The organism is Verrucomicrobiia bacterium (genome assembly GCA_026414565.1).
Lineage (GTDB): Bacteria > Verrucomicrobiota > Verrucomicrobiia > Limisphaerales > Fontisphaeraceae > Fontisphaera.
On the sequence record JAOAIT010000059.1, the window covers coordinates 1 to 115,343 of the forward strand.

At 62.7% G+C, this 115,343-nt stretch carries 83 protein-coding genes and 1 pseudogene (1 of these 84 running past the window's edge); 46 read left to right on the forward strand and 38 right to left on the reverse strand.

Annotation, left to right across the window (positions count from 1 at the left end):
* Both N3J91_14035 and N3J91_14040 read left to right on the forward strand, forming a co-directional pair.
* Window positions 1–909 (forward strand): hypothetical protein (locus N3J91_14035; protein MCX8157542.1); only part of this gene is annotated, 909 nt, incomplete at its 5' end.
* 19 nt (window positions 910–928) lie between these two features.
* The gene (locus N3J91_14040) at window positions 929–1,486 is read left to right on the forward strand and encodes a UbiX family flavin prenyltransferase (protein MCX8157543.1); all 558 of its coding nucleotides are present in this window, start codon (window positions 929–931) and stop codon (window positions 1,484–1,486) included.
* 24 nt (window positions 1,487–1,510) lie between these two features.
* On the opposite strand, the gene N3J91_14045 is transcribed toward N3J91_14040, so the two are convergent.
* From N3J91_14045 to carB, 4 genes and pseudogenes are all read right to left on the reverse strand, one after another.
* Complete coding sequence (locus N3J91_14045; protein ID MCX8157544.1) at window positions 1,511–3,400, reverse strand: glycoside hydrolase family 97 protein; 1,890 nt, start codon at window positions 3,398–3,400, stop codon at window positions 1,511–1,513.
* Between the two features lie 83 nt (window positions 3,401–3,483).
* Window positions 3,484–4,743: a hypothetical protein gene (locus tag N3J91_14050; protein ID MCX8157545.1), complete on the reverse strand. Its 1,260-nt coding sequence runs from the start codon at window positions 4,741–4,743 to the stop codon at window positions 3,484–3,486.
* A gap of 180 nt (window positions 4,744–4,923) precedes the next feature.
* Window positions 4,924–5,967 (reverse strand): aldo/keto reductase, encoded by a 1,044-nt coding sequence (locus tag N3J91_14055; GenBank protein MCX8157546.1) that lies wholly within the window; start codon window positions 5,965–5,967, stop codon window positions 4,924–4,926.
* Between the two features lie 152 nt (window positions 5,968–6,119).
* Window positions 6,120–7,607 (reverse strand): annotated as a pseudogene (gene carB, locus N3J91_14060) (carbamoyl-phosphate synthase large subunit).
* Between the two features lie 112 nt (window positions 7,608–7,719).
* Here carB and N3J91_14065 point away from each other — a divergent pair.
* Complete coding sequence (locus N3J91_14065; protein ID MCX8157547.1) at window positions 7,720–9,213, forward strand: divalent metal cation transporter; 1,494 nt, start codon at window positions 7,720–7,722, stop codon at window positions 9,211–9,213.
* Window positions 9,214–9,254: 41 nt separating this feature from the next.
* Window positions 9,255–10,568 carry a Gfo/Idh/MocA family oxidoreductase gene (locus tag N3J91_14070; GenBank protein ID MCX8157548.1) on the forward strand — a complete coding sequence of 438 codons (1,314 nt, stop codon included), beginning with the start codon at window positions 9,255–9,257 and terminating at the stop codon, window positions 10,566–10,568.
* 52 nt (window positions 10,569–10,620) lie between these two features.
* Here the strand turns inward: N3J91_14070 and acs are convergent, their stop codons facing one another.
* Entirely contained in the window at window positions 10,621–12,636 is a 2,016-nt protein-coding gene (gene acs, locus N3J91_14075) for an acetate--CoA ligase (GenBank protein ID MCX8157549.1), read from the reverse strand.
* 336 nt (window positions 12,637–12,972) lie between these two features.
* Between acs and N3J91_14080 the strand changes: the two genes are divergently transcribed.
* The 7 genes from N3J91_14080 (at window position 12,973) to N3J91_14110 (ending at window position 20,906) form a co-directional block, all read left to right on the forward strand.
* Complete coding sequence (locus tag N3J91_14080; GenBank protein MCX8157550.1) at window positions 12,973–14,022, forward strand: glycoside hydrolase; 1,050 nt, start codon at window positions 12,973–12,975, stop codon at window positions 14,020–14,022.
* A 106-nt stretch (window positions 14,023–14,128) separates the two neighbouring features.
* The gene (locus N3J91_14085) at window positions 14,129–15,976 is read left to right on the forward strand and encodes a carbamoyltransferase (protein MCX8157551.1); all 1,848 of its coding nucleotides are present in this window, start codon (window positions 14,129–14,131) and stop codon (window positions 15,974–15,976) included.
* A gap of 26 nt (window positions 15,977–16,002) precedes the next feature.
* Window positions 16,003–16,446, forward strand: coding sequence for a hypothetical protein (locus tag N3J91_14090; GenBank protein MCX8157552.1), 444 nt, complete (start codon window positions 16,003–16,005; stop codon window positions 16,444–16,446).
* Between the two features lie 5 nt (window positions 16,447–16,451).
* On the forward strand, window positions 16,452–16,652 hold the full coding sequence (locus N3J91_14095; protein MCX8157553.1) for a DUF5989 family protein: 201 nt from the start codon (window positions 16,452–16,454) through the stop codon (window positions 16,650–16,652).
* A gap of 51 nt (window positions 16,653–16,703) precedes the next feature.
* On the forward strand, window positions 16,704–17,597 hold the full coding sequence (locus N3J91_14100) for a diacylglycerol kinase family lipid kinase (protein MCX8157554.1): 894 nt from the start codon (window positions 16,704–16,706) through the stop codon (window positions 17,595–17,597).
* 93 nt (window positions 17,598–17,690) lie between these two features.
* The gene (locus N3J91_14105) at window positions 17,691–19,943 is read left to right on the forward strand and encodes a hypothetical protein (protein ID MCX8157555.1); all 2,253 of its coding nucleotides are present in this window, start codon (window positions 17,691–17,693) and stop codon (window positions 19,941–19,943) included.
* Between the two features lie 12 nt (window positions 19,944–19,955).
* Window positions 19,956–20,906, forward strand: coding sequence for an ABC transporter ATP-binding protein (locus N3J91_14110; protein ID MCX8157556.1), 951 nt, complete (start codon window positions 19,956–19,958; stop codon window positions 20,904–20,906).
* 82 nt (window positions 20,907–20,988) lie between these two features.
* Here the strand turns inward: N3J91_14110 and N3J91_14115 are convergent, their stop codons facing one another.
* The 7 genes from N3J91_14115 to N3J91_14145 form a co-directional block, all read right to left on the reverse strand.
* On the reverse strand, window positions 20,989–21,777 hold the full coding sequence (locus N3J91_14115) for an NIPSNAP family protein (protein MCX8157557.1): 789 nt from the start codon (window positions 21,775–21,777) through the stop codon (window positions 20,989–20,991).
* A gap of 290 nt (window positions 21,778–22,067) precedes the next feature.
* Window positions 22,068–22,337, reverse strand: a complete 270-nt coding sequence (locus N3J91_14120; protein MCX8157558.1) for a DUF465 domain-containing protein — start codon at window positions 22,335–22,337, stop codon at window positions 22,068–22,070.
* A gap of 245 nt (window positions 22,338–22,582) precedes the next feature.
* Window positions 22,583–23,959, reverse strand: coding sequence for a basic secretory family protein (locus tag N3J91_14125; GenBank protein MCX8157559.1), 1,377 nt, complete (start codon window positions 23,957–23,959; stop codon window positions 22,583–22,585).
* Between the two features lie 84 nt (window positions 23,960–24,043).
* On the reverse strand, window positions 24,044–24,388 hold the full coding sequence (gene cas2, locus N3J91_14130; GenBank protein ID MCX8157560.1) for a CRISPR-associated endonuclease Cas2: 345 nt from the start codon (window positions 24,386–24,388) through the stop codon (window positions 24,044–24,046).
* Between the two features lie 12 nt (window positions 24,389–24,400).
* Window positions 24,401–25,456, reverse strand: a complete 1,056-nt coding sequence (gene cas1 / locus N3J91_14135) for a CRISPR-associated endonuclease Cas1 (GenBank protein MCX8157561.1) — start codon at window positions 25,454–25,456, stop codon at window positions 24,401–24,403.
* Between the two features lie 246 nt (window positions 25,457–25,702).
* Window positions 25,703–26,929, reverse strand: coding sequence for a CRISPR-associated ring nuclease Csm6 (gene csm6 / locus N3J91_14140; GenBank protein MCX8157562.1), 1,227 nt, complete (start codon window positions 26,927–26,929; stop codon window positions 25,703–25,705).
* 148 nt (window positions 26,930–27,077) lie between these two features.
* Window positions 27,078–27,467, reverse strand: a complete 390-nt coding sequence (locus N3J91_14145; protein MCX8157563.1) for a hypothetical protein — start codon at window positions 27,465–27,467, stop codon at window positions 27,078–27,080.
* A 192-nt stretch (window positions 27,468–27,659) separates the two neighbouring features.
* Here N3J91_14145 and N3J91_14150 point away from each other — a divergent pair, with 192 nt between their 5' ends.
* Together N3J91_14150 and N3J91_14155 are read left to right on the forward strand one after the other, a co-directional pair.
* The gene (locus N3J91_14150; GenBank protein ID MCX8157564.1) at window positions 27,660–28,877 is read left to right on the forward strand and encodes a type II secretion system F family protein; all 1,218 of its coding nucleotides are present in this window, start codon (window positions 27,660–27,662) and stop codon (window positions 28,875–28,877) included.
* A gap of 116 nt (window positions 28,878–28,993) precedes the next feature.
* Window positions 28,994–30,454, forward strand: a complete 1,461-nt coding sequence (locus N3J91_14155; GenBank protein MCX8157565.1) for a sigma-54 dependent transcriptional regulator — start codon at window positions 28,994–28,996, stop codon at window positions 30,452–30,454.
* A 49-nt stretch (window positions 30,455–30,503) separates the two neighbouring features.
* Here the strand turns inward: N3J91_14155 and N3J91_14160 are convergent, their stop codons facing one another.
* The 4 genes from N3J91_14160 to N3J91_14175 all read right to left on the reverse strand — a co-directional run bounded on the left by N3J91_14160 (window position 30,504) and on the right by N3J91_14175 (window position 35,204).
* Window positions 30,504–31,079, reverse strand: coding sequence for a universal stress protein (locus N3J91_14160; protein ID MCX8157566.1), 576 nt, complete (start codon window positions 31,077–31,079; stop codon window positions 30,504–30,506).
* 95 nt (window positions 31,080–31,174) lie between these two features.
* Window positions 31,175–32,224 (reverse strand): S1C family serine protease, encoded by a 1,050-nt coding sequence (locus N3J91_14165; protein MCX8157567.1) that lies wholly within the window; start codon window positions 32,222–32,224, stop codon window positions 31,175–31,177.
* A gap of 12 nt (window positions 32,225–32,236) precedes the next feature.
* The gene (locus N3J91_14170) at window positions 32,237–33,673 is read right to left on the reverse strand and encodes a glycoside hydrolase family 140 protein (protein ID MCX8157568.1); all 1,437 of its coding nucleotides are present in this window, start codon (window positions 33,671–33,673) and stop codon (window positions 32,237–32,239) included.
* Window positions 33,674–33,809: 136 nt separating this feature from the next.
* A complete protein-coding gene (locus N3J91_14175; GenBank protein MCX8157569.1) occupies window positions 33,810–35,204 on the reverse strand; it encodes a PQQ-like beta-propeller repeat protein in 1,395 nt (464 codons plus the stop codon).
* A 98-nt stretch (window positions 35,205–35,302) separates the two neighbouring features.
* On the opposite strand from N3J91_14175, the gene proC reads away from it, so the two are divergent.
* From proC to polX, 3 genes are read left to right on the forward strand one after another with little or no spacing between them, the layout of a single operon-like run.
* Window positions 35,303–36,118, forward strand: coding sequence for a pyrroline-5-carboxylate reductase (proC, locus tag N3J91_14180; GenBank protein ID MCX8157570.1), 816 nt, complete (start codon window positions 35,303–35,305; stop codon window positions 36,116–36,118).
* Window positions 36,115–37,257 carry an AI-2E family transporter gene (locus tag N3J91_14185; protein MCX8157571.1) on the forward strand — a complete coding sequence of 381 codons (1,143 nt, stop codon included), beginning with the start codon at window positions 36,115–36,117 and terminating at the stop codon, window positions 37,255–37,257. The genes proC and N3J91_14185 overlap by 4 nt, the downstream gene beginning before the upstream one ends.
* A 10-nt stretch (window positions 37,258–37,267) precedes the next feature.
* Complete coding sequence (polX, locus tag N3J91_14190) at window positions 37,268–39,037, forward strand: DNA polymerase/3'-5' exonuclease PolX (GenBank protein ID MCX8157572.1); 1,770 nt, start codon at window positions 37,268–37,270, stop codon at window positions 39,035–39,037.
* Between the two features lie 163 nt (window positions 39,038–39,200).
* Here polX and N3J91_14195 read toward each other — a convergent pair whose 3' ends face one another.
* A complete protein-coding gene (locus tag N3J91_14195; GenBank protein MCX8157573.1) occupies window positions 39,201–41,810 on the reverse strand; it encodes a hypothetical protein in 2,610 nt (869 codons plus the stop codon).
* Window positions 41,811–41,910: 100 nt separating this feature from the next.
* On the opposite strand from N3J91_14195, the gene N3J91_14200 reads away from it, so the two are divergent.
* A complete protein-coding gene (locus N3J91_14200; GenBank protein MCX8157574.1) occupies window positions 41,911–42,435 on the forward strand; it encodes a DUF456 family protein in 525 nt (174 codons plus the stop codon).
* An 88-nt stretch (window positions 42,436–42,523) separates the two neighbouring features.
* On the opposite strand, the gene N3J91_14205 is transcribed toward N3J91_14200, so the two are convergent.
* Window positions 42,524–43,204 carry a UDP-N-acetylglucosamine diphosphorylase gene (locus N3J91_14205; GenBank protein MCX8157575.1) on the reverse strand — a complete coding sequence of 227 codons (681 nt, stop codon included), beginning with the start codon at window positions 43,202–43,204 and terminating at the stop codon, window positions 42,524–42,526.
* Between the two features lie 159 nt (window positions 43,205–43,363).
* Here N3J91_14205 and N3J91_14210 point away from each other — a divergent pair, with 159 nt between their 5' ends.
* Genes N3J91_14210 through N3J91_14235 form a run of 6 tightly spaced genes read left to right on the forward strand, consistent with a single transcriptional unit; the run spans window position 43,364 to window position 50,903 of the window.
* Complete coding sequence (locus N3J91_14210; protein MCX8157576.1) at window positions 43,364–44,908, forward strand: ADP-ribosylglycohydrolase family protein; 1,545 nt, start codon at window positions 43,364–43,366, stop codon at window positions 44,906–44,908.
* A gap of 21 nt (window positions 44,909–44,929) precedes the next feature.
* The gene (locus N3J91_14215; protein ID MCX8157577.1) at window positions 44,930–45,910 is read left to right on the forward strand and encodes a sugar ABC transporter substrate-binding protein; all 981 of its coding nucleotides are present in this window, start codon (window positions 44,930–44,932) and stop codon (window positions 45,908–45,910) included.
* Window positions 45,911–45,940: 30 nt separating this feature from the next.
* Complete coding sequence (locus N3J91_14220; GenBank protein MCX8157578.1) at window positions 45,941–47,506, forward strand: sugar ABC transporter ATP-binding protein; 1,566 nt, start codon at window positions 45,941–45,943, stop codon at window positions 47,504–47,506.
* Window positions 47,496–48,479, forward strand: a complete 984-nt coding sequence (locus tag N3J91_14225; GenBank protein ID MCX8157579.1) for an ABC transporter permease — start codon at window positions 47,496–47,498, stop codon at window positions 48,477–48,479. The genes N3J91_14220 and N3J91_14225 overlap by 11 nt, the downstream gene beginning before the upstream one ends.
* Window positions 48,480–48,495: 16 nt before the next feature.
* Window positions 48,496–49,443 carry a ribokinase gene (gene rbsK / locus N3J91_14230; GenBank protein ID MCX8157580.1) on the forward strand — a complete coding sequence of 316 codons (948 nt, stop codon included), beginning with the start codon at window positions 48,496–48,498 and terminating at the stop codon, window positions 49,441–49,443.
* An 8-nt stretch (window positions 49,444–49,451) separates the two neighbouring features.
* Window positions 49,452–50,903 (forward strand): DUF2851 family protein, encoded by a 1,452-nt coding sequence (locus N3J91_14235; protein MCX8157581.1) that lies wholly within the window; start codon window positions 49,452–49,454, stop codon window positions 50,901–50,903.
* A gap of 12 nt (window positions 50,904–50,915) precedes the next feature.
* Here the strand turns inward: N3J91_14235 and N3J91_14240 are convergent, their stop codons facing one another.
* A complete protein-coding gene (locus N3J91_14240) occupies window positions 50,916–52,466 on the reverse strand; it encodes an MFS transporter (GenBank protein ID MCX8157582.1) in 1,551 nt (516 codons plus the stop codon).
* 124 nt (window positions 52,467–52,590) lie between these two features.
* On the opposite strand from N3J91_14240, the gene N3J91_14245 reads away from it, so the two are divergent.
* Both N3J91_14245 and N3J91_14250 read left to right on the forward strand, forming a co-directional pair.
* Window positions 52,591–53,823: a Gfo/Idh/MocA family oxidoreductase gene (locus N3J91_14245; protein MCX8157583.1), complete on the forward strand. Its 1,233-nt coding sequence runs from the start codon at window positions 52,591–52,593 to the stop codon at window positions 53,821–53,823.
* A gap of 38 nt (window positions 53,824–53,861) precedes the next feature.
* The gene (locus tag N3J91_14250; GenBank protein ID MCX8157584.1) at window positions 53,862–54,731 is read left to right on the forward strand and encodes a HEAT repeat domain-containing protein; all 870 of its coding nucleotides are present in this window, start codon (window positions 53,862–53,864) and stop codon (window positions 54,729–54,731) included.
* Between the two features lie 6 nt (window positions 54,732–54,737).
* On the opposite strand, the gene N3J91_14255 is transcribed toward N3J91_14250, so the two are convergent.
* Window positions 54,738–55,307, reverse strand: coding sequence for a lytic transglycosylase domain-containing protein (locus N3J91_14255; GenBank protein ID MCX8157585.1), 570 nt, complete (start codon window positions 55,305–55,307; stop codon window positions 54,738–54,740).
* 177 nt (window positions 55,308–55,484) lie between these two features.
* Between N3J91_14255 and N3J91_14260 the strand changes: the two genes are divergently transcribed.
* Window positions 55,485–59,345 (forward strand): AsmA family protein, encoded by a 3,861-nt coding sequence (locus N3J91_14260; GenBank protein ID MCX8157586.1) that lies wholly within the window; start codon window positions 55,485–55,487, stop codon window positions 59,343–59,345.
* 24 nt (window positions 59,346–59,369) lie between these two features.
* On the opposite strand, the gene N3J91_14265 is transcribed toward N3J91_14260, so the two are convergent.
* Complete coding sequence (locus N3J91_14265) at window positions 59,370–61,505, reverse strand: DUF5060 domain-containing protein (protein ID MCX8157587.1); 2,136 nt, start codon at window positions 61,503–61,505, stop codon at window positions 59,370–59,372.
* 138 nt (window positions 61,506–61,643) lie between these two features.
* On the opposite strand from N3J91_14265, the gene N3J91_14270 reads away from it, so the two are divergent.
* The gene (locus N3J91_14270; protein MCX8157588.1) at window positions 61,644–62,903 is read left to right on the forward strand and encodes an acetylornithine transaminase; all 1,260 of its coding nucleotides are present in this window, start codon (window positions 61,644–61,646) and stop codon (window positions 62,901–62,903) included.
* Window positions 62,904–62,917: 14 nt separating this feature from the next.
* Here N3J91_14270 and N3J91_14275 read toward each other — a convergent pair whose 3' ends face one another.
* The 3 genes from N3J91_14275 to N3J91_14285 are packed head-to-tail and all read right to left on the reverse strand — an operon-like array spanning window position 62,918 to window position 64,054.
* Window positions 62,918–63,466, reverse strand: a complete 549-nt coding sequence (locus N3J91_14275) for a hypothetical protein (GenBank protein MCX8157589.1) — start codon at window positions 63,464–63,466, stop codon at window positions 62,918–62,920.
* A gap of 58 nt (window positions 63,467–63,524) precedes the next feature.
* On the reverse strand, window positions 63,525–63,902 hold the full coding sequence (locus N3J91_14280) for a hypothetical protein (GenBank protein MCX8157590.1): 378 nt from the start codon (window positions 63,900–63,902) through the stop codon (window positions 63,525–63,527).
* Window positions 63,887–64,054 carry a hypothetical protein gene (locus tag N3J91_14285; protein MCX8157591.1) on the reverse strand — a complete coding sequence of 56 codons (168 nt, stop codon included), beginning with the start codon at window positions 64,052–64,054 and terminating at the stop codon, window positions 63,887–63,889. Before N3J91_14285 ends, N3J91_14280 begins: the two co-directional genes overlap by 16 nt.
* A gap of 141 nt (window positions 64,055–64,195) precedes the next feature.
* On the opposite strand from N3J91_14285, the gene N3J91_14290 reads away from it, so the two are divergent.
* The 4 genes from N3J91_14290 (at window position 64,196) to N3J91_14305 (ending at window position 70,508) form a co-directional block, all read left to right on the forward strand.
* Window positions 64,196–64,744: an HAD-IIIA family hydrolase gene (locus N3J91_14290; GenBank protein MCX8157592.1), complete on the forward strand. Its 549-nt coding sequence runs from the start codon at window positions 64,196–64,198 to the stop codon at window positions 64,742–64,744.
* Window positions 64,745–64,808: 64 nt separating this feature from the next.
* Window positions 64,809–66,323, forward strand: coding sequence for a long-chain fatty acid--CoA ligase (locus tag N3J91_14295; protein ID MCX8157593.1), 1,515 nt, complete (start codon window positions 64,809–64,811; stop codon window positions 66,321–66,323).
* Between the two features lie 39 nt (window positions 66,324–66,362).
* Window positions 66,363–67,748 (forward strand): dihydrolipoyl dehydrogenase, encoded by a 1,386-nt coding sequence (gene lpdA, locus N3J91_14300; protein ID MCX8157594.1) that lies wholly within the window; start codon window positions 66,363–66,365, stop codon window positions 67,746–67,748.
* 30 nt (window positions 67,749–67,778) lie between these two features.
* Window positions 67,779–70,508 carry a hypothetical protein gene (locus N3J91_14305; GenBank protein ID MCX8157595.1) on the forward strand — a complete coding sequence of 910 codons (2,730 nt, stop codon included), beginning with the start codon at window positions 67,779–67,781 and terminating at the stop codon, window positions 70,506–70,508.
* Here N3J91_14305 and N3J91_14310 read toward each other — a convergent pair whose 3' ends face one another.
* Together N3J91_14310 and N3J91_14315 are read right to left on the reverse strand one after the other, a co-directional pair.
* Window positions 70,509–71,630, reverse strand: a complete 1,122-nt coding sequence (locus N3J91_14310; GenBank protein ID MCX8157596.1) for an acyl--CoA ligase — start codon at window positions 71,628–71,630, stop codon at window positions 70,509–70,511.
* A 236-nt stretch (window positions 71,631–71,866) separates the two neighbouring features.
* A complete protein-coding gene (locus N3J91_14315) occupies window positions 71,867–74,233 on the reverse strand; it encodes a PAS domain S-box protein (GenBank protein MCX8157597.1) in 2,367 nt (788 codons plus the stop codon).
* A gap of 375 nt (window positions 74,234–74,608) precedes the next feature.
* Here N3J91_14315 and N3J91_14320 point away from each other — a divergent pair, with 375 nt between their 5' ends.
* The 4 genes from N3J91_14320 to N3J91_14335 are packed head-to-tail and all read left to right on the forward strand — an operon-like array spanning window position 74,609 to window position 78,532.
* A complete protein-coding gene (locus N3J91_14320) occupies window positions 74,609–75,892 on the forward strand; it encodes a lactate racemase domain-containing protein (protein MCX8157598.1) in 1,284 nt (427 codons plus the stop codon).
* Between the two features lie 19 nt (window positions 75,893–75,911).
* On the forward strand, window positions 75,912–76,736 hold the full coding sequence (locus N3J91_14325; GenBank protein MCX8157599.1) for a TatD family hydrolase: 825 nt from the start codon (window positions 75,912–75,914) through the stop codon (window positions 76,734–76,736).
* A 17-nt stretch (window positions 76,737–76,753) separates the two neighbouring features.
* Window positions 76,754–77,893 carry an LptF/LptG family permease gene (locus N3J91_14330; protein MCX8157600.1) on the forward strand — a complete coding sequence of 380 codons (1,140 nt, stop codon included), beginning with the start codon at window positions 76,754–76,756 and terminating at the stop codon, window positions 77,891–77,893.
* A 9-nt stretch (window positions 77,894–77,902) separates the two neighbouring features.
* The gene (locus tag N3J91_14335; GenBank protein MCX8157601.1) at window positions 77,903–78,532 is read left to right on the forward strand and encodes a trimeric intracellular cation channel family protein; all 630 of its coding nucleotides are present in this window, start codon (window positions 77,903–77,905) and stop codon (window positions 78,530–78,532) included.
* Between the two features lie 64 nt (window positions 78,533–78,596).
* On the opposite strand, the gene N3J91_14340 is transcribed toward N3J91_14335, so the two are convergent.
* Window positions 78,597–79,718: a galactose mutarotase gene (locus N3J91_14340; protein ID MCX8157602.1), complete on the reverse strand. Its 1,122-nt coding sequence runs from the start codon at window positions 79,716–79,718 to the stop codon at window positions 78,597–78,599.
* A 67-nt stretch (window positions 79,719–79,785) separates the two neighbouring features.
* On the opposite strand from N3J91_14340, the gene N3J91_14345 reads away from it, so the two are divergent.
* The 3 genes from N3J91_14345 (at window position 79,786) to rpoN (ending at window position 84,428) form a co-directional block, all read left to right on the forward strand.
* Window positions 79,786–81,123, forward strand: a complete 1,338-nt coding sequence (locus N3J91_14345; GenBank protein MCX8157603.1) for a Gfo/Idh/MocA family oxidoreductase — start codon at window positions 79,786–79,788, stop codon at window positions 81,121–81,123.
* 72 nt (window positions 81,124–81,195) lie between these two features.
* On the forward strand, window positions 81,196–82,764 hold the full coding sequence (locus N3J91_14350) for a hypothetical protein (GenBank protein ID MCX8157604.1): 1,569 nt from the start codon (window positions 81,196–81,198) through the stop codon (window positions 82,762–82,764).
* Between the two features lie 161 nt (window positions 82,765–82,925).
* Window positions 82,926–84,428 carry an RNA polymerase factor sigma-54 gene (rpoN, locus tag N3J91_14355; GenBank protein MCX8157605.1) on the forward strand — a complete coding sequence of 501 codons (1,503 nt, stop codon included), beginning with the start codon at window positions 82,926–82,928 and terminating at the stop codon, window positions 84,426–84,428.
* 24 nt (window positions 84,429–84,452) lie between these two features.
* On the opposite strand, the gene rfbB is transcribed toward rpoN, so the two are convergent.
* Together rfbB and N3J91_14365 are read right to left on the reverse strand one after the other, a co-directional pair.
* A complete protein-coding gene (gene rfbB / locus N3J91_14360) occupies window positions 84,453–85,520 on the reverse strand; it encodes a dTDP-glucose 4,6-dehydratase (protein MCX8157606.1) in 1,068 nt (355 codons plus the stop codon).
* 51 nt (window positions 85,521–85,571) lie between these two features.
* A complete protein-coding gene (locus N3J91_14365; protein MCX8157607.1) occupies window positions 85,572–86,852 on the reverse strand; it encodes a VCBS repeat-containing protein in 1,281 nt (426 codons plus the stop codon).
* Window positions 86,853–87,011: 159 nt separating this feature from the next.
* Here N3J91_14365 and N3J91_14370 point away from each other — a divergent pair, with 159 nt between their 5' ends.
* Window positions 87,012–88,892, forward strand: coding sequence for a c-type cytochrome (locus N3J91_14370; protein ID MCX8157608.1), 1,881 nt, complete (start codon window positions 87,012–87,014; stop codon window positions 88,890–88,892).
* 4 nt (window positions 88,893–88,896) lie between these two features.
* Here N3J91_14370 and N3J91_14375 read toward each other — a convergent pair whose 3' ends face one another.
* Genes N3J91_14375 through N3J91_14390 form a run of 4 tightly spaced genes read right to left on the reverse strand, consistent with a single transcriptional unit; the run spans window position 88,897 to window position 92,469 of the window.
* Window positions 88,897–90,192, reverse strand: coding sequence for a hypothetical protein (locus N3J91_14375; GenBank protein MCX8157609.1), 1,296 nt, complete (start codon window positions 90,190–90,192; stop codon window positions 88,897–88,899).
* Between the two features lie 49 nt (window positions 90,193–90,241).
* Window positions 90,242–90,904 carry a LysE family transporter gene (locus tag N3J91_14380; GenBank protein MCX8157610.1) on the reverse strand — a complete coding sequence of 221 codons (663 nt, stop codon included), beginning with the start codon at window positions 90,902–90,904 and terminating at the stop codon, window positions 90,242–90,244.
* Between the two features lie 6 nt (window positions 90,905–90,910).
* Window positions 90,911–91,774, reverse strand: a complete 864-nt coding sequence (pssA, locus tag N3J91_14385; GenBank protein ID MCX8157611.1) for a CDP-diacylglycerol--serine O-phosphatidyltransferase — start codon at window positions 91,772–91,774, stop codon at window positions 90,911–90,913.
* On the reverse strand, window positions 91,771–92,469 hold the full coding sequence (locus N3J91_14390; GenBank protein ID MCX8157612.1) for a phosphatidylserine decarboxylase: 699 nt from the start codon (window positions 92,467–92,469) through the stop codon (window positions 91,771–91,773). Before N3J91_14390 ends, pssA begins: the two co-directional genes overlap by 4 nt.
* 87 nt (window positions 92,470–92,556) lie before the next feature.
* Here N3J91_14390 and N3J91_14395 point away from each other — a divergent pair, with 87 nt between their 5' ends.
* The 3 genes from N3J91_14395 to N3J91_14405 are packed head-to-tail and all read left to right on the forward strand — an operon-like array spanning window position 92,557 to window position 96,030.
* A complete protein-coding gene (locus tag N3J91_14395) occupies window positions 92,557–93,255 on the forward strand; it encodes a cyclic nucleotide-binding domain-containing protein (protein ID MCX8157613.1) in 699 nt (232 codons plus the stop codon).
* A gap of 59 nt (window positions 93,256–93,314) precedes the next feature.
* Complete coding sequence (locus N3J91_14400) at window positions 93,315–94,544, forward strand: MFS transporter (protein MCX8157614.1); 1,230 nt, start codon at window positions 93,315–93,317, stop codon at window positions 94,542–94,544.
* A 58-nt stretch (window positions 94,545–94,602) separates the two neighbouring features.
* Complete coding sequence (locus N3J91_14405) at window positions 94,603–96,030, forward strand: YihY family inner membrane protein (protein MCX8157615.1); 1,428 nt, start codon at window positions 94,603–94,605, stop codon at window positions 96,028–96,030.
* Between the two features lie 34 nt (window positions 96,031–96,064).
* Here the strand turns inward: N3J91_14405 and N3J91_14410 are convergent, their stop codons facing one another.
* Complete coding sequence (locus N3J91_14410; GenBank protein ID MCX8157616.1) at window positions 96,065–97,060, reverse strand: tyrosine recombinase XerC; 996 nt, start codon at window positions 97,058–97,060, stop codon at window positions 96,065–96,067.
* Between the two features lie 11 nt (window positions 97,061–97,071).
* Window positions 97,072–100,125 (reverse strand): DUF4091 domain-containing protein, encoded by a 3,054-nt coding sequence (locus N3J91_14415; GenBank protein MCX8157617.1) that lies wholly within the window; start codon window positions 100,123–100,125, stop codon window positions 97,072–97,074.
* A 334-nt stretch (window positions 100,126–100,459) separates the two neighbouring features.
* On the opposite strand from N3J91_14415, the gene N3J91_14420 reads away from it, so the two are divergent.
* Both N3J91_14420 and N3J91_14425 read left to right on the forward strand, forming a co-directional pair.
* On the forward strand, window positions 100,460–103,552 hold the full coding sequence (locus N3J91_14420; protein ID MCX8157618.1) for an FG-GAP-like repeat-containing protein: 3,093 nt from the start codon (window positions 100,460–100,462) through the stop codon (window positions 103,550–103,552).
* A gap of 74 nt (window positions 103,553–103,626) precedes the next feature.
* Window positions 103,627–104,610, forward strand: a complete 984-nt coding sequence (locus N3J91_14425) for an AEC family transporter (GenBank protein ID MCX8157619.1) — start codon at window positions 103,627–103,629, stop codon at window positions 104,608–104,610.
* 3 nt (window positions 104,611–104,613) lie between these two features.
* Here the strand turns inward: N3J91_14425 and N3J91_14430 are convergent, their stop codons facing one another.
* Window positions 104,614–105,327, reverse strand: coding sequence for an HAD family phosphatase (locus tag N3J91_14430; protein ID MCX8157620.1), 714 nt, complete (start codon window positions 105,325–105,327; stop codon window positions 104,614–104,616).
* Between the two features lie 275 nt (window positions 105,328–105,602).
* On the opposite strand from N3J91_14430, the gene N3J91_14435 reads away from it, so the two are divergent.
* A complete protein-coding gene (locus N3J91_14435) occupies window positions 105,603–110,015 on the forward strand; it encodes a lamin tail domain-containing protein (GenBank protein ID MCX8157621.1) in 4,413 nt (1,470 codons plus the stop codon).
* A 9-nt stretch (window positions 110,016–110,024) separates the two neighbouring features.
* Here N3J91_14435 and N3J91_14440 read toward each other — a convergent pair whose 3' ends face one another.
* A complete protein-coding gene (locus tag N3J91_14440; protein ID MCX8157622.1) occupies window positions 110,025–113,675 on the reverse strand; it encodes a hypothetical protein in 3,651 nt (1,216 codons plus the stop codon).
* A gap of 115 nt (window positions 113,676–113,790) precedes the next feature.
* Between N3J91_14440 and N3J91_14445 the strand changes: the two genes are divergently transcribed.
* Window positions 113,791–114,585 carry a DUF1080 domain-containing protein gene (locus tag N3J91_14445; protein MCX8157623.1) on the forward strand — a complete coding sequence of 265 codons (795 nt, stop codon included), beginning with the start codon at window positions 113,791–113,793 and terminating at the stop codon, window positions 114,583–114,585.
* Between the two features lie 15 nt (window positions 114,586–114,600).
* Here the strand turns inward: N3J91_14445 and N3J91_14450 are convergent, their stop codons facing one another.
* A protein-coding gene (locus N3J91_14450; GenBank protein ID MCX8157624.1) for a UxaA family hydrolase crosses the window boundary here: on the reverse strand, window positions 114,601–115,343 show its 3' portion. The gene runs 451 nt beyond the window's last position; 743 of the gene's 1,194 nt are visible here — the last part of the coding sequence; its start codon lies off the right edge, out of view — the gene reads right to left on this strand; its stop codon occupies window positions 114,601–114,603.

A 115,343-nucleotide genomic window follows, 5' to 3' on the forward strand; every position in this document is an offset into this window, starting at 1 on the left:
GTGGATTTTGAAATCCTGGGCAACCGGGTGGGGCGGACCAATGGGACGCTGGCGTTTGCGGCGGGGGCGTTGAGTGCGGTGCTGCAGGCGCCCACCGTGCCGGTGGCGGGCAATGATTTCCTTCTGGTGACCCTCAGCCGGCCGGTCAAGGCCACCTTGAGCGGGCCGGCGCAGGCGGTGTATGTGCGGCTGCCGGAGCGGCCGCCGCTGACCAACACGCTGTTGATCGCGCGCGGGAGCAACACCGTCTGGCGCTACTATGCCCAGGCGGCGGCGCCGCCGACCAACTGGAACCGGGTGGAGTTTGACGACAGCGCCTGGCCGGCGGGCCGGGCGGAGCTGGGGTATGGGGATGGGGATGAGGTGACGGTGGTGCCGACCAACGGGCAGTTGACCACTTATTTTCGGCGGACGTTTGTGGTGACGGACCCGGGGGCGTACACGAATTTGTTTTTGTGGCTGCTGCGGGACGACGGGGGGGTGGTGTACCTCAACGGGCAGGAGGTGTTTCGGAGTCCGAATGTGCCGGCGGGGCCGGTGACGCACACGACGACGACGCTCAGCGGGCAGAACGGGGAGAACACGGTGGACACCAACGTGGTGAGTGCGGCGGGGTTGCGGGCGGGGACCAATGTGGTGGCGGTGTCGGTGCATCAGTCGGGGCCGACCAGTTCGGATTTGAGTTTTAATTTGGAGTTGTGGGGTTTGGCGGCGGCGCGGGTGCCGGAGCCGCTGCCGTTGTATTACGGGGTGGGGCCGGAGGGGCTGGTGCTGGCGTGGGGGGACGGGGAGTTTCGGCTGGTGCAGGCGACGAATGTGCTGGGGCCGTGGGTGACCAACAGCCTGCCGGGCTGGCATCGGGCGGCCCTCACCAATGACGCTTCCTTCTTCCGCCTGGTGCGGCCGTAACCGCGGGAAAATTCCTTCCATGAAACTCCTCATCGGCATCACCGGCGCCAGCGGCACTTTGTACGCGCAACGGTTGTTGGACAATCTCACCGGCTTGGGGCACGAGCTGCACCTCATCCTCAGCAAATACGCGCAGGCCGTGATTCAGGAGGAACTCCCCGGCGGCCTGCGCCTGCCCCCCGAAGCCAAAGTCCACAGCCTCAAAAGCATGCACCTGCCCTTTGCCAGCGGCTCCAATACCGCCGATGCCATGGTGATCATCCCCTGCAGCATGGGCACTCTCGGACGTATCGCCCACGGCTACAGCGAAGACGCCCTCCTGCGCGCCGCCGACGTGATGTTGAAAGAACGCAAGATGTTGATCCTCGTGCCCCGCGAAACACCGCTGAATCTCGTGCACGTCCGCAACTTCGAGCTGTTGCTGCTGGCCGGGGCCATCATTCTGCCGGCCAACCCCTCCTTCTATACCCGCCCCAAAGACATCACGGCCGTCGTGGATACCGTGGTGGCGCGGGTGCTTGACCATCTCGGCATCCCCCAGCAACTGGTGCCCCGCTGGCAGGCCGAGCCGGAATAACCCCCTGCTCCTTCCTCCCTAAAATTAGGGCGCCCCACGCCTCGCCGGCTCCAGGCGAATCGCCACCCCGCCGTTCTGCAGCAGCGGAATCTCCAGCCGCTGATCGGACGTAATGGATTTAACCTCCCTGACTAAATTGGTGCGGCTGGCCCCGTCACGATATATCTCCGCCCGATATTGGGCTTGTTTATCCAGGAACCCCAATGACACTTGCGCCACGCGCGGCTGGGCGGTCATCCCCCCCACGTACCAGGCTGATCCCTTGCGGCGTGCCAGCAGTATGTGGGACTCAGGATATCCCTCAAGCAACCGCGTCTCATCCCACGTGGCCGGCAGTTGTTTGAGAAAATCCCGGCCCTCAAAACTGCGCAACCGATCATGACGCTCCGCATAAATCTGGATGCCGGCCTCATATACCACCGCCTGCGCCATCTGATAAGCATAAGACCCGGGCGACCGATCCAGCTTCACCACCGTGAAGCTCACCGGCCCCATAATGTTGCGCACAAAGGGAATCGTCAGTTCATTCTCCACCCGCGGATTGCGCTTCTCCATGCCGGCCACCCCTTCGGCGGTCATGAAATGCGGATATCGCCGCCGCTCTCCAGAGGGCAGGGTACAACCGTGAAATTCCAAAACCAACTGATGCCGCGCGGCAATGGCCAGCAAATGATCCCGAATCTTCAAGCTGGCCTGGGTATCCTCAAAATCGCGCGTCCGTTTCTCCCCCGTGACCGGATGATGATCAAAGAAATCCACCTTCGCGCCCGACAAACCCATTTGCGCATACTGCGCCAGCACCGCCTCGGCCTTCTCCGGCGTGCTCAAATCCGGCGTGTAGGCCCAGCCAATCAGGCGCACATTTTTACGCCGGGCATACTCCGTGGCCGCCGCCACGTCAAACCGCCGCGCAAAGCCGGCGTCCACCAGGTGATATTCCCACCCCATTTCTGCTGCAAAATCAATCCACACCTGCGGCTTGTCCCGGTCTCCAGCCAGAAAATCCCAGCTTGCCCGCCCCGGCCGTATCCAGTCGGCATGCCGCAAGGCGGGTTCGGTGGGCGGATTGAGATTCTCCATCATCGTGGACTCCACCAGCGTGGCAGGCGTTTCCGGGGAAATGATGGCCACCCGCCAGGGAGAGTGAAACGGCAGAGTGGTCTCCACCGGCCCCTCCTGATCCAGGGGGAAACACACCCGCCACAAACGGTCCTCCCGTTGAAAATGCGGAACTATATAGGTCCCATAGGAGGCCGCCTGGGCCAGAAACACAAAATGCCGGGCCTGCTCCAGTTCTGCCAACAACGGCATCGAAACGCGTTCACTGTCCACCTGGCCCAACATCGTTTCATATCCGTAATTGTTGGGATGACTTTGCCCCCAATATTTGACCCGACCGCCAGCCGGCAACCGAAAACCGCTGGTTTCTCCCCGTATCTTCACCGGCCCCGTGCCGCCCAGCGCGTAGGCATAGGCTATGCCGTCGTCATACACCCGGAATTTAAATTGCAGCTCCCGCCCCTCCTTGCCCAGCGTCAACTGCAATTCTTGGGCGTGGTTGGTATAGCTCGACCGCTTGCCCACCGGCAGCGTGTAAGTCTCATGAATCTCGCGGCGCTCCGCCCCCACCACGGAAAGAGCCGAGGTGAAATCTCCCTCGCTGGTCATGATGCCTAGCGGGCTGTCTGCCAACACCTCCACGCCTCGGCTGCTGACCCGGTAGGATAATTTTCCGGTGCCTGCCTCCAACGTGATCGTGGCCTGAACCTGCCCTCCAGGAGCGGTGACTTTCCAGGCACCTTCAGCGGCCAACATCAGGGATCCGCCCAGGGAAAAGCACAAAAACAACAGGCCATGGCCATACCATGTAACCGCCGGTTTCCTCCGGCTGCGAGGCTGAAGCAGGTGTTGCATGCCCTGCTCTTTATACCAAAAGGCTCAACCGCGCGAGCGCATTCTGAAAAACCGCTGTGCTCAACGCATAATGCCGGCCAGTCCTAGGCCGCCTGCGACGGCGCCGGCGCCAACGCAGGCTTGCCCCCCACCAACCCCCGCAGCCACGCCCAAAGCAGCTTGAAGCCCCGCAACAGACCAATGTCCCGCACGCCCTGCATCTGGTAAACCCGGCAGACATCTTCCTCGTGCGTGTTGTATCGCGGCGGCAGGATGAACAGCGATTGGGCATCCTGTCCGGGCGGCTCCACCAGGATTTCCGGATAAAACAGCCCCCGCCCCACCCACAGGCTCCCTGCCGGCAAAGGGACGATCTTTTTGGGCAAAAACAGCCAGGGCCGGTACTCAAACTGCAGGCCGCCCTGCTCCGTGCGGCACAGGCGGCCGCAGGTTCGCACCGGCATGCCACCCCACTTGCTGGCGGTGAACATCCAATTGGCGTTGGAACACGGCAGGAAACGCAGCCGCCGGAAGGTGAGATAATCCCAAATAAAGTTGCTCCCCAGCACCAATAAACGAAACGACCACCCCGCGATAAAATAACAGACCACAATCAGCAATAGGGCAAAACAGGCGCCCAGGTAGGGATTCATCCAGTGCGTGGTGGCCACGAGGGACAATAAAAACATCCGAAAGGACTTCAAGGCCATGTCCACCGTGTTGAACGGGCTGATGAGAATCAGCATGTTGATCGCATGGGAGGCCAGCCACACGATGAAAAACACCGCCATCGCCACCGGCACCATCAGCGCATTGAGCAGGCTGTGGAGATCCAGCGCGGCAAATCCCAGCGCACTCAACGACGCGCTCTCCGCGGCGGCCTCCGGAAAAACCTGCGTGACCAGCGGCACAAAAGCGCCCGCGGCAATCAGGCCGCTCACTTTGTTTTCAATCGCTTCCGCCACGTCCATCGGCTTTTTCAAGACGGTTGGCGCCGCCGTGCCCAGCGTGTCCTTGAGAAACACCAGGGCCACGATGATCAAGGCGGGCACCCAAAACCACGGCTGGGCATACCAGTGCAGCGGACGCCGTTCCTTTTCCGGTTTGCTGGCGTTCTTCATCCACTGATAACACCCCACTGCCCCCACTCCCAACAAGGGCGAAATGGCCACACCCGTAATGAGCGAGATGGTCTCTGCCGCCTCGTAACCCGGCGGCAGTTTGGGTTTGGCGGGCGTTTTCTCCGTGGCGGATGGCTGGCTTTGCGCGGATGGCGCCGGCTGGCTGGCTGCCAGCAGACTGAAGATCATCACCCCCGCGGCCACAACCACAAACAACCGCTTCCATGTGCCGGCTAATCTCATAACATCATTTTGGTTTTGACCACCTGTTGCCGCAGGCACGGCACGGACTCGTTACCCCGCCCGGCCCATGCTCTGGGGGGACCGTTCATCGCAAATCCTTTGCCACCCGCACGAGAGCCTCCTCAACAACCCGGCTCTCCGGGATCAAGCAACCCCCTGACGCGCGCCAACGCCCCATCCTCAGGCGTGCAGGGATTCCCAATAAGCCGCCAGCCCCGGCTCGTGGCCGTGATGCCGCCACGCCACAGCATCCTCCTCCCGCTTGAAGACCACATTGCATTTGGCGGCCAGCTCTTTGAGTTGCACAATCTCGTTGTCCGTGATCGGACGGAAGGCCTTGCCCGCCGCTATCGCCTTATCCACCAAATCCAGAAATGCCGGAGCAAACGTGCTGACCACCGGCTCCTGCGACAAAGCCCACCGCATAACCAGGTTCACCTCGTCCTGCTCCTCCGCCGAGCGATACCACCACTGCCGGGTCTGCTTCTCGCCCTTGGGCCAAAGGCCGGTGGACATCGGTTTGATGGCCAGCACCGCCGCCCCCTGGGCTTTGGCCTCGGCGAGCACATCCTTGCCAAAACCAAAACCATAGTATTCCACGAAATTGATCGGGAACATCACGGTGTCAAATTTGAAGCCCTTCATCACTTCCAGGGCGGCCTTGGTGGTATGCGCCGAAAATCCAATAAAGCGCACCTTCCCCTGCTCCTTCGCTTTGAGAATGGCTTCCATGCAGCCGTCCGGCCCCAACGCCTGCTTCACCTCGGCCGGCTGGCGCAGATGATGCAACTGGTACACATCAAAATAATCCGTCTTGAGCCGTTGCAGGGACCGCTCCAATTCCTGCATCGCCCCTTTGGCATCCCGGGCCTTGGTCTTGCACGCCAGAAAATACTGCTCCCGCTTGAGCTGCTGCAGCGCCACCCCCAGCCGCACCTCCGATTCCCCATAGGCGGGCGCCACGTCAAAGTAATTGACGCCCTGCTCAAAAGCTTTCAGCACCCCCTTGTTGCACTCCTCCTGCGGATACTTGTTCAAGGCAAAGCCCGAAAATCCCACAATCGAAACCTTCAGCCCCGTGCGGCCCATCACGCGCCGGGGCATCCCGGCCACGACATCAGGCTGGGCGGCTGGTGCTGCTTGCGCCGTCAATCCGGCAGGACGAACGAGGGCCAACCCTCCTACGGTGACAGTGGTGGTCTTGACAAAAGTGCGGCGTTTCATAGGCGAGGCAGGTTGTATTTAAGTTCGACGCATTGGCTCTTCTAACGAGGCTAAATTACCCCTCCTCCTCCCAAAGCACAAGTCAGGATGCTTGCCCACCCCTATGCCGGATTCCCCCGCCCCGGCAACGCTCAGGCCCCGGCAGAAGCCGCCAGCGCTTCCTCACAGTCCACGATCTCCTTGAGCTGGGTAAGAAACCAGCGATCAATCCGCGTCAACTCATAGATTTCCTCTATCGTCATGCCCGCCCGCAAGGCATGGCGGATGAAGAAAATCCGCTCCGCATTGGGTATGCTCAATTTGCGGCGCAAAATATCCCGCGGGAAAATGTCGCGATCCCCATACACCTGATTCCCAATACGCCACGGCTTGCCGTCGCCCCCCAGACCATGCCGGCCAATCTCCAGCGACCGCAGGCATTTCTGCAGACTTTCCTTGAATGTGCGCCCGATCGCCATCGCTTCACCCACGCTCTTCATCTGCGTGGTAAGCGTCGGATCGGCCTGCGGAAACTTCTCAAAGGCAAACCGCGGAATTTTAACCACCACATAATCAATCGTGGGCTCAAAGCTCGCCGGCGTCTCACGGGTAATGTCATTGCGAATCTCATCCAGACAATAGCCCACCGCCAGTTTGGCCGCGATCTTGGCTATCGGAAAGCCCGTGGCCTTCGACGCCAGCGCCGAGGAGCGCGACACACGCGGATTCATCTCGATCACCACCATCCGGCCATTCTCAGGATTGACCGCAAACTGAATGTTGCTGCCCCCCGTCTCCACCCCCACCGCCCGGATCACCGCAAACGACGCATCGCGCATGATCTGGTACTCCTTGTCCGTCAACGTCTGCGCCGGGGCCACCGTAATCGAATCCCCCGTATGCACCCCCATGGGATCAAAATTCTCAATCGGACAGATGATCACGCAGTTATCCTTGTGATCCCGCATGACCTCCATCTCGTATTCCTTCCACCCCAGCAACGACTCCTCAATGAGCACTTCACTAACGGGCGATAAATCCAGACCCCGTTTGCAAATCTCCTCAAATTCCTCCCGGTTGTAGGCAATGCCCCCCCCCGTGCCCCCCAGGGTGTACGCCGGACGAATAATCAGCGGAAACCGCCCAATCCTGGACGCCACCGCGCGGGCCTCCTCCAGATCATGCGCCGTGCCGCTGACCGGCACATCCAGGCCGATGCTGATCATCAAATCCTTGAACACCTGCCGGTCCTCCCCGCGCTCGATGGCCTCGGCCTTGGCCCCGATCATCTCCACCCCCAGACGCTGGAGCACCCCCTTCCGGTGCAAAGCCATGGCGGTATTCAGTGCCGTTTGTCCCCCCAACGTGGGCAGCAGCACCAGCTTCCCGGTCGCCCCCAGCCGCTTCAACTCCGCCAGCTCGCGCTCAATAATTTTTTCCACCACCGCCGGAGTAATCGGCTCAATATACGTCCGATCCGCAAACTCCGGATCGGTCATGATGGTGGCCGGATTGGAGTTCACCAGCACCACCCGGTAGCCCTCCTCCTTCAGAGCCTTGCAAGCCTGGGTGCCTGAATAGTCAAACTCGCACGCCTGCCCAATGATGATGGGGCCGGCGCCGATGATCAGTACCGAATGAATGTCGGTGCGCTTTGGCATGGCAGCATTACCACAAACCGCGCGAATAAAGCCTATTTTCCCCCGTCTGTCATCTGAAAAACGCGTGGATTTTTCATTGCACCAGCGGCAGGCACCTTTCATCATGCGCCGCATGGCAAATCCATCCTCCACCGGCGCAACCGGCCTGCCCATGACCAGCAAGTGGGATCCCGCCAAAATTGAACAGGAACGCCAGTTCTTGGCGGAGCTGGATCAACGCCCCTGGTATAAACGACTCTCAGGCTATTACCAGTTGACCGGCCCGGCCTGGCTGCAAAGTGCCATGACCCTCGGCGCCGGCAGTGCCACCGCCAGCGTCGTCGCCGGGGCCTTTTTCGGTTATCAATTATTATGGGTCCAGCCCGTCGCCATGCTCCTGGGAATCTTCATGATGGCCGCCCTGGCCAACATCACCCTCACCAAGGGCGAGCGCGCCTATGAAATCATGCGCCGCGAACTGCATCCCAGCGTCGCCTTTCTCTGGGCCTTGGCCACCATCGTCGCCACCGTCGTCTGGCATTTCGGCCAGTACGCCCTCCTGGGCGGGGCCTTCAAAGACCTGGCGGATGTCGCCGCCGGCGTCAAACCGGACGACCCCACCACAGCCCTCTCCCCCACCACCGAAACCCTCGTGCGGCTGGGCGGGGGGCTGCTCATCCTCGGCATCAACATTGCCCTGACCTGGAACTATGGCTCCAAGCCCAAGGGCATTCGCTTCTACGAAACCTTTTTGCGCTGGATGATCCGCTTGACCATGCTGGCCTTCTTAAGCGTGGTCATCGTGCAACTCCTCCACGGAAAATTGGATTTGGGCGCCATCCTCCGCGGCTTCTTTACCTTCAAAATCCCCGACAACCCCGGCGCCACCACCACCATCCTTGGCGCCCTGGGCGCGGCCGTGGGCATCAATATGACCTTCCTTTACCCCTACTCCATCCTCGCCAAGGGATGGGGTCCGCAACATAAAGGCCTGGCCCGCTTTGACCTGGTGCTCTCCCTGTTTGTGCCGTATGTCATCCTGACTTCCCTGATCATCATCGGCATGGCCGCCACCGTGCACAATGCGGCCGCCGGCTATGGCACCGTGCTTCCGGGTAATCCCTCCCCCGCCGAACTCAAACCCATTCAGGCCGCCCAGGCCCTCGCCGGTTTATTGGGCAGCTCCCTGGGTCGCATCGTGTTTGATTTGGGCTTTATCGGCATGGCCTGCGGCGCCATCAGCGCTCACATGGTCTGCTGCGGCTTCACCGTCTGCGAAATGTTCAAACTCGAATATACCCCGGCCCGCTACAAAATGTTCACCCTGGTGCCGGCGGTGGGCCTGCTGGGCGTGCTGGTCAAAAGCCCCATCTGGCTCCCCGTCGTTGCCAGTGCCCTGGCCTTCACCGTCCTGCCCATCGCCTACCTCTCCTTCCTCATCCTCAACAATAAACGCAGCTACCTCGGCGACGCCGTGGGCCGCGGTTGGCGGCGCGTGGCCTTTAATGCGATGTTGGTGATCGCCGTCATCATGGCCTTGATTGGCTCGGCCATAAACATCAAGGACCGCGTCATTGACAAACTTTTCCCCGCCAAAACCGACCTGAACGCCCCCAAAAAAGGATGAGTCTTATGGCTAATCTCTCCCGCCGCGCTTTTGCTAAATCAATGGCTGCCGCCGGCGCCGTCGCCGCTGCCGGCTCCGTCCAGGTATGGGGAGCCAATGAAAAAATCCGCCTGGGCTTCATCGGCCTCGGCAACCGCGGCGACCAGGTATTGGAGGCCTTCCTAATCCAGCCAGATGCCCAGGTCGTGGCCCTGTGCGATCTTCACCAGCCCTACCTGGATTTTGCGGCCCAAAAAACCGGCGGCCACCCCCGCCTCTTCACCGATTACCGCAAACTGCTGGAAATGAAGGAGGTGGATGCCGTCGTCATCAGCACCCCCGACCACTGGCACGCCCTCCAAACCATCCACGCCTGCCAGGCCGGCAAGGATGTCTATGTGGAAAAGCCCCTCTCGCTCTGCGTCGCCGAAGGACGCCGCATGGTGGAGGCCGTGCGCCAACATAACCGCGTCTGCCAGGTGGGCATTCACCGCCGCTCCGTGCCCTTCTGCCGCGAGGCCGCAGAACTGATCCGCAGTGGGGTCCTGGGTAAAATTGTGGCCTGCCGGGCTTTTCACATTCAAAATGAATGGCCCAAAGGCATTGACCATCCCCCCGACTCCACCCCGCCCCCAGCTTTCGATTGGGATGCCTGGCAGGGGCCCGCGCCCGCCCGACCCTACAACAAAAACCGGACTTTCTACCGCTTCCGCTGGTTCTTCGACTACTCCGGCGGGCAGCTCACCAACTTTGGCGTGCATTATATGGATTTCTTCCACATGGCGCTGGGCGTGGACACGCCCCTCGCCGTGGCCGCCATGGGCGGCAAATACGCCCTCGAAGACAACCGGGAAATCCCGGATACCCTGGAAGTGATGTGGGAGTACCCGGGCGGTATCCTCATCACTTTCACCCAAATCAACGCCAATGCGGCCCCCGCTTGCGCCCGCCCCAACGCCGAGCTGGAAATCCGCGGCACCCGGGGCACGTTTTATTTATACAGCCGTGGCTATGAAATCGTCCCCGAGCTGATCACCCCCAACCCCTTCCCCGCTCGCAGCCCCCTCACCCGCCGCGAAGATGCCGGCTGGCGCACCGGCGAAAAACCCCACATCGAGGCGGTCAATGTCAAAGCGCAGATGAACAGCGCCGACACCACCTTTCATGCGCGCAATTTCCTCGATTGCATCAAAACCCGCCAGCGGCCCCACTGTGACATTGCAACCGGCCATCGCAGCACCACCGCCACGTTGATCGGCAACATCGCCTGGAAAACCCGCTCCCTCTTGGATTGGGACGCGCAGAAAGAACTCTTCCCCCGCCATCCGGAGGCCAATCGCTTGCTGGATTATCCCTACCGCACCCAGGCGGGTTGATACCCTCCATCGGCGCGGGCACGGCCATCACAACCCAGCCCGGCCCACCGGCCTATTCCTCCTCCGCCTGGCTCAGGCGGGTGAGCACGCTGAAGTCTTCCAGCGTCGTGGTATCCCCGTTGATCTCCGTCCCCGCCGCGATGCTCTTGAGCAGCCGCCGCATGATCTTGCCCGAGCGCGTCTTCGGCAGGGCCTCGGCAAACCGCACCTCATCCGGCCGGGCAATCGCGCCAATTTCCTTGGTCACGTGCTGGCGCAATTCCTCCCGCAGGTCACGCGTCGGTCTGACGCCACTCTTGAGCGTCACAAAAGCCACCAACGCCTGTCCTTTCAATTCGTCAGGCCGCCCCACCACCGCCGCCTCCGCCACGTGCGGATGGCTCACCAGCGCGCTCTCCACCTCCGCCGTGCCAATCCGGTGCCCGGCCACATTCAGCACATCATCAATGCGGCCCACAATCCAGAAATACCCGTCCTCGTCGCGGCGGCAGCCATCCCCCGTGAAATAGGCGTGGGGCACTTCCTTCCAATACACCTCCTGATAACGCTTGGGATCCCCCCACAGCCCCCGCAACATGCTCGGCCACGGTTTCTTGATCACCAGCTTGCCGCCCACATTCGCCGGCACCGGACGCCCCTGGTCATCCACCACCTCCGGCACCACCCCAAAAAACGGCAGGGTGGCGCTGCCCGGTTTGGTGGGCGTGGCCCCGGGCAACGGCGTGATCATGATGCTGCCCGTTTCCGTCTGCCACCACGTATCCACAATCGGACAACGCCGGCCCCCAATGACCTCATAATACCACATCCAGGCCTCGGGGTTGATCGGCTCGCCCACCGACCCCAGCAATCGCAACGTGCTCAAGTCATGTTTCCGCGGCCATTCCTCACCCCACTTCATAAACGCACGTATGGCGGTGGGAGCCGTGTAAAACACGGTCACGTCGTATTTCTCAATGATCCGCCAAAACCGATCCGGCTCGGGCCAGTTGGGCGCCCCCTCATACATGACCGTGGTGGCCCCGTTGGCCAGCGGTCCATAAACAACATAACTGTGGCCGGTCACCCACCCCACATCAGCAGTGCACCAGAAAATGTCCGTATCCCGCAAATCAAAGACATATTTGGTGGTGAGTTTGGCCCCCAATAAATATCCGGCAGTCGTGTGAAAAATGCCCTTCGGCTTGCCCGTGGAGCCGCTGGTATAAAGTATGAACAGCGGATCCTCACTGTTCATCTTTTCCGGCGGGCACTCGGCCGAAACATACTCCAGCTCCCGGTGCCACCACACATCGCGCCCCTCCTCAATGTGGATTTCGTTGTACGCCCGCCGCAGCACAATGACCTTCTCCACCGTGCGCCCCAGCCGGCGGCCGCGCTCATCGGTCATCTTTAACGCCTCGTCCACGTTCTTTTTAAGCTGCACAATCGTGCCCCGCCGGTAGCCGCCATCCGCCGTGACGATCACCTTGGCGCCACAATCACAAACACGATCCGCCACCGCGTGAGCGCTGAAACCCCCGAATACAACTGAATGAATGGCCCCAATGCGCGCGCACGCCAACATGGCCACGGCAGCCTCGGGCACCATCGGCAAATAAATCAGCACCCGGTCACCGCGTTTGACCCCGTTGCGCTTCAACACGTTGGCAAACCGGCACACTTCCCGATGAAGCTGCTTGTAGGTCAGGACCCGCTCCTCCCCCGGTTTGCTCACCGAATCCGGCTCCCCCTCCCAGATGATGGCCGCCTTGTTGCCTACATGCGTCTCCAAATGACGATCCAGGCAGTTCACCGACACGTTCAACTGGCCCCCGTCAAACCATCGCGCCACCGGCTCCTTCCATTGCAGCACCCGCTTCCACCGTTTGAACCAGACCAGCTCGTTCTCCGCCTGTTTGGCCCAAAAACGCTCCGGCTGGGTAATGGATTCCCGGTACATGCGCTTGTATTGCGCCAGGGACTTGATGTGGGCGCCGGCGGAAAATTCCTTGGCGGGCGCAAACAGGCGCTCTTCATGCAGCACGGATTCAATGGCACTAAGCGACGGTGTCGGACGGATAGTCATAAATTTTCTTCAAGTGATTTTTTGCTTATCTTATAATAGGAACTTGCCATGTCAAATGGCGCTGCGCCTCCCCTCCCTTGCCCACACCGGCCCTCACCTCTCCCGCCCCGCCTTCACGCATGCCGCAGCGGCCCGGAGCCGCGCCTTGATGCCGCCTCTAAATTCTGTTATCACCCTTCCGCAATGAAACCGCACCCTCCAGGCCTCCCCGGCCTTTCACGCAGGCTGTTCCTGCAGCGTACCCTGGCGGCATCCTGCCTGTTGGGCTTGGGCCAGATCGCCAGATCAGCCCCAGCTCCCCCCACCGCCCGCATCCTGGAAACCAGGGTCATCAGCATGCAGCCCGAGGTTTATCACGGCTGGCCCACCCTCACCCGCCGCCGGCGGGGAGATCTGTGGCTGGTGTACTCCGGCGGACGCGAGGCGCATGTGTGCCCCTTTGGACGGGTGGAGCTAATGGTTTCCAAGGATGATGGGCAAACTTGGGGATGGCCGCAGGTGTTGTTGGACACGCCGATTGACGACCGTGATGCCGGCGTGCTGGAAACCCCCAAAGGCGCCATGCTGGTCACCACCTTTACCTCCCTGGCCTACGATACTGAGGCGTTTCGCCAGGCCCTGAACAGCCCCCCGGGCGCTCTGGGCGCCTGGCCTCCCGAACGCCTCCAACGCTGGCGGGCAGCCCATGAGCGGGTTACCGCGGGACAGCGCATGACCCTGTTGGGCCATTGGATGATCCGCACCGGAGACGGCGGCGTTACCTGGAGCGCCGTCTATCCCTCCTTGGTGAACAGCCCCCACGGCCCCTTTGTCCTGTCCAATGGCCATTTGTTGTACGCCGGCAAAAAGCTGTGGACGGACAAACAACGCGTGGGCGTGTGCCGTTCCACCGATGACGGGCTGAGCTGGGAATGGCTGGCCGAAATTCCGGCCCGGCCGGGCGATGATTACCGGCAGTATCACGAACTGCACGGCGTGGAAGCCGCCCCGGGCCGCATCATCGTTCACATCCGCAATCATAACCCCCAAAACCAGATGGAAATCTTGCAAACAGAATCCGCCGACGGCGGAACCACCTGGTCCGTGCCCCACCCCATCGGGGTCTGGGGCCTCCCCTCCCATCTGTTGCGCCTGCGGGACGGCCGCTTGCTGATGACCTACGGATACCGCCGCGCACCCTTTGGCAACCAGGCGCGACTCAGCGAAGATGCAGGCAAAACCTGGTCCGCACCCCTGACCATTTCGGCGGATGGCCACCATGCCGATTTGGGCTACCCCAGCACCGTGGAACTGCCCAACGGCACCCTCCTGACAGTTTGGTACGAACTCATGGCCGGCTCGTCCCGGGCCGTGTTGCGACAGGCACGCTGGCAGCTTCCCGCCTAAATCAACCGCCCCAGCCTGTGTCCCTCAGTTCGGCATTGCAGTATCGCCCCAATTCCGGGAATAATCCGCCCGCGCTGGCCGGCGGCCGGCTGGTGCCCAAGCAGGCATGAGCAAGAAGATTTTAGGCATTTCCGCCTTCTACCATGACAGCGCTGCCGCGCTGGTGGTGAATGGTGAAATTGTGGCGGCAGCGCAGGAGGAGCGCTTCACCCGCATCAAGCATGACTTCAATTTCCCCAAGCACGCCATTGACTACTGCCTGCAAGAGGCCAACCTGACCCCCGAAGACCTCGATTACGTGGTCTTCTATGACAAACCGCTCCTCAAATTTGACCGCCTGCTCGAAACCTACCTCGCCTTTGCCCCCGCCGGCCTGCGCTCCTTCATGATGGCCATGCCCCTGTGGCTTAAAACCAAGCTGCATCTGCCCCGGGAAATCCGCCGCGCACTGGAAAATCGCTACCGCAAACGCATCGTCTTCACCGTCCACCATGAAAGCCATGCCGCCAGTTGCTTCTTCCCTTCCCCCTTCGAGGAGGCCGCCATCCTCACCATGGACGGCGTCGGCGAATGGGATACCGCCAGCATCGGCATCGGACGCGGCAACCACCTTCAGCTCCTCAAAACCCTGCGTTTCCCCCACTCCCTGGGTTTGCTCTACAGCGCCTTCACCTATTTCACCGGCTTCAAGGTCAACTCGGGCGAATACAAACTCATGGGGCTGGCCCCCTACGGCGAACCCAAATACGTGGACCTCATCTTGGACAAGCTGGTGGACTTGAAGGAAGATGGCTCGCTGGCCATGAACATGGAGTATTTCAATTATTGCCAGGGGCTTACAATGACCAACGAGGCTTTCGCCCGCCTGTTCGGCGGCCCACCACGCGCGCCCGAGTCGCCCATTCGCCAGCGCGAAATGGACCTCGCCGCCAGCATCCAAAAGGTCACCGAGGAAGCCGTGCTGCGCATGGCGCGCACCGCCAAAAAACTGACCGGCTGCCGCTATCTCTGCCTGGCGGGCGGCGTGGCCCTGAACTGTGTGGCCAACGGCAAACTGCTGCGCGCTGGCATCTTTGACGACCTCTTCATCACCCCCGCCGCCGGCGACGCCGGCGGCGCCCTAGGGGCCGCCTTGTTTGTCCATTATCAGCTCCTGGGCCACGAACGCCGCCCCAACGGCCGCGACAGCCTCCGCGGCTCCCTCCTCGGCCCTCGCTTCTCCAACACCGCCATCCGCCAATTCCTCGACGGCAAAGGCGTGCGTTACCATTACTTCGAAGAGGAATCCGCCCTCCTCGACAAGGTGGTGGACGCCATGCTGGAGCAGAAAGTGGTGGGATGGTTTCATGGCCGCATGGAATTCGGCCCCCGGGCCTTGGGCAGCCGCAGCATCATTGGCGACGCCCGCAATGAACACATGCAGAGCGTCATGAACTTGCGCATCAAATATCGCGAATCATTCCGGCCCTTTGCGCCCTGCGTCCTGCTCGAGGATGTGGCCCAATACTTTGAGCTGGACCGCGAGTCCCCCTACATGCTCCTCGTGGCAGATGTCAGACCGGAGCTCCGCTGCCCCCTCACCCCGGAACAGCAGCAGCTCATGAAAGACCCGGACCTCCGCAAGCGGGTCAACGTCAAACGCTCTTCCCTCCCCGCCATCACCCACGTGGACATGTCCGCCCGCATCCAGACCGTGGACGAAGAACGGCATGGGCGCTTTTACCGCCTCATGCGCGAGTTCAAACGGCGCACCGGCTGCGGCGTCATCATCAATACCAGCTTCAACATCCGCGGCGAGCCCATCGTCTGCACCCCCCAGGATGCCTACCGCTGTTTCATGGCCACCGACATGGACGTCCTCGTCCTGGAAAATTGCGTCCTCTACAAAACCGAACAACCCGCCACCGATGCCGCGGAGCGCAAAAAGTACGTGGACACGTTTAAGCTGGATTAACCCGCCCCGCGCGCTAAATTAAGCCCATGGTCAACCCGTTTCACGAAGTCAACTGGCAGCCGGACCTGGCCCAGCGCCGGCAATTTGCCCGGAGCTGGATGATCGGCTTCCCCTGTCTGGCCGTCGTGATCTGGTTGCTCGGCTGGATCGCCCGCGGCCGCTGGGATGCCCACCTCCCCACCGCCCTCTGGGTGGCCGGCATCGGCGCAACAGCCGGGCTGCTGTTATACCTGCTCCCCCAAATCGCACGGCCCTTTTACCTCTTGTGGTTCGGTCTGGCCTGTTGCCTCGGCTTGGTCATCAGTAACCTGATGCTCGCCGCCATGTATTATCTCATCATCACCCCCATCGGCCTCCTCCGCCGCCTGGGCCATTCCGCTTTCCGCAAGTCTTTTGACCGGCAATGCCCCACCTACTGGCACGACGCCGGCCCACCGCCCCCGCCGCACCGCTACTTCAAACAATTTTAACCGCCATGAACCAGGAGAAGCGCAACGAATTCGAAGCGGCCGGCGAGGAAAAAGAACTCAGCCTTCTGGGGGAATTCCTCCTGATGCTGCGCGAAAACAAAAAATACTGGATGATCCCCCTGCTGATTCTCCTGCTCGGCTTCGGCCTGTTATTGGTCCTCGGCTCCAGTCCGGCCATTGCCCCATTTATTTATACCCTATTCTAGGCCGTCCAGCCTGGGGCTGAGCGGGGCCATCACCACGGCACATCCCTCCCCATGCATGCCTGCCTGATCTTCAACCCGCGCGCCCGGGGAGGACGTTCCCCCCGTTTTCAAGAGCGTTTGCGGCGGCTGGCCGGCGGCATCCGTCTCATGCCCACCACCAAACCAGGCGGCGCCCGCGAGCTCGCCCGGGAGGCCGCCGCCGCCGGTTTCGACACCCTGATTGCCTCCGGCGGCGATGGCACCCTCAATGAAATCGTCAACGGCCTGGCCGAACTCCCGGGCGCCCTGGAGCAGGTCCGCCTCGCCATCCTGCCCGCCGGCACGGCCAATGTCTTTGCCCGGGAGCTGGCCCTGCCTTTCCACCTGGAACAGGCCTGGGAAATCCTCCTGCAAGCCCGCGAAATCCAGGTGGATGTCGGCGTGGCCGAGTTTCAACACCCCGACGGGCATCAACAGCGGCTGTTCCTGCAACTGGCAGGCGCCGGCCTGGATGCACGGGCCGTGGAGCTGCTAAATCAACGCTTGAAAAAACTCCTCGGCCCCCTCGCCTACGTCTGGGCCGGCCTGCGGGCGATGCGCGAGCCGCGCCCGCGCCTGCGCGTTCAAGCCGGCCCTCAATCGTTGGAAGTGGAGCTGGCCCTCCTCGGCAATGGCCGGCGCTACGGCGGGCCTTTCCCTCTTTTCCCCTGCGCCAGTTTGAAGGACGGACGCCTGGACGCCACCCTCTTCCCCCGCGCAGACTGGCGCACCCTCGCCCAAGTCGCCAAAGATATGTGGCTGGAAAATTGGAACGGACTGGGCGGCGCGTTCCACTGGCAGGCACAAGAGTTCCGCCTCACCCCCTGTAACGGGGCGCGCATCCCCTTCGAGCTGGACGGGGAATGGGCCGGTATCCTGCCGGCCGTCTTTCACCTTTTCCCGCAAAAACTCCGCGTGCTCTGTTGACCGCCAACAATCTGGATTGCACCAGCCCCCGAAATGTGTTTTGCTGGGCGCGTAGCCATGGCTGCAGGAGTTTCTTTCATCAGGGCAAGCCACTTGATGCTCAGGCTCGTCAAGGGACACCTCCAGTGTTTGATGGGCGGCCTGCTATTCGCTCTGCTAATTCCCTCCCTCCTCGCTGCCTCCCCCAGACTCAAACAATTCGATGTGTTTGTGGGCTACGATAATGTGGCTGTGACCGGCGCCTGGGTCCCCCTGACCTTCGAGATGCTCAACGAAGGCCCCACCCTCAAAGGCATGCTCGAAATCCACCCTGCCCAAAAACAGGGCGGCACCATCCGCCGCGTGCCGCTGGAACTGCCCACCGGCACCCGCAAACGGCTCTGTGTGCCCGTTTTCGTGGACACCTACTACAACCAGACCTGGGATGTCTTCCTGCGGGATGAAGATGGCCGCACCCTGGAACAGTGCCCGGATGTCCGCCCCAAACTTCTGGTCTCAGATGAAACGGTGGTCCTGGGTACATTGCCCAAAAGCGTCGGGGGCATGCCGCTTTTACCGGAGGTCAACCGGAATTTCTCCCGCTTCCAGCCCCTCACCGCCCGCCTGACGCCCGAGCTTTTTCCGGACCACCCCCTCGCCCTCGAAGGGCTAACCGCCCTCTACCTCAACGCCGAAAAAGCCCTGGAGCTGCGCGAAGCCCAGGTCCGCTCGCTCCTGGCCTGGGTGCAACAAGGCGGCCATTTGTTGATCGGCCTGCATTCCCCTGCCGAAGCCAAAGCCGTGCCCTGGCTGGCACGCCTCTTGCCGGTCCAGCCGGAAGGCATGGAAAAAACCGTCTTCCTCCCCGCTTTGCTGGACTGGACGCGCACCTCCCACCAACGGATCTATTCTCCCGCCGGTCACCTCCTCGCCGTGCAGCCGGGCTTCGAGCAGGTGGCCCGCCGCGAAGACTCCCCCACGCCGCCGCCCGGCGCACTCGTCACCGGCGAGGTGGTGGAGGGACGCGTCCTTGCCGCCCACGAAGGACGCCCCCTCATCGTGTCCACCCAACGCGGCCGCGGCCTGGTCACCGTCTTGCTCTTCGCACCCGAACTGGAGCCTTTCCGCTCCTGGGAGCATCGCCGCTATTTCTTTGCCAAGCTCCTGGAACTGCCGCCCCATTTCTTTGATACAAAGCCACCCCCCTCCCAAGCTTCGCATTATTTCTACCGCGGCTTCATTGATGGCCTGATGGGTTTGATCACCGACAGCCGCCAGATTCGCCAGTTGCCCCTGGGCTGGATAATGGTGCTGCTGCTCGGCTATCTCACCGTCATTGGCCCGGTGGATTATTTCCTGCTCCGCAAACTCAAGCGCCCCATGCTGACCTGGATCACCTTCCCCGCCTACGTGGTGATGTTTTCCGCTTTGATTTACTGGGTGGGCTACAAACTGCGTGCCGGCCAGCGGGAGTGGAATGAAATGCACGTTGCCGATATCCATCCCCGGGATCAGGGCGGAGCCTTGATTCGCGGCTGGAACTTCATCGGCACCTATGCCCCCGCCAATCTCTCCTATCCCCTCGCCTCCACAGCCCCCGCGGCCTCCCTGCGCCATGAATACCGGCTCTACGGTGGCCCCAGCCTTTGGTCCCAAAAGCGGTCTGACGTGGTTCATCAGGGCGATTCCTTCAAGGGATCCGTGGACGTACCCGTCTGGACCAGCCAGATGTATGTGGAAGAATACTATCAGCCCCTCCGCCAGGCCCCCATCACCGCCACCCTTGTTTCCGACCACGGCCCGCTGAAAGTCCAGGTTCGCAACCACCTCGACCGCCCCCTCGCCCTGGTCACGATCTTGAGCGAGGCCGGCGTGGCCAGCCTGCCAGACCTCAACCCGGGACAGACCGCGGTGATCCCTCTGACCAATCAAACCAGCTTCCTGCATTTCCTGACCAACACCCTCGCCCCCCTCTGGAGCGCGGCCTCCCTTGACCGCTCCGCTGACCTGAATCCCGACACCCAACCCATGCAACCCGAGGATTGGCTGAAGTGGACCATGGCCGCCTCCCTGGTGCGCACCCTCGAACGACGTACCGACCAGAGCGCAGTCCTCTCCACTCCCATGTTTGATCTGGGCCTTTGTCTTAAACGCGGCAACGTGGTGTTATTCGCGGCGGTGGCCGACCACCTCCCCAAAGCGCCACTCCCCACCCAGATGCAAGAATTTCAAAAGGGTTTTCGACATACCGTCTATCGCCTCGTCCTTCCACCGCCCGCCAACCCCTTGTCCCCCCCCGGAAATCCCCCGGCCACCTCACGCCCCGTGTCGCAGGCCGGACCGGCAGGGGGAAAGCCAGTCCCTTGACACCTCGTTTTTATGGCCCAAGCTCCCCCTCTCCCCGCCGTTCAAACGCTTCACCTGACGCGCCACTTCGGCTCCCTGGTGGCCGTGGATGACCTGAACATGACCGTCATGCGCGGCGATTTATTCGGTTTCATCGGCTCCAACGGCGCCGGCAAAACCACCACCCTCCGCATCCTGGCCACCTTCCTCACCCCCACCAGCGGCACCGCCAAAATCCTCGGCCGCGACATCGTCGCCGAAGGCGACGCCATCCGCCACTTGATTGGCTACATGCCCGACTTCTTCGGCGTGTACAAAGACATGGAAGTCACCGAATACCTCGATTTCTTCGCCGCCTGCTACCTCATCCCCGCCGCCAAACGGGAAAAAACCGTCAACGACGTGCTGGAACTCGTGGGGCTGAGCGACAAAAAAGGCGTGCTCATTGGCGCCCTCAGCCGTGGCATGCAGCAACGCCTCGGCCTGGCACGGGTCCTCATTCATGACCCCGAAGTCCTGCTCCTGGACGAACCCGCCAGCGGCCTGGACCCCCGCGCGCGCATTGAGGTCATGGCCATCCTCCAGGAACTGCAAAAAATGGGCAAAACCATCCTCATCTCCTCCCACATCCTCAGCGAGCTCCAAAGTCTCTGCAACCGCGTGGCCATCATTGAAAAAGGCAAACTGGTCTATTCCGGCGACATCGAAGGCGTGCGCACCCACCTCAGCAGCAGCCGCGTGGTTTGGGTCAAGGTGGCCGGCGATCCCGAGCACGCCCGCCAGTTGCTCCTGCAATGCCCCGACGTCAAGGAAGCCACCATTCAGGAAGGCCAGATCAGGGTGTTGCTCTCCGACCACCAACCCGATTTCGGCTTCATTGCCGAAGTCCTCGTCCACGGCGGCGCCCGTCTGATTGGCCTCCGCGAGGAAGAAATCGGCCTCGAAGAGGTCTTCATGCGGCTGACCACCGGCGAAACCCAATAAACACCCCTCCGCCCTCCACCGCCCCACTCTACAGCCGCGGGACCCCTCTCCCCGTGCCGCCCTGCGCCCGCTCGGCGCAAACTCAAATCTGTGAGTACGGCGCCGGCTTCAGCACAATATTGGTAATGCCGCAGAGAATTTCCTTGTCCGCGTACTCGGGCATCTTCCGCAACTTCTGCCACTCGGGATGCGGCCCAAACCGCTTCCACGCCTCGGCCATGTCCGCAGCTTTCTCGAACCCCAGCATGTACGTCAGATTGGGCATTTTCGCCCCCGCGATGGCCTCGCCAAAAAACACCGGATTCAGCCCCACCTCGCGGAAAATCTTGATCTCCCCCGCATCATTAAACATCTCAATCTTCTTCTGGCCCGTCTTGACGCTGGGGCTTTCATAAATGCGCAGTTGGAAAACCCGCTCCGGCCCCTTCGCCGGCGTTTCAATCTGCGGCATCCCGGCAAACGCCAGAAACAGCCAGGTCTCCATGCGCTTGTAGGCCGGGGCGGACGCCGGCGCATTCCAAAAGTCCGCTCCCTTCTGCAAATGCTCCTGATCCTGGATCAGCTTCTGCGTCAGCGTGAATATGGACTCCGCGCTCGTATGCCGCATCAGCACATAGGCCGAGGCCAGCTTGGGATCCGCCTTCTCCGGGAAAAACACCCCCACCGGTTGCACCCCCGCCCGGTTGCACGCGGGAATGAATGCATCCTTCATGTAACCGTCAAACAAGGTCCGCTGCGCGTCCGTCTCCAACAGGTATTGCCGCAGCTCGTAATAATCCCGCTTCGAGGGCGCAGCCGCCGCCCAGGCGGGGGCAGTTGAGGCGCCCAACGCAGCCAAACCAGCGGTAGCGAGGAAATGTCGTCGTTGCATAATGTTTTTTTGGTGTTGCTTTACCCGCACTCTTCTAAACGGTTTCCCGCCCATGGCAAGTGATTTGTCAGCCCAGCCTCCGCCGCTTGCCCCTCTCTCCCCGCCTCACCCCCCTGCACAACAAGCAGCCTGACCGGCGGTTCAACCCCAAAAACCATGCCCGCCAAACCCGCCAGCAGCCTCCCCCACTCACTCGCACCACCTTTTCCTGCCCGCCTGGGGACAAAACTTCCCCCTCCGCCTTCTCCTCTTAAGGGAGGTTGGAGCGCGCCCGGCGTCCGCTCAGCCGCTCAAGCCGCCACCGCCACGCTGGCCGGACGATGCCGCGCCTGCCAGCATTGGTGATACAGGGCGTCCTTGAGCTGCACCCGGCGCATCTTCAATTCCTCCAGTTCCTCAAAACTTGCCCTCTCCAGGTCTTCCTCGATGCGGCAGATATGGTCATCAATCCGGTGGTACTCTTCGTACATCTTCCGGAATTGACCACATTCGCTACGCAGTTTGAGGATGATTTCCCGCATTTCCGGGAAATCGGCCAGGAGAGGGTGATGGAGGTCCATAAGCCGGATACCTTGAGTTGTGGGGTTCACGCCCGGGCCGGAGAGACAACCTCCCCCATGCCGCGAAACCACAAAGACCGGGCCTTGAGCCTTTCACGGCCTGAGCCTGTCGGGCGTATGTTCTTGTGGCGGCGATAACGGACTTAAGTTACGTGCGGGAGACGATTCCGTCCAGCGAAAGAAACATATATTTTTTGGCAAGCTCTTGCCAAAATTTGACCACGCAAACCCCTCCCCCTCTCACCCTACGGCCCCGCCGTAACCCCCAGCCGTTTCTCCAAATCCTTGCGCCACAGCTCTCCCAGCTCCTCCACGCCTTTCCCCGTCAAATCTTTCCACGTCTGCTCGCTGTAACGCCCCTCCCGGATGATGGCATTCAGCTTGGGCACAAAGTCCTTGCCATGCTGACTGCTCACCCAGTTGAGAAAATTTGCTGTGATCCGGTAGCTCCCGTCATACCGCGCCCGCGCCAGGTTGCGCGCCGTGATCTCCGCCCCCTTGGTCTCCGGTTCAAAAATAAAAAACCGCAGGTAATCCGTGATGCCCTCCGTCAACCAGCCCGGCGCACGGGTTGCCCCCGGCTGGCGTGGGGCGCGGCCATACTGTTGCACCACATGCACCATCTCATGAAACAACGCCCCCAAAGCCTCCCCCTTCAGGTTTTGCCTGAACCACCCCGAAGCGCACCGAATCCGCGTGCCCCCCGTGGCCGCCACCCCCTGCATCGCCGGATCAAACACAATGGAAAAACGCGCCGGCGCCTCAAAACCCTGCGATGGCAGCATCTCCACCAGCCGCGGATACCACGTCTCAATCATCGGCGCCACCTTTTGCTCCACCCACTCCTCAAACTCCGGCGACGCCGAAGTGTCCACCGTCGCCCGATAGCGTCCCCCGGCAATCACAATCTCCCGCAACCCGCCCGTGGGCACCGGACAAGGCTCCGGCGCCGGCGCCTCCGCATCCCATACATCCAGCTCGCTGAAAAACGTGTTGCCAAATGCGTCCCGATCCTCCGTCCGCGCCACCTCCCACAACAGATAACGGTATGTCCCCAAATCCCCCTCCACCGCCGCAATCCGCACCGCATGCTGCCCCCCCGGCTGGCCCTGGCGCGGCCGCGTATCCACCCGCGCCAACAACCGCCACCCCACCTGCGTGGGATCAACGCCGCGGGCCGGCCGCGCCTGAAAACCCGCCGACGCCCCGTCGCTCACATACACCTCATAAACCTGCGGCCCGCGCCACTCCGGATGCCACGAATAAGTGCACAACGCCTGCAGCCGCACCGGCCGCGTCAAGTCCACCAACAACCGACCCCCGTCCGTGCCCGCCGCAAAGAAAAAGTTGGCCCCAGGCACGTCTTCATCCGACGGCAACCGGCCATCGTTCAAACACGCCACGCCCCCGGAATTCGGATCCACCCGCCCGCTCACCACCTCCATCTTCGCCCCGGCCCCCGCATCATTGCGGGCCGGCGGCGGAACTTGCTGGAAACGAAACTGCCGCGTCGCCTGCCCCGCCTCCAGGTGCTCCACATCAATCCGCACCTGCGCCTGCACCGCCAGCGGCACCGCCACGGCCAGCGCCACCAGCCCCGCCTGAACGTCATGTCTTTGCATAGCCCTTTGGACGCCCAAGCATAACGGGCGGTTACGGAAAATGTCCACTCCAATGGACCGGCCGCCCCCGGGCGCCCCCCCGCTTCACACCAGGTAACACACGCACCGCTCCGTGCACTGCATCCTCCCGGCCGTCAAAGTCTCCTTGGCGCACCGCGCATCAATCTTGTACGCCACCAGCCGGTCCTCCTCCTCGTCAATCTCCTCCAGCAGCCGCAGCCAGAAATCGGTGAACTCGTCCTCGTCCAGACGGCACTCAAACACGCTGTACTGCACCCGCACGCCGTAATCCTCGCACACCCGCGCCACCCGCGCCAGGCGTTTGGGATTCGCTATGTCATACGCCACCACCGTCAACATTTCTCCCTCCCCCGGCGGATTGCTCGCGTAGGGCACTTGCGGAAATGCGTCATACCACCACCCTTCCATACCGCCTGCCGGTTAGTTCATGATGAACGGCTCAAATTTTTCCGGCTCCTCCAGCGCCGCTTTGTACAGGACCGCCTGTTGCTCCAACAGTTGCCGCAGCGTGGTGCGATGCCCCGCGCACTCGCTCAAAAACTGCCGCTCCATCCGCCGCTCGTATTGCAGCAAAAATTTGCGCCGGCCCTCTTCCGCCAGATACACCCCCCCGTTCTTCGGCTCAAAATGCTCCGCCTTCAGCATCTGATGCGTGAACAAATCCAGCGTCAACGCCTCCACCACCGCCGGCCGAAACGGCTCCATCAAATCCAGCGCCAGCGACCACCGCCCCTCCTCCGTCTGATGCAGCATGCCCAGCGCCGGATCCAGCCCGTGCGCATGCAAAAACGCCACCATCTCCTGATACAGCAGCGTCGCCCCAAAACTGATGCACGCATTCACCGCATTGTGCGGCGGCCGCGTCGAGCGCCGCTCAAAGGGAAACTCCGCCGGCAGCAGCCGCGCCCACATCTGCAAATACCGCGCCGTGCTCACCCCCTCGTACCCGCGCAGCTCCTCCAGCGTGCCCGCCTTCTTGATGTCCTCAAACAGACCATGCAGCCACTCCAGCGCCGCCACCATCTCCGCCCCCAGCTCCGCGGCCGGCTCCGGCAGCGCTTCCTCCCCCTCGCCCTTGCGCGCCGCGGCAATCCGCTGCAACACCCGCCGCTGATTGTACAATTTGGCCGTCACAATCTTGCGCGCCAGCTCCAGCGCAAAACCCGGATCCGTCGCCCGCTGGTACTGCCGCAGCCGCGCCAGCCCGTGCGCCCGCACCGGCGGCGTGAATCCTCCCAGGTATTCACCATTCCATCCCAAATACCCCACCGGAATCTCCCGCCGCAACAGCTCCGTCAACGCCGTCGCCGTGATGCTCACCGATTCCAGCAGCAGCACCCGCTCCAAATCACGGATCGGTATCTCGCGCAAAACCACCATCGTCGCGCCCTTCTCCCCATTGCGCGTGCACACTTCCAATCGCTCCCGTGCCAGTTTGACCACGGTCCTCGGTGTGGTGATGTAGGCTGTCGGCATGGCTCGTCTCACTCATTCACTTCTCTCTCCATCCCCGCTCCATCCACAGTTCCACTTTGCATAAATCCTTGAACCGTCGCCAATTTTTGAATGTCCGCGAACGTTGACTCTTGGCCCCCGGCGCCTCCCACCCCGCCGGCCACTCGCCGCCTGCCCCCGTCTGTATTCGTCTATGTCATTCCCCCCCCTCGTCATCCCTCTTGTACCTCCACAGCCAAACCACTCGGCATTTTGCGACTCGGGTCATTAGCCCCCCTTTTTGCGAGGTTTCCTCGTCTTTTTTTCTGCGGCCTTAGTTCGGAATAAAGGTTCGTCCACAATTGAAACTGCCCCCAGAGGGATGCCAAGAGGGCCGTGAGGCGGAAAAAGGCGCTGTACCAGGTAGGAAATACCGGCTTTGTTCAAGCGATTTCTAATGGAGTTAAGGCGCTTGCGAAAGTCATCTTTATCGGGGGGATTTTTAGCCCAATCAAGCCCGCCGCCATGGCTTAAATTTACATTAAGGTGTAGGGGGGCCCAATGATGAAGAAATTCCGCAAATGGCTTCTCCGCGTCCTCATGGTAGGCAAACGGCGGCTCCTTCCGTTTGACGCGTTCGTAAAGAAATTCAAAGAAGGGAATGTCGCGGCCGCTCAACTCCACCGCCACACCGTCAAAAATCGCCGTGTAGGATTTGTAATCATAGTCCAAAACCACCGGCTCGGCGGCATCACTCACAAGCTGCGCCGCCAATCGCACCAAATCCATGAAACGGCCGGGAAAACTCTCCAGTTGATCCCGCAAAAGATAGCGCAACGGCACAAACGGCACATCAGCCAGTTGCAAAACCGCCTCGCCACTGCTGAAATTCTTGACGCCTTGCGGAGTTTGAAGCTCATGGCGGGTGGGCGGCGTCGTGGGAAAATAAAAGCGCGGCTGGAGCGCCGGCTGATCAAACGGTTCATTCACCAGCACATGCGTCAACCGATCCTCCCTGCGCCCCAGCAGCGACATGGCACACGCCAGCAATGCGCTCATCGTTTTGCGCCCCCCCGCCAGCGAAGCAATCAACCGCAAATCCTCTTGCGCGGTGAGACGCCGGATTTCGTCGAGAATCACCTCCGCGGCGGCGGCGTTGTCTTCCGGCGTGCGGATGTCCTCCAACGGACGTCTCACCCCCGCGGCAGTGTTCGCGGCCGCCAGGAGAATCGGATCGTGCAACGTAAGCCGGCCATCCGCCACGGCCTGTGGGCCAAGAATGGCCAGGCGCAGTGCCTGCCACACAGTTTGGTTGCCCATATCCGGCCGTGGGCTGAGCAGCTCGCGCTGCAAGTCCGCCGCCCCACGCTGCGTGGTCAGCACATACACCTCGTCCGGGATGATGGGAGGCTGTTCTTGCGCCAGCGCCCACACGGTTTCCGTTACAATCGCCGGCGACATGCCAGTCACCGCAATCAGCGCCGTGCGTGAAGTGAATGGAGTTTGGGTTGCCATAGATTGATGCTCGGTATGTTAAATTGACCATCAGCTCAAGGCAAAACATAAACCTCATGCTGCCTTCAAATTGCCCCATCCGCGGAACATGGGGGCATGGCTGAAGACGCGGGATTGCATGATACCTGCAACCCACGACACCCGGCCGTCAGTCGCCAATGCACGCATAACAATAATCTTCCCCCGGAATGGCCCGGGAACCACACATGCGGCAGCGGCCCGGCTGGTGCACCGCGTAGGGATTAAGATGCACGATGGGGCCTTTAATTTCCCGCGCCTTTGACTCCACCGGCACCGCCGCCTGCGCCGGCTTGATTTTGGCCTGGGGCGCCACCCGCGTGCATTTCTGAGGCGCTCGAGCGGGAGCAACAGGTGCAGTCACACTCACGGCCGGAGCTTGACGCGCCTGCCGGGCCCGCTCGAAAGCCTCGGATACGGGGTTGAGCGGAGGCAACACCGGCAGCGGACTCGGTGCACGCAGAGGCGGGCGATACCCCGTCTGCCGCCGCTGCCGAAAATCAAAAGTCTGCTGATGCATCACCCCGCCATCATGCCAGCTCCGGCTGGCCCGGACAAAATTGGGAATGTCTGCAGATGTCCCCCACCCCGCCACGCGCACAGGCTCATGCCAGATCACCCAGGCCCTCCCGCGGGTGCTTCTCAGTTTTGCAAAGGAAGGCTTGCCAAGCGTTCAGCCTTAAGTTATGTATTAGTGCGTAACAAACTCATTATGCCAGCATTCACCTACGTTGCGCGGGATCCGGCGACACAAAAGGAAACCAGGGGCACCGTGGACGCCTCAACCAAGGAAGCAGCGGTGGCGGCCCTGTTGAACCGGAATCTGTTGGTGGTGGACATCCAGGAAAAGGCGGTCAAAAAAGGCAAGGCCGCCGGCGGCAGCGTGAGTTTGCAGGACCTCGTGGTCTTCACCCGCCAGTTGGCCACCATGATTGATGCCGGCCTCGCCATCGTCCAGTCCCTCCAGGCCCTGGCCGAGCAAACCCAGAACAAGCTCATGCGCGACGTCATCAAGGACGTCACCGCGCGCGTGGAGGCGGGCGACAGCTTTTCCGAGGCCCTCGCCAAGCATCCCAAGGTCTTCAACCGGCTCTACGTCTGCATGGTGGGCGCCGGCGAGCGCGGCGGTCTGCTCGCCGAAATCCTCGGCCGCACGGCCACCTATCTCGAAAACACCGCCCGCCTGCGCAAAAAAGTCAAATCGGCCATGATGTATCCCGCGGCCGTCACCACCATCGCCATCGGCATCACCATCTTCCTCCTGGTCAAGGTGGTGCCCGTCTTCGGCGAAATTTACGCCGGCTTCGGTGCCAAACTCCCCGGCCCCACCCAATTTCTTATCGACCTGAGCCATAAACTGCGCGGACCCTTTGGCCTGACTCTGCTGGGCGTCGTCATTGCCATGGTCTGGGGCTGGCTCGCCTACATCAAAACCAAGCCGGGACGCGAGTTCTGGGACCGCATCCGCATCCGCCTGCCCATCTTCGGGGTGATTGGCCACAAAATCTGCCTGAGCCGTTTCACCCGGACGCTCGCCTCCCTGATCCGCAGCGGCGTCCCCATTTTGGAAGTCCTCAACATCGTCGCCAACACCGTCGGCCATGTCGGCATGGAAAAGGCCATCCGCACCGCCGCCGCCGACATTGAAAAAGGCGAAAGCATGTCCTCCGCCTTCGCCAAACGCCCGGATTTGTTCCCTTCGATGATCATTCGCATGATGACCGCCGGCGAGCAGACCGGCAAGGTGGACAGCATGCTGGAGCGCATCGCCAACTTTTTGGATGAGGAAGTGGAAAACACGCTCTCGGGCTTGACCTCGCTGATCGAGCCCCTCTTGATCGTGTTCCTGGGGGTAACGGTGGGCGGCATTGCCATCTGCATGTTCCTGCCCATCTTCAAGATGAGCGACATTATCAACCCGCCGCGGTAAGCCGCGGGCAGTAAAGCCGCCCTCCCTCGCCCTGCAAGGCGGCGCGCAGATGGTGGTCCGCCAGGAGGCTCCCCGCCGGGCGGGGACAACTTCGGACGCAGGGGTGGAGTAACGACATGGCAAAGGTTTTACTGGTAGATGATGAGATAACCATGGTGCAGATGGTCTCCGAGCTCCTGCGCTCGGAAGGGCACGAGGTGTTTCCCTACACCAACGGCGCCGCCGCCATGGAAGGACTGGAGGAGCACAACCCCGAGCTGGTCATCACCGACCTCTATCTCGACCGCACCCGCGCCCATGGCCTGGAAATCCTGGAAAAGGCCCGCGCCCTCAACCCCCCGGCCACCGTCATTGTCATCACCGGCTTCGGCAGCATTGAAACAGCCGTGGACGCCATGAAAAAGGGCGCCTACGACTACCTCCGCAAGCCCTTTGAGCTGGAGGAGCTGCGCCTCACCGTCCAGCGGGCCTTGTCCTACAACGATGCCATCAGCGAAAATGTTTACCTGCGCAAGCAGCTCAAGCGCGCCATCCAGTTCAACCAGATCATCGGCGCCTCCGCCGCCATGAAGGCGGTCTTCAAAACCATCGAGCGCGTCGCCGATTCCGACAGCACCGTCCTGGTCCTGGGCGAAAGCGGCACCGGCAAAGAGCTGGTGGCCCGCGCCTTGCACTACAACAGCAAGCGCCGCTTCGCCCCCTTCGTCCCCATCAATTGCAGCGCCCTCCCCGAGCACCTGCTTGAGTCCGAACTGTTTGGCCATCGCAAGGGCGCCTTCACCGGCGCCATCGCTGACAAGAAGGGACTGTTTCAAGAAGCCGACGGCGGCACGATTCTGCTCGACGAAATCGGCTCCATGTCTGCCGTGCTCCAAAGCCGCCTCCTGCGCGTCCTGCAAGACCGCGAAGTCCGCCGCGTGGGCGATAACACCCCCATCTACGTCAACGTCCGCGTCGTCGCCGCCACCAACGAGCCGCTGGAAAAACGCATCAAGGAAAACACCTTCCGCGAGGATTTATACTACCGCCTCAATGTCATCCCCATTGTCCTGCCCCCGCTGCGGGAACGCCGCGAGGACATCCCCCTCCTGGTGGCCCATTTCCTGGCCAACAAAGTCCACGCCCGCTCAGGCAAACCATTCCAGCTCACCCGCCAGGCCATGGATGCCCTCATCAACCATTCCTGGCCCGGCAATGTGCGCGAACTGGAAAACGCCATCCAGCGCGCCTGCGCCCTCAGCGAAACCGAGGTGATTCACGTCAGCGATTTGCCCTCCCACCTGGCCCCACCCCAACTGGCCGAACAGGACAAAGGCGAAGTGGCCCGCCTCCCCGAGCCGGCCACCAATGCCCCGGAGCTGTTCCCGCCCTCCCCCGTCGGCGTCGCGCCCACCCTCAAAAGCCCGGAAATCCCGGCCGACCGCCCCATTGTGCCACTCAAAAACTTTCTGCGGGATCAGGAGCTGGCTTACCTCAATCGCGTCCTCGCCCAGGTGAATGGCGACAAGGAAAAGGCCGCGGAAATCCTCGGCATCAGCCTCGCCACCCTGTACCGCAAACTGGCCGGCGAAACCTGAGCACCTCCCCTCCCCCGCGCCCGCGCAGCTCCTCAATCAGCCGCTCGCGTTACCCCGCAACTTTGCTTTCCGGGCGTGCCTCCACCAATTGATCCGCCAGCAAGTCCCAATAACTGGGCTCCGTTTTGCCCGCGTTGGGACTCTGGTAAACCAAAACGTGGCACGGCGCCCGTTGGGTGACATGGTGGGTCACCCCCGCATCCCAGAGCCGCGCCAGCCAACTGCGCTTATGCGGACTGAGGATGATCGCCTGGCAATCCAGCGATTCAGCGGCAGTAATAATCTCCCGCGCAGGCTTGCCCCGCTGGACAAGGACCCGCACCGGCACGTGCGAGGGAACCATCAACCCGGCCAGGTGCGCCAGGCGCCGCGAAGCCATCTCCCCCACCTCATCCAAACCATAAAATAAATTGCGATCATCCACCCCCCGCACGCAATCCACCACATGCAACACCACCAGACTCGCGCCAGATTCCGCGGCCACCCGCGCCGCGTATTTCAGCGCATCCACCGAGGCCGGCGTGAAATCCACCGGCACAAGAATGCGCTGCCAGCCCAACGCCAGTTGCTGCTGGGCGCACCTCTCAGAGACCGGGGCCGCAGGGGTGTGGAGGTTCTTCGTCATAGCCAGTTTAATATAATGACCCGTCCATGACGAATCGAAGGCATTTGTGTGACTTTTTGGCAACTAACCCGCGGCCTTCCGGACCTCCCAAAACCCTAGGGCCTTTGCCACACCACCGTTTCCGCGCATTCCAGGGTCAAAACAAAGTTCTGGGTGGTCTGATTCGATGGCCGCCACGCCCGCAGCGAGAGCGTCTGTCCGGGCTCCCGGCTTCTCAAGTAGCGCAACAAATCAGGAATGCGGAACAAGGGGCGTTCATCCACCGCCAGCAGGTAATCCCGCACCTGCACCCCGGCGCGGGCCGCGGGGCCGTTGGTGCGCAAAACACTGACCACCAGGCCGGTGCTTTGCGGCGGAAGTTGTTTCAGGTAGCCGGGATCCATCTCCCACGGCTGATCCACCCCCAATCCGGCATCCGGCGTGGCCGCGTCTCGCCGGGTCTTAAGCAGGGCTTGCACCGCCTCCACCGACGACAAATACGCCATGCCCATCGGCCGGTTTTCCAGGGACAGCGAACCAGATTGCACCCCCACCACCCGCCCACGTGCATCCAGCCACGGCCCCCCGGAAGTGCCGCCTTGCATCATCGCCGCCAGATAAATCACTTCCACATAGCCCAGCCGCGGGCCATAAAACTCAAAACCCGGTTGGTCCTTCGCCACCGTGCCCGGCTGCCATAACCCCTGCCGAAAGATGGGCGCCCCGAGTTGCATCAATTCCTCCCCCACCACGGGGCGGCGCGCGGCCAGCGGCAAATAAGGAGCCTGACGCAACGGCGGCACCGTCTGCAACAGGGCCACATCGTGCCCCACGTCCCGCGCCACCAGCACGCAGCCCAAACGTCCCAACCTGGGCGAAAGGACCTCCACCGTGGCGTTGGAGCGGGTGAACAAATGGGCGGCAGTCACCACCGTCCCCGTCGCATTCACAAAAAATCCACTGCCATTATGCCGCCCATCAAGCAGCACTTCCACGCTGGCCTCCACGGCCCGTTGGTAAAGCGTCTGCCGCGAGGCGCCGGCCGCCTCCTGACTCGCCAACAAACCCAGCAGCAGGAGAAAAGCCGGCAACCCAGCTCCCACCATCCGCCGGACCACCCCCTTCCGCGCCGCCACAAACCCGAAAACCTCAACCACAGATTGCATCAGCCCTCTACCTTATTGAACCTGCCCCGGCGGCGTATAATTCTTTGCGGCATCGTCCAGCACCAGCACCCAGTCCAGCACCTCGCCCACATCGGGCGGGGTAAAAGTGCGCTCGCCGGTGTTGGGAAATTCGCCAATGCGTTGCGCGGCGCCCGTCCGCGGATTGAACCACCAGGCCCGCACCGTGGAACCACTAATTTTGCTCATCCGCACCTTGAAGGCGCGCCCCAGCGGGGCATACACCATGGCGTAGGAACCCCCGCTGTCCCGCGTGGCCACAAAACGATACCGCCCGGCCCCCGGCACCGAAGTGGGCACCCGGTCTGTGACAATAACGTCATTGTCCGGTATCCGCGTCAAATAGGGACGCGAAAGTATCAGGTTTTTGCCGTGTTGCATCTGCCCGGCGCCGGGCTGCTGAATCGCCTCGCTCCAGGGCATCAGGGGATTGTTGATCGGCTGGCGGTTGGTGGCCCACATCTGCCACACTGAATGATGCCCGTAGGTGTGCCCACACGCGCCGGAGAAAACATCCCAGTAAAACGGACGCCGGACATCCGCCGCCGTGGAGTGCCCCTGTTTGTCCGCCGCGAAATTGATCGGGTGATCTTCGTAAACCGGCTCCCCGTCAATCACCGGCTTGATCGGGGTTCGGTTGTAATCGGCCAGGGTTTGATCATACCGCCCCGTATATTCCACCGCATGCCCGTTCTGGCGCATGTTGAAATCCAGCCATTCCTCCTGATGAAACCATTGCGACGACCCCGCCCCACCGGGAGGGTGGAAGGTTATCAAATGCGCCCCCTGATCCCCCTGCCGCAACCCACGCGCCATGGCCCGCACAATGGCGCGGTGATCGTCGTTCTCCACCGGGCGATCCCCCCCGAGAATCCAAATGATGCCGTGATTGCGGTACCGCCGGCCCACCCATTCCCCGTAGGCCGCCGCCGTCTCAGGCGTGAACTGAAGTCCGCCCACCCCCCATTTCTTGTTCCATTTATCGCCCCACGTCGGAAGAAATCCTATGTACAACCCCAGGCTGTTGGCCTTGTTGACGATGTAATCCACATGATCCCAATAATCATTGTTGGGGCCGTCCTTGACATCCGGACGGTTTGGATCGTTTTCCAACAGCGGCCGGTGACCGTAGGCATTCGGCGCGTTCAACCCATCCAGCTCCGCCAACGCCACCGCTTGAATGACGTTGAATCCCTTCTTCGCCCGATCTTCCAAATACCGGTCCGCCTCCTCGCGCGTTAAGCGATGAAACAACTCCCACGCAGTATCGCCCAGGTAAAAAAACGGCCTCCCGTCCGCCGTCACCAGAAAACGGCGATTCTCACTAACTTTAATTTGAGGAAGTGCTGCGGCCGTTGCGGAGCCGGCGATCACAGCCATCATGGCCAACACCAGACCAAGCAGGCTTTTCCAATGGGGTTTATGTATCATACCCTCCTGATTAAATAAAAACACGCTCCCTGTCGAGCTTTACCCTGCTTCTTCGCCACGGAAGAACGTTCAGATTCCGGCAGCCACGGCCGGTGCTTGGCCCTTCAGCCCAACCGTAAAACCTCCCTGCCGCCCGTTATCTGGCCCGAACATCCAGGCAGGCCATCTTATAAAGATCCCGCAAAACGAGTCGGCCATTCACCAACGCCAGCGGCCCCCACGCATCCGGCCCTTCCAGAACCTTCGCGCGCGCCAGCGGCTTGTAACCGGTGGTGCTCGCCTCGGCCAGGGTCAGCGTGCCATTGTCATCCAGCAGGAAAATCAAATCCTGCGCAATCAGGTACGGCCCCTTGCCAAAGCGATTGGCCGCCCCGCTTTGCCAGACTATTTTGCCATTGAGATCCAGACAAACAAGCTGCCCATCGGGACGCACCCCAAAAATATGCCCCCGGTACAGGATGGGCGTGTGTTGCTCAGCCCCGAATGTCTTGGCCTCCAGCCGAAAGAGCGTTTCCCCCACCACCCGGCCCCCCTGCTCGCGCAACTGAACCATCATCGCGCCCGCGTTATATCCGCCGCTGAAAAACAGCCGATCTTCGCCAATCACCAGCGGCATGGCAATGTTGGCAATGGTGATTTTCCACGCATTCGTTTCCCACAGAATTTCGCCGGTGCCATCCGCCACCAGCGCCACCCCCCCGCTGGCACAGTAGGCGAACATCCGCCGGCCTTTGAACGTCAACGGCGCAATCGAAGAATGCGTCATCTGCCACCGGTTGGGGTTGGGCGAGCGCCACACAATCTGGCCGCTCAGACAGTCCACCGCCACCACCAGCGCACTGCCCCCCGTCCCCAGAATCAGCTTGTCATTCTCCACATAAGGACATTGCCCGGCGTACCACGGCGGCACCTCGGTGCCAAACTCGCGCGGCAGATTCATCTGCCACTTTAACTCGCCAGTCAGCGGATCCACGCAGATCACCTGGCACTTGGGGCCAATCGCCACCACGTATTTCTCCGTAACCGCCGGTATGGTGCGGCTCATGCCGTGATCCCGCTTGGTCTTGCTGGGATAGGTGTAACGCCAGATTTCTCGTCCATCGCCCAGCGACAGGCAGCGCAGCGCGTCAGATTCACTGGCCCGATCGTAATCCATGACATACACGCGCCCGTTCCAAATGGCGGCGGCGGCAAAACCCTCCCCCACGTCAATCTTCCACAGCACCGGCGGCCCGTTCTCCGGCCAGGAACGGGCCAGCGGCGTGGGATCAGTGCAAATATTATCCCATTGCGGCCCACGAAATCGGGGCCACGCCCCGGGTATGTCCGCAGGCTGGCCCGGCCCTGTCAGCAGTTTCCCCTCCCACTTGGACGCGGCGGCCTTGGCCGCAGCCTCCGTGCCATCCTGACCCGGCAGGCGCGCGGTGACCGGCACCGACGGCCCAAACGCCCATAGCAGCAGGGCCAGCGCCGCGGCCACGGCCATCCCGGCCGGCAGAAACTTGGCTAAACTGCCTTCTGTCATGCTCATCCCAACGTAGATTATACGCCGCACAAACGGTTGTCATTCAATTTAAGACGACCGGCTTTGCGCTTTCCAACCAGGCCCGCGATTGATAGAAAAGGCCCATGATCGCCAACTTGAAAGTGGGTTTCCTCGGCGCCGGCAAAATGGCCACCGCCCTGGCGCGCGGCTTTGTGCGGGCAGGGCTGGTCGAATCAGATGCCGTCACGGCCAGCGATGTCTCGCCGGCCGCGCGGGCGGCCTTTGTGCGCGACGCCGGCGGTCAGGCGCTGGAAACCAATGCCGCCGTGGCCCGGCTTGCCGATGTCCTGTTCATCGCGGTGAAGCCCCCCCAGGTGCCGCTGGTGCTCCAGGAAATCTCCCCCCATTTGGGCCGCAATCACCTGGTGGTTTCCATTGCCGCAGGCATCCCGCTCGCCCGCTTGCAGGAGGCCCTGCCGCCGGGAACACGGGTGGTGCGCGTCATGCCGAACACCCCGGCAATCGTGGGCGCCGCCGCCAGCGCCTATGCCTTGGGCCCACACGCCACGCCAGCCGATGCGGAGCTGGTGCAAAACCTCCTGGCCGCCCTCGGCTTCGCCTGTCAGCTCCCCGAACACTTGCTGGATGCGGTCACCGGCCTGAGCGGCAGCGGGCCGGCTTATGTATATCTGGTCATTGAAGCCCTGAGTGACGGAGGCGTCGCGGCAGGGCTGCCCCGCGACATCGCCACCCGCCTGGCGGCCCAGACCGTCCTGGGCGCCGCCCGCATGGTCATGGAGACAGCACAGCACCCGGGTGCCCTCAAGGACCAGGTGACCAGTCCCGGCGGCACCACCATCGAAGGCCTTCACGAATTGGAGAAAGCCGCCGTCCGCGCCGCGTTCATCAATGCCGTGCGCGCGGCCACCGAAAAAAGCCGCAAATTGGGGAGCCAATGAAATCACCGGAAACCGCCCTGTCTGGTCCGGGACGGCTCTTTTGGCGGAGCCTGACTGCGCTGGTCAGCGGCCTGGCGCTGATGGTCTGGTATTTCATCATCGTCCAGGCCGCCGGGGTGGTGGGCAGCTTGTCCAACGTCCTGCTCCCGCTGGCCCTGGCGGCCATTCTGGCCTGTCTCCTGGACCCTGTGGTCACGGCCTTGCAAAACCGGCTCAGGATTCCCCGCTCCCGCGCCATCTTGCTCGTGTTTTTCCTCGCCGTCATGCTGGTCCTCATTCTCCTGGCCACGGTGATCCCCCAACTGATCTATGAAATCATGCATCTGGTGGACACCCTCCCAGCCACCATCGAAAAATTCCGGCTCCGCCTGGATGAACTGCTCAAAAACACCGCCGCCGGCGTAAAATTGCAGGCCCTTTGGAGTGCGGAATTGGAGGGCCGCGTGAAGGAAGCATTGCCTGCCGTCACCACCTGGCTGCTCCAGCAGGTGGCCAAGGCCGCCGGCTGGCTGGGATTCCTCGCCGGTCTGGCGCTGGTGCCCGTGTACTTGTTCTATTTCCTGTTGGAAAAAAGCCAGATCGTGGCACGCTGGCAGGACTACCTCCCACTGACCGAATCCCGCATCAAGGAAGAAGTAGTCTATGTGCTGCGGGCCTTCAACGACTGCCTGGTCGCCTTTTTCCGCGGCCAGGTCCTGGTGGCGCTGTGCATGGGGGCCATGCTCACCGCCGGTTACCTGGCGCTGGGCCTGAATTATGCCCTCCTCCTGGGCGCGCTGGCGGCCCTCCTCGGCATCATCCCCTACTTGGGTTACATCATCAGCGTGGGCCTGGCCTTGATCATCGCCGTGGTCCAATTTGGTGACTGGTGGCATCCCGCCCTCCTGCTGGCCATTTTTGCCGCCGCCCAGGCCTTCGAAAGTCTCTACATCTCGCCCAAAATCATCGGCGATCGCGTCGGCCTCCATCCGGTGGTGGTCATCGTCGCCATCCTGGCCGGCACCACCCTCATGGGGGGCGTCATCGGCGGGTTGCTGGCCATCCCCCTGGCCGCCGCCTTGCGGGCCATCCTGGCGCGTTACGTCTGGAAACGCCAGCAATCCAGCCCCAACCCCGCCGCCACATCATCCCCTGCCTGAACCACAGCCTATGGACAAGCAACAGGTGGCTGAGATTTTGCAGGACATCAGCGTCCTGCTGGAGTTGAAAGGCGAAAATCCCTTCAAGGCCCGCGCCTATGCCAACGCCGCCCGCGCCCTGCTCGCCCTCGAGGAACCCCTGGAAAAAGTGGTGGCCGAGCAGCGCCTCGGGCAAATCAAAGGCATCGGCGACGCCCTGCAGGAAAAAATCACCCTCCTGGTCACCACCGGCCACCTGCCCTATTACGATGAATTAAAAGCCTCCATTCCCCCGGGCTTGCGGGAGCTTCTGACCATCCCCGGCCTCGGCCCCAAAAAAATCAAGGCGCTCCATGAAAAATTGGGCGTGGACGATGTGGCCAAACTGGAAGCCGCCTGCCATGCCGGCCAGGTGGCCACGCTGGATGGTTTTGGCGAAAAAACCCAGGCCAAACTTCTCGAAGGCATCGCCTTCCGGCGCCAATATGCCTCACGTCATCGCCTGGATCTGGCGCTGCACGCCGCCGAGCCTATTCTGGAAGCCCTCCGCGCCCACCCCGACGTCATCCGCTGCAGCACCGCGGGCAGTCTCCGCCGCTGGAAGGAAGTCATCGGCGACGTGGATTTCCTCGCTTCCTCCAAAACCCCCGCTGCCGTGATTGATTTTTTTACCCGCCTGCCCGGCATCATGGCCATCCAGGCCAAAGGCGAAACCAAGGCCAGCGTCCTGCTGGAGGGCGGACTCCAGGCCGATTTGCGGGTGGTCAGCGAGGCCGAATACCCCTTCGCTCTGGCCTATTTCACCGGCAGCAAGGAGCACAACATCGTGATGCGCCAGCGCGCCATCCAGCGCGGCTTGCGGCTCAACGAATACGGCCTGTTTCGCTCCCAGGACGAAACCCGGGATCCCGCCTTGCGCCTGGATTGCCGCACCGAGGAGGACATCTTCGCCGCGCTCGGCCTGGCCTACATCCCGCCGGAACTGCGCGAGGACCGGGGCGAATTTGCCGCCGCGGAAAAGGGGCCACTCCCCCGCCTCCTGGAATGGACAGACCTGCGCGGCTCTCTGCACAACCATTCCAACTGGAGCGACGGCCAGCACACCCTCCGCGAAATTGCCCACCACGCCGAGGAGCTGGGCTTCGCTTATTGGGCCATCACCGACCACTCCCGCGCCTCGTTTCAAGCCCACGGCCTGGAGCCGCTTAAGGTGCGCGAGCAAATCCAGGCCATCACCGACCTGAACCGCCAACTGGCGGCCGAGGGCAAGGAAGTGCGCCTGCTCACTGGCATCGAGGTGGACATCCTGGCCGGCGGCAAATTGGATTTGCCGGATGATCTGCTCGCGGAGCTGGAGGTGGTGGTGGCCAGCATCCATCAGGGTTTTAGCCAGAATGAAGCCGAAAATACCAAACGCCTCATCGCCGCCGCCCAAAACCGCTGGGTCCACGTCCTGGGCCATCCCACCGGGCGTTTGTTGCTGGAACGCGAGCCTTACAAGGTCAATCTGGAGGCGGTCATTGACGCCTGCGCCGAAACCGGCACCTGGATCGAGTTGAACGCCAACCCCTACCGCTTCGACATGGACTGGCGGTGGTGGCCGCTGGCCAAATCCAAAGGCGTCAAGTGCGTCATCAACCCCGACGCCCACCGCCACGAGCACGCCGGCTATTTGCGCCTCGGCGCGCACCTCGCGCGCAAGGGCTGGCTCGAAAAAGCCGATGTCATCAACACCCTGCCCCTGCCCCAACTGCTCCCCGCCTTGAAGGAGGGCAAACGCCTCCGCCGGGCCAAAGGCTGATCGGTCCCGTTTGAAAAACAGCACGCTGCCGCCCATCCCAGATCAGCCGACCCACGGCTCACAACCCCAAGAACGCCCACACCTCCCCCCACCCCAACGCCACCACCCCGCCTTTCCTTCAGCCCGGCATGCCCCGGGAAACTAGCCCGCCGGGAAAAAGACTTCAGGACCCGCCCGGCAGCCGCCCCAGCCAGCGGGCCACCGATTCGCGCTCCTCCGCCTCCAAGCGGCGGCGCTTGTTCAAAAAATGCTCATACTTGGCCTTCTCCTGCGGCGTCCAGGCGTTGGCCTCCACATAATCCCCCGCAAATGGCACCAGTAAATCAATCCAGCAGGCGAGCTTGTCCCATTCTTCGCGCGTAAGCGCAACCCCGTAATGGCCTTGTTGCAAAAGCCCCATAAGCTGGCTCCGCGCAGCACCGGCGGCATACGGCGGCAGCGGTGAGGGCACGGATTGCGAGGATATCCACGAAACCAGACGCCCCTCCGGCTGACCGCGATACGGCCCAGGACGATTGCCTTCGCGTTCCTGAAAACTTTGCGTCAGATTCAAATAGGCTTCGCTCCAATGACGCCGCGCCACCGGATCCGTGACCGCACGGCTCAGCAAACTGAACGCATTGGTGGAGGCCTCATCGGCCCGCCGCGCCACAACCCCCTCTCCCAGCCAGCGGGCTCCCGGCATCATCTCTTCACTCCGATGATGACACCGGATGCAATGCCGGTCCAAAATGGGCTGAATTTCGCGGGTAAAACTGAATCCCCGCGGCGGCCCATAAAAAGGCCTCAACTCCTCCGGCCCGGCCCGCTGGGCCAGCGTGGGCCGGGTCACCGGCGGCGCGGTGTTCTTATGCTCGTGGCAACCCACGCACGAAGCCACTTCCCCCGGCTGCAGGGTGGACCAACTGCGCATGGTCTGAACCACAAACCCCCGGGCATCCAGCGCTTGAAAATAAACCGGCGTCCGGGCGGGCACGTAAAATGCAGCCGACCCGTCCGCATGTACCCGCGCCTGACCCAGCACGCGTTTGACATCCCAACTGCCGTTGCCAATCGCTATCGGGGTGCTGATGAGCGCCCCGCCCCCCGGTCCCCCGCTGTGGTTCTCCCCAATCCCGGCCGCCCTAAACTCCAAAGCCACCACCCGCAACTGTTCAATGGTGCCTCGCGGCACTCCCGCCAGCCCCGGCCCGGCATACACGTCCTGCAAATAAAACACCGCGTTGGTTTTCCGATAATCCACCCGCGCCGGCTGCACCACCGGCCGGCGGCGCGGCCGCAGCGGCACCGGATGCTGCACCGCGCACCGCACATCCCCCGCCAGCCATTCCCGCCGCCCGGCACGATCCATGTAATAAAGGCTGAAATGCGCGTCTCCCCGCCCTTGATCGTGGCTCCAGCCCAACGGAGCATAACTGACCAGATACTCGTTTTCGTTCAAGGGATAAGGATGCTGGAACAGCTCCCCCTCCTGACCGTAGGCATCTATCCGTTCCGCCCGGGTCACCCGCTCAGGCGCAATCAATGTCACCCCCGCGTTCTCCTGCCGCCCTCGCGCCGGATCAATAATGGCCAGCTTGCCGGTTTGCGGCGAGTGATGCCCGCAAAGAATCGCCAGAACTTTCTGTGTGCCCGGTATCTGCCGGGCATGGGTGATGACCGTGGGAAACCACGAATTGTTGCCATAAAACTCCGTTTGCCCCGTGCCGTCAGGATTCATTTGAAACAGGGCCTGCGGAAATATCTGCCCCCGATCATTGTAATCCCAGCGCGTGTATAAAACCCGTCCATCCTCCGTCACCGTCGGAAATACCGTGTGCACCTGATCCACCCCCAGCCGGCGGATGAACTGCCCGTTGGCATCGCAGGTGTAAAGATTGCTGACCTCCGTCCAAAAACAATCCACCGTTTGCACACAACGGGTCGAAGAAAATATTATATCCCCATTCGGCAGGTAGGCCGGCTCATAATCGGCACACCCCGCCCCCGCCGTAAGCTGGCGGACCTGCCCCTCCGGCAGCGACATCTCATAGAGATGGTAATCATCCTCATTCAGATGCTTTTTCCACGCGAAGAGTATTTTCCGCCCGTCGAATGACACCTCCGGATCCCTGATGACGCCCCCCTCATCCGCCAGCAAAACGCGCACCCTCCCATAAAGTCCATCCATCTCGAGCAGACACAAGGCGGCGCCCGGCAAAAAATGGCGTTCATGCTGCGCATCAGACTGCCCTTCCGTGTAGGCAAAAAACGACGGGCGTATCGTGCGGCGCCGCGTGAACACCACCGCCGGCGCTTCCCGCATCAGCGTTTGCAGGCGGACGGCCCGCCGCGCCTCGGCCGCCTGCCGGTAAAGCGCCAGCCACTCCTCGGCCCCGGCCGCCTTGCCGCGCTGATTGAGCTGGGCATATTTCTCCTGCAAGGCTCGGCCGGCCGGCCCCAGCTCGGCCAGTACCCGCTCCACCATCTTCCTTTCCCTCTCCCCGGCCGGGCGCACAAACCAATCCGCAAAATCCACCCCCGCATCCTGCAGCGTCCAATCCCACTCCATCGGAAAATCCCGCTCCACCTGCAGCCAGAGCGCCCGACTGGCCTGGCGGCGCTGGGCTTCCGGCAAGGCCGCCTCTGCCAGACGCGCGCGGCTGGCCGCCATGGTCTCCACCCATCCGGCTCGCTTGACGTAATACGACTCCACGGCTCCAGCCGCCCTGAGCGGTAATCCCACCATCCCCGCCAGCAACAGCAGCCCCACCCAATGTCCACTTCGCCTCATGTCTTTATTATGGACGTAATTGAAGGATATTTATTGCTGTTGAATCCTCATTATTTTTCACCGCCTGGCCTGTGCCATGACCTCCATGTATATTGAACTCATGGACGCGGAACAAATCCTTGGGTTGGTTCTAGCCCTGATGATCATGGGGGTGGCAGTGCTTGGAGCGCTGTTGCCCGGCTTGCCCAGCACCCCGCTGATCGTAGTCGCCCTGCTGGGCCATAAACTCTACTTCGGCGAGGACAGCGCGCGCTGGTGGGTGCTGGCCGTACTGCTGCTCCTTGCCGGTCTGGCAACAGCCATGGAGTATCTGGCCACACTCCTCGGCGCAAAGAAAATGGGGGCATCCCGTTGGGGAATGTTCGGCGCCATGGCCGGCCTGGTGATCGGCCTGGGCGCAGGCGCCTTGATCGGATTGGTGGGAGGGCTGGTGGGGCTCCTCATTGGCCCCTTGCTGGGCGCAGTGGTGTTGGAGTCCATCAAGGGACGACCCAAACCAGAGGCCTGGCGCGCCGGTCTGGGAGCGGCCCTGGGCGTGCTGGCGGGAGCTGTGGGCAAAGTCCTCGTCTCCCTTCTCATCGCCCTGGTTTTTACCGTGGAGGTTCTCTGGCAGACACTCCGCTGAGCGCCGGAATCCGCAAAACCACCCTCCCCGCCCGCCGCAGGGCGCAGGCGCCAGGGGTATTTCCGCCGGGCCAGGAGCGCGCGCCAATCTACCGCTTCTCCCGCACCACAATCTCTTGCGGCGCCTTGTTTTTGGCCACCGCACCGGCCGGCAATACCCCCCGCCAGTTGGTGCACGGATAAACCACCGAATCCCGGCCAATAATACTCCCGGGATTAAGCACGGAATTACACCCAATCTGCGCGCGATCACCAATCAACGCCCCAAACTTGCGCAGCCCCGTATCCACCAACCGACCCTCCACCATCACCGTCACATGGCCGGGCACCAGTTTCAAATTGGATAAAATGACCCCCGCCCCCAGGTGCGCCTTGTGGCCGAGGATGGAATCCCCCACATAATTGAAATGCGGCACCTCGCACCCGTTGAACAGCAGCGCATTCTTCAGCTCGCAGGAATTCCCCACCACGCAACCATCGCCAACAATCACATTCTCGCGAATGTACGCATTGTGCCGAATCTGGCAGTTGCGCCCAATAATCGCCGGCCCCTTGATCATCGCCCCGTCCTCCACCACCGTGCCTTCGCCAATAAACACCCGCTCCCCAATGTAGGCCACGCCCTCGCAGCGGTTTTTCAAGACGGGTTGAACCCGATCCTTCAGATAATCCGCCAGCCGCGCCAGGGCTTCCCACGCATTTTGGCAGCCGGCAAAAACTTCGGCATGTTCCGTCTGGCTCAAGTCAAACAAGGCATCCGGTGCAAACATGCGTCCAGCCTAAATCAAGGATGAGAGGCCGAAAATCCAAAATTTGCTTGAGCCGCAACGATGAATGGCTTACCCATGCAGCAAAGCTCCCGCCTCTGGTCCCCTGCCATGGGCCCATGAAGCCGGGGAGCCGCTGTAACACGTTTCCATACTTACGCCATGAACATGTCATCCACGCTGCAGGCCGCGCTGGCGGGCCTCCTCCTCGGAACCTGGGCCGCCGGGGCCGCCACCACGCCCGAAACCCGCACGCTCTCCCGGGCCGCCCTCCTGGACAAAATCCGCGGCGGCTGGGCCGGACAAATGATCGGGGTGGCCTACGGCGCCCCCACGGAGTTTCGCTCGCAGGGCAAAATTCTGGAAACAAATCTCGTGTGGAAGGAGGGCATGTTGGAAAACACCATTCACCAGGATGATTTGTACGTGGAAATGACCTTCGCCAAAGTCATGGACGACCTCGGCCTCAAGGCCACCAGCCGCGACTACGGCCGCGCCTTCCGCGATTCCAAATACCATCTCTGGCATGCCAATGCCGGCGCCCGCCGGGCCTTGAATCAGGGCATCGATGCCCCCTGGTCAGGACATCCCCGCTATAATTTCCATGCCAACGACATTGACTTCCAGATCGAGGCCGACTTCATCGGCCTGATGTGCCCCGGCCTGCCCCGCGAATCCAATAAATATTGTGACCGCGTCGGACGCGTCATGAATTACGGCGACGGCCTCTACGGCGGCATGTTCGTCTGCGGCATGTACGCCGTGGCGTACTTCGAAAACAACCCCCGCCGCGTGGTGGAAGCCGGTTACGCCTGCATCCCCCCCCAAAGCGAGTACGGAAAGCTCATCAAAGACGTGCTCGACTGGCATGCCCTCCACCCCAATGACTGGCGGAAAACTTGGCAGTTGATTCAAGACAAATGGGACAAGGACGACCCCTGCCCCGATGGCGCCCTCACCGCCTTCAACATTGATGCCAAGTTGAACGGCGCCTACATCGCCATGGGTCTGCTCTACGGCCAGGGAGATTTTGAAAAAACCATGGAAATCTCCACCCGCTGCGGCCAGGACAGCGATTGCAACCCCTCCAGCGCCGCCGGCGTCCTCGGGGTCATGCTCGGCTACTCGGCCATCCCCGCCCAATTCAAAGCCGAAATGCCGGCCCTGGAAAACAAAAAGTTCGATTACACCGACTATTCCTTCAAGGATATCGTGGCTTCCACCGAAAAACGCGCCCTGCAGCTCATCCGCGCCACCGGCGGCAAAGTCAGCGAGACGGAGGTCACCGTCAAACTGCAAAAGCCCTCCGCGCCCAAATTGGAACAATGGAGTCCCGGCAAACCCGTGCGCCGCCTCGGCGTCACCGACAAGGCCTGGGAATGGATTGGCCCGTGGCGCACCGACAAAAATCTCAAAGTGGCCGAGGGCGTGGGCATGTCCACCGTGCTCAAGTTTGACGGCGTGGCCGTCGCCGTCCTCGGCGTCCTCAACGACCAGGGCGCGCGCGCGGATGTTTATGTGGACGGCCGCAAACAAAAGCTGCCGCTCGACGCCTACATCGTCCCCAACACCCATGACAACGTCCTGTGGCAAATTTACGGGCTTAAACCAGGGCCGCACACCCTGACCATCGTCCCCAACGGAACGGCCGACAACCGCTCCAAAGGCCGGCGCATCGCCATCCGCGAGGCCGTGATCTACCAATAACCCACTCCCTCCGGCTTCCCCATGAATCCCTCCCCTTTCCATCCCCGGCAAAGGCTGTTGACCCTCGGGCTGGCCGGCCTCGCCGCCGCCGCGCTGCTCCTGGCCCCTGCCGGCTGCGAGCGCAAGGCCGCCGACGGGCCGCGCAAACCGCGCATCGCCCTGGTGATGAAGTCGCTGGCCAACGAGTTCTTCCTGACCATGGAAAACGGCGCCCGCGCCCACCAGAAGGCCAACGCCAATAAATACGAGCTGCTGGCCAACGGCATCAAGGACGAGCTGGATGTGGGCCGCCAGATTGACCTGGTCGAACAGATGATCGCCCAGCGGGTGGATGCCATTGTCATCGCACCGGCCGACTCCAAGGCCCTGGTGCCCGTCTGCAAAAAAGCCCGGCAGGCCGGCATCCGCGTCGTGAACATTGACAACAAATTTGATGCCGGCGTGCTCGCCCAAAGCGGCGTCAAGTTTCCCTTCGTCGGCCCGGACAATCGCAAAGGCGCCCGCATGGTGGGCGAGTACCTCGCCAAACACCTCAAACCCGGCGATGAAGTCGCCATCATCGAAGGTGCCCCCAACGCCTTCAACGCCATCCAGCGCAAGCTCGGTTTCGAGGACGCCATGAAAGCCGCCGGCATGAAGGTGGTCAGCTCGCAAAGCGGCTACTGGGAAACAGACAAGGCCAACAAAGTCGCCGCGGCCATCATCAACGAATACCCCAACCTCAAAGCCTTCCTCTGCGCCAACGACAGCATGGCCTTGGGCGTGGTGGCGGCCTTGCGCGATGCCGGCAAACTCGACCGCATCCGGGTCGTGGGCTACGACAACATTGCCGCCGTGCGCCAACTGCTCAAAGAAGGGCGCGTCCTCGCCACCGCCGACCAGCACGCCGATCAGTTGGCCGTCTTTGGCATCGAATACGCCCTCGAAATGTTGCATTCGCAGGCCGCCCCATCCGACCGGGAAACCCCCGTGGATTTGATCACCGCCGCCTCGCTCAAGTAATTCGCCCCGCCACCCCCGTTTGCTGCGCGCATGTCCGCCCCCGCCCCCTCCCCGCCGCGTGAGCCCAATTCCCCCTTGCTCCGCGCCCAGGGGTTGACGATGGACTTTGGCGCCGTCCGCGTCCTGCACGGGGTGGACCTGGAGCTGCAACACGGCGAAATCCATGCCCTGGTTGGCGAAAACGGCGCCGGCAAAAGCACCCTCTCCCGCATCCTCGCCGGCCTGCTGACCCCCACCGCCGGCCTCATGGAATTGAACGGCCTCCCCTACGCCCCACGCCGCAAACGGGACGCCGAGCAACGCGGCGTGCGCATGGTGCTGCAGGAGCTGAATCTGATCCGCACGCTCTCCATCGCCGAAAACCTCTTCCTGGCCCACCTGCCCCACACCGCCGGATGGATTCACCGCAAAACCCTCGAGCACCTCGCCCGGTCCGCGCTGGCTCGCGTGAACCTCGCCGGATTGTCGCCCTGGACGCCGGTCTCCGCCCTGGGCATCGGCCAGCAGCAAATGGTGGAAATTGCCGCCGGCCTGGCCCATCAATGCTCACTGCTGATTTTGGATGAACCCACCGCCCCCCTGACCGACCCCGAAATCGAGCGCCTTTTCGCCCAACTCCGCGACCTCAAATCCCGCGGCACCACGATCCTCTACATCTCCCACCGCCTGGAGGAAATCCGCCGGCTGGCCGACCGCATCACCATCCTGCGGGATGGACGGCGTGTGGGCACATGGCCCATCTCCGACCTCGGCATGGAGGACATCGTCCGCCACATGGTGGGCCGGGACCTTGATACCCTCCCGGAGCACCGCCAGCACACCCCCGGCAGGCCGGCCTTGCGCGTGGAAAACTTGCATTCCGGCACAGCCGTCCGCGGCGTCAGCTTCACCGTGCGCCAGGGTGAGATTGTCGGCATGGCCGGCCTGGTGGGCAGCGGACGCACCGAGACCCTGCGCGCCATCTTCGGGGCTGACGTGCCCGAGGCAGGGGCCATCTACCTGCACGACGAACCCCAACCCGCGCGCATCAACTCCCCCGCCGACGCCGTCCGCCAGGGACTGGCGCTGCTGACAGAAGACCGCAAAGAACAAGGCCTCCTGCTGCCCCTCCCCATCCGCTGCAACCTCACGCTCGCCAGCCTGCCCCGCCTCGCCCGCCGGGGCTGGCTCAGCCCCCGCTGGGAGGATGCCCCCACCCGCCAATGGCTTGCCGCGCTGCAGGTCCGCTGCCAGGGCGCAGAGCAACCCGTGGCCGAACTGAGCGGCGGCAATCAACAGAAAGTGGTGCTCGCCCGCTGGTTGATGCGCGACTGCCGCATCCTGATGTTTGATGAGCCTACCCGCGGCATTGATGTCGGCGCCCGCTTTGAAATCTACCAATGGCTCCAGCACCTCGCCGCCGAGGGCCGGGCCTTGCTCGTAGTGTCCTCCGATTTGCGCGAGCTGATGATGCTCTGCGATCGCATCCTCGTCATGTCCGCCGGCCGCCTGGCCGGTGAATTCGTCCGTGGTCAATGGACGGAAGATGCCCTGATGGCGGCCGCGCTCAGCGGCTACCTCAACAAGCCACAGCCTGCAACGAACCATGGCAACTGAACCTCAACCCTCCCCAAGCCCCTCGGTGGGGCTGCGTCTCCTCCAGGAGTACGGCGGCCTGGCAGGGGCCTTGCTCGCGCTGGTGGTGGTGTTCAGCCTCCGCACGGAACATTTCCTCAGCCACACCAACTTCGTCGCCATCGCCAATCAAATCCCCGCCATCTTGTTGGTGGCCGTGGGCATGACCTACGTGTTGATTATTGCGGAAATTGACCTGTCCGTCGGCTCAGTGCTCGGTTTCTGCGGAGCCGTGGTGGGGGTGGCCATGACCCAATGGGGCTGGCCCGCCCCCCTGGCCGTGGGCGCGGGACTCCTGGGCGGCGTGTTGTGCGGCGCCTTCAATGGTCTGGTCTCCCTGGCCTGGCGCCTGCCCAGTTTCATCGTCACCCTGGGCATGTTGGAAATGGCCCGCGGCGGCGCCCATGCCTTGACCCGGAGCCAGACGCAATACATCGGCTCAGCCATTGAAGGCATCGCGGGCACCACCTTCCTGGGATTGTCCGTCCCCTTCTGGCTGGCCTTTCTGGTCATGGCCGCGGCCCAACTGGCCCTCACCCGCACCGTCTTTGGCCGCTACATGATCGCCATCGGCACCAACCAGGAAGCCGTCCGTTTAAGCGGCATTGACCCCCGCCCCATCAAATTGGCGGTCTTTGTCTTGAGCGGTTTCCTGGTGGCCCTGGCTTCAGTCATTGACACCTCCCGTTTTCAGTCCGCCAATCCCAACGCCGGCATGGGCTTTGAACTGCAGGCCATCGCCGCTGCCGTCATCGGCGGCACCAGTCTCATGGGCGGACGCGGCTCGGTGGTCAGCACCTTCTTCGGCGTGCTCATCATTGCCGTGCTCAATGCCGGCCTCTCCGCCGAAGGCGCCCGCGATGAATTGAAACGCCTGGTCACCGGCGCCGTAATCGTGCTCGCAGTGATTTTTGATCAATACCGGCACCGCGCCACCCAGCGCCGTGCCGCCTGACAACCCCCTGATGGCCATGAAACCCAAACATCCCCCCCGCCCCGCCATCGTGGTGGTGGGCAGCTCCAACACCGACATGGTGGTGCAAACCCCGCGCCTGCCCCGCCCCGGTGAAACCTTGCTGGGCGGTCGCTTCACCCTCGCCCCCGGCGGCAAGGGCGCCAATCAAGCCGTGGCCGCCGCCCGCGCCGGCGGCAGGGTGGCCTTTGTCTGCCGGCTCGGCCGCGACCTCTTCGGCGACCGCGCCCTGCAAGGTTTCCGCCAGGACCGCCTGGAAGTAAAATGGATCCAGCGCGACCCCCGCGCCCCCTCCGGCGTGGCGCTCATTGCCGTCGCCCCCGATGGGGAAAACAGCATCATCGTCGCCCCCGGCGCCAACGCCCGCTTGTCCCGGCAGGATGTGGCCGCCGCGGCGCCCGCCCTCCAAAAAGCCCGCGTAATCCTGGCCCAACTGGAAGTGCCCCTCCCCGCCGTGCGCGCCGCCGTGCGGGAGGCCAAAAAGGTGGAAGCCCTCGTTATCCTCAATCCGGCTCCCGCCCAGCCCTTGCCGGACGCCCTGCTCCGTCAGGTGGACGTTTTGACCCCCAATGAAACCGAAGCCGAATTATTGACCGGCCTGAAAGTGGACTCCCCCGCCGCCGCCGCACAAGCCGCCCACCTTCTGCTTCAGCGCGGCGTCAACACCGTCTTAATCACCCTGGGCGCCCGCGGCGTTTGGCTCGCCAGCCCCGCCGAGGCGGCCCATCTGCCCGGCTTCAAAGTGCGCCCCGTGGACACCACCGCCGCCGGGGATGTGTTCAACGGAGCGCTCGCCGTGGCCCTGGCGGAGGGACAACCGTGGCGGGCAGCCGTCCGCTTCGCCCAGGCCGCCGCCGCCATTTCAGTGACCCGCCTGGGCGCCCAACCCTCGGCGCCCCACCGGCACGAAATCGAAGTTTTCCTGCGCCGCCACCAGCCCGCATAAAACGGAGCATGCACGGGGCATCCCAGGATTCTTTCTACGCGCGCTGGCGGACCTCACAAACTCCCCCGGCCCTGCGGGAAACTTCCACCCCCGCGCCGCCCGAACGATGGCTCCAATGGCTCTGGCAGTACCAACGCCTCCAGCGCGATCATTTGCACTTGCTCGATGGCCGCCCATTGAGGGTGTTGCATCCCGGCTTTTGGAATCACGAATCCGGCCCGGATTTCCGCCGGGCGGTCCTTCAGCTCGGCCACGAGCCGCCCCGCCAGGGTGATGTGGAAATTGACCTTCAGGCGGCGGGCTGGCGGCAGCATGGACACGAAAACAACCCGGCTTTTGCCTCCGTCATCCTGCATGTGATTTGGGAGCGGCCCCCCCATCTCCCCCCGCCCCTGCCCGCCCTGGTGCTCAAGGACTATTTGGAGGCTCCTCTGGAAGCGCTGGCCGCGTGGATCACCTCGGAAACTTCTCCCGACCTGCCCCCTGACCAGGCCGGGCGCTGCGCCGCAGCCTGGCGCGAACTATCTGCCACCCAACGGCTGGCGCTCCTCCACCAGGCGGCCTTGGTCAGACTGCACGGCAAGGCGCTCCAACTGCTGCATCGCGCCCGGATCTCCGGCTGGGAGCAGGCCCTCTGGGAAGGCCTGTTTCGGGCCCTCGGTTATAAACACAACACTTGGCCCATGCAATGCCTGGGCGAACTGCGCCCCCGCCTGCAAGAAGGCGCCACCACTGCCCTCCACTGGCAGGCCAGGCTCCTCGGCATCGGCGGTTTGCTTCCCGACGACGTGAACGCTCCCCGCAGCGGGGCGGCTCACACCCGCCAGCTCTGGGACTGGTGGTGGCGGGAACGCAGCGCCTTTGACGACTGCCTCATGCCCCGCTCCGTCTGGCGCTTCAGCGGTTTGCGCCCCGCCAACCACCCCCATCGCCGGCTCGCACTGGCCGCCCATTGGCTGGCCACGCCCCACTGGAGCCAGCGCCTGCAAAAGTGGTTTGCCACCGATTGCCCCTCACGCCATCGGGCGGAATCTCTGCTGGAAACTCTGACGGTGCGCGACGATTTCTGGGAATCCCACTGGAGCCTCAACTCCCCGCGCCTGGCCCGCCCCCAGCCCCTCCTCGGCGCGCAACGGGCCACCGATTTGGCAATCAATGTGCTCCTGCCCTGGTTTTATGCCCAGGCCCTGGAACACCGGGATCGCCCCCGCCTCCGTCGTGTCGAGCAGCTCTACCTCGCCTGGCCGGCCGGTGAGGATAACGCGGTCCTCAAACTCGCCCGCCAGCGCATGTTGGGCGGCGGCTCCCCCGTACGATTGCCATCCGCAGCCGCGCAGCAAGGTCTGCTCCAAATCGTGCGGGATTGTTGTGACCAGGCGGATACCCTCTGTGCGCCATGCCTCTTCCCGGAGCTGGTGCGGCAGTTTGCCGCTGCCCATCCTCAATCCCCCGCCCCCTGAACCCCTCGCCCCTCACGCATTCATGTCCTGCCAGTTTCGGGCCATCCGGCCAAAGATCCACAACGCCACGGCTGCCACCACCCCAACCGCCGCAAACGGCAACCAGACATGAACATGGGGGGAATACGTGTCCCACAGCAACTGTGTTGCCTGCACATGATCCAGGCCGGTGACTTCCACCAGCTTGTCCATGGCCTGCATCCGCGTCACCCCCAGCGTCTCCTGCAGGGTGGCGATGGAGCCATCCCAATTCTTGCTCTGGCCCCACGGCGTTTTCTCCGCCAGGTAACGCAGGGCCAGCACCGCCTTTTCGCCATAATGCCCATACACATATCCCGCCAGTTCACTGCCCGCGTACACGCCCACACCCACCGGAATGTTCACATAGCCCAGATACAAGCCCTTCTTGCCCGGCGGCGCAATCAGCCCCAGATACTCGCTCTTCTTGGGGCCGGTCAGCATCTCGCCCAGGGAAAACAGCAGAATGCCCGCGATCAACAACCACACATTCGGCGTCCACCCGGCCAGCACAATGCCGCCCGTCGCCATCAACATGCCGATCAGCATCGCCTCCAGCGTGCGCATCTTCCGTGTAAGCCACGCCATGCCAATGACCCCGAGAATGATGAACAGCGCATTGAAACTCAGCAACACCTGCTGCCGCACCATCGGCCCGCGCGGCGTGTCCCCCACCATGGACTTGTACGCCCAGTCCGGCAGGTGCCGCAGCAGCTCGGCCGCCGGCCGGCTGTCCAGCCAGTCGCTGATGAAATTGGGCTGCAAATCCCAAAGTTGATACATCATCAACCAGAAGCAGGACATGATGGCAATCCATGCCAGCAGCCGCGGCTCAAAGATGTTGCGGATCGTCCGGGCCAGCACCGACAACGGCGATTCCGTGGCCGACGCCCCCGAGGGCGTGTCTTGCAGGAAAAACAGCAGCAGTAGATTGAAACTGGTGAACACGGCCGACGCCAGAAAAAGGTTGCGCCACGCCTCCTTGGAATGTGCCTCCGCATAAAACGGCCCCGGAAACGCCGTGCTGTACACCAGAAACAGCGAAGGCAGAAAATGCCCGATAAACGCCCCCACATTCACCACCCAGTAAAAAATGCCCCACCCCACCGACGAGTTGGCCTTGGTCAATATGTTGGCCAGTGAACCTTGAATGCTGGGCTTGAAAAACGCCGTGCCCGTGGCCAGCGTCATGATGCTGATGAACAACGCCCAGTAGTTGCTGATGAACCCCAAATCCCGCATGAAGGCAATCATCAGATAGCCCACCATCATCAGACTCAGGGCAAACGTCAGCGTGCGCTTGTACCCAAAACGATCCGCCAGCCCGCCGGTGAACACCGGCAATATGGATTGAAACACCGCCCACCACGCATAAATCGTCCCCTTCTGGGCCGCCGTCAAATGCAGCCCCCCCGGGTCATCCGCCTGCATGATGTAGATGGGAGCCATCACCCGCAGGTTGTAAAATGCCAGCCGCTCCCACATCTCGATGACGTTCAGCGTCCAAAAAGTCCGGCCCAAACGTGGTTTTTCACTCGTGCTCATGCGGTGCGCGCCGGAAAAGTGGCATAACCGCCGTCACTTGTCCATCCGCCACCACCATAAAAACCCATTCCGCCGATCATAAATTGCTGGCCAGACGCCCCCCGGAGTGACAGAATACCGCAGTATGAAAAAAATCCCCCTGCGGACTTCCCGCCGTCATTTCATCAAAGGGGCGGTGGCCGGCCTCACCACCGTGACCATCATCCCCCGCCATGTCCTCGGCCAGCCCGGCGTGCCCCCGCCCAGCGAAACCGTCGGCGGCGCCTTGATCGGCTGCGGCGGCCGCGGCCCCGGCACCTTTGACAACCTTAAAGGACTCAACGCCGTCAAACTGGCCGAGTGCGATGTCCGCTTCAAAGACCGCGCCGACAACAAGAGGTATTACACCGATTTCCGCCGCGTCCTCGAGCGCAAGGACATTGATGTGGTGGCCATCGCCACCCCGCCCCATTGGCATGCCCTGATTTCCATCATGGCCATGGAGGCCGGCAAGGATGTCATGTGCGAAAAACCCATGACCCGCTTCATCGCCGAGGGCCGCGCCGTGGCCAACGCCGCCAAACGCTACGGCCGCATCTTCCAGATCGGCACCTTCGGCCGCTTCGCCGCCGCCCAAAATCCCCGCGATGTCCTCACCCGCAAAATCATGAAAAGCGGCCTGCTCAAGGAATGCAAAGCCGTGTACCTCAAGGCCGGCGGCCTGAAAGTCAAGGAATGGAGCGGCATCGTCAACGCCAAACCCCAGCCCGTGCCCCCCTGGCTGGACTGGGATATGTACGTCGGCCCCTCCCCCATGAAACCCTATCATCCCCACCGTTTCGGCGGCACCCATCGCGGTTATTGGGACTACGAAGGCGGCGGCCTGGGCGACATGGGCCAGCACGCCATGGACCCCGTGACCTGGACCTACGGCGTGGACGACACCGCCCCCGTCGAAATCGAAGCCCTCGCGCCCCCCGCCCATCCCGAAGTCTGCGGCATGTGGGGTTGGGTGGAACTGAAATATGCCAATGGCTTCACCATCGTCCTGGTCAGCGGCGAATGGGGCCCCGATTATGACCGCCTCAAAGCCCGCCCCGTCCGGCTGGAGGACCTCGATGAAGCCAGCCAGCAGAAACTCAAACAAATGCCCGACCCCGAGCCGCTCATTGATTTCACCCAGGCGGTCAAAACCCGCCAACAACCGGGGGGCAATGCCGAAGCCGCCCATCGCACCGTCTGCATCATGCACCTGGCCAACATCGCCATTCGCGTCGGCCGCAAAATCCGCTTCGACCCCGTCAAGGAGGAAATCATCGGCGATGAAGAAGCCAACCGCCTCGTCAACCCCCCCATGCGCCCCCCCTGGCACCTGTAAAAAAAGCAACCTGTTCACTCTCAACTTCCGGAGGCTTTATGGCAGACACGACCCTCGACGTAAAAGCGCTGGTGGAGCAAATGCCCGAAGTGGACAAACCCGGCACCCCCAGCAAATTCACCGGCCCGGCCTGGAGCGACGCCGAGCCGGTCTATCAAAAATTACTCACTGCGGGCGATGCCGCCCTCAAAGAATTGCTGGCGCTGGTCAAAGACCCCGCCGATCCCGCCTTCCAGAACTACAAGGCCGAGTACGTCCTCCATGGCCTGGTGGTTTATGTCGGCCGGGCGGACCAGGCAAAAAATCGGGAGCGCCTCGCCCAACTCCTGGCTGGCGCCATGAATGATGCCTCCCTGCACAAGGCCACCCGCGGGCTGTTCATCCGCGAATTGCAATGGATCGCCGGCCCGCCCCAGGTGAACGACCTGGCCAAATTGGCGGGCGACGAAGAACTGGGCCTTTACGCCCTGGCCTGCCTCGAGACCCTCGGCAAACCAGCCCTCTCCGCCCTCGTCCGCTGCCTGGCCCAGCTCAAAGGCCGCCCACTGGTGGGCGTCATTCAAGCCCTCGGACGCTGGGAAGCCCGGGAGGCTGCTGCCACCCTGCGCCGCCTCCTGTTGCACGCCGACCGCGATGTGCGGCTGGCGGCCGGCTGGGCTTTGGCGCGGCTGGGCGACGCCGCCGATGCCCAGCGTTTGCTCCTCCTCGCTGACAAGGGCGACGATTGGGAAAAACCCCAAATGACCAAGGCCTGCCTCCTCCTGGCCGAAAAGCTCACCGCCACCGGCAAAATCCGCGACGCCATCAAAATCTACCAACATCTTCAGCGCACCCGCACCCACCCCAAAGAACGCTACCTCAAGGAGGCCGCGGAAAAGGCGCTGGCCGCGCTGAATGTGGCGCTCTGAGATGCCTTAGCGCGCCGGCGGCCGCCATCTCTGGCGATAATACGCGTGGCGCTCCATCACGGACTCCACATAGTCACGGGTGGACGGAAAACCAATCTGTTGCACAAACGCCGCGCTGTTGGTGGCCGCCGCGCCGCTGATCCATTTCAATACGTTGGCCCGCCCCGCATTGTAATCGGCCAGGGCATACGGCAGCGGGTTATCCGTCCGCGTGTAGCGCGCCAACAACCGCCGCAAATACCACGCGCCGCATTCAATATTCTTCTGCGGCTCATACAGCTCCGTATGCAACAACAGCAGCCGGTTCTCCGCCTTGGCCCAGTCTCGTGCCGTGGGCTCCATGATCTGCATCAAGCCAATCTCGCCGCGCCGGCCGCGGGCCTTCGCATCAAAGCGGCTCTCCCGCCAGATCACCGCTTTGATCAACGCCGGTTCCACCCCATACTTGACCGCCGCCGCCGCGATGAGGGAGTCATAGGCGTTTTCCCGCCCCGCCCGCCAGCGCTCAAAAAGCCAGAGCAGGCCGCCCACAGCGATGATCACCACCAACCATTTTTGCCATCGGCTTAAACGCACGCCGCCACACTGCCAGATCCGGCCACGCCGCGCACGCCTATTTCCTTGGCCCTCCGCCCACCCGCCCCCCCGGCAATGCACCTCCCCGCGCCGCAAACACGCCGCCCCCCGGAAGAAATGGCGTTGGATAATGAATTGCGCGATATTAGTCTTCCGTCACAATGATGTTTGTTTTTTATGAGTGAACCGTCAAAGCAAAGCGCCACCGCCGGACGGCGTGGCCTGAAACTCCTGGCAATCCTGGCCGGCGGATTGGCCCTCATCCTCGTCGCCGCCTACCTCCTGCTCACCAGCGGCTGGTTTTTCAAAAGCGTCCTCCTCCCCAAAGCAGGCGCAGCCATGCAGGCCAGGCTCTCCGCCGACGACGCCACCGTGTCCCCCTTCAGCGGCATCGTCCTGAGCGGCTTCAAGATGGAAACCACCGGCGCCGCGCCGTTGCTGGCCGTCAAGCAACTCTCCTTGCGCTACTCCAGTCTGTCCGATTTGCTCAAGGGCAGGATTTATCTGGATGAAATCACCCTGGACGGCCTGGAGGTGCGCTTGGTCGAAGACGCCGATGGCCGCAACAACTGGAGCCGCCTGATCCAACCTTCTGACGCACCCACCCAGGCCCCCACCTCTTCCGCCCCCCCCGACCTCTTGATCAAAAAACTGGTGCTGTCCAACACCCTCCTGGCCTACCAGCAACGGCATCCGACCAATGCCCAATCCGTGGAAATCAGCGGCTTGAATTTGACCCTGGAAAATGTGGGCAATCGCCAAACCGCCGCCCTCCGCCTCGCCACCCTGCTGAAATGGCACCAGCAGGATGGCTCCCAAACCCAGTCGCTGGCCTGTCCGCTCTCCGTCGAGGGAACCCTGACCCTGGATGATAAACTCCTGCCGACCGCCAGCCAGGGCCGTCTGAAACTCGAAATCAACCAAGCCACAGGCATGCTGGCCGAAACCCGCGCCCTGGCCGGACAACTGGATTGGGACTGGACCCCCACCGAAATTAAACAAGGAACTCTCGCATTTACCCGCAGCAATCAACCCCTCGCCGCCCTGCATGTCCGCGGCCCCTTCCAGCCCGCCCGCGGTGAGGGCAAACTCCAGTTTGAATTGGATCGCGTCGGCGGCCAGGTCCTCAATCTCGCCGTGGCCATGACCGGCTACTCCATCCCCCATGCCTCCCTCTCAGCCCGGGGTGAAATCGAGCTGGCCGAACAGGCCCAAACCATCAGGGCCGCCGGCACCTTGGATGCCGCCCAGCTCAGTCTCGCCCAGCGGGGCAACGCCACGCCCCCAGCCGATTTGCGCCTGCGCTTTGCCGTCGAAGTGCAGCGCGCCAATGCATGGGCCAACCTCCGGGAACTGGCCCTCACCGCCACCTTGAGCAATCGGCCCCTCGTCCACGCCACCCTGACGCGCCCCATGCAGGTAAGCTGGGGCAAAACCCAGGGCCTGCCGGAAGAATCCGAATTCCTCCTCACCGTGGACAACCTCAATCTGGCCGACTGGCGGGCCTTGCTGCCCGACCTGGACCTCGGCGGGCAGGTGGATTTGCGGGCGCTGGTGCAATCCCGCAACGCCGGACAAACCCTCGCCCTCGATGCCCGCGGCGGCATCCGCAATCTGCGCCTCAAGCTGGATACCAACCTCTTCACCGCCGCCGAAATCCAGGCCGAGGCCCGCACCCTCACCACCCAATTCCAACGCACCGACCTGGCGCACCTGGCTCTCCGTTATCTGGAAGGCCGGGAAAAGATCTTCACCGCCACCGCCACCGGCCACGTGGATCATGTCCGCCAGGATTTCCATCTCAAGCTGGACACCGAGGCAGCCCTGCCCCGGCTCCTCGCCCAAGCAGGCCTCACCAACGCCCACCTCTCCTCCGGCAATCTGCAATTCTCAGGCGAAGTCACCCAGCACAATCACGCCCCCACCAATGCCCCCGCTCCACTGCTCTCGCAATCCATTGTCAGCCAATGGCGGCTGCAAAACCTGAGCGGGAAGTATGAGGATTTCGTGCTCGATCGCCTGAGCGCCGAGGTGGACAGCCATCTGGTGCTCAGCAACGACTGGGTCCTGATCCGCCGGCTGCAGGCGCGTTCGTCCCAGGCCGGCCAACCGGCCGGTTTCCTCGAAATGTCCGGCCAACATCATTTGACTCGCACCAACGGCCAGCTCTCGCTGCAACTCTCCAATGTCAACGAGCGCCTCTTCCAATCAGCCGCAGCCCTCCTGGGCTCCAATCGCCTGGAATCTGCCCGCCTGAATGCCGCCCTGGTGATGGCCTACGCCCCCGGCCAATGGTCCGCCCATGGCAGCCTGCAATTGACCAACTGCCTGCTCACCGACCCCGCCGGCACCTGGCCGCGGGAGCCTTTGACAGCCGAGCTCCAGTTGGATGTGAGTCAGCGCGCCGCCCTGCTGGAGGCCCGGCGCGTGCACGCCCATTTCCAGTTCAATCAGCGCGATGCCGGCACGGTGGAACTCGCCGGCCAGTGGGACGCTTCACGCACCAATGCCCAATTCAAGGCCCGCGTCCGGGGGCTGAATGAAAATGCCCTCCGACCTTGGCTCGCCCGGGCCCTCGCCCCGGCCACCCTCGAAAGCATCTCCATGGAGGCCGAGGCGGAAGGCCGCTATCAGCCCGGCGCCCCAACCTACCTGTCCGCCTCCGCGCAAGTGAGCCGGTTGTCTTGGCGCGACGCAGCCGGCCAGCGCCCGCCGGAGCCTCTGGCCCTCGGTCTGATGCTGGACGCCGCCTCACCGCTGGCCAACCGTCTGGAGCTCCGCACTGCCAGCCTCCAACTGGCCCCCACCGCCCGTGCCACCAATCGCGTCGAAATCAAGGGACAAATCGCTCTGGCCAACCTCTCCGCCATTACCGGCCGCCTCGACATCGCCTCCGAAGGGTTGGACTGGACCCCGTACCATCGGCTCTACAAGGCCCTCGCGCAAACCAATGCCACCCCGCCGGCTTCGCCCTCCACCGTCCAGGTGGAAGCGCCTCCCACGACACTCCCGCTAACCAATTTCCTTATCACCGCCCGCGCCTCGCACTTTTATCTCGAAGAATTGGCGGCCAGCAATTTCACAGCCTGGGTGCGCGTGGATGGCCCCCGCCTGAGCCTCAGCAATTGGACCGCCACCCTCAACGGCGCGCCAGCCCGCGGACGTGTGGATTTGAATCTGGCTGTCCCCGGCTATCAATATGACCTGGACCTCCAGCTCCAACGGCTCCCCCTGGCCCCGCTGGCAGCCTCCTTCCTGACCCCCTCCCCCGACCCCTGGCAGGGCGACCTTTCCCTGGCCCTGGCCCTCAAAGGCAAGGGCAGCACCGGCCCCAATCTGCGGCAACACCTCAGCGGCCACTTCCACTTGGAGGTCACCAACGCCGCCTTGCGCATCAAACAGTTGCTCACCCCCCCACGCGGGGCCACCACCACGCCCTCCCAGCAATTCCTCCGTGTCCTCGTCGGCATCCTGGACCCCCTGCTCAATGCCGTGGGCACCGCCGTGGGCGTGCCCAACCTCATCGCTCAACCCTTCACCACCTCACGCCTGCAAATGGAAATCGGCCAGGGCGCCATCGAGCTGCGGGACTTTACCCTGGCCAATTCCACCATCATCGTCGGCTCCCGCGGCCGCATCCCCATGGCCGATGTGCTCACTGCCAGCCCCCTGGATTTGCCGGTGGAGATCTCCCTTTCCGTCCCGCTGGCCCAACGGCTGCAAATCGTCAGCGCCGCGCCGGGAGCCAGTCATGTGAAATTGCCTGATTTCGTGGCGGTGCGCGGCACGCTGGATAACCCCCAAACACGGCTCAACACCAAGGCCATCACCGGCACCGCCCTCCAACGCGTGGGCAAGGAAGTCGGCGGCGAGGCCGGCGCGCTGCTCCAGGGCGTGGGCAACCTCCTGGGTGGCGGAACCAAAGCGGTCACCAACGCCCCGCCGCCGCCCACCCAGCCCAAGCCCACCCCACCCAACACCAACGCCCCGATCAACAACCTGATCAACGATTTATTCCGCCCCAAACCCAAGCCGTAGGCCCCCCCAAAACGCCCCGCATCTCTAGTTGCCTTTGGCTTGCCAGCGGATTTTTACCGCCACATCCCGGCGGAACTCGGGCACTCTCAATTGCAACCGGCCCCCTTGGGAGGCCACCGTGCTCTCCTGCAGGGGCTGGCCTTCGCGGGTATTGAACCATTGCACCTGGCAGGCCCCGGCAGCCATGTCCGGCACCTCCAATACCGCATCTCTCACCACCGGCGCCTCCTGCTTCTCCATCGCCAGCCTCCACCACGTCGCCTGTGGATGCCAAATCCAAAAATAGGCCATGCCCTCCCCTTTCTGGCCAAACGCCTTGAGCGGCGGAGTGATGCTCACCTGCACCGGTTTGAGTTGCGCCTGCGTAAAAGGTATGTCCCGCACAAAACGCGCCACCGGCTCATAAACCGCATAGGCATTCCGCCGATGCACGTCATCCCAGTACCAATGGCATACCGTGCTCCCATACCCCAGCGCCAGCGTCAGCCACAGCCCATTGTGCAGGTGCACCCATTCCTTGTCCTGCTCCAATTCCGGCGCCCGCTGCCAGTTGGCATCGGTGATGCCGTACTCGGCAAAAAACAACGGCCGCTCCTTCAACCGGGCGCGGTTGATTTCATACTGCGCAAGAATGCTGGCCACTTCATCCTTCCAAATCTCGCCGGAAGGCGGGCGCAGGTAATGATGCTGATTGGCAGCGTCCAAATCCGGATGCGCGTAATCCTTCGAGGGGGAATGCCACGTGCTGTTCACCCGCAAATGCCGATACACATCCACCGTGTCCAAATAACGCCCCAGTTCCGTGTAAAATGCCTCCGTCGGCAGCCCGGGATCCATCTCATTAAAATATTCCCACGCCGCCACGTGCGTGGAATACCCCCACCGCGCCACCGCATAACGCAGCAGCCGCCGCGCATAATCAGTGGCCGTCCGGTATCCCCGCCCCCCGGCCTGCCGTAAAAGGTGCATGTAATGATCGCGCGTGAACAAAACAATCTGCAGATGCACCCCGCTTTGCTCGGCCGTTTCCAACACGCGATCCAGATAAAAACAGTCCCGCTCATTGTAAACCCCCATCACCGGCCGGTTGGGATCGGCTTCCTCCAGCAGCTCCGGCCCGCCCCCCGCCTCCTGCAACGAAAAATCACGCATCCACACCGTGCCACCCCGGGGCAGGCGAAAAACCACCGGCGGCAGGGCCGCCCAATTCAGGTTGGTAAACGTCATGCTCCACGGCGTCCATTGCCGGCGCGGCGGCAGCGTCTGGCTGCCGGCCAGCTCAAAACTCACCTCGCTTTGCCCCTCCGCCCGATAAGCCAGGCGCAGAGTGTAGGCGGTCTGGGCGCGCAACACCACCGGCTGCGAAGGATTCATCGTCAGCGTGGCCCCCGCCTCCCCGCTCAACTTCACACACAGCCGGTTGGCGTGATAGCCCGCGGCATCCGGGCTGATCACCAGCGGAGGATTCCAGCTCCAGGACCGGCCCCACGCGCTCTTGCGTGCCTCGATCCCCAGCCCCCAATCCTCCGCACAGGCCCACACCCGCGCAAAATTACCGCCCGCCGCCCCAAATCGCCGCAGCATCTCCCCCTGCAGACCCACATCCTTGATGAAGGCAATGTTCTGGCCCACCGCAAAAAATGGCCTGCCATCCGTATATTCCAGGTAGCGATAATCATGAGCGGATACCCGCAAAAAACCCGGCCGATTGGACGGACGGGATTCAAACGTGAACTCCTCCGATGCCACGCTGCCGGCGCGATCCGTAACCAGCGCCCACGCCCGATAGCGCCCCACCTCGGCGGGCGCAAATCGCACCTTCCATACTGGCTTGCCCGCCGGATACCATGCTTCACCCTCCCCTTGCCGGCCGGCGCGCGTCAATCGTTCAAACGGTTGATAAATAAACCCCGGCAGTGTCAGGCGATCCCCCGACGGCGTGACCATCTCCAGCCGCACATCCACCTCCACGGGATCATGCGGATTGTCCGCCACCGCCTGAAAGGGAAAGGTGAACTCAATCTTCTCAAAGCGCCCCACCACCGGCTGCGAGACCTCAACACTCAGGCGTCTGCCGGGCGGCGCGGAATCGGCCGCCGGGAGATACCAGGGGCTTGCGCCCAAACACCAACCCACCAAAATCGTCAGGGAGCGCTTCATGGCCACAGCATGACACGCCCTCTTGGCCAGGCAAGCGTGCATTCCCGAAGTCTCAATAAAATGGGTTGACGCGGCGGCGCATTTTCCTTTTGCTGCGCGGGTTGGTACATGCAAACAACCGCTGCATCCGCAAACGCCATGTCCGGCCCCTCCTGGGAGGCCGTCAAAAACACTTTTCAACAGTTTGTGGTGCCCAGTTATGGGCGTTTCGAGCTTTGCCTGACCCGCGGCCAGGGCGCCTGGGTGTGGGACATCGCCGGACGCCGTTATCTCGACCTGGGCGCCGGCATCGCCGTTTGCAGCCTCGGCCATGCCCATCCCGAGCTGGCGGAAGCCCTGGCCGCCCAGGCCCGCGCCCTGGTGCACGTCTCCAACCTCTATTACCACCCCTGGCAGGGCGCGCTCGCCGCACGCCTGGCAGGCTTGATCGCTCCCGGCAAGCTCTTCTTTGCCAACAGCGGCGCCGAAGCCAACGAGGGCCTCTTCAAATTGGCCCGGCGGTTCGGCCACGAGGAGGGCCGCTTCGAAATCATCACCGCCCTCAACTCCTTCCACGGCCGCACCCTCGCCGGCATTGCCGCCACCGGCCAGGACAAAGTGAAAAAAGGCTTCGGGCCCTCAGTGCCCGGTTTTCGCCACGTGCCCTTCAACGATTTGCAGGCCGTGGAAAACGCCCTCTCCCCCGCCACCGTGGCCGTGTTAATTGAAGGCGTCCAGGGCGAAGGCGGCATCACCCCCGCCACCCCGGATTACCTCCTGGGCCTGCGCCGCCTCTGCGATGAACACCGCTTGCTTCTCATGATGGACGGCGTCCAGTGCGGCTACTTCCGCACCGGACGCTTCCAGAGTTTTCAACGTATCTTGGAAGGCGTGGCCGGCGGAGAAACTTTCCTGCCCGATGCGATCTCCATGGCCAAATCCCTGGCAGGCGGCATCCCCATGGGCGCCTTCTGGGTGCGCCAGCCCTATGCCGACCTCCTGGGACCAGGCAGCCACGCCACCACCTTCGGAGGCACCCCCCTGGCCTGCGCCGCCGCGCTGAAAGTTTTGGACATCGTGGAACGGGATCACCTGGCGGACAACGCCCGCGCAACCGGCGACTGGATGAAACAGGAGTTGGAAAAACTGGCAGCCCGATTTCCGCAATGGCTCAAGTCCGTCCGTGGCCTCGGGTTTATGCTCGGCTTTGAACTGGCCGACAAAGCCGACATCCCCGCCTTTGCCGCCACCGACAAACCGGCTTCCCTCCAAATGGTCCAGCGCCTGCACGAAGCCGGCGTCCTCACCATCCCCTCCGGCAATCAAGTCATCCGCCTCCTGCCTCCGTTAACGCTCACCCGCGCCGAAGCCGCCGAGGGCATTGCTCGCATAGCCGAAGTATTCGAAAAGCTTGGTTGACGCTCCGCCGGCCCTCACCGTTCTTCCGGCCGCTCCAACTGGATGCGCGCGCTCCAGGCCTCCGCATCCTTGAGTCGCTGTCGCAGGAATTCCCGCAGCTCCGCCGTTTCTGCCGTCAGCACAAAAAAAGGGGCCTCCGGATCATCCGGGCTGACCCGCCATTGATGCCGCAACGCCTTGGGGTTCTTTTTTAACCATTCCTTGACCCACTCGTAATCCAGCGCTTGCAGCGTTAACTTGCCCTCCTCCAGCTTGACCCGCAGCACCATGTGGGAAGGAATCGGCGGCGGCAAGACTTCTCCCGTAGTGCCACCCGTCAAATCCAATAACCATTGCTCCTCAAGTTTGAATAGATGCCCCCACATCTTCGATGCTTTGCCCTCAGCCGAATAGGTCACCAGGTAGGCTTTGGCTTCATGCTCGGACGGCTCAAACCGCCAATGCTGCCCCTCCCCCTGCCATCGCCCCAACAGGGCAGGCTCGAAAAATACCTCTTTCTCCTCATAAAAGGGATTCACCGAAATAACAAAACACCCCGTGACCAGAAAAAGCACCAAACCCAAAACTAAACCCGCAACTTTCCCTCCCCCAGGGCGTGCCTTGGCATTCATAACCACAAACTCAGGGCGCTTTTTTCTCTGCCGGCGCTTCCTCCAGCTTGGCCGTCACCCGCCGCCGCATAATCACATCATCCTCATCCATCCAAACAACCTCAAAGCCTTTGGCCGCCATGATGTTGATTGCCCCGGTGATATACCACATCCGCTCATCGGCCTTGTCCGGCCGGCGACGACCGCCAAAGGGGATCACCCGCTGCGTGGAGCCATCAGGCCATACAATCGTTGTCTGGTCCCCCGCAAACCTGAAAAAGCCGTACTCCCATAGCACCACACCTTGAGCCTCCGCACTCTTCGGCGGAGCCTCAGCCGCGCCCACAGTAAAATAAAGTCCCGTGAACAGAACGATGCCAAGACAGAGTCGCTTCATTGCTTTTTCCATTCCTCGTACGTAAGAATCGGGCGCGGGGGCAACCCGTTTTTCTCCCGTTCCATGTTGATTCGTTCGGCCTCAGTTCGGTAGTCCAGGTAATGTTTCCGATCCTCGCTGTCCATGATGCGATCCACCACACACCCATTGCAGCCAAGCAACAATACCCAAAGAAAAAGCCGGACACTCGCCCACAGTGATTTTATGTTTCTATCCTATGAACCCCAACCAGCAGCGTCAAGCCTACAGTCATCTCTGGCATTCGCAATTCTGAGAGCGGCGAGCGAGTTGCTTTTCATTCAGTCATGATAAAGCCTGCCGTATTCTTAGAGCGCGACGGGATACTCAACCGGCCGCGGGTGGAGCGTGGCAAAGCCGTCCCCCCCACGGCCCTCAAGGAGTTTGAAATTTGTGTGGAAGTCCTGCCTTTGCTCCGTCGCTTGAAGGAGCAGGGCTTCCTCCTGATCGCCACCACCAACCAGCCCGGCATCAGCCGCGGTTATTTAAGCCGGTTTGAGTTGGATCGCATGCACGCGCTCTTGCGCCAGATCTTCCCTTTGGACGACCTCTTCTTTTGTCCGCACGATGAAATGGATCAATGCCCCTGCCGCAAACCGCGCCCGGGTCTGCTGATCGAAGCCGCCTATAAGTGGCATATTGATCTGCCGCGTTCCTACGTGATCAGCGACAAATGGCAGGATGCCGATGCCGCCCGCTGGGCCGGCTGCGTCTCCATCATGATCCGCAGCTCTTCCAATGGCTCCAACCACCATGATTGTGTGGTCCCCGACTTCCGCGCCGCCGTGGATAAAATCATTCACTTGCACTCCCTCAACTGTTCCCTCGACGAGTAACCCAGGGCGTAGGTTTTAAGGTTGGGTTTGCAGCTTAGGCCGCCTGATGCTAATTAAAAGGCCCATGAATCTCGCAACCCAATGGTCTTTGGCGGCTTCGCATAACCCCCAAAAACCGGCCCTCTTTTGGGGCGATGCTTCCTTCACTCATGCCCACCTTTACCATCAATCCCTCTGGATGGCCGCCGCACTGCAACGCCTGGGGGTCCAACCCGGCGACCGCGTCGGTCTCTGGTTGAAAAATTGCCCCGAATTTGTCCCCGCTCTGTTCGGCATTTTCATGGCCAACGCCGTCGCCGTCCCCATCAACAATTTTCTCAAACCCGAAGAAGTGGCCTTCATGTTGCAGGACGCCGGCATCCGGCATCTCATCACCGATACCTCCCTGGCCGACCCGGCGAAAATATTGGCCGAAAAATTCCCCGGCCTCACGGTGTGGCTGGTGGAACACCTGCCCACCACCCCGGCGGAGGAGCAAGCCATTCCGCCCTCCCCATGTCAGCGAACGGAACAAGATTTGGCGGTGCTGATTTACACCTCAGGCACCACCGGCCGCCCCAAAGGCGCCATGCTCACCCACGGCAACCTGCTGCATAACATCCGTAGTTGCCAAAAAATGCTGGAAAGCACCCTCGGCGACCGTTTTGTGCTGCTGCTCCCCATGTTTCACAGTTTCATGCTCACCGTCTGCGTCCTCCTGCCCCTCTGCACCGGCGCTTCCATCGTGCTCATCAAATCCGTGCACCCCGCCAAAAACATCCTCATGGAAATCCTCCGCCATCAGGGCACCATCCTCCCCGCCGTCCCCTCTTTCTTCCGCCTGTTTGCCCAGGCCGAGCTGCCCCCCCAGCTCCCGCTGCGGTTGTGCATCAGTGGCGGCGCCGCCCTCCCGGTGGAAATCCTCCGCGAGTTCAACCGCAAATTCCCCCTCCCCCTCCTCGAGGGCTACGGCTTGAGCGAAACCAGCCCCGTGGCCAGCCTCAACCCCATTCGCGGCCCCTGGAAGGAAGGCAGCATCGGCGTCCCCATCCCCGACGTGGAAATGAGTGTCCAGGACGATCAAGGCCGTTTCCTGCCCCCGCGCGAGATCGGCGAGATCTGCATCCGCGGCGGCAACGTCATGGCGGGCTACTGGAACCAGCCCGAGGCAACCGCCGCCGTCATGCGCAACGGCTGGTTTCTCACCGGCGATGTCGGCTACCGGGATGAAGACGGCTATTTCTACATCACCGACCGCAAAAAAGACATGCTCATCGTCAACGGCATCAACGTCTATCCCCGCGAAATCGAGGAATTAATCTACCAATATCCCGGCATCCGCGAAGCCGCCGTCATTGGCATCCCCGATGCCCGCCGCGGCGAGCAGCCCGTGGCTTACGTGTCCTTGACTGACGGCGCCACCCTGGACGAATACGCCCTGCTGCGTTACTTGCGCGACCGCATCGCCCACTACAAGGTGCCGCGCAAGGTAACCGTGCTCCCCGCCCTCCCCCGCAACGCCACCGGCAAAATCCTCAAGACCGACCTGCGCCAAATGGCCCTGCGCAGCCTCTCCCCGCCCGCCGCGGAATCCGCTTAACCATTTGTCATTCCCCGCCCTTGGGATATAGTTGGCCGCGTGGAAACCAAAGCGTTTGATCTGGTGGTCATCGGCGCGGGGCCGGGCGGTTATGTGGCGGCCATTCGCGCCGCCCAACTGGGCCTCAACACCGCCTGCGTGGACAAGGAACCCCTCCTGGGCGGCACCTGCCTGCGCATCGGTTGCATCCCCAGCAAAGTCTTGTTGGAATCCAGCGCCCGTTACCACGAGGCCCTCACCACCCTGGCCCAACATGGCGTGCGCGCCTGTGGCGTCACCCTCGATTTGCCCGCCGTCCTCAAGCGCAAGGACCACGTGGTGCAAACCCTGACCCGGGGCATCGAAGGATTGTTTCGTAAAAACAAGGTAACTCGCTTCCAGGGCACGGCCTCCTTCATTTCCCCCCGGGAAATTGAAATCAGGGGCAAGGACACCCTCCGCCTTCAAGCCGGCCATTTCATCATCGCCACCGGCAGCGTCCCCGCCCCCCTGCCGGGAGTCGAACTGGATGGCTCGCGAATCGTCACCAGCACCGAAGCCCTCTCCTTCACGGAAGTCCCCCGTCGGCTGGTGGTCATTGGCGCCGGTTATATCGGCCTGGAGCTAAGCTGTGTCTGGCAACGTTTTGGCGCCCAGGTCACTGTCCTGGAATACCTCCCCCGCATCCTGCCGGGCATGGATGACGAATTGGCGCAGGACGCCCAGAAAATCTTCACCCGCCAGGGATTGACCTTTCACCTCAATACCCGCGTCACCTCCGCCCGGCGCGTGGGCGAGCATTGTGTGGTGGAACGCGAGGGCGCCGCCCCCTTGGAATGTGACTATGTCCTGTTGTCCGTTGGCCGCCTCCCCAACACCGCCGGCCTGGGCCTGGAACAGTTGGGCATGGCCCTCGACAAAGGCCGCATCCCCGTCAACGAACATTTTGCCACACCCATCCCGGGCATTTATGCCATCGGCGATGTCATCCGCGGGCCGATGCTGGCGCACAAGGCCGAGGAGGAAGGCATCGCTTGCGTCGAAGGCCTCGTCCGCGGCCAGGGCCATGTAAATTATGACCTCATCCCCGGCGTGGTGTACACTCATCCCGAAATCGCCTCCGTCGGCAAAACAGAGACCCAGCTCAAGGAGGCAGGCGTCCCCTATCGCCAAGGCGTCTTCCCCCTCCTGGCCAGCGGCCGCGCCCGCTCCCTGGGCGAAACCGAGGGAAAAATCAAGGTCTTGGCCCACGCCGAAACCGACCGCCTCCTGGGCGTGCACATTATCGCGCCGCATGCCGGCGAATTGATCGGCGAAGCCGCCGCCGCCATGGCCTTTGGCGCCAGCGCCGAGGACCTCGCCCGCGTCTGCCATGCCCATCCCACCCTCTCCGAGGCCCTCAAGGAAGCCGCCTTGGCCGTGGACGGCCGCGCGATTCACATTTGATTTGGCGGGCCGCTTCTTTAATATGCCGCCATGACCTCGCTCTGGCTTGCCGGCAGGCGTTTGGCCTGCCTCTTCCTCGGCTGTGCCGCCGTCGCGGCCGCCCTGGCCCAAAACCAATCCAACCTCGTGGCCAACGGCTCCTTTGAACTGGATGCCAACGCCGATGGCATTCCAGATTTCTGGCAGGCCGCCGGCGACCGCGAAACCCAACAACAGTTGGACAGGGAGACCGCCGACGGCGGCTGGTGCGCCCGCTTGCGCTGCACGGCCATGGGCAAGGATACCCCCAGCTCCCACGCCATGATTTGCCAGCTCGGCCAGGTCTCCGTCGAGCGCGGACGCTGGTACAAACTCTCCTTCCGCGCCAGAGCCGAAAACATCCGCAAAGGCGTCTCGGTGGGCCTGAACAATACCCGAGTCTGGAAAAATGTGGGTCTGGACGTCGGCTTCTATGCCACCCCCCAATGGCAGCGTTTTGAATTCCTCTTTGAAGCCACCGACTCTCTCCCCGCCGAAAACAGCCGCCTGCAATTCTGGTTCAAATCCACCGGCACGCTCTGGTTGGATGACGTGGAGCTTGTCTCCATTCCGGGCGGAAGACAATGGTTCCCCCAATGGCCCGCTGAGGGCGTTCCCAATGCCGTGCCCAATGGCGCCTTCGAGTGTGGCGCCGCCAACTGGGGAAGCTACAACAACGAACCGGGCGGTTGGGGCAATCAATTATTCCAACTGGTGGCCCAGTGGTCCCCCACCGGCGGCTCGGACGGCGGCGGCTGCCTCAAAATCACCTGGAACGACCAGACCGCTCCCGTGTTCTACTTTGACTATTTCCAGGCCGTCCGCCGCACCGTCCGCCGCCTCCAGGCCGCCAACCTGGGCTGGCTCCGCGTGCAACCCGGTACGCCCATGCAGCTCTCTGTGGATCTGCGCTCCGAACCCGAGGGCATTCCCACCTCTCTGACCATTATCGAGGCCGAAGGCCCCTCCCGCCAGCATACCATCCGCCCCAACCGCCAATGGCAACGGTACTCGCTGGACTTCCAACCCCAACGTCCCTTCATCTTTGTCGCTGTCGGGCCGGATTATTTATCCTCCACCGGCCCGGCGGGCACCGTCTGGTTGGACGGTGTCGCCCTCCACCCCAAAGCGGCGGCCACCGCGTTTCAGCCGCGCCAGCCCATCGAAACTTTTGCGGAAACCCCTGTCACCGGCAACCTCTTCACCAACCCCGCCGCCGGCCTCACCGTGACCCTCCGCGCCGCCGCCTGGGGCGATGCGCCCCCGCGCCTTCAGGGGCTTCTGCGCCTTACCGACTTTTTTGATCGCGTAATCTATGAAGCCCCCCATGAAGTCCCTCTCACCGAGCAGATTTCCCCCCACCTCCGCCGGGGTACCCTCACGCTGCGCGGTCTGTTGACCAATCGCCTGGGCTTCTACCGGCTGGAGTGGGCCACTCCCTACGGCACCAATGCCCTGCGCTGCGCCCTGCTTGCACCCGTCACCCATGCCCAGGGAGCCATCGGCATGAATCATGCCTACCCTTGGGATTTCCTGATGCACCTCGCCCACACCGCCGGCATCCGCTGGTGGCGCGATTGGTCCGCCAAATGGCATGAAGTGGAAAAAGAACAGGGCCAATGGAATTTCCAGATGGCCGATGAACAAATTGACCGCGTCCTGCGCCTCGGCGGCCAACCCCTCGTGCTCCTCCCCTTCCCCTCCTCCTGGTGGTCTTCCCGCTGGGCCTCGCCCACTTCCAATCCCCCTCTCAAGCCCCCCTTCCGCCCCCAGGATTACGAGCCCCAGCGCCGCTTCGTGGCCCAGGCCCCACAACGCTGGGAAGACTTCGCCAACTATGCCGCCGCCGTCGTCCGCCATTACCGCGGCCGCGTGCAGGCCTATCATCTCCTCAATGAACCCATCTATACCAGTTACGCCCTGCCCCGCGGTGACGGCCACTCCATCGCCGATTATCTCCAGGCCGTCGAATCCGCCTACCCCCGCATGAAAGCCGCGGACAAATCCGCTCTCATTGTCGGCGGCATCGGCACCGGCCCGGACGCCGGCCTCACCTTGGAATTCGTGGAAAAAGGGGGCCTGCGCTTTGTGGACATTCTCGACCTGCACATGTACGACCCCCCCGCCCCCACCGAAAATCAGGAACCTTCCTTCGCCCAGCTTGAAGCCTCCATGCGCCAACACGGCGGCCCCAAGCCTGTCTGGATTACCGAATACGGCTGCTATGCCGACGACGACCCCGCCTGCCTGCCGCCCCGCACCGGCGACTCCGCCATGACCCGCGCACGCTGGCCCAGCGAACGCGCCGCCTCCGAGCATCTCGTCAAATACGTGGCCGTCACCTTCGCTCATGGCGTGCGCAAGCTCTTGCTGCATGCCGGCAGCTCCGCCCAGATCAACGGCCCCAACGAAGGCGGCATCTTCTTTGAATATGGCGGACAGCCCCGCAAAATGCTCGCCGCCGTGGCCACTTTGAACCGCCTCCTGGCCACCCCCGATGCCTGCCTCGGGGCCCGCAACCAAAACTCCCTCTGCGCCTACCTCTTCCGCTGTGGCCGCCAAAGCGTGGCCATCGCCTGGAGCAGCCAGCCCATAACGCTCACCCTCCCCAAAGGAGTTCAAGCCAGGGACATCATGGGTAACCCCCTCGCGCAAAGCACGCTTTCCCTTGCCGATTCCCCCGTTTATTTCCTCGAAGCCAACCCCGAAGGCAGGCAACTGCGTCAAATGTTCCTGCCCTGATCAGCCGCCCGCCTCATTCCGGCCCACCACCGCGCCCTGCCGGGCCTGCTGAAAGCGCGCCGCCCATTGCGCCCGCGATATTTTTCCGCGCGCATTGGCGGCCAACTCCTCCGCCAGCCACCAGTGCTTGGGCCATTGCCAGTCCGGCAGATGATGCTGCGCATGCTGGCGCACGGCCGGCAGCGACTCTGCCGCCGCCAGCGCCACCGCCGCCACAATGGCCTCTCCCCGGTGTCCCCCCTGATCCGGCACGCCAAACACCACGCACTCCCGCACCTCGGGATGCGCGCGCAACACCTGCTCAATCATCTCCGGCGACACCTTCCGTCCCGCCACGTTGATTTGATCACTGGCGCGCCCCCACAAGTAGAGGTATCCCCCCCGGCTCTCTCCCAAATCGCGCGTCCGAAAAACACCCCCACCCAGCGCCGGATCAGCCTCGGGCCAATAGGTCAGGCCAACATTCGGGCCCCTCACCTCCACGCAGCCCTCGGCGTTGAGCCCCACCTCCACTCCCGGCAACACCCGCCCCGCAAGTTGCGCCTCCGGCCGTGGCTTGTCCGTCCCGTCATAAGCAATCCCGCCACACTCGGTGGAACCGTAAAAATTATGAATCTTCAGGCCGTGCCGCTCGAAAACCTGTTGTTCCAGCGTTAACGGCAGCGGAGCCCCGGCGCTGATGGCCACCCGAATGTTGCAAGGAATGGCCTGCGCCTCCAGCCACGTCCGCCACAAGGCCGGCACCGAGGGAACCACCAAATCGGGCAGCACGCCACTGGCGGCCCGCAACTGCTCCGGCAACCCCCCCCCAGCCAAAATGAGCGGCATGCCCTCCAACACCAGCATCAGCACCAAACTCGAAAAACCATATGAATGCGCCAACGAAATGGTGGCCACATTGGCCCACTCCCGCCTCAGCCCCATCCCCTCCATGATCTGCCGGGCATCGGCACAAAGCTGCTCGGCGGAAAACGCCACCGCCCGCGGCGCCCCCGTGGTGGCGCTGGTGAGTTTGAGATGCGCGCAATCCGCAGGCAACCGCCCGTCTGCCGGCGGTGGATTGCCTTGATCCAGCGGACACACCACCAGCCCGGCACGCCATGCCCGCAGCAAAGTAAGCACAAATTCCGCCCCCATCCCCCTCGGGTGACAAAGTCCATGATCTTCCACCGGCGCCGGCCCTTCTGAAGCCCTGGCCAGCTCCGCAAACGTCCATCGCCGGCCACTCGGCACTTCCCACAACGCTGGCAGCCTAGGCTCACGCGCCGCCGTGAGCCGCCAAAGCTCATAGAGTTGCCGGGTTGCAGACACCGGCCTTGTACGTACCGCAGCTTGCCACCAGCCGCAAGCGGCAAGTGTCACCGGACAACGTTGTCCCGCAGCGAAGCCGATGGCGCAACCACCGCATCCAACGTGGCCCGCAAGGCCTGCGCCAGTTGCATGGGAGTGTACGGCTTCTGCAAGAAATGATGCCGGTCAAAACCGGGGGCGGACTCAAGCAACATCTGGCTGTTGAAGTAGCCGCTGGTGAACAATATCGGCAGGTTGGGGCGCATTTCCCGCAGTTTCTGGGCCAGCGCCAGCCCATTGATCCCCCCCGGCATCACCATGTCCAGCAGCGCCGCATCAATGTGTTGCTGGTGCTTGGCCCATACCGCCAGCGCTTCCGGCCCGTTCGCGGCCAGTATCGTCCGATAGCCGTGCATGCTCAAAATGTCCCCCGCCAGTTGCCGCACAATCGCCTCATCCTCCACCACCAAAATGGTCTCCTGCCCGCGGGGCGCTCCCAGCTCGTCACGGGCAGCCTCCGCGCGCCCCTGGGCTGGTTCCGCCGACGCCTGCAACGTGGGCAGGTAAATCAAAAAGCACGTCCCCTCCCCCGGCTGGCTGCGCAGCTCAATCCACCCCCGATGCTGCTCCACGATGCTGCGCACCGTGGCCAGCCCCAACCCCGTGCCCATGCCCAGTTCCTTGGTGGTAAAAAACGGCTCAAACACCCGCTGATGCAACTCCGGCGGTATGCCGCAGCCGGTATCCTGCACGATCAGCCGGACGTAGGGAGCTTCCACCCCTTGCCCGGCTCCAGCCTCAGGATTCAACGCGGAAGCAACGGAATCTGTCGTAATCGTCAAACGCCCCCCCTGCGGCATGGCATCGCGCGCGTTGGCGGCCAGATTAAATACGATCTGCTCCACCATGCTCACATCCGCATAAATCAGCGGCAGCGAACTCGCCGGATGAATCTCCAGCGTCACGTCCTCACCGATGATCCGCCGCAACATCTTCGTCATCTGGGCCAGCACATCGTTGAGATTGACCGGCTGCGGCTGGAAGGATTGCTTCCGGCTGAAGGCCAGCAACTGGCGCGTCAAGCTGCTCGCGCGCTCGGTGGCCTCCGCAATCTCATGAATCGAGGCGCGGGCCTCGGCGGATATATCCCTCAGCGTGGCGAGCATCTCCGTATGCCCCTTCATCACCGTCAATAAATTATTGAAATCGTGGGCCACCCCTCCCGCCAGCGCGCCGATCCCCTCCAGTTTGGCCGACTGCCGCAACTGCGCCTCCAGCGCCTTCCGGGCCGTAATATCCACGTCAATAAACAGCCAGCAGGACTCCAGCCCCACCTGCAACGGCTCAACGGATGTCAAAACATCCACCACCGCCCCCGTCTTGGTCCGCAGTTGCAGCTCCAGATTGGTCACCGAGCCGTGACGCCGCAAACTCGTCACCAATTGCTCCCGCTGATGCGGATTGACCCACAGCTTCAATTCCGAGGCCGACCGCCCGATCAGCTCCTCCCGCGTATATCCCATCAATTTGACGTAGCTGTCATTCACCTCGACAAACCGCCCATCCGTCTGGGCACAAATGCCAATGGCCATCGGGTTGGCCCGGAAAATGCGCTGAAACCGCTCCCGGGCGTGGCGCAGCTCCGTCTCCAGCCGCTTGCGCGCAGTCACATCTTGCTGGATGGCGATGAAATGGGTGATGCGCCCTTGCGCATCGCAGATCGGCGTCACCCTCTGCTCCTGCGTGTAAAAACTGCCGTCTTTGCGGCGATTAACAATCTCCCCCACCCACGTCTTGCCCCCCAGAATGGTCTCCCAATACCGTTGGAAAAACCCGCGGTCATGCCGCCCGCTGTTCAACAGGCGCGGATTCCGGCCCACCACCTCCTCCAGCGTATAACCAGTCTCCTCCGTGAATGCACGATTGACGAACACAATGCTCCCGTCCGCCTTGGTGATCACCACCGGATGCGGCAGCACCTGCAACGCCGCCGTTTGCAGCCGGGTCAGCAGGTGAACATCAGCCTGCGGCGCCAACGGAAATACCAGGGCCGCCCCGCCACTGATGACCCCCTGCGCATCCATCACCGGAGAAATATGACACTCGCACGCCACCGATACCCCGTCCGCCCGCAACAAACGCCACGTGACCGTCGCCTGCCCGGCTGCCTCCCGTCCCCAGGCCGCCACCAGCCCCGCCCATTGTTGCCAATCCTCCGCGGCCACCAGGCGGGCCATCGCCAGCCCAGGCAGTTTGCTTTCAGGCTGGCCAAGCAACAAGGCCATCGCCGGGTTGGCAGCCGCGCACACTCCTTCCAACGTCCAATGGAGAATCCCGGCTCGGGAATGTTCAAACAAGGCGCAACAGGCAGCTTCATCTTGCAGCAAAGCGCGTGTAGCCTGCTTCCATGGCGCCCTATTTGATGACTTTACCATTCCCATTCTTTCCCTTTGGGGTGGCGTCCCGCTCTTTTCCTTGCACAGTTGGGCTTGCTTCTTCCTGCCCCAACCGCCCCCGCCTCTGCCCTCCCTCCAATTCTGGAGAGCTCGCGGAACGCATGATCAACCTTGGGACGATACGTTTGCGTTTTGTGAACCAATTGACAAGTCATAAATCCTTGATGTGCATCGGTTTTTGTCTGACAAACCAATCCATGATTCCCCTTAAGTACGACGCCCGACCCGGCCCAATTTAACCGTCCTCGGGCCCACTTCCCTCTTGCCATCCCCACCTCCACCTTTGGCCCGGCCCGTGCAGCACCATAATTTTTCTGATTTCCATTCCCGGCAGGGTCATTTTAGTGTTGGCTCATGAGTTTAATCGCACACTGCGTGCCCCCCTCCCGCCAGGTGGACGCCCGGCAGGCAGCAGAGGTCATCGCCAAAGCCATGCCCCAGGCGGATTACCGCGGCCGGCAGGTGCTCCTCATCATCCCGGACCATACCCGCACCGCGCCGGTGGGCATGATGTTCAAAGCCTTGCACGCGCACCTCGCGCCCGTCCTTAAACGCCTCGATATCCTCGTCGCCCTCGGCACCCACGTGGCCATGACCGAGGAGGCCATCTGTCAACGTCTGGAAATCTCCCCGGCCGAAAGACGGGAGCATTACGGCCACGTCCGCTTCTTCAATCACGAGTGGGATAACCCGGCCGCCTTGCAGCAGGTCGGAACGCTGACCTCCGAGGAAATCAGCCAGCTAACCCAGGGCTTGTTCGCCATGGACGTGCCCGTGGAGATCAACAAACGGGTGTTCGAGTATGACCAGATCGTCATCCTCGGCCCGGTCTTCCCCCATGAAGTCGTCGGCTTCTCCGGCGGCAACAAATACCTCTTCCCCGGCATCGCCGGCCCGCAAATCCTCAATTTCTTCCACTGGCTCGGCGCCGTCGTCACCAATCCCATGATCATCGGCAACCAGTGGACCCCCGTCCGCAAAGTGGTGGACAAGGCAGGCGCCCTGGTCAATGTCTCGAAACTCTGCTTCTGCATGGTGGTGGACGGCCATAATTTGGCCGGCCTTTACGCCGGCTCACCCGAAGGCGCCTGGGCGGCGGCCGTCCAGCTTTCCCGTCAATTGCACATCACCTGCAAGGACCATCCCTTTCACACCATCCTCTCCTGTGCCCCCAAAATGTATGATGAGCTGTGGACGGGCGGAAAATGCATGTACAAGCTCGAGCCCGTCCTGGCCGATGGCGGCGAATTAATCATTTACGCCCCCCACATCACCGAAATCTCCCTCACCCACGGGCGCGTGATTCGCGAAGTGGGCTACCATTGCCGCGACTACTTCCTCAAGCAATGGGAGCGCTTCAAACATTATCCCTGGGGCGTGCTCGCCCACTCCACCCACGTCCGCGGCATCGGCACTTTCGAAAATGGCGTCGAGCGCTGCCGCGCCCAGGTCACCCTCGCCACCGGCATCCCTGAAGACGTCTGCCGCCAAATCAATCTCGGCTACCGCGACCCCCGCTCCATCCGTCCGGAAGAGTTCGCCGGGCGCGAGGACGAAGGGATCCTCTGGGTGCCCAAAGCCGGCGAAATGCTCTTCCAGCTCAATAATCCCCCCGCCTGGGCCGGCGGCAAAGCTTGAGCGGGCAGTCACCATTCCCATGCCCATTTTTTACGATACCCACGCGCATCTGGACGACGGCAGCTTCCGCCGCGACCTCGCGGAAGTGCTGCAACGCGCCCACGGCGCCGGCATTGGCCGCATCATCACCATCGGCGTGGACGACGAAAGCAGCCGCGCCGCCGTCCAACTGGCGCAGGAACATCCGCACGTGTACGCCGCCGTCGGCTGGCACCCCAATCACGCCGCAGAAGCCCCGGAGGAAGTGCGACCGGCCTTGCGCGCCCTGGCGCAGCATCCCAAGGTCGTGGCCATCGGCGAAATCGGCCTGGACTACAAATACCTGCCCAGTCTTCAAGGCGGCTCCCCCGCCGACGATGCGCGTCACAAAGATCGCCAGGCGCAATTATTCGCCCAACAAATGGACCTGGCCGTCGAGCTGGGCCTGCCCGTCGTCGTCCACCAGCGCTTTTCCATGCCCGACATCCTGGCCCAGATGCAGCCCTACGTCGGACGGCTGCGGGCCGTCTTTCATTGTTTCTCCGAATCCCCCGACGTGGCCCGGCGGATTCTCGACATGCATTGCCTGGTCAGCTACACCGGCATCCTCACCTACAAAAACGGCCAAAACGTCCGCGACTCCCTCGCCGCCGTCCCCCTTGGGTCTTTCATGTTGGAAACCGACTGCCCCTACATGACCCCGGAACCCTGGCGCAAATCCGCCCGGCGTTGCGAGCCGGCCTTTGTCGCCGACATCGCCGCCGTCGCGGCCCAGGTCAAAGGCTGCTCCCTCGCCGAGCTTTCCGCCGCCACCTGCGCCACCGCCTGCCGGTTCTTTCACAAAATGCCGCCGCCTGACGCCTGAGACGGCGCCGCCCCAGCGTGAAAACCTTGCATCAATACCTGGTTCGCCAGACCCTCGCCACCGTGGCCATGACCGTGGGGGTGTTCACCGGCCTCCTCTTGCTGGGCAACGTCTTGCGCGAGGTCACGCTGCTGCTGCTCAACGAACAGGTCCGCGCGCTCACGGTGTTCAAAGCCTTGGGCCTCCTGGTCCCCTATGTGCTCGTCTTTGCCCTGCCCATGGGCCTCCTGACCGCCATGTTGCTAACCTTTGGCCGGCTCAGCGCCGAGCAGGAATTGAACGCCATGCGCGGCGGCGGCATCTCGGTGGTCTCCCTCATCACCCCCATTCTCCTGCTGGCCGTGGGCTTCAGTTGCCTGAGCGCCTTCATCAACCTCTATCTGGCCCCCCGCTGCCGCATGGCCTACAAGGACATGCTCGCCGACCTCCGCCAAATCCGCCCCGCCACCGTCCTGACCGCCGGACGCTTCGTCAAAGACATCCCCGGCTACATCCTCTACGTCGGCAAAATCAAGGACGCCGAAATGCACGACGTCCTCATCTCCAAAGTGGACAAGGAAGGCGAAGTCACCACCATCCTCCAGGCCGCGCGCGGCGTGGTCGCCCCCGCCCCGGATACCAACCAGTTCATCCTCCGCCTCTTCGAAGCCCGCGGCTCCACCCTGGAAAAAGGAGTCCTGCAGGCCATGCCCTTTTACGCCGGCGAGGCCGAGTTCATCCTCGAGCTGCCCACTCAGCGGGCGCGCCCCATCAAACTCAACGAAATGACCTTTTTCGACCTGCTGGAGGAACGCCGCCGCGTGGAACAGCTCCTCGGCGGCGGCACCGGCCCCGAGCTTAGGCCCCTCCCCGCCCAAGCCCGGGACAAGGTGCTGTCCCCGCTCAAAGTCCAGCTCCACCACCAGGTGGCCTTCTCCTTTGCCTGCCTGGGCTTCACCCTCATTGGCATCCCCCTGGGCATCCGCAGCCATCGCAAGGAAACCAGTGTGGGCGTGGCCGTGGCCCTCATCCTCGTCCTCATCTATTACAGCTTTTTCATCATGGCCGATGCCCTGGCCACCCGGGCCCAGCTCCATCCCTGGCTCTTCTGTTGGATCCCCAATTTCCTCTTTCAGGGCGCCGGCATGGCCCTCCTCTGGCGGGTGAACCGGCAATAATGAGCCGCCATGCTCACGCCCCTCCAACTCCCCTTCGTCCTGGAACACTTCGCCGTGGCCGTCTCCGCCATCAGCGGCGTGCTCGCGGCCCGGGGCAAGCGGGTGGATTTATTTGGCGTGCTCGTCCTCGCCGTCGTCACCGCTTTTGGCGGCGGCACCGTCCGGGATGTGCTGCTGGGCGATCAACCCATCTTCTGGGTCCGGCAGCCCGCCTATCTTTATAACGCCGTGCTCACAGCCCTGAGCATGTTTCTCCTGGTCCGCTACCGCGACCTCTCGGGCACCGGCCTCCTGGTGGCGGATGCCTTCGCGCTCGCCTTATTTTCCATCGTGGGCGCGCACAAGGCCATGGTGTTCAATACCCCACCGCTGGCCGCCACCGCCATGGGCGTCGTCACCGGTGTGGCTGGCGGCATGTTGCGCGATGTGCTGCTCATGGAAATCCCCCTCGTCTTCCGCCGCGAAATCTATTTCTACGCCACCGCCTCCCTCGCCGGCGCCGGACTTTATGTGGCCTTGGAACAATGGTGGCCAGGCGCCTCCCGCAACCTCCTTGTCGGCGTGGCCTTTACCCTCGTATTGCGCCTCCTCAGCCTCAAATACAAGCTCGCCCTGCCGGAATTGCCCGGCCACAAGTAAGCGTTAAGCGGCATCCCTGCGCCGCGCACCTCCCAGGCCAACCTGCCCCCCCCACGCGCCCCGCTCAGCCGCGCGTGCTGAATTTGAAAACGGTGGTGGATTTCCTCACCTGCCCCGCCCGCAAAATCGGACTGGGAAAATGCGGTTTGTTGATGGAATCCGGAAAGTGCTGGGTCTCCAGGCAGAAACCCTGATATTGCTGATACACCGCGCCCCCTTTGCCCGGCTGGTTGCTCATGTGATTGGCCGTGTAAAGCTGCACGCCCGGCTCGGTGGTCCACATCTCCATGACCCGCCCGCTCTTGGGCTCCACCACCCGCGCCCCCAGCGCAGGCGTGATCCCATCCGATTTCAGCACAAAATTATGGTCATAACCCCGCGTGCGCGCCAGCTCCTTGATCCGGGCGCCAATCGGCGTCGGTTGCGTAAAATCCAGCGGCGTGCCCTTCACAAAAAGGATCTCCCCCGTGGGAATCAACCCCTCATCCGCAGGCGTGTAAAAATCTGCCAACAGTTGCAACTCATGCCCCAGCACGTCCCCGCTGTCGTGCCCCCCCAGGTTGAAGTAACTGTGATTGGTGAGGTTGACGATCGTGTCCTTGTCCGAAGTGCTCTCGTAATCAATCCGCAGCTCGTTCTCCACCGTCAACGCATAGGTCACCGTCACCTGCAGGTTGCCGGGATACCCCTCCTCGCCGTCCGGGCTGCGGTAGCGCAAACGCACGCCAGCGGCCGAGGCTGAGGAAAACGGCTCCGCCTGCCACACCTGTTTATCGAAACCACGCCGCCCGCCGTGAATATGATTTTTGCCATTGTTGGCCGCCAGTTTATACACCTGGCCGTTAAGCACAAATTGCGCCCCGCCAATGCGATTCGCAAATCGCCCTACCGTGGCCCCAAACAACGGATGCCCCTTCACATACGGCCCCAGTTGATCAAATCCCAACACCACATCCCGGCTTTGCCCCTGCCGATCCGGCACATGCAGCTCCACCAATATCGCCCCATAGGTCATCACTTTTGCCGTCAGCCCGCGCCCATTGCGCAGGGTGAAAAGCTCAATCACCGTCCCGTCGGCCATCTTGCCAAATTCACTTCGCTCCACCACGGGAGCCGCGGCGGCGCCCCACGCCCCGCCCGTCATGGCCACCCCCACCAATAACCAGCGTGGTACAAAGTTTTGCATCATGCCCCCAGCCTACGCCCCGCCCCCTGTCTTGACAACCGGTTTGTGGCCGCCAGAATGGCCCCGTATGAAACGCTCCTCCATCTCTCGCCGCCAGTTCCTGCGCCACTCCGCCGCCGCTTCTGCCGCCCTCGCCCTGCCCACCCTCATCCCCCGCCACGTCCTGGGCGCTGAGGGACAGCCCGGCGCCAATGAACGCATCAACATCGGTTTTATCGGCATCGGCCGCCAGGCCACCGGCCTGCTCTCCGGCGCCTTGCGCAGCAAAACCGCCCGCATCGGCGCGTTTGCCGATGTCAATCTCAGCCGCGCCCAGAAAAATGCCTCCGCTCTGGGCGCCACCGCCTATCAGGATTACCGCCATCTGCTCGACCAGAAGGACATTGATGCCGTGGTCACCGCCACCCCGGAACATTGGCGCATCCTCATCGTCCTCCACGCCTGCCAGGCCGGCAAGGATTTGTACGTGGAAAAACCGCTCTCCCTCACCGTCAAAGAAGGCCGCTGGATGGTCACGGCTGCCCGCAAATACAAGCGCATCATTCAGGTGGGCAGCCAGCAACGCTCCGACCCCCTCGATGTCGCCGCCTGCGAATTCGTCCGCAGTGGTGGCCTGGGCAAAATCACCAAAGTGGTGGCCTCCAATTATCCCAGCCCCTGGGAATACAACCTGCCCCCGGAACCCGTCCCGGAGGGATTGGATTGGAATATGTGGTGCGGCCCGGCGCCGCTGGTGCCTTTCAGTCAGTCCCTCTACGTCCCCCGCGAAGTTGGCCAGCCCGGTTCTCCAGGTTGGGCCGCCCCCGGTTGGCTCTCCTTCCGCCCTCATTCAGGCGGCGAAGTCACCGGCTGGGGTTCTCATGGCTTTGACATGATTCAATACGCCCTCGGCATGGATGACAGCGGCCCGGTCGAAATCTGGCCCGTGGGCAAAAAATTTGAGGCCCCCACCTACGACAAACCGGAAAGCAAGGCGCGGGGCGATAAAATCACCAGCGAGCCCCTCGTCTATTTCAAATACGCCAACGGCGTGGTGGTGGAACCCGGCAACGCCCCCGGCTTCGGCTGTGTGGTCCATGGCGAAAAAGGCTGGCTCCGCATTGACCGCGGCCGGCTGGACTCCCAACCGGAAGACATCTACGAAAAGCTCATGCGGGAACGCCCCAAAATCCCCGGCCACATCGAAAACTGGCTCCAGTGCATCAAGTCCCGCAAATTGCCCACCGCGGATGTCGAAATCGGCCATCGCTCGGCCACCGTGTGTCACCTCGTCAACATCTGCCGCTGGACCGGCCGCAAACTGCGCTGGGACCCCGTCAAAGAAATTTTCCCTGACGACCCGGAGGCCAATCAACACCTGGACCGCGAGCGCCGCAAGGGATTTGAAGTGCCGGCGGTCATCTGACCTCTCCGCCAGCGCTTCAAGGCCTGCTCACCAGTGCTTTGTTTCGCCTGCAAGGTAATTGGGTATTTTTTTATGAAAAGCATCTTCCCTCTGACGCTGTCCCTCCTGGCAGTTTTCCTGGCCGCCCCAACCCTTTCACTGCCGGCGGCCACGCCACCCCCGCCCCAAGCCCGCCTGGGCATGAATCTTAATGGCCCGGCAGACTGGAACACGGAACTTCCTTTCGTGGACGTATCGCGCCTCGCCCGGCCCTGGATCAGCCAGAAAAAAGGACAGCCCTGGGGCAAAGGCCCGCCACTGGCCCTCGACCCGCTCGGTTACGTCACCCGTCTGGAACCCGACTGTTTCGCCGAAACCTTGATGTGCACCATCGAAGGCGGCCATTATCCTTCAGGCGAATACACCCTCCTCTACGAAGGCGAGGGCCAGTTCGACTTCAACAACGGCACCGTCCTCTCCCGCCAGCCCGGCCGCATCGTCTTCAAGGTGGATGCCTCGCGCGGCGCCTTTTTCCTGCGCCTCACCCAGATCAATCCGGCCAACTACCCCCGCAACATTCGGGTCCTCATGCCCGGCTTTGAAAAGAACTACCGCGAGCAACTGTTTCATCCCGCCTTCCTCCGGCGTTGGCAGGGCATCGCCTGTTTCCGATTCATGGACTGGCAGGAAACCAACAACTCCAAACAACATAAATGGGCCGATCGCCCCAAACCGGAGGAATTCACCTGGAGCCGCGCCGGCGTGCCCGTGGAAGTCATGGTGGACTTGTGCAACCGCTTGCAGGCCGACGCCTGGTTCTGCATGCCCCATCTGGCCGATGACGAATACGTGCGCGAATTCGCCCGGCTGGTCCAAGCCCGCCTCCACCCCCGCGCCCGCGTGTACGTGGAGCTTTCCAACGAGCTGTGGAACAGCATGTTTCAGCAATCCCGCTGGGCTGGCGAGGAAGGCCGCAAACTGGGCTTTGCCGAAAAACCGTGGGAGGCCGGCTGGCGCTTCACCGCCCATCGCTCCGTCCAAATCTTCAAGATCTGGGAGGAAATCTTTGGGGGACGCAACCGCCTAATCAGAGTCCTGGCTTCCCAGGCGGCCAACCCCTATGTCTCCGAGCGCATCGTCGAGTGGCAGGAAGCCTTCAAACACGCCGACGCCCTCGCCATTGCCCCCTACCTCAGTTGCAACATCCCCAAAGAAGGCAAGGAGCTTAACGAAGCCATGGTCGCCACCTGGCACGTGGAACAGGCCCTGGACTATCTGGAAAACAAAGCCCTGCCCGAATCCATCCGATGGATCCAGGGTAACAAGAAAATTGCGGATAAATACGGCCTGAAACTCATCGCCTACGAAGCCGGACAACACATGGTTGGCCTGGGCGATGTCGTGAACAATGACCAAATCACCAAACTCCTCCATGCAGCCAACCGCCACCCCCGCATGGGCCAGATTTATGAAAAATATTATGCCGCCTGGCAAAAGGAAGGCGGCGACCTGCTCTGCTATTTCGCCTCCGTCGGCCGCTGGAGCAAGTGGGGAAGCTGGGGGATCATGGAGTATTACGACGAAAACCCCGCTCTATCCCCCAAATTCATGGCCACCATGCGCTGGGCCAAGGCCTTGGGACAGCCGATCAACCTGCCCTGAACCGCCCCTTCCCCGCTCCTCTCCATTGCGCCATCCAGCTCCGCCTGGCGTTCTCCTCAACCAGCCAAAATGCCCGGCCCAGTCTCCCGGAGCAGCAATCCTTGTGCCGTTTTTTCTAAATCTGCTTGTGCATCCGTCAGGGCGCGGTACATTACCGGTGAATGGCGCAAGGTTTGCATCTGACTCAGTCGTTGAAGCAAACGCTGGTGCTGGCGCCCCAAATGCAACAGTCACTGGCGTTGTTGCAAGCCCCTATTCTTGAGCTTAAAGCGCTGGTCGAAAAGGAGTTGCAGCAAAACCCCGTCCTCGAGGAATTACCCCCCTCAGCCTCCGATACCCAGGAAAAAACTGAAGCCGACCCCGGCGAAATCCCCGCCAGCCGTTTGGACCCAGCCGAGCCTCCCCCGGACGTCACCTACGACCCCGCCACCGAACGGGAATCCAAAGCCCCCGTGGACGATTTCCAGGCGGAGTTCGAGCGGCTGGCCCAACTGGACCAGGAATGGCGCGACCACTTCAGCCAGACCCAGACCCCCCTCCGCAGCCGCGAAGAAGATGAGGAAAAACGGGCTTATATGTTTGAAAGCCTCACCAACGGCGTCTCCCTCCAGGAAGACCTGTTGGAGCAAATGCGCCTCTCCGACCTGACCCCCGAACAGCGCCCCATCGCCGAGCTTATCATCGGCAACATTGATGAAAATGGCTACCTCAAGGCTTCAGTGGACGAACTCTCCTTCTCCACCAACGTTCCCAGGGAGCAAATTGAAGCCGTCCTGAAGGTCATTCAAAGCTTCCACCCCCCCGGCGTCGGAGCGCGCGATTTGCGCGAATGTCTCCTCCTGCAGTTGGAGCGCGCCGGACGCCAGGATTCCCTGGAATACAAAATCATCCAAAACCACATGGATGAACTGGGCCGCCGCCGCTTTCCCGAAATCGCCCGGGCGCTCAACGTCCAGGTCGCCGAGGTGCAGGAAGCCGCCCGCCGCATCGCCAATCTCGACCCCCGTCCCGGCCGGGCCATCTCCGCCGAACCGGATGTGTACATCGTCCCGGAAGTCTTTGTCACCAAAAGCGGCGATGACTACGTGGTCACCCTCAATGACGAGCACATCCCGCGTCTGCGCATTAGCAACCAATACAAGGACCTGATGGCCCAGCCCAACAGCGATGACGAGGTCCGCGATTACATCCGCAACAAAATCCAGGCCGGCAAATTCCTCATCAAAAGCATCCACCAGCGCCAGCAAACCATCCTCAACATCGCCAAAGAAATCGTGAAGCGCCAGCGCGACTTCATGGAAAAAGGCGTCTCCGCCCTCAAACCCATGACCATGGCCCAGGTGGCGGAGGCCGTGGGCGTCCATGAAACCACGGTCAGCCGCGCCGTCTCCGGCAAATACATGCAGACCCCCCAGGGTGTCTTCGAAATGCGCTATTTCTTCACCAGCGGTCTGCAAACCACCAACGGCGACGGCGTCTCCAATGCCACCGTCAAGGAAATGATCGCCGAGCTTTTCCGCAACGAATCTCCCAAATACCCCCTGAGTGACGAGGAGGTCGTCCGCCTGCTCAAAGAAAAGGGCATCGTCATCGCCCGCCGCACCGTGGCCAAATACCGCGCCGAGCTGGGCATCCTGCCCTCCAATTTGCGGAAGGTGTACTGAGGCAATCGCCGGCCTCCAGGCGCCTCACCCCGCCTTCGGCTCCGTCCCCTGCCCCAGCCGTTGCAACCGGTATTTCCCTTCCAGTATCCTTTGCCACCACGGCTCGTTCTCCAAATACCATTGCACCGTTTGCCGAAACCCCGATTCACGATCCTGCCGCGGCACCCAGCCCAGCTCCCGCCGAATCTTCGAGGCATCTATGGCATAGCGCATATCATGCCCGGGCCGGTCCGGCACAAACGCTATTTGTTGCGCATACGATTTGCCGCCCCCGGCCGGCCGCAGCTCATCCAAAATCCGGCACAGCAGCCGCACCAAATCCAGATTCCGCATCTCATTATTGCCGCCAATGTTGTACGTCTCCCCCGGACGCCCCCGCTCCACCACTTTCAACAAAGCCTCCGCATGATCCACCACATACAGCCAGTCACGCACATTCTCCCCCCGCCCGTACACCGGTATCGGCTCCCCGCGCAGGGCCTTCAAAATCACCACCGGAATCAGCTTCTCCGGAAACTGGTACGGCCCATAGTTGTTCGAGCAGTTGGTCACCATGACCGGCAGCCCGTAGGTGTGATACCATGCCCGCGCCAGATGATCCGAAGCCGCCTTGCTGGCGCTGTAGGGGGAATGCGGATCGTACGGCGTCGTCTCCGTGAACTGCCCCTCCGCCCCCAGCGACCCATAAACTTCATCCGTCGAAACGTGCAAAAACCTGAATCTTTCCCGCTCCCCCGGCGCCAGACCCTGCCAGTATTCCCGCGCCGCCTGCAACATCACCGCCGTCCCCACCACGTTGGTCTGAATAAAGGCCATCGGCCCGTCAATGCTCCGATCCACATGCGACTCCGCCGCCAAATGCATGATCGCCTGCGGCTTGAACCAGGCCAGCGTCCGCCGCACCATGTCCGCGTCCGCTATGTCCCCCTGCACAAACCGGTACTGCGGATGCCCCGCCACATCCGCCAGCGACTCCAGATTGCCGGCATACGTCAGCTTGTCATAATTCAGCACCGCATGCCCTTGGTGCAGCAGATGCCGCACCAGATTCGAGCCAATAAATCCCGCCCCGCCGGTAACCAGTATGTTCATGTGCCTTGTTTATCCACCCCCAGTATGAACGCCAATCACTTTCTCGCCAAGTCACCATCTCTCCGCAAGCTGGCCGCGGCTCAGAAACACATCCAGGCGCGGCGCCTGCCACGTGTAGGGCTTGGCCAGAATGTCCAGCCGCCCATCCCCGTTCAAATCCGCCATCCGCGCCTCGTGCAAATCAAACCCCCGCAGTAATTCCACCGCCTTGAACGCCCCCTGCCCGTTGCCCAGCAAAATCCACGCCCGCGGCCGGGGATTCTTGCCCAGTTGCATCTCGGCCACAAAAATGTCCAGGTGCTGATCCCCATTAAAATCCACCACCTGCAAGGAATGTGCATCCGTCAGTTCTTCCATTAGCGTTTTGGGCACCCACGTCCCTTTCTGATACTCATACAGCAGCATCGGCCCCTTGCCGTCCCCAATGCACATCACCACTTGCGGACGCGCCCCCGGCTTGAATCGCCCCACGGCGGCGCGCGTGAAGGAATAAGCCGCATCAATCAGGTGCGGCACAAACCCGCCCTTCTCATGCTTGAACCAGCGCCCCGCCCCAACCAGGTCCTGCACGCCGTCGCCGTCCATGTCCGCCGCCGCCAGCCCCTCATGCTCATTCGGCCGGCGCCAGCCGGGATAGCTGCCCCGCGGCTGCATCTCCTCCTCAGGGTACGCATAAATCACCTCCATGGGCCATTCCCCCGCTTGTTCCCGCGGGTGGGGCGGAATCCGCGCCAGCACAAGCTGCCGCGCCCCCTGATTCCAAAACACCAGTTCCACCCGCCCGTCACCGTCAAAGTCCCCAAACAACTGATCATGATGTTTGCTCGCCCCCGAGGCCTTGATGATCCGCCGCCGCCACGGCGTATTGGGATCATGCCGGGGATGCGGATTCTCCCACCACCACACCTCCTTGCTGCCCGCATCCCCCCCAAACACCACATCCGGCGCGCCATCTCCCGAAATGTCATAATATGCGCCCCCCGCCTCCACCCGCAACGGGCCCCCCTCAAGCACATGCCGCGTCCATCCCGTCGCCGTGCGCTTGTACCACACCACCGCCGGCGCCTGCGTCCGCTCCGCAATGACAAAATCATTCAGGCCATCCCCATCAATATCCAGCACCAGCGAGGCCGTCTGCTGATTGCCCCCGTTGGGCGCCGGCAAGTCCCCCCGCGCAGTGGACAAGTGTTGCAACGCCGGATACACCTGGGGCGCCGCTTCTTCCGCAGCGCCAACCTCAGACCAGGCCGCCCCCATCACCACCCACCCAAGGCTCATCGCCGCCACCACATGCCGTAAGGCAGAGGGAAAATAACTCATCGCGAATTGCATAAACGGATTGCTTGTGCGGCAACCTGCCAAAAGCTCCCCTCGCTGGCAAGTAAAACGCGGCCCCGGTTGACCCCGCACCGGGTTATGCCCTGAATAAGACGACTTCAAAAATGGCCGCCGTGAAAAAATCTGCTCGCCGATTCGTCCAACTTCAGGAAAATGAAACGCATGACTTCGATTGTGCTTCACCGGCGCCTGTGGGCTGTCTGGCTGGGCCTGCTTTGCATGGCCACGGCTTTTTCTGTCAAGGGAGCCACCTACCTCTCACCCACCGCCCTGGCGGTATCACCCGACGGCCGCGTGTTGTATGTCGCGGCCCATACCGCCAATCAACTGTTGTTTTTTGATTTGAACCGCAAGGAGGTGACCCGCCGTGTGACCCTGCCCGCCGCGCCCACCGGCCTCGCCCTTTCCAAGGACGGCGCCGAGGCCTATGTCACCTGCGCCGCCCCCGCCGGCTCGCTGGTGACCATCGCCACAGCCAGCGGCAAAATCACCCAAAGCATCCCCGTAGGTTACTCCCCCATGGCCCCCGTCCTGAGCCCCGACGGCCTCACCGTCTATGTCTGCCATCGTTTTCAAAATGAAGTAGCCGCCTTCTCCCTCAAAACCAGGCGGCCCCTCTTTCAAGTGCGCGTGCCCCGCGAGCCTTACGCCGCGGACATCACCCCGGACGGCCGCTGGCTCTATGTCGCCAATCACATGCACGACGGGCGCGCCGATGCCGAAGTGGTGGCGGCCAAGGTAAGCATCATTGACACCACCTCCGGCAAGATGGCCGGCGAAATCACCCTGCCCAACGGCAGCGGCCTGTTGTGCGGCCTCCGTGTCTCGCCCAACGGCCGCTGGGTGGCAGTCACGCACACCCTCGCCCGTTACCATCTCCCCACCACTCAACTGGAACGCGGCTGGATGAACACCAGCGCCATCACCCTCCTGGATGCCTCCACCCGCCAGCCCATCAATACCGTGCTCGTGGACAGCGTGGACAGCGGCGCGGCCAATCCCTACGCCGTGGCCTGGTCCGCCGACAGCGCCACTTTGTACGTCACCCACGCCGGCACCCACGAATTAAGTGTCATTGACGCCGCTGGTCTGCTGAAAAAATTGGCCGCCATGCCCACCGCCATCACCAACGGCCAAACCATTGATTACACCGCCGCCTCCCGCATCGCAGCCGATGTGCCCAATGACCTGTCCTTCCTCGTCGGACTTCGCACGCGCATCAAATTGCACGCCTACGGCCCACGCTCCCTGGCCGTGGTGGGCCGCACCGTTTTTACCGCCAACTACTTCAGCGACAACCTGAGCCTGGTGGACACCACCGCGCCCGTCTGGCGCGCCCAATCCCTCCCCCTGGGGCCGGATCAACCCATGGATGTCTTGCGGCAGGGCGAGTTTTATTTCAACGATGCCACCATCTGTTTTCAGGGCTGGCAAACTTGCGCAAGTTGCCATTCCTTCGACGCCCGCGTGGACGGCCTGAACTGGGATTTGCTCAACGACGGCATCGGCAACCCCAAAAACAGCAAGAGCCTCCTGCTCTCCCATCGCACGCCCCCCGCCATGTCCATGGGCGTGCGCGACACGGCGGAAACCGCCGTCCGGGCCGGCATCCGCCATATCCTCTTCACCGTCCAGCCCGAATCCGTCCCCACCGCCATGGACGAATGGCTCAAGACGCTCAAACCCATGCCCAGTCCCTACCTGGAAAATGGCAAACTGTCCAAGGCGGCCGAGCGCGGACGCAAGCTCTTTCTCAGCTCCCAAACCGGCTGCGCCCAGTGCCATCCGCCCGGCTTGTACACCGACCTGAAGCACTACGACGTGGGCACCCAGGGACCGCTGGACCGCAACGCCGAATTCGACACCCCCACCCTCATCGAGCTATGGCGCACGGCCCCCTATCTGCATGACGGCTCCGCGCGCACCATCCAGGAAGTGCTCACCACCAAAAACCGCCAGGACCGCCACGGCAAAACCTCCCACCTGACCCCGCAACAAATCGAGGACCTCGCCGCCTTCGTCCTGTCGCTCTAACCCCCTAACTGCGGGTCACCTGCAACCCCGTGGCCGAAAGGCTCACCTCCACAAACCGCGCGCGCGGATTGGGAGGCTGCTGCGTGAGCGTGCGGCGGATTGCGCCCGCGGCGGCCTCATCCTTCGCCAGCATCAACAAAAAACCTCCCCCCCCCGCGCCCAACAGTTTGGCGCCCGCCAGATGCTTCTGCAGGCGCGCCAGCAGCCGTTGAATGGGCGGCGGATTGGTGCCCGAGTCCAGCGCCTGATTCAACTGCCAGCTCCGCTCCACGCAAGCCGCCAGCGCCCCGTAATCACAACGTTGAATCGCCTCAAAGGTGGTTTCCGCATTCCGCCCTATCGCGGCCAGCGTCTCCAAATGGGCCGGCGACTTGAGAAATATCTGGCGCACAATCTCCTGCAGGATGTTTTTCGCCAGCCGCGTGATGCCGGTGTAATAAAGCAGGATGCGCCGGTTGAGCACCTCAGCCTGGAACAAATGCTCCGGCAGCCACCGCACCTGAATCTGCTGCCGCAAGCCCGGCACCGTCTGCAACAACTTCACGCCCCGGTAAATCGCTCCCGCCTGGTCCTGCCACCCGCCCCCGGTGGTCAGCAACTGCTCCAGGGCCAGCGTGCGCGCCGCCAGCATGTCCTTGTCCCATCGCAGGCCGCACAAATCATTCAGCGCCGCCAGCAACGTGGCCGCCAATATGCTGCTGGCGCCCAGCCCGGACCCCTTGGGCACCGCCGAAAGCTGCGTGATCTCCAGGCCCCCGCCCAGCCCGCGCAACTGTTTTTGCAAACTCCCCTCACCGCCCTGCGCATGAAAGCGCGGCACAAACCCCGCCAGCGCCAGCGCCCCCCGCGCCAGCGCAAAAGGCGTGTAGGGCGCGCCAAAATCCTCCAGCTCCCGGTAGCTGCGCAACCGCACCTCCTCCCCCAGATCAATCGAGCGCAGCACAATCTCGGGGCGCGCTGTGACCCGCGCAAAAACCTGAATCGGCGGCTGCCCGTTCAAATCCGCCGCCACGTTGACCACCTTTCCTCCAAACTCCAGGCAGTACGGCGGCGTGTCCGTCCAGCCCCCGGCCAGATCCAGCCGCACGGGGCTGCGCGCCCAGACAATCTGATCCTCCTGCACGGTGAATCGCGGCTCCGCTGGCGCCAGTTGCGCCTCCCCCACAATAAGCTCGCGCAGGCGTTCAAACGCCTTGCGCTCCCACGCCTGCCAGCCGCCCTGCCGCCGCCGGCGCCGCTCCACCGCCTGCTGCATGGGCTCGCGCACGGCCTCCAAAAAGGCATAAGTCTCGGGTTGCACGGGCGTTAACTTGCCCCAAGCCGTCCTTCCTGTCGAGTCCGCACCCGGCCTAGTGCGCGGACAAAAGCAGCACAATCCGCGCCCCTAAAATAACCGCTATCAGGAGCAGCAACACCCCGCTCAGATGCTCCATCCACAACAAGGTCTGCTGGGATAAAGTCCGATGCTTGCGCGAGATCGCATACGACAGCCCCACAAACCAGACCAGCGCCCCCACGGCCACCCCCGCCAGACAGGCCAGTTTCTCCTCCCACGTGGGCTCCACCCACTCATGCGCCACAAAACTCGCAGTCAGCGCAATCCACATCAGCAACACCCCGGGATTGCCCAGCACTTGCACAAACCCAATCGCAAACGCCGAATGAGGATGCAGCTTTTGCTCGATCCGGTCAGCCGACGGATTGTGGTCTTCAATGGCCTTGGCCCGCAGGTATTTGAACCCCAGATAAATCATCAGCAGAAAGCTCACCACCTCCAGCACCGCCTTGATCACCCGCTGGCTGAACATCGCCGAAAAGCCCGCAAACGCTATCGCGCAATACACCACCTCCATCACCGTGCTGCCCAGCCCGATCATGATCGCCCATTTGAAACCCTGCCGCGCCCCCTGATTGATGATTGCCACATTAATCGGCCCCGGCACAAAGGAAGCCACAAATCCGGCAATAAACCCCGTCAGCCACGCAATGAAAATATGCGGCACCTCCCCCATGGCCCATCATTTCTGCGCCGCCTCCGACGACCCCTCGTCCTCCTCCTCCTCGATCTCCTCGCGGGTGCGATGCGGCAGCCACGGGCGCACAAATCCATACAGCAAATACAGCGTGAACAGCAGCGGCAACACCCAGTAGAGCACCCGCTCCCGTAAAATCAGCAGACACCCCACAAACAGCGCCGCCACCACCAGCTTGGTAAAATTGCGCTGCGCCCGCAGATTCAGCGATTTGAAGGTGGGATACTTCACCTCGCTCACCATCATGATGGAAAGAAACAACATCAGCACCGGCAGCCCAAAACGCCATAGGCTGTGCTTCACCCGATCCTCCTCCACCCACAGCAGCAGCAGCGTCAACGACGCCACCAGCGCCGCCGCCGCCGGTATGGGAAACCCGACAAATTCCTTGCCGCCGCCCGTGCCCGACATCGCCGTCAGGCAGTTGTAACGCGCCAGCCGCAGCGCCCCACAAATCAAATAAATCGAGGCGATAAACCAGCCCACCTCCGGATGATTGGCAAAAACGTCCTTGAGCACGATGCGATGCACCAAAAACGCCGGCGCCACCCCGAACGAAATCAAATCCGCCAGCGAATCAAACTCGCGGCCAAAGGGACTTTCCGCCCCCCCCCAGCGCGCCACCCGCCCATCCAGCAAATCAAAAATGCAGGCCAACAGAATGAAGGCCAGCGCGGTTTTGATGACCAGGGCAAAGTTTCGCGCCTCGGGATCGGCCTCCACAATCTTCGTCAACGCCACAAAACCGCAGAACAAATTGCCGGCGGTCATCAGGTTGGGCAGAAAATAAATCTTCAAGCCCGTCCCCCCCGGGCCGCCTCCAGCGCTCGCACTGCCGCCCGTCTTCATGACCCTTTCACTACGGTATCCCGCGCCACAATGGTTTCCCCGCCTTTCACCTTGTCCCCCACCTTCACCGTGATGGTGGCCGAAAGCGGCAAATACAACTCACACCGCGAACCAAATTGAACCAGGCTGATCCGATCGCCCCGCGCCAGCACCTCCTGCGGCTGAACAAACGGCACGATCCGCCGGGCCAGCACCCCGGCCACCAGCCGCACCGCCAGCCGCTGCCCGGGCCGCTCCAAATCCTCCAGCGTAATCAGCACATTCTCGTTGTGCTGTGCCGTGGCCGTGCTCATGGCCGCGCTGAACTTCCCGGGCGTATGCACCACCTGATTCACCCGGCACGCCACCGGCGCGTATTGCACATGCACATCCAAGGGCGACAAAAACATCGAAATCCGATGACATCGCCCCCCCAGCCACGGCTCTTCCGTCTCGCCGATGAAATCAATCTTGCCATGCGCCGGGCTGACCACCGCCCCCGGCTCGGAAGGCACCAGCGGGTTGGGATCCCGGAAAAAATAAAAGCAGAATACGGAGAACAACACCCACAGCGCCAGCAACAGGTAGTTGATGGCCTCAATCAGATGCGCCAGGTATTTCGCTATCACACCCACGGCCATGATCCCCGCCACCACCAGCAGGGACCAAAATATCAACTTCAGCGCGGCAACAATGGCTTTGCCTGAATGTTTCATGTGGCCTCCATTTTAACCAGCCCGCCACAAACTAACAGCATAATTTCCATTCGCCAACCGCCGCCGGCCCCTCTAAATTGAGGCGCCATGCAACCCGAAGCCAACTCCGCCCGCTTTTATCTGTGGGGCGCCGATGAGGCGGCCTATGGCCCCGTCGCCCTCGACCAGCTCATCGCCTGGGCCGCCGAGGAACGCCTCCTCCCCGGCTCCTGGCTCTTCGATCGCGAGCGCGGCGAATGGCGCCTGGCGGCCAGCCTCCCCGAGCTGGCCCCCCATCTCGTCATGGACCCCCCGGACCTCGCCCCCGGCCAGACCACCCTGAAAGCCGCCGCCCTCCGCCGCCTCAAGGTCTTTGCTGATTTGTCCGACTCCCAGATCCAACAATTCATCAGCCACATGGAAATGCGCCCCGTCAAACAATGGGACATCGTCGTGCGCGAAGGCGATGTGGGCGACGCCATGTACCTCATCCTCCAGGGCGAGCTGCGCGTGCGGCTCATGGTCCAGGGCCGCGAAAGTCTGCTGGCCACCCTGCAAACCGGTGAGTTCTTCGGGGAAATCTCCCTCTTCGACACCGGCCCGCGCAGCGCCGACGTGGTGGCCAACACCGACAGCCTCCTGCTGAAAATCAGCGCCGCCGCCTTTCACCGCCTCGCCGCGCGCCAGCCGGAACTGGCGGCTCCCTTCCTGCTGGCCGTGGGCAAAACCATGACCGCCCGCCTCCGCGCCACCAACAAGCGCTATCACGATTCCCTCCTGTTCGCGCGCGCCTCCGCCCCCGCCTGACCTCCACCCGGCGCCTCCGCGCTTGCGCCGGCCCGCCTTCGGCGTAAGCTCCCGCGCCGATGGGCCAGAGCCGACATACGCGCATCACCTATGGCCGCGAGCTGTGGCGCGCGCTGATGCAGGGGGTGCTGGAAACCGCCAGCACCACCTTCCTCCTGCTCATCGCCGTGCGCTGGTTTCAGGCCGGCGCCCTGGCCAAGGGCCTCGTGGCCGCCGGCAGCAGCATCGGCCTGCTCGTCTCCCCGCTGGTGGTCTGGCACGTCAGCCGCCAGGGCTGGCGCTCCGCCCAGGCCGCCGCCAGCCTGGCTCTGGCCGGCGCCGCCGTTTTCCTCCTCATGGCTCTCCTCCCCCGCGAGCCAATCTTCATCCTGGGCAGCGTCGCCGGCATGACCGCCATGGCGGCCGGCATCCCCTTGATGACCCAGATTTACCAGGAAAATTATCCCGCCGCCGAGCGGGGCAAATTGTTCAGCCGCACAGTCATGGTGCGCATCCTGGCCGCCACTATCTTCAGTTTTCTGGCGGGACGCTGGCTCAACCAACACCTGGATCATTTCCCCTGGCTCCTCATCATCTTTGCCCTGGCCTTCGTGGTCTCGGCCTGGTGCCTCCACCGCATGCCCTCCCGGCCTTTGTCCGATGAAGGCGGACGCCACCCCTGGCGCGCCTGGCGGTATGTCCGGCAGGACCGCCTCTTCCGCTACACCCTCGCCGCCTGGATGCTCATGGGTTGGGCCAACCTCATGATGTGGCCCCTGCGCGTCGAGTATCTGGCCAATGAACGTTTCGGCCTGAAATTGCCCGTCATGACCATTGCCCTCCTGGTGGGCGTCATCCCCAACGCCGTCCGCCTCCTCATGAGTCCCCTCTGGGGTTGGCTGTTTGATCGCATGAACTTTTTCACCCTTCGCGTGGTGCTCAATCTGGGATTCGCCCTGGGCATCGTGGCCTTCTTCACCGGCCACACCTTGCCCGCCCTCGTCCTCGGAGCCGTGATCTTTGGCGTGGCCAACGCCGGCGGCGACGTCGCCTGGAGCCTCTGGGTCACCAAGCTGGCCCCCCCGGCCCGCGTCGCCGATTACATGTCCGTCCACACCTTTTTGACCGGCGTGCGCGGCGTGCTCGCACCACTGACCGCCTACCTGCTGGCCACACCGGACAACCTGGGCTGGCTGGCCGCGGGCTGTGCCGGTCTCATCCTGCTGGCCAGCGCCATCCTGCTGCCCGAGGTTAAAATGGACCGGGAACGCCGCAAGGGCACCGCCTTGGTCGAGGAAGTTTCTGAGTAAGCCAGACGCCCTGTTTTCCCCTGTTCTCTCCCCCCTTTTTCGCGTAGGATTTGCCCGCATGGCTATCGCAAATGGCAAAGCTTCCCGGCTGACGCAGTTGAAAGATGAGGCTTTGGGGCTGTGGGAAGACCGCGGCCTGGACTGGCGGGAAACCCCCACCCGCCACACCTGGAAGGACTTCGCGCACTTTTGGATCCTCGTCTTCAAAAGCTTCGTCCGCAACCGCTGTCCCCTGCGCGCCGCCGCCCTGGCCTACACCACCCTCCTGGCCATCATCCCCGTCCTCGCCGTCGCCGCCAGCATCGCCATCGCCTTCCTGCAAAAAGACGCCGAGCGCACCATCCGCGACTTGATTGATCGCGGCGTGGCCTACGTCGCCCCCTCCCTCGACCTCGAAGTCAAAACAGAAGAGCTCCAAATGAGCGGTGGCCGCGAAATGGTCGCCGCCAAAATCGCCGACTACGTCAACAACGTCAGCAGCGGCGCCCTCGGCGTAACCAGCACCATCGCCCTGATCTTCGTGGCCATTCAAATGCTCCGCAGCATCGAGCTGACCTTTAACGACATCTGGGGCGTCTCCCGCGGACGGCCCCTCCTGATCAGCATCATCCAATACTGGGCCGTCATCACCCTCGGCCCCCTCCTCATCCTCGTGGCCATGGGCTTCTCCAGCACGCCGCATTTCGCCAAAACGCTGCACATCTTCAACCAGTATCCCGCCTTGAGCGTGTTGCTGTTTTCGGCGATGCCGTTTTTCCTCTTATCGGCCGGTTTCACCGCCTTTTACATGTTCATGCCCAACACCCGCGTCCGCTTCAGCGCCGCCCTCATGGGCGGCGCCGTGGCCGGTTTCTTGTGGCAGCTCAACAGCCTCATGAGCGCCCTCTATACCGCCCGGGTGGTGACCTACAGCAAAATCTACGGCAGCCTCGGCCTGGTGCCCCTCCTCCTCGCCAGCATCTACCTGGCCTGGCTCTTCCTCTTGTTCGGCGCGCAGGTGGCCTACGCCTACCAAAACCGCTCCGCCTACCTCCAGGAGCGGGTCACGGAGAATCTTCATCAAAAAAGCCGCGAATTCGCCGCCCTCCGCATCATGACCCGCCTGGCCATCGCTTTCGTCCGCGGTGAACCGCCCCCCACCGCCATGTTCCTCTCGCACGTGCTGGGCATCCCCACCCGCCTCGTCACCCAAATCCTCACCATCATGACCCAGGCGCATCTGGCCGTCGAAGTCGCCGGCCGCGAAACAGGTTACTCCCCCGCCCGGCCCCTCGACAAAATCACTGTGGCCGACATCCTGCAGGCCATGCGCACCGCCCACGGACAGGACTTGGAAACCACGGATGACCCGGCCCGCACCATCTTGCGCCAGGAATTTCAACAGGTCCAGGCGGCCGAGGCCGCGGCGGGACAAACCACCCTGGCCGCGCTGGCCGAAAAACTGACCGGCCCCCTCCAGGAAAAAGCCCCCGCCGCCGGCTCCTGAAGCCATCGCCGGGCTTTCCCCTCCCGGCGAAGCTTCAAGTCCCCTCTTTCTGTTTGGCCCGCGGGTGGGCCTTCTCATACACGCGCTTCAACCGCTCCGTGGCCACATGCGTGTACACCTGCGTGCTGGCCAGGTGGGCGTGGCCCAACAATTCCTGCACCCCCCGCAAATCAGCCCCCGCATTCAGCAAGTGGGTGGCATAACTGTGCCGCAACGCATGCGGGGACAGGGCCGGATCCAGCCCCGCCGCCGCCAGGTAACGCTTCAGGCGCAACTGCACCTGCCGCGGATACATAGGCCGGCGCTCCGCATAGAACACCGGGCTGTTGCCGGCCGGCCGCCGCCCCAGCGCCTGCCAATAGCGTTCGATGGCTTCCAGAGCCGGCCCCCCTATGGGAATCAAGCGTTCCTTCTTCCCCTTGCCCCGCACCCGCACCATCTGCTCGCCCCAATCCAAATCCTGCGCCGTCAGGCCACACAGCTCACTGATGCGCAACCCACAGGAATAAATCGTTTCCAATATGGCCACATCGCGCAGGTAGGGTGCCGCCTCCACCGCCCGGCGCTCCTCTTTTTGCTTCTGCGCCAATTCCCGCAGCGGCGCCTCCAACAGGGCGCGAAGCTGCTCCAACGTGACAAATCGCGGCAGTCGCTTCGGTGCCTTGGGCAGCGCCAGCCGCGTGATGGGCGAACGCTCCACCACCCCCCGATGCAGTAAATACCGATACAGCGTCCGCAACGCGGAAAACCGGACATTGATCGCCGAACGGCTCAGGTTTTGCCGCCCCAAAAAACGCAAATAAATCCGAAAATCATCCCCCGTCAACCGCGGCCAGTCCGGCGCCTGCCCCCGCTGCTCCTCAAACCATTGTTCAAACTCGCCCAGCGCCTGCGCGTAGTTGCGTTGCGTGTACACCGAGGCCCCCCGGGCATCGCGCAAATACGCCAGAAAATCCTCCGCCAGGGGCGTCCTCGGTTGTCCCTTCTCCGCGGCCTGCCCGCCCGGCGTGTTGGTGGACTCCGCAGTCATGACCTGGCGCCCTAATCCCCCAGTTTCTCAATCATGCGGGCCAGTTTCTCCCGGTGTGCCAGCACCAGCCGCGGATCCGTGGTGAAATTTCGCGTATCGCGTGAAATATTTTCCGGCACCCGCAACAGGGCCTCCGCCTCCCGCCAGCGGGCGGCCGGAGCCCCACGCCGTTTCTCCCGCTCCACGCGCTGCTGCAACATCCAGAAATACTCATAATCCTCCATCCCATCCCGCAAGTTTTCCCAGCGCAACGAAGTAACCGGCGGCTCCAAACAAGGCTGCTCCTCCGCCATGGCTGACCGGGGCGGATACAAAAAACGCCCATCCCCATTGCCCCAGTAGCCAATCTGGCCCGGCTTGTAATCATAGCCCGCCACATAGCTCATCGCATCTTCCCATGGATTCTGCCGTTGCGCCCCGGGAAAAGCCGCCGAGCTTGTCCACCACACCGTTTCCCAAACCAAAATGCCCTGCACCCCGTATTGCCAGCTCTGCCACGGCCACAGGCGCAGCTCCAAACCCGGATGATCGATAAACTCCGTAATGTACGGCGCATGCGGCGCGCAGCAGATGTACCACCACACTTCCTCGCCGGCCGCCCGCCGGGCCGCCACTTTCTCCGGCGTCCATTCCGGCGTCAATCCGCACCAAATATCCACATGCCCCAGCAGCTCCGGCTCCGGCTGCTCGGTCAACATGCGTTTGAGTCCCGGCGCCGCAGCCTTGATGCGCTTCATGCCCTCCGCCACAAACTCGTAATCCTTCGGATCCGGCTCATCAAACCAGTACGTGTACGCCTTGCTCAGCCATCCCCGCTCCCGCAAATATCGCTCCACCTGCCCCAAATAATCCTTGAACAACCGGCTATGCTCCGGCGTGCCCTCTTTGAACCCCTCCAGCTCGCCCAGGTGCCGGCTGTGAAAGGTGCCTCCGCCCATGCCCCGCAACGGCAGCAAAAAACTGTTAAAATGTTGCTCATCCAGCCATTGCCGCGCCGCCTTCTCAAACGCCGTAAAATCCACCTCCGCCCGTTTGTCCGCGCCCGTCCCCGTGAACCGCACCTGAATGGGCGAATACGCAAAAAACGAGTACGGCGCGATCCGGTGCCGGGCAAAGTTGGTCAGGTACATTTGATAAACCAGCGCCCGCTGCTCCGCATTGGTCAAATGATGATAACGATTGATGGTGCTGCTGCTCAGGCCAAAGGCGCTCCGCAAATGGGTCTCCACCGGCATCTGAAAACCATACACCATCACCCGCAACGGCACCCGCCAGTTGCCCGCGGACGTGGCCAGTGTAATCTCGCCCTGATACTCGCCGGCCTGAGCCTCGGGCTCGACGTAAACCTGCAGCCACAACGGCTGGTTTTGCTGCGGCGTCAGCCGCAGCGGCAGCCTTAAGGGCGGCAGCGGATCCGGATACCACCCCGGCTCACAGGTGTTATCGGTGGGCCGCGTAACCTTGACATAAGCCACTTCCATCCATTCACACCGCGCCTTCAGCAACTGGCCCCGCGCATTGCGCAAGGGCCCCACCTGCACCGACCGCAGTTCCGCCGCCACGGCCGGCCGCAACACCAGTTGCGCCGCTTCGTACTCCCCCCGCGCCGCCGCCACCGTAATCGGCGTGACCTTCCCGCCGGCCGGCCGCGCGGGCAGGGCGCGCTCCCGCCCAATCTTCCATCCGCTCTCGCACCACCACAGCCCCAGGCTGCTGCTCTCCGCCAGCCAGTAACCCGGCCTTGGATCGGCCAGCACCCCCACTTGAAAATCCACTGCTGCCGCCAGCCATCGCCGCTGGCGCGCATCCGTCAGCGCCAGGTTCACGGTATTTTGGCCCGGCTGTTGTGCCCGCAAAGGCACCCGCACGGTTTGCGTCGCCCCCGCTGCCAGCCCCGGCAAATTCCGCAACTCCTCCCTCCCCTCCGGCCCGCCCACGCCCAACTTCAGATTCATCCCCTGGCTGCTTTCGTTCATCAACTGCATCACCAGCACGGGCGAACCACTCATCATCTCCACCCCGGGGAATTGCACCTGCAAACCCGCCAACGGCGGCTCCGCAGGCTCCACGTAATACGTCATGCCGCGCGCCTCGGGCATCGGCTGGCGCAATGACGCCGCCAGCTCGTACTGGTTCACCTGCAAGTTGCAGTTGGCCCCTTCTCCCACCAGCCGCACCCACAGCGAGCCACCCTCCAGCGCCCCGGCCGGAATGGCCCATTCCCCCGCCCGGCGCTCGCCCTCCAACACCCCCACCGTCTGCCAATGGCTCCCGTCGGCGCTGGCCTCCACCTGCAACCGCCCCCCCACGTAGTAATTCACGTTCACCTTTAATTGCGCCGTGCGAAATCCCCCCGGCACCCGATGCCGGTAGATCACGTACGCCCCCGGCCCAAAACTCCAGCGCGACGTGTTGAACCCGCACCGATGCTCATGCAGCACCCGGCTGTAATTGGCCTCCTCTCCCGCAAAGTGCAGACGGCAATGATACACCCCTCCCTCCACGCTCTCGTCTTTGCCCAGTTCCAGGCCGTGGTTAAATACCGCGTGCACCGGCCAGATCGGCACCAGCCGGGCATTGTCAAAATAGGCCGTGCCCCGCCCCTCCCAATGCCCCAGCCTGAGGTAATCGTTGGTGCCTTGCACCGGCACCGCAACGAGACTTTGATACCTCTGCCATGTCGTGTCCGGAATGATGTCCCGATTGACCAGCGAAGGCCCGCTGATCAGGCAGCCACCGCTGGCATTGGTCTCCCGTTTCGCCCAGAAACTGAAGCGATACACCGCCCCCGGTGTCAGCTTCAACCGCGAGCTGCGCCAATAGCCCGCGCCTTTGCCCTCCCCCTGGATGCTGATGGCCCGCTGGCCGGAAGGTGCGCCTTGAGAAACCCAGTCGCCCCGCACTTCCCCCGCCCACGTCCATCCCGCAGGTGTGCCCTGGCCCTCCTCAAAATCCCCGTTGGGCAGCAGGTTGTAGTTGGCACTGCCCAAAACCGCCGCTTGCGCCACCACCGCGGCAAATCCCAAGGCACACATCCCCATCCATCGCAGGCTTTCTGATAACATAACAAATCCATCCTTACCAAGGTGCAGCCACGGTGTAAATGGTCTTGTCAACAAACCCCCACCTCCCATCTCTGTCCGCCCTCTCCCCCCCGCTCAGTCCTGCCGCCGCCACCGTGGCTTTTTTCAGGAATCAAGGCTTGCTAGGTCCGACAATTTGTGTTACAAGTGTTTGCAATCAAACAATTTTTACGTGTTAGCGCCGGTACCCGCCCGCTTGGTGTTTGCCAGTCCGGGTGGTGGTTGGATTCAGGGAATACGAGAGTATATTTGGCTTATGCAAAACCCAGCAACTGCTGTTCAGCCTCTCGCACCAGCCCGACTGCTGCGTCGAGCCTTGCGGACCTCCCGACTGCTTGCCGCCTGCCTGGCAATGACCCTGTGGGCCACACTTCTCCCCTCCTGGGCGCAGATGGTTTTTGCCCCACCGGTAACCTACCCGGCGCTGGACGGCCCACCCATCAACGTCGCCGATCCCGTCTCGGTCAAACTGGCCGATTTGGACGGCGATAAAAACCTGGACCTGATTGTCGGCTTCGCGCTCTCCGGCGCCACCAACATCCAGGTGCGCTATGGCCTGGGCGACGGCACCTTCGGCCCCCCCACCTATCTGCGCACGCTGGTGAATCCCTTAAAAGTCCAGGTGGGCGATGGCAATGCCGACAAACGGCCGGACATCCTGGTTGCCAACCCGGCCGCCGATGGCTTCTCCTACCTCATCAACAGCGGCGTGGGCTTTGCCCCCTTCCAAGCCTATTTAAGCCCGGTGGGCTACGCCCCCTCCGCCATCGAAGTGGCCGATTTCAACTCCGACGGCACCAATGACCTCGTGGTCGTCAATTCCTCCCACAACAGCATCTCCATCTACCTGGGACGCGCCGACGAAATCTTCGTCCTCCACGCCAATCTGGCCACCGGCCCAAACCCCGTCGCCGTGGTGGTGGATGATTTCAACAAAGACGGGCGCCTGGACCTCGTAATCGGCAACGCCGGCAACAACACCCTCAGTGTCTTCCTGGGCTACCAAGACGGCACGTTTGCCACCCCGCTGACCATGTCTGCCGGCGGCGGCAGCGGCCTCACCGAGCTGGCCGTGGATGATTTTAACGCCGACGGTTACCCGGATTTGCTCGCCGTCAAGTACACCTCAGACATGATCGTCGGCCTGCGCAACAACCAGTTTGCCAGCTTCCTCCCCGCCCTCACCAACAGCGTCTCCACCCCCCAAGGCCTGGTGGTGGTGGACCTGAACCAGGACAAAACCAATGACCTCGCCGTCGGCTTGCGCGGGGGCTCCGACATTCGCGTCTTCCGCGGCGTGCCAAACGGTTACTCTTTAGTGGGCGATTTCCCCTGCAATAGCGACCCACGGGCCTTGGCCGCCGGCGACCTCAACGGCGACCTGGCGCCAGACCTGGTCGTGGCCAATGCCACACCCGACACCATTTCCGTGCTCATCAACGAAACCCCCGTCGCCCGCTCCTTCTCCGTCACGGTGAACGAGGATGAAACTTTGAGCTTCCAGTTGTCCGGCACCGCCGGCGTCCCCTTGACCTACACCATCATCACTCCCCCCGCCAACGGCCTCGTGTTTCAACCCACTTTGGGCGGGCCGGATGTGGACTTCCAAGGCAACCCCAATTTCTTCGGCCCCACCTTCTTCGAATACGTGGTGGACGACGGCAGCATCACCTCCGCCCCCGCCCGCGTAAACATCACCGTCCTCCCGGTGAACGATCCCCCTTCGTTCAGCGTGGATTCCTGGGTCAGCGTGCCCGAAGACTGGCTGGGCAACGGAATCAATTATTTTGCCTACGATATCTTCGTCGGCCCTCCCAATGAACGCGGCCAGGCCTATCGCTTCCTGGTGAGCAATGACAACCCCGCCCTGTTTGCCGTTCAACCCTACATCCTCGTGGGCGGCAAGCTCATGTTCCGCCCCGCCAAAAACGCCGTAGGCCTCGCCAATGTCCAGGTCATCATGGAGGATACCGGCGGCGTGGCCCGCGGCGGCATCAACCGCAGCACCAACTACTTCACCCTCGAGGTGTTTCCCATCAATGACCCGCCCACCTTCAACTTCAGCACCAATCAAGTGGTGGTGCTCGAAAACGCCGGCAACGTCGTCATCCCCAACTTCGCCACCGACTTGTCCGTCGGCCCGCCCGATGAAGTCGTCGAAGGCCAGACCCTGAGCGACTTTGAAATCACCCGCAATACCAACCCCAGCCTGTTTTCCTCCCAGCCCCAGCTTGACGCCGGCGGCACGCTTTCCTTCACCCCGGAGCCTTTCGTCAGTGGCTTTGCCTACATCTCCGTGCGCGTGAGCGATGATGGCGGCACCGCCAACGGCGGCAAGGACACCAGCGCCATTAAAACCTTCATGATTCGCGTCCTCCCCGTCAACCAGCCGCCGGTCTTCAGCCTCGATTGGACCGAAGCCGGGCTGCAAACTGTCTATGAGGACGCCCCCATGCAAGTGGTCAGTAATTTCATCGTGGCCTCCTCCATCTTCCTGGGCACCAATGAAACCTCCCAGGGCTACACCATCATCGTTCAGAATGACAACCCCGGCCTCTTCATCACCCAGCCCTACATCCGCAAGGCCGACAATACCCTGCTCTACCGCCCTCGTCCCAACAGCAACGGCGTCGCCAACGTCAACGTCATCTTGCGCGACACCGGCGGCCGCGCCAATGGCGGCGATGACAGCGCCACCAACTCCTTTGTCATCACCGTCCTGCCCGTCAACGATCCGCCTTCCGCCCAGTTGGTCAATCGCGTCATCACCGTCCTGGAAGACAGCGGCCTCACCGTCAGCAACCTCTGGCGCAACATCAAAACCGGCCCGGCGGAATACCACGAAAGCACCCAAACCGTCAGTTTCGTCACCACCACCGTCACCCCGGATCTGTTCAGCCTCCTGCCCACCAACAGCCCGGCCGGCGTGCTGTCCTTCGCCACCGCGCCCGATGCCAACGGCACCACCCGCGTGCTGGTGGACCTCTTTGACTCCGGCCCCGTGAGCAACCCCTACGACAACAACGTCGCCTCCTATAACTTCGATATCCGCATCCTGCCCGTCAACGATGCCCCCACCCTCACCATCACCCAAAGCCTGGTCCAGGTGCCCGTGGCCGCAGGGCTGGTCCGCACCAACGTGCTCTTCGGTGACCCCGGCGCCTTCAACGAAACCAATCAGGCCCTCACCTTCCAAATCGTCAACAACACCAACCGCGCCATCTTCCTCCGCCAGCCCATCATCTACCCCAACGGCATGTTGGAGTTTGCCCCCACCAACAGCGCCAGCGCCATCGGCAAGGAAGTCACCCTCGGCGTGCGCGTAGTGGACAACGGCGGCACCTCCTACGGCGGCGTCAACGCCTCGCCGTATGTCACCAACCTCACCATCCGCCTGACCGCTCCTTGAGGTCTGCCGGCTGGCTTCGCCCATCAAACCGGGAGTGACGCTCCCGGTTTTTTGTGCTTCAATCCTGCCCCACCATGCCTGAAGGCATCATCACCGCCAGCTCCATGGCCGGCATTTTCACGGCCGTGTTGCCGGTCATTGGCGCCGTCCTCATGGGCGCCCTCATGCGCCGCCTCAACTGGCTCACCACCGAGGCCGACACCAGCTTGATGCGCGTCACCATCAACGTGTTCACCCCCTGCCTCATCTTTGACTCCGTCCTCGGCAATGCCGCTCTCGCCAACCTCTCCACCTTGCTGCTCACCCCCACCGTCGGTTTCATTACCGTGACCGCCGGCATCCTGCTCGCCCTGGCCGTCTCCCGCTTCACCGGCCTGCCCCCGGGCACAGCGCAAAGAACCTTTGCCTTGTGCACCGGCATCTACAACTACGGGTACATCCCCCTCCCGCTGGCCCTCATGATGTTTGACCGCGAAACCGTCGGCGTGCTTTTCGTGCACAACATCGGCGTGGAGGCCGCCATGTGGAGCGTCGGGCTGCTGGTCATCTCCGGCCAGGGCCTCAAATCCGGCTGGCGCCAAATTGTCAATGTCCCCCTCGGCGCCATCCTCTTGGGCCTGGCTCTGAACGCCAGCGGCCTGGCTCCCCACCTGCCCGCCTTTGTCCGCCAGACCGCCCACTTGTTGGGCCAATGCGCCATCCCGCTGGGATTGGTCCTGGTTGGCGCCACCATGGCCGATTACGCCCATGAATTCCGCTTCGGCCGCTTGCAGCCTCCCATCCTCTGGGCCTGCGCCCTTCGCCTGGGCCTCCTGCCGGTGGGATTCCTGCTTTTCGCTTGTGTCCTCCCCGCCCCGGTGGAATTGAAACGCATCATCCTCCTCCAGGCCGCCATGCCCGCCGCCGTCTTTCCCATCATCATGTCACGTCATTACGGCGGCGATCCCGGCCTGGCCCTGCGCATCGTCCTCAGCACCTCGCTTGGCGCCCTCCTCACCATGCCCTGGTGGCTCCGCTGGGGCGCGCAACTGCTCGGCCTCACCTCCCAGCCGGGCTAAACCTCAGGCCACCCCCGCCGGCCGCGCCGTGCTCGCGGCTTGCCGTCGCCGGTAGGCTTCCTTCATTTGCGCCAGTTGCGCCAATGTCACTCCCCGCAGGGAGGGCAACCTCGGAAAATCCACTTCAAACTTGAGCAGCGCCGTGATCTCGCTCGGCACAATCACGCAAAAAATCCCCGCCCGCTGCGCCGCCTTGCTGCCATTCGGTGAATCTTCCACCGCCACCACCGCCTGCCGCGGCAAACCCAGCCGCTCCAACGCCGCCAGATAAAGATCCGGCGCCGGTTTCGGCGTCGGCACCTCGTCCACATTCATGATCAAATCAAACCTCCCCTCCAGCCGGTGATGCTGCAGCCAGTGATCAATCCAGCTCCGCGGCGAACTCGACACAATGGCCACCTTCACCCCCGCTCCTCGCGCCTCCTGTATCAATTCCACCACCCCCGGTTGCACCGCCTGCCGCGCCACCAGCTCGCGCTGATATTGCTCCCGCCGCCGCTCCAGCTCCTCCCAATCCAGCCTGCGTCCCAACCGCCGCTCCAATTCCGTGCGCGGATTGAACTCAATGAAATGTGTGCCAATGACCAGCGCAAATTGCTCCATGCTGAGCTCCTCCCCAAACTCGGCATAAATCTTCTGCCAGCTCCGATACCCGGGCTGTTCGGTTTCCAAAATCACGCCGTCAAAATCAAATAATAAACCTTGGATGCTGCTCATAAGCCTTCTCAGGGAACTGGGTATTGCCTTCCCCGTCCCCTAATCCGCCATGAAACAGGCCCAAACGCAAATAAAATGTCAGCCCCCCGCCAGCCCCAACACCCACTCCCTCACTCAAGCGCACCAACCAACACCCCGCGCAACCCGCCCTACACCGTCATTTTTACAAAGAGCATTGTCACTCAACGGACTCTGCGCTTATATTCCCACATCGCCCTTTATTGCCCATGATTGCGTTGGATTGGGGAAAGTTTGTTCGCGCAGCCCTAGGCGGTATGCTCCTCGCCATCTCCCTCGTTGGCACTGCCCTCCCCGGGCCCGCCGCCGTGGTCATCCATGAATTCATGGCGGAAAATGACGGCTGGCTTGAAGATGAAGATGGCGACAGCCCGGACTGGATTGAACTCTACAATGATGCTGCCTCCCCCATGCCCCTCACCGGCTGGCGCCTGACCGACGACCCCGCCAATCCCAACAAATGGATCTTCCCCGCCACCAACATCGGCCCGCGCAGTTTCTTGCTCATCTTTGCCTCGGGCAAAAACCGCGCCACTCCCGGCGCCCCGCTCCACGCCAGTTTCCGCCTGCAAAATGCCGGCGGCCACCTGGCCTTGTTTGACGCCCAAGGCAACCTCATCTCCGCCTGCACCAATTATCCCCCACAGCGCGCCAATGTCTCCTACGGCCAACAAAGAATTTCCCTCACCACCCCCTGGCTCCTTCCCTCCACCCCTTTTCGCTGGAAGGTCATGACCAATGCCGCCGAATTGGAGGGCTGGACCGCGCCCGCCTACGATGCCTCTGCCTGGCCCTCGGCCACCGGCACCATCGGCTATTCCTCCACCGATAACATCCTCTTGCGCCTGGATTTTGACGAACGCGGCACCACCCCCGTCACCCAGCCGGGATTCGAGTCCTTCGTCATCAACTCCAATACCAGCGCCACCGCCGCCCAAAGCGCCCCCACCATCCGTTTCTTCGGCAACCTCCAGGTGACCCTCTCCAATACCCCGCCGGACAATTACGACGACCGCCTCCGCAGCCAGCCCGTCAACAGCGGCAACTTCACCTCCTCCGCCCTCCTGCGCGACTTTGTGTTCAGCGGCTCCCGCACCAATCAGGGCGGCCTTGACCTCACCATCTCCGGCCTCCCCCCCGGTCAATCCTGCGAAGTAACCCTCTGGTCTTATGACAACTCCAGCCCCGGCAGCCGGCGCTCCTCCTGGGCCGCCAACGCCGTCACCGTCGTCCCGCTTTACACCTTCGACGGCTCCGTGCTCCCCACTTCCGACACCGACTACCGCCTGAAGTTCAATGCCCTCATTGACCCCCAGGGCCGTTTGAAGATCTCCGGCCGCCGCGACCCCGGCAGCGTCGGCAGCGGCGGCGGCGCCGATTACGGGGTCTTCCTCAATGCGCTGGAAATTAAACAGCCCGGCCTCGCCCAGTACGTGCAGAATGACATCCGCACCCTCATGCGCGGACGGGCCACCGGCCTGGCCTTGCGTTATCCCTTTAACGTGGACACCGGCGCGCTGCCCCAATTCCTGCGCCTCCGCGTGCGCTACAAAGATGGCTTCGTTGCCTGGTTGAACGGCGAGCTGTTGCCCTCGCGCCATGCTCCCACCACCCCCGCATGGAACGCCACCGCCACCACCGATCGCCCCCTCCCCAACGCCATGACCGAAGAGGAATTCATCTTCGCCACCTCCGCCACCCCCCTCCGAACCGGCTCCAACCTCCTGGCCATTCACGGCTTGAGTTATTCCACCAACAGCCAGCACTTCCTCCTCGGCGCCACCCTCGAAGGTTTTACCGAGCAGGGAGTGGGCCTTTTCTACTTCGCCCAACCCACTCCCGGCACCACCAATGCCACCGGTTACCTGGGCTTCGTCAGCGACACCAAATTCAGCCTGAACCGCGGGTTCTACGACACCCCTTTCACCGTCGGCATCACCTCCGCCACCCCCGGCGCCATCATCTATTACACCACCGATGGCAGCCGCCCCTCCCCCACCAATGGCCTGGTGTACCAAGGCCCCTTGTGGATTACCAATACCACCCTCCTCCGTGCCATGGCCTGGGCCCCCAATCTCATTCCCACCGAGCCGGACACGCACTCCTACCTCTTCCTCGACACCGTCCTGCGCCAGTCCAATTCACTCCCCGGCTATCCCACCACCTGGCAGGCCGATTACCCGGCCGACTACGAAATGGACCCCAACGTCGTCAACCATCCCCGCTACCGCCACACCATCCGCCAGGACTTGCTGGCCATTCCCTCCGTCTCCATCGTCACCGACCACGACAGTCTCTGGGGACCCGTCCGCGGCCTCTACAACCACTCCACCAGTGTCCATGACCCGGCGGCGGGACAGGACTGGGAACGCGCCGCCTCTGTGGAATTACTCCTACCGGACGGACGCAAAGGGTTTCAGGCCAACTGCGCCCTCCGCATCCAGGGCAATGCCAGCCGCGATAACAACCGCCTCGCCAAGCATTCCCTCCGCTTGCTCTTCAAATCCGACTACGGCCCCTCCAAACTCCGCTATGACTGGTTCAACGGCGGCGTCCGGCAATTCGACAACCTCATCCTCCGCGCCGGTTTCACCGACACCTGGGCCACACGCTACTCCGACCAAACCGCCCTCCCCGGCGGCAAGGGCACCCGCTACCGCCCCGAAGATTCCCTCCTCTTGCGCGATTCCTGGGTGAAGGACTCCATGCGTGACATGGGCCACCTCGCCGCCCGCAATCACTTCGTCCATCTCTACCTCAACGGCCTCTACTGGGGCGTCTATAATCCCTCCGAGCGCATGGACGCCTCCTTCTGCGCCGAACACCTCGGCGGCAGCAGGCAGGATTGGGACGTCCTGTGCGGCGATGCCATCTACGACTTCGCCACCCTCAAAGATGGCTCCAAGGACGATTGGAATGAACTCATGGCCATCGTCAATGCCGGCATCACCAACGAGGCCGCCTTCCACGCCGTCACCCAGCGCGTGGATGTCATCAACCTGATCGATTACATGATCCTCCACATCGTGGCCGAAGCCGAAGACTGGCCCCACCATAATTGGTATGCCGTCCACCGCCGCGCCAACCCGCGCACCGGCTCCCCCGCCACCCGCTGGATTTTCCTCCCCTGGGACCAGGAAATCGTCCTGGACCAACTCGTCCGCCGCAACCGCGTGGACGTCAACAACCCCGACACCCCCGCCCGCATTTATGGCGCCCTCCGCGCCTGGCCGGAATTCCGCCGCCTGTTCGGTGACCGCGTGCACAAGCATCTGTTCAACGACGGCGCCTTGACCCCCGCCAAAAATATCGCCCGCCTCATGGCGCGCGTGGCCGAAATTGAGCGCGCCATCGTCGGCGAAAGCGCCCGCTGGGGGGACGCCCGCGAGTTCACCATCGGCGCCAATCCCGGCCACGGACAGACTTTCACCCGCGATGAATGGTGGTGGCCGGAAATCAACAAACTTTGCACCAATTATTTCCCCACTTTAACGGACATCAACCTCGCCCGCTTCCGCGCCGCCGGCCTCTATCCCGCCCTCGCCGCGCCCGTCTTCAGTCCATTCGGCGGCGACGTCCCGCCCGATTTTTCCCTCGTGCTCGGTCACACCAACCAGGCGGGCGAGATTTACTACACCTTGAACGGGGAAGACCCCCGCACCTACGGCAGCGGCGCCGTGGCGCCTTCCGCCCTGCTCTATCAAAACCCCATCCCCATCCTCGACCCCGTCGTAGTCAGGGCCCGTGTCCATCTCAACGGTCAGTGGAGCGCCCTCTCCGAGGCCATGTTCTATCCCACCCAGAACCTGCAGGCGCTCACCCTCACCGAAATCATGTACAATCCCCCCGCCTTCCAGGGCCGGGATGGCGATGCTTTCGAGTTTATTGAATTGTGGAACCGCTCCGCGCAACCCCTCAATCTGTCCGGCTTCCAGTTCGTCCAGGGCATCCAGTTCACCTTTACCAACGGCTCCCGCCTCCCGCCCAACGCCTACGCCGTCCTGGTCTCCGATGCCGATGCCTTCGCCCTTAAATATCCGGGGATCCCCATCGCCGGAGTGTACACCGGACGCCTCGACAATGGCGGCGAGCGCTTGACGCTGGTGGACCCCCGCGGCTTGGAAATCCTCTCCCTCAAATACGACGATGTCCCGCCCTGGCCCGTCGAAGCCGACAACGGCGGCTACTCGCTGACCCAACGTTATCCCCTCCGTTTTCAAGCGCCGGAAGATCCCCTAAAATGGCGGGCCAGCGCCAACCCCGGCGGCTCACCGGGCGCCCCCGACGCTGAAGACTCAGATAGCGATGGCCTGCCCGATGCCTGGGAAAGCCTCCATGGCCTGCTCAGCCAAAACCCCGCCGACGCCCTGCAGGATGCCGATGGCGATGGCCACAGCAATCTGGAGGAATTCCTCGCCGGCACCGACCCCCGGGACCCCCGCAGCCATCTCCGCCTGCAGCTCGAACAATCCAACGGCCGCCTCACCCTGCGTGGCCTGCTGCAGGCCGGACGCACCATGCGCGTTTTATATCGAACCAATCTCTGGCAGGGCGCCTGGGAAACCTGGACCAACCTCCCTCCGCCCAACGCCCCTCAGGAATGGCGCCTGGAATTGCCCCCGGCTGCAGACCGCTCCCAGTTCTATCGCCTCCAAGTAACCTGGCCCTGAGCATCCCCCTCACTCGTCCACCAGCTCATAACCGAACACCTCCCGCTGCGCGCGAAATTGCAGACGGCCCTCCTCCACTCGCGCCGGCACCGTCGCTCCGCGCTGCCCCTGCCGATCCACCGTCACCACCCGCACCGCCCGATTGACTGCTCCCCCCAAGGCCTCGGGCCTCAGACTTACTTCAAAATCCTCCCCATCCGGCAACGGTATGATCAGCCGCCGCCCGTTCACCTGCGCCAGTTTTACGGCGCCGCTGGTCTTTACCGCGCCAAAATCCACCGGCCGCCGGTTGGGCAATAACCGGGGATCAGGCCGATACTCCTCCGCCGACGGCTCAAACTTGAGGCCGGTAATTTTCCCCCCGCTGCCGCTGACGATCAATTTGCCCACCCGGTAACGATGATCCGAGGCATCGTCCCCCAACAGGGCATAACGCCGCCCGCCCTCCCCGCCAGCATTGAACAACCCCACCAGCGCCGCGTATTCGCCCGGCTGCATGTTCTCGGGAATGTTCACCACAAAATCCGTCACCACCTCCCCCTCCCATTGCGTGGTCGGCGTCGAAGGAACCCCCCCTCCGTAAAACTCCGCCGGACTGTAGCGACCGGGCACCGGACGCGAAAAATGATAAAACACCTGCAAATTCCGCGGCGCCGGCTGTTGGGCCTTCCACCGCACCTGCAATCGAAATTGCCGCTCGCCCACCGCGCTGAAACCGGCAAAACCAGGCTGAATCAACAGCGGCGCCTCTGGCAGATAACCCCGCCCATTCACATAGACCTCCCCCGGCCGGCGCGAGCGCTCCACAATCTGCCCCTCCACCCGCTCAATCGCCGACTCCACCGCCCCGTTCACGGCCCAATAACCAAATTGCGGCAGCACATGGCCGCCTACAGTCCAGTCCTCTACCCCCCGATTCACATACCCCCGCCCCCCTCCCTGCCAGTGAATGATCAAACGATGCGGATTGTCCCCCGCAAACTCCACCTGCCTGATCTCGTCCAGCGCCACGCTCTCCACAAACCCCTGCGCCAGCCAGTACTTGCGGATGGCCTCCCGGCCCGTGTTCCGCAAATCAATCATCAGCGCGTTGCCCGTAAGGATTTCCGCGCTGACATAGTCATCGCTGGTGATGCCATGCAGCGTCCGCCCGCGTCCCCCCTCATAGCGCCCCGGATAACCCACCCCATGCAAACTAAACCGTGTATGATTGACCGCATTAAACCACGGCACCCGCGCCCAATCCCGGCACACCACCCGGTTGTTGAATGGCCCACCGCTGGCGCTCAAATGCAAAAACTGGCAATCCGCCCCGTCCAGATATCCAATCAGTTGGTCGCTCCCCGCCTCGCTGGTGGTCGGACCGCCCCCACATGCCCGCCGGATGTAGTTAAATGCCTCGCCCCAGTGACGCAGCGTTTCCATCTTCGAATGAAAACGCCCATGACGATCAAAGTAATCAAAGGCATTAATCGAAGTCCACACATCCACAAAATAGGTGTTGGGCTCCAGCGCCGGCCCAATCAACTGCATGTTCCGCCGCAGAAACGGCATCACCCGGTCCGGCCGGAATTGGTAACTCTGCGCATTCCGCCCCTCATTCAGCCACGCCTTCCGCGGCTGCCCCTCCGCCGTAAAGGTCACGTTTTCATAACTGAAATCCGTGCAATCGGGATAGATGTCTATGTAGTTGTCGTGCAAACCCCATTGCACCCCCAGGGCCCGGCACAACCGGCTCTGCGCCCGCAATTCCTCCAGCGTCCCCAGCGTGGGCAGCGGCGGAAAAATATCCGGCAGCCGGTAATCATAACCCCACCGCTGCCACACGTGAATGATGACCATCGCATTGGTCAGCCCATAATCAAAACAGCGCTGCAACCGCGCCGTGTTCTCTGCGTATCGCCCGCCCCATAAATCAAACACAAACCGCCCCGCCTTCAACGCCACAGCCGGCGCGGCCTTCTTGTCATACAACGGACGATACCGAATGGCGCAATCCATCGCCCCGCGCCGCCCCGGCACAAACGTGAACATCGCCCCCGGATGCGTGTGCAGCGCGTAAGTGCGCGTGGCCGGATTCACCTCCAAATAATCCACCGGCGCATCCGTGGCCACCAGCAGCGCCAGACCATTGTCAAACTCAAATCCCACATGACTCGTCGCCAGGTTGTGCCCGCCCCCGCCCGCCCGGAAGGCCTGCGGCTCCTCAATACAATAACCATGCCCGTAATACACCCGCCGGGCCGGGCGATCGGCCGCGCCCGTCGTCAAATCTGTGATCCGCCGGTCACTCGCGATCTTCATCCGCAGACCCGGCCCTTCCGCCCAAAGCTCTGCCACCAACTGCCCCGGCCCCTCCACCGTTTGCAGCCGGTGTGTCACCCGCCAGCGCCCACCGTTGGAGGCCACGGTGACGCGCTCCACCACCACCCCCGCCGGCCAGCCGCCCACCGGCAAATCCAGCACTTGCATGGCCATCCCGTCCCATACCACGGATGCCTCCGCGCCGCCAAACGCTATGGCCGCGTCCGCCAATCCATTAGGCCCCAGCACCACCGCCGCCCGCAATCCATCCCCCAGCTCGAACACCATGGCCTCCCGCCCACCCCGGCCGGAGGCCACCGCCATGCGGGCTTCTTCCTGCCCCTGCGCTCTCGCGGCAGCGCTCCGCAATTGGGGAGCCGCACCCGCAAGGATGACCGGATCACCCCAAAACGCCGAGTCACAGGTCGTGTTCCGTTGCGGCCCGGGATGGGTCTCCAATCGCAACATCACCTCACGCCCCCGGAAACGGCTCAAATCCACCTCATTCAAAACCCACGTCTTGCTGTCAGTATGCCGGCTGTACACCTCCGTCTCATCCACCCACACCCGAAACGTCACCCCGTCACTGGGCGGCTCGCTGGCCGTGTGATCTCTGATGGCGCTGTAAAAAACCAGCCGCGCCCCACTCTGCGGCAACCGCACTTTCCACCCCATCTCCACTGTCCCGGCCTGTTTCCGCCACGGCGGATGGACCTGCCAGGCCTGCCGGGTCTCCCCGCGCTGCACCGGCCCCATGAATACACTGGTCCCGGAGGATTCGTGCGTCCCCGTCCATTCGTCAGGCAGCCTTTGCGGCGGCTGTTCAAAATATTGCCACACCACCCGATGCGGCTTGTGTCGGCTCAGCGGAACAGCCCCGGACGCCGGCACCACCAGCGCCGCCGGCGGCGCCGCCACCCGCGGCAGTTGTGTGAAATCATTGGTGAAAATGCGCACCGCCTCCAGCTCCACCCGCCGCCCCGCCACGCTTGCCTCCGCCTTCACCCGCACCGGATACAGGGCCGAATACGCCCCCTTACCCACGGCCAGCGCAAAGCCGGCCTCCCGCACCTCACGCGGCGGCACCGTCAGCCTGACCGTTGTTGGCCCCACCGCCCGGCACTCATCCACCAGTCCCCCCATGCTCAACTTGACCGTCAGCGCCTCCGCCGAAGCGTTGGAAACGCTGGCCCGCACCGGCTGCGGTTGATGGTAATTCGTTACCAGCGGCACAGGCGCAATCAGCAAGCTCAGCGGCCCCTCTTTTACCTGATGTCCGTCAAAAGCAATCACCCCGGGCACCGCCGCCAGCGCCACCAGCAAGCCCGCCGCCTGTGGTATGCCAAATGGTTTCATACCCCCCATCATGCGCCCACCAGGCTGCGTTGTCACGCCCGCTTTCCCCCGGCAGACGCCATCTCAAGCCTGATTTTCCATTGAATCCGCCACCGGCCTGCGCAACAATGCCGCCATGAAATCCCTCATCCTCTGCTGCGTCACCGCATCCCTGGCCTTGCCCGCCCTCACCGCCGCCGAGCTGGTCAAAGCCAAAGATGGCTCCGGCGTGTACGGCTACAAAGATACTCCTGTCCTGCCCTGGTGCGGCTTTCACGTCCACGACCCCGACCGACCCAACCCCAAACGCGTGGACCCCGGCACCGCCGGCCAGACCGTCATGCCCGCCCGCCCCCCCGCGGATGCCATCGTCCTTTTCGACGGCACAAACCTGTCGCGCTGGCAAAAACCCGTGTACAAAATCGAGGACGGCTGCCTCGTCGCCGTCGGCAATGAGGCGCTCGTCTCCAAAGACACCTTCGGCGACTGCCAGATTCACCTCGAATGGATGGCCCCGCCGCCCGATGGCTTCCCCTGGTACAATCGCGGCAACAACGGCCTCCTCCTCATGGGCCTCTACGAAATCCAGATTTTTGACTCCTTCACCGAAAAAATCTATCCCGACGGCATGGCCGCCGCCATCTACGGACAAACCCCGCCGCGAGTCAACGTCTGCCGCCCGCCCGGCCAATGGCAAACCTACGACATCCTCTTCACCGCCCCGGTCTTTGAAAACGAAAAACTCGTCAAACCCGCCCGAATCACGATGTTTCACAATGGCGTCCTCGTCCACCTGAATGAGGAGATTCACGGCGAGACCGGCCATCGCATCATTCCCCAGTACCGGCAGAAAATCAGCCGCGGCCCCCTCGTCCTGGGCGGCCACGATTGCCCCGTCCGTTTCCGCAATATCTGGGTGCGCCCGCTCTAAGCGCCAGCCCTCGCTTCAAACCCGCGGCAGGCACGCCGGCCCCAGCGGCTCAAATGTCTTATAAGTCAGGATGAACTCCTGATGCCCCAGCCGTTCACTGGCCGTCGGTTCACCCCCGGCCGTGCGCAGCACCTTCTCATAAATCTCCCGCCCCACCTCCTCCAACGTGGCTTCCCCCTCCAGAATCCGGCCCGCGTTGATGTCCATGTCCTCCGCCAGCCGCCGGTACGTCTCCGGATTGGCGCAGATTTTTATCACCGGGGCAATGGCCGATCCTACCACCGACCCCCGGCCCGTCGTAAAAAGCGTCACATGCGCGCCACACGCCATCAACTCGGCAATCTCCGCATTGTCACAAATATTGGCAAAGCCAAACCGCACCTCCCCGTCCGGCACCACATCCAGCAGATACAGCCCCCCCGTGGGCGGCACGTCGCCGGGCTTCAACAGCCCAACTATGGGCGACTGGCCGCTCTTGCTGTACGCCCCCATGCTTTTCTCCTCCTGCGTGGTCAGGCCCCCCTCCGCATTCCCCGGCGCAAAACTGCCGTGCCCCAAAGTGGCATAGTGACGCGCCGCCTTCGCCACACACGCCACAATCTCCGGCGCCAGCTCCGGCCGCGCCGCGCGCGCCGCCATGATCGGCTCGCACCCAATCAATTCCCCTGTCTCCTCAAAAATCGCCGCCGCCCCCTCCGCCACCAACATATCAAAGGCCCGCCCCGCCGCCGGATTCGCCGTAATCCCGCTGGTTGCAT

Bases quoted from the DNA above. Each gene is read 5' to 3' on its own strand.
- N3J91_14040 (MCX8157543.1), top strand. From the start codon at position 929: ATGAAACTCCTCATCGGCATCACCGGCGCCAGCGGCACTTTGTACGCG.
- N3J91_14045 (MCX8157544.1), bottom strand. From the start codon at position 3,400: ATGCAACACCTGCTTCAGCCTCGCAGCCGGAGGAAACCGGCGGTTACA.
- N3J91_14050 (MCX8157545.1), bottom strand. From the start codon at position 4,743: ATGAGATTAGCCGGCACATGGAAGCGGTTGTTTGTGGTTGTGGCCGCG.
- N3J91_14055 (MCX8157546.1), bottom strand. From the start codon at position 5,967: ATGAAACGCCGCACTTTTGTCAAGACCACCACTGTCACCGTAGGAGGG.
- N3J91_14065 (MCX8157547.1), top strand. From the start codon at position 7,720: ATGGCAAATCCATCCTCCACCGGCGCAACCGGCCTGCCCATGACCAGC.
- N3J91_14070 (MCX8157548.1), top strand. From the start codon at position 9,255: ATGGCTGCCGCCGGCGCCGTCGCCGCTGCCGGCTCCGTCCAGGTATGG.
- acs (MCX8157549.1), bottom strand. From the start codon at position 12,636: ATGACTATCCGTCCGACACCGTCGCTTAGTGCCATTGAATCCGTGCTG.
- N3J91_14080 (MCX8157550.1), top strand. From the start codon at position 12,973: ATGCAGCCCGAGGTTTATCACGGCTGGCCCACCCTCACCCGCCGCCGG.
- N3J91_14085 (MCX8157551.1), top strand. From the start codon at position 14,129: ATGAGCAAGAAGATTTTAGGCATTTCCGCCTTCTACCATGACAGCGCT.
- N3J91_14090 (MCX8157552.1), top strand. From the start codon at position 16,003: ATGGTCAACCCGTTTCACGAAGTCAACTGGCAGCCGGACCTGGCCCAG.
- N3J91_14095 (MCX8157553.1), top strand. From the start codon at position 16,452: ATGAACCAGGAGAAGCGCAACGAATTCGAAGCGGCCGGCGAGGAAAAA.
- N3J91_14100 (MCX8157554.1), top strand. From the start codon at position 16,704: ATGCATGCCTGCCTGATCTTCAACCCGCGCGCCCGGGGAGGACGTTCC.
- N3J91_14110 (MCX8157556.1), top strand. From the start codon at position 19,956: ATGGCCCAAGCTCCCCCTCTCCCCGCCGTTCAAACGCTTCACCTGACG.
- N3J91_14115 (MCX8157557.1), bottom strand. From the start codon at position 21,777: ATGCAACGACGACATTTCCTCGCTACCGCTGGTTTGGCTGCGTTGGGC.
- N3J91_14120 (MCX8157558.1), bottom strand. From the start codon at position 22,337: ATGGACCTCCATCACCCTCTCCTGGCCGATTTCCCGGAAATGCGGGAA.
- N3J91_14125 (MCX8157559.1), bottom strand. From the start codon at position 23,959: ATGCAAAGACATGACGTTCAGGCGGGGCTGGTGGCGCTGGCCGTGGCG.
- cas2 (MCX8157560.1), bottom strand. From the start codon at position 24,388: ATGGAAGGGTGGTGGTATGACGCATTTCCGCAAGTGCCCTACGCGAGC.
- cas1 (MCX8157561.1), bottom strand. From the start codon at position 25,456: ATGCCGACAGCCTACATCACCACACCGAGGACCGTGGTCAAACTGGCA.
- csm6 (MCX8157562.1), bottom strand. From the start codon at position 26,929: ATGGCAACCCAAACTCCATTCACTTCACGCACGGCGCTGATTGCGGTG.
- N3J91_14145 (MCX8157563.1), bottom strand. From the start codon at position 27,467: ATGCATCAGCAGACTTTTGATTTTCGGCAGCGGCGGCAGACGGGGTAT.
- N3J91_14150 (MCX8157564.1), top strand. From the start codon at position 27,660: ATGCCAGCATTCACCTACGTTGCGCGGGATCCGGCGACACAAAAGGAA.
- N3J91_14155 (MCX8157565.1), top strand. From the start codon at position 28,994: ATGGCAAAGGTTTTACTGGTAGATGATGAGATAACCATGGTGCAGATG.
- N3J91_14160 (MCX8157566.1), bottom strand. From the start codon at position 31,079: ATGACGAAGAACCTCCACACCCCTGCGGCCCCGGTCTCTGAGAGGTGC.
- N3J91_14165 (MCX8157567.1), bottom strand. From the start codon at position 32,224: ATGCAATCTGTGGTTGAGGTTTTCGGGTTTGTGGCGGCGCGGAAGGGG.
- N3J91_14170 (MCX8157568.1), bottom strand. From the start codon at position 33,673: ATGATACATAAACCCCATTGGAAAAGCCTGCTTGGTCTGGTGTTGGCC.
- N3J91_14175 (MCX8157569.1), bottom strand. From the start codon at position 35,204: ATGAGCATGACAGAAGGCAGTTTAGCCAAGTTTCTGCCGGCCGGGATG.
- proC (MCX8157570.1), top strand. From the start codon at position 35,303: ATGATCGCCAACTTGAAAGTGGGTTTCCTCGGCGCCGGCAAAATGGCC.
- N3J91_14185 (MCX8157571.1), top strand. From the start codon at position 36,115: ATGAAATCACCGGAAACCGCCCTGTCTGGTCCGGGACGGCTCTTTTGG.
- polX (MCX8157572.1), top strand. From the start codon at position 37,268: ATGGACAAGCAACAGGTGGCTGAGATTTTGCAGGACATCAGCGTCCTG.
- N3J91_14195 (MCX8157573.1), bottom strand. From the start codon at position 41,810: ATGAGGCGAAGTGGACATTGGGTGGGGCTGCTGTTGCTGGCGGGGATG.
- N3J91_14200 (MCX8157574.1), top strand. From the start codon at position 41,911: ATGGACGCGGAACAAATCCTTGGGTTGGTTCTAGCCCTGATGATCATG.
- N3J91_14205 (MCX8157575.1), bottom strand. From the start codon at position 43,204: ATGTTTGCACCGGATGCCTTGTTTGACTTGAGCCAGACGGAACATGCC.
- N3J91_14210 (MCX8157576.1), top strand. From the start codon at position 43,364: ATGAACATGTCATCCACGCTGCAGGCCGCGCTGGCGGGCCTCCTCCTC.
- N3J91_14215 (MCX8157577.1), top strand. From the start codon at position 44,930: ATGAATCCCTCCCCTTTCCATCCCCGGCAAAGGCTGTTGACCCTCGGG.
- N3J91_14220 (MCX8157578.1), top strand. From the start codon at position 45,941: ATGTCCGCCCCCGCCCCCTCCCCGCCGCGTGAGCCCAATTCCCCCTTG.
- N3J91_14225 (MCX8157579.1), top strand. From the start codon at position 47,496: ATGGCAACTGAACCTCAACCCTCCCCAAGCCCCTCGGTGGGGCTGCGT.
- rbsK (MCX8157580.1), top strand. From the start codon at position 48,496: ATGAAACCCAAACATCCCCCCCGCCCCGCCATCGTGGTGGTGGGCAGC.
- N3J91_14235 (MCX8157581.1), top strand. From the start codon at position 49,452: ATGCACGGGGCATCCCAGGATTCTTTCTACGCGCGCTGGCGGACCTCA.
- N3J91_14240 (MCX8157582.1), bottom strand. From the start codon at position 52,466: ATGAGCACGAGTGAAAAACCACGTTTGGGCCGGACTTTTTGGACGCTG.
- N3J91_14245 (MCX8157583.1), top strand. From the start codon at position 52,591: ATGAAAAAAATCCCCCTGCGGACTTCCCGCCGTCATTTCATCAAAGGG.
- N3J91_14250 (MCX8157584.1), top strand. From the start codon at position 53,862: ATGGCAGACACGACCCTCGACGTAAAAGCGCTGGTGGAGCAAATGCCC.
- N3J91_14260 (MCX8157586.1), top strand. From the start codon at position 55,485: ATGAGTGAACCGTCAAAGCAAAGCGCCACCGCCGGACGGCGTGGCCTG.
- N3J91_14265 (MCX8157587.1), bottom strand. From the start codon at position 61,505: ATGAAGCGCTCCCTGACGATTTTGGTGGGTTGGTGTTTGGGCGCAAGC.
- N3J91_14270 (MCX8157588.1), top strand. From the start codon at position 61,644: ATGTCCGGCCCCTCCTGGGAGGCCGTCAAAAACACTTTTCAACAGTTT.
- N3J91_14280 (MCX8157590.1), bottom strand. From the start codon at position 63,902: ATGGAAAAAGCAATGAAGCGACTCTGTCTTGGCATCGTTCTGTTCACG.
- N3J91_14290 (MCX8157592.1), top strand. From the start codon at position 64,196: ATGATAAAGCCTGCCGTATTCTTAGAGCGCGACGGGATACTCAACCGG.
- N3J91_14295 (MCX8157593.1), top strand. From the start codon at position 64,809: ATGAATCTCGCAACCCAATGGTCTTTGGCGGCTTCGCATAACCCCCAA.
- N3J91_14305 (MCX8157595.1), top strand. From the start codon at position 67,779: ATGACCTCGCTCTGGCTTGCCGGCAGGCGTTTGGCCTGCCTCTTCCTC.
- N3J91_14315 (MCX8157597.1), bottom strand. From the start codon at position 74,233: ATGGTAAAGTCATCAAATAGGGCGCCATGGAAGCAGGCTACACGCGCT.
- N3J91_14320 (MCX8157598.1), top strand. From the start codon at position 74,609: ATGAGTTTAATCGCACACTGCGTGCCCCCCTCCCGCCAGGTGGACGCC.
- N3J91_14325 (MCX8157599.1), top strand. From the start codon at position 75,912: ATGCCCATTTTTTACGATACCCACGCGCATCTGGACGACGGCAGCTTC.
- N3J91_14335 (MCX8157601.1), top strand. From the start codon at position 77,903: ATGCTCACGCCCCTCCAACTCCCCTTCGTCCTGGAACACTTCGCCGTG.
- N3J91_14340 (MCX8157602.1), bottom strand. From the start codon at position 79,718: ATGCAAAACTTTGTACCACGCTGGTTATTGGTGGGGGTGGCCATGACG.
- N3J91_14345 (MCX8157603.1), top strand. From the start codon at position 79,786: ATGAAACGCTCCTCCATCTCTCGCCGCCAGTTCCTGCGCCACTCCGCC.
- N3J91_14350 (MCX8157604.1), top strand. From the start codon at position 81,196: ATGAAAAGCATCTTCCCTCTGACGCTGTCCCTCCTGGCAGTTTTCCTG.
- rpoN (MCX8157605.1), top strand. From the start codon at position 82,926: ATGGCGCAAGGTTTGCATCTGACTCAGTCGTTGAAGCAAACGCTGGTG.
- rfbB (MCX8157606.1), bottom strand. From the start codon at position 85,520: ATGAACATACTGGTTACCGGCGGGGCGGGATTTATTGGCTCGAATCTG.
- N3J91_14365 (MCX8157607.1), bottom strand. From the start codon at position 86,852: ATGCAATTCGCGATGAGTTATTTTCCCTCTGCCTTACGGCATGTGGTG.
- N3J91_14370 (MCX8157608.1), top strand. From the start codon at position 87,012: ATGAAACGCATGACTTCGATTGTGCTTCACCGGCGCCTGTGGGCTGTC.
- N3J91_14380 (MCX8157610.1), bottom strand. From the start codon at position 90,904: ATGGGGGAGGTGCCGCATATTTTCATTGCGTGGCTGACGGGGTTTATT.
- pssA (MCX8157611.1), bottom strand. From the start codon at position 91,774: ATGAAGACGGGCGGCAGTGCGAGCGCTGGAGGCGGCCCGGGGGGGACG.
- N3J91_14390 (MCX8157612.1), bottom strand. From the start codon at position 92,469: ATGAAACATTCAGGCAAAGCCATTGTTGCCGCGCTGAAGTTGATATTT.
- N3J91_14395 (MCX8157613.1), top strand. From the start codon at position 92,557: ATGCAACCCGAAGCCAACTCCGCCCGCTTTTATCTGTGGGGCGCCGAT.
- N3J91_14400 (MCX8157614.1), top strand. From the start codon at position 93,315: ATGGGCCAGAGCCGACATACGCGCATCACCTATGGCCGCGAGCTGTGG.
- N3J91_14405 (MCX8157615.1), top strand. From the start codon at position 94,603: ATGGCTATCGCAAATGGCAAAGCTTCCCGGCTGACGCAGTTGAAAGAT.
- N3J91_14410 (MCX8157616.1), bottom strand. From the start codon at position 97,060: ATGACTGCGGAGTCCACCAACACGCCGGGCGGGCAGGCCGCGGAGAAG.
- N3J91_14415 (MCX8157617.1), bottom strand. From the start codon at position 100,125: ATGTTATCAGAAAGCCTGCGATGGATGGGGATGTGTGCCTTGGGATTT.
- N3J91_14425 (MCX8157619.1), top strand. From the start codon at position 103,627: ATGCCTGAAGGCATCATCACCGCCAGCTCCATGGCCGGCATTTTCACG.
- N3J91_14430 (MCX8157620.1), bottom strand. From the start codon at position 105,327: ATGAGCAGCATCCAAGGTTTATTATTTGATTTTGACGGCGTGATTTTG.
- N3J91_14435 (MCX8157621.1), top strand. From the start codon at position 105,603: ATGCTCCTCGCCATCTCCCTCGTTGGCACTGCCCTCCCCGGGCCCGCC.
- N3J91_14440 (MCX8157622.1), bottom strand. From the start codon at position 113,675: ATGAAACCATTTGGCATACCACAGGCGGCGGGCTTGCTGGTGGCGCTG.
- N3J91_14445 (MCX8157623.1), top strand. From the start codon at position 113,791: ATGAAATCCCTCATCCTCTGCTGCGTCACCGCATCCCTGGCCTTGCCC.